This is a genomic window from Curtobacterium sp. NPDC089689, assembly GCF_044749145.1.
In the GTDB taxonomy this organism is placed as follows: domain Bacteria; phylum Actinomycetota; class Actinomycetes; order Actinomycetales; family Microbacteriaceae; genus Curtobacterium.
The window spans coordinates 172,444-257,278 of the sequence record NZ_JBIVHJ010000004.1; the positions used below are offsets into that span (position 1 = coordinate 172,444).

Genomic DNA, 84,835 nt, shown 5'->3' on the forward strand with positions numbered 1-84,835 from the left:
CGGGCCGACGATGCGCACCACCCAGGAGGCGATGATCAGCTGCGTCGCCGAACCCGACCAGTACGCAGCCCTGGCCGCGATCGTCGGGGACCACTCGGCGGTCCGTGACGCCCGGGAGCACTACCGCGCGAACCTCGAGGTGGCGAAGGAGGTCCTCGACGCCGCTGGTGTCCGCTACCTCGACCCGCGCGGCGCCTTCTACCTCTGGGTCGACGTCTCACACGCTTCGGGAGGGGACGTCGCCGAGTGGGCGCTCGCGCTGCTGCACCGCGAGCACGTCGCGGTCGCGCCGGGGAGCGCGTTCGGGCGCACCGGCGAGGGGTGGATCCGCATCTCACTGGCCGCGACGGCGGAGGACCTGCGGAGCGGCCTGAGCGCGCTGCCCGCACCCGCCACGGCCGCCGTCTGACGAGACGGCGCGAGCAGCCGGCCACCGCCCGAGGAGGCTGCGCGAGCCGCCGTGACGGCGACCATCCGTCGGCCTGGAGGCGCGGTGCGGGCCCGCCCCGCGCCTCCAGGCCGTCCTGCACCGCGTCCAGGGCCGCACCGCGTCTCCACAGGGCGGCCAGCGGTGCGCGCCGCCGGCGCGCGGACGTGGGACAATCGTTCGACCGTCCCGACCCCTGAGGAACCGTGAGCCCACAAGCATCCGCGCCACTCGAGCCCGCCGCGACCCCGGCCGAGGCGATCCGCAACTTCTGCATCATCGCGCACATCGACCACGGCAAGTCCACGCTGGCCGACCGCATGCTGCAGATCACCGGCATCGTCGAGGAGCGGGCGATGCGCGCGCAGTACCTCGACCGCATGGACATCGAGCGCGAGCGCGGCATCACGATCAAGTCGCAGGCCGTCCGCATGCCGTGGGAGCTCGACGGCAAGACGTTCGCGCTGAACATGATCGACACGCCTGGGCACGTCGACTTCTCGTACGAGGTCTCGCGTTCGCTCGCCGCGTGCGAGGGCGCGATCCTCCTCGTGGACGCCGCGCAGGGCATCGAGGCGCAGACGCTCGCGAACCTCTACCTGGCGCTCGAGAACGACCTCGAGATCATCCCGGTCCTCAACAAGATCGACCTCCCCGCAGCGGAGCCGGACAAGTACGCGGCCGAGCTCGCGCAGCTCATCGGGGGCAAGCCGGAGGACGTGCTGCGCGTCTCCGGCAAGACCGGTGTCGGCGTCCCCGAGCTCCTCGACCGCGTCGTCGGCACGGTCCCGCCGCCCGTCGGCACGGTCGACGCCCCGCCCCGAGCGATGATCTTCGACTCCGTCTACGACAGCTACCGCGGCGTCGTCACGTACGTCCGCATGGTGGACGGCACCATCTCGCCGCGCGAGAAGGTCCAGATGATGTCGACGAAGACGACGCACGAGATCCTCGAGATCGGGGTGTCCTCGCCGGAGCCGAAGCCGACGAAGGGCCTCAGCGTCGGCGAGGTCGGCTACCTCATCACCGGCGTGAAGGACGTCCGCCAGTCGAAGGTCGGCGACACCGTCACGAGTGCGCAGAAGCCCGCGACCGATCCGCTGGCCGGCTACACCGACCCGAAGCCGATGGTGTTCTCGGGCCTGTACCCGATCGACGGCTCCGACTACCCGGACCTCCGCGAGGCGCTCGACAAGCTCAAGCTGTCCGATGCCGCCCTCGTGTACGAGCCCGAGACCTCCGTGGCGCTCGGGTTCGGGTTCCGCTGCGGATTCCTCGGCCTGCTGCACCTCGAGATCATCACCGAGCGCCTGAGCCGCGAGTTCGGCCTCGACCTCATCACCACGGCACCGAGCGTGATCTACGAGGTCACGAACGAGGACAACTCCGTGACCGAGGTCACGAACCCCTCCGAGTTCCCCGGCGGCCGCATCGTCGAGGTCCGCGAGCCGATGGTGCGCGCGGCCATCCTCGCGCCGAAGGACTACGTCGGCGCGATCATGGAGCTCTGCCAGTCGCGCCGCGGCTCCCTCCTCGGCATGGAGTACCTCGGTGAGGACCGCGTCGAGATCCGCTACGAGATCCCCCTCGGCGAGATCGTCTTCGACTTCTTCGACCAGCTGAAGAGCAAGACGCAGGGCTACGCGTCGCTCGACTACGAGCCCACGGGCGACCAGGCGGCCGACCTCGTCAAGGTCGACATCCTGTTGCAGGGTGAGCAGGTGGACGCGTTCAGCGCGATCGTCCACCGCGACAAGGCGTACGCGTACGGCACGCTCATGACCGAGCGACTCCGCAAGCTCATCCCGCGGCAGCAGTTCGAAGTGCCGATCCAGGCCGCCATCGGCGCACGCATCATCGCGCGCGAGAGCATCCGGGCGATGCGCAAGGACGTCCTCGCGAAGTGCTACGGCGGTGACATCACCCGCAAGCGCAAGCTCCTCGAGAAGCAGAAGGAGGGCAAGAAGCGCATGAAGATGGTGGGTCGCGTCGAGGTGCCGCAGGAAGCCTTCATCGCGGCGCTCTCGGGCGACGTCGAGGAGAAGAAGAAGTAGCGGCTCAGCGGGTGCGCTCGGTGCGCGCCCGCAGGGCTGCCAGGCAGACGGCCGGGAGGCACGCGGCGGCCAGTCCCGCCAGTGCGGTCCGCCAGGTGCTCCACTCCGTCATCGCGACGAACGTGGTCTGCTCGCTCGCCACCACGGACGCGACGGCCGCGCCGAGGGCGAGCAGGACCGTTCCGCCGACGAGCCAGGGGACGACCGGGCGTCGGCGGGAGCGTCGGACGACGACCACGAGCAGCGCGCCGAACAGCAGGACGCCGACGCCGATGCTCGCGACGGCGACCTGCGCGAGCAGGGTACTGACGACCGGGTACCGGTCGACGGGGAGCTCGCTCGTGTACCGGACGGGGAGCGCGGCACTCGCCTCGTACCGGTCGAGGGCGAGCCGTGCGATGACCGCGATCGCGAAGGCGATCGCGGTGAGGGTGCCCAGCGCCCGCGTGGTGCGGCCGGTCCGCGGTCGGGGGTCGGCGGTCGCGGTGGGCACGGACCGACGATAGCGGTGTGGCCGGGGTGATCCGAGCCTCCAGTTCGGGGTTCGCCCGTTCCGCGGCAGCTGGGTCGTGACGGTTCGCACCGCCAAGGAGGCTGGTCGGCATGCGTTCCCGCGGCAGCTGGGTCGTGACGGTTCGCACCGCCAAGTAGGCTGGTCGGCATGAGTTCCCGCGGCAGCTACCGGACCGCCCTGACGTACGGCGCGGTCGGCGCGACCCAGGCGTCGGACCTCATGACGTACCCGCCGGAGGGCTTCACGCCCACCGAGTCCCGTGCGCGGATCGGCCACGGCGACGCCCGGTTCGAGACCGCCGTGACGCAGGCGCTGTCCTGGCAGATCCAGGAGCGCAGCGGGATCCGTGTGCAGGTCGACGACCAGCCCGACGACGACGAGGTCCGCTACAACCCGGTGACCTTCGACGAGCACGGTGTCCCGATCGCCCCCGCGTCGATCGGCACTCCGAAGGTCGAGCGGTTCGCGCCGGACGGCACGCCGCTGTTGACCGCGGGGACGACCGCGACGCTGACGATGCACGCGTTCGGGCAGACCGTGCACGCGCCGGTCCGGGTCGTGTCGATCATCGACGAGACGGACCGGAAGGGTTTCGCGTACGGCACGCTCGAGGGCCACCCGCTCTCGGGCGAGGAGTCGTTCGTCGTCGAGCGCACGTCGGACGGTTCGGTCTGGCTGCAGTTGCGGCAGTTCTCGCAGCCGGCGAGCCGGAAGTGGCGCCTCGTGGAGCCGCTGCTCCGCCGGCAGCAGCGGGTCATGGCGGAGAAGTACCTCGCGGCGCTGCGCGGCGACTGAGCGGTCCGCACCCCGCCCCTGACATCGCCCACGCCGCGACTCGGCTCGGCGGACAGTTCCGCGGCCCGGACGGCGCGCAGGTCCGCGGAGCCGAGCCTTGGTGGGCGCTCGGGCCACCGCCCGTCAGCGCAGGGGCGCGAGCGCGGCGATCGCGTCCTCGATCAGCTGCACGTCCTGCACGCAGTCGCGCGCGACCGCGACCGCACTCGTCGACCGGAGCGCCTCGACGTCGTAGACGCCCGTCGCGACCGCCAGGAACGGGATGCCCGCCACGTCGGCGGCCTCGCCGTCCCGCGGGGTGTCGCCGACGATCACGGCCCGCTCGCCACGGAGCGCAGCGGCAGCACGTCCGGTCACGCCGGCTCGGTCGACCTCTTCGTCGCCGAAGAACGAGTGCGCCCAGTCGAACGCCTCGAGGTCGAACCCCGCGCCACGGAGCTTGACCCGTGCCCGGTGCTCGGAGTTGCCGGTGAGCAGCCCGTTGCGCCAGCCCAGCACGGCCAAGCGTCGGAGGAGGTCGCGGGCACCCGGCGCCGGCTTGCGGTGGTCACCGGCACGGAAGCGTTCGTCGGTGAGGTCGCGCAGGTGCCCGGACACGGTCGGGATGAGTGCGTCGTCGAGGTCGTGCGCCCGGACGTGCTCGGCGATGAGGCCGGCGTCCGTCCGTCCGTGCTGGTGCCCGACGCGCAGGGTGAGGTCACGGCCGACCGCCCGCTCGAGCGCCAGGTGGTACAGGTTGCCCGGCGAGGAGGCGTTCAGCACGAGGGTGCCGTCGATGTCCCACAGCACCGTGGTGGGGACGGTGTGGTGCTCCATACCTCCATCATGACCGAGAATGGAGTCCATGCCGAGCGCCCTGCCGATCGCCGATCCTGCTCCGTCGGACGGGCTGATCACCCCCGGACCGGGAGCGGGTGACGTCCCGTTCGGCGTCTACGTGCACGTGCCGTTCTGTCGGGTCCGGTGCGGGTACTGCGACTTCAACACGTACACGGCATCCGAGCTGCGCGGGGTCCGTCGTGACGACTACGCGGGCCACGCGGTGCAGGAGATCCGTTTCGCTGCCTCGGGGCTCGAGCGCTCCGGTGTCCCGCGTCGTCCGGTGTCGACGGTGTTCTTCGGCGGTGGGACCCCGACGATGCTGCCGGCCGACGACCTCGTGATGATCCTCCGCGCGATCGACGAGACGTGGGGCATCGTGCCCGGCGCCGAGGTCACCACCGAGGCGAACCCCGACTCGGTGGACGGCGCATCCCTGCAGACGCTCCGCGAGGGCGGCTTCACCCGGGTGAGCTACGGCATGCAATCGGCGGTGCCGCACGTCCTCGCCACGCTCGACCGCACGCACGACCCGGAGCGGGTGCCGCTCGTGGTGGACCTCGCGAAGCAGCAGGGCCTCGACGTGTCGCTCGACCTCATCTACTCGACGCCGGGGGAGTCCCTCGCCGACTGGCGGACCTCGCTCGACGCGGCGATCGCCTGTGCGCCCGACCACGTCTCGGCGTACTCGCTCATCGTCGAGGAGGGCACCGCGATGGGGCGGATGGTCGCCCGGGGCGAACTGCCCGCTCCCGACGACGACCTCGCCGCCGACATGTACGAGCTCGCCGACGACGTCCTCGGTGCGGCTGGGTACTCCTGGTACGAGGTCTCGAACTGGGCACGGGGCGAGGCCCACGCGAGCCGCCACAACCTGTCCTACTGGAAGGGCCACGACTGGTGGGGTGTCGGTCCGGGCGCCCACTCCGCGGTCGCCGGCACCCGCTGGTGGAACGTCAAGCACCCGGCCGCGTACGCGAACCGAGTGCTCGCGGGGGAGTCGCCGGCAGCCGGCCGCGAGACCCTCGACGACGAGACACGGTACGTCGAGCGCGTGCTCCTCGCGGCGCGGGTCCGCGGGGAGCTCGCCACGTCGGAGCTCCGCCGGGAGGCCCGTGGCCGCGTCGCCGGGCTCATCGCACGTGGTCTCGTGGACGGCGCGGCCGCGGTGCGGGGTCGGGTCGAGTTGACCAGGCAGGGCCGGCTGCTCGCGGACGCGGTGGTCCGCGAGCTGCTCGACTGAGCCCTCGGTTCCCGCGTGATCCGCTACTGCTTGATGAACTCGATCGACAGCGGGTACTTGTAGAAGCGGCCCTGGTTGGCGGCGATCGCGGCGAGGATCGAGAAGACGATCACGAGCACACCCAGGATCGGCAGCAGGATCAGGCCGATGAGGATGATCGAGAGCAGGCCGCACACGACTCCGGCGATCGCCGCGGTGATGTGGAAGTTCAGTGCCTGGCGAGTGTGTTCGCGCACGAACTGGCCCCGATCGCGCAGCACGAGGTACGCGACGATCGGCACGAGCAGGCTGAAGAAGATCGCGCCGACGTGCGTCAGGGTCGCCCAGAGTCGCTGGTCCTCGGGGCTCATCGGCTGGGGCGCCTGGTGGTTCGGCGGGTACTGGGGGCCGCCTGGGCCGCCGGGCTGCTGTCCGTAGGTCATGCGGGAAGCGTACCGACGAGCGCCGACGGACGTCCCGTGTTGTCGGCCGTCGGGCGTAGGATCAGCAGTCGACACACGAGAGTGCCAACGCGAACGGAAAGGGGATCGAGTGGTCAGCGAACGCAGCCTCGAGGTCCTCAAGGCCATCGTGCGGGACTACGTCGCCTCCCGTGAGCCGGTCGGGTCGAAGACCATCGTCGACCGCCACGCCTTCGGGGTGAGCGCCGCGACCATCCGCAACGACATGGCCCAGCTCGAGGACGAGCAGCTCATCGTGGCGCCGCACACGTCCTCCGGTCGCGTCCCCACCGACAAGGGCTACCGCGTCTTCGTCGACCACCTCGCGGCGGCACGACCGCTCTCGAGCGCGCAACGCCACGCGATCGAGACCTTCCTCGGAGCGTCGGGCGACCTCGACGACGTCCTCGGTCGGACGGTCCGCCTGCTCAGCCAGCTGACCAACCAGGTCGCTCTCGTGCAGTACCCCTCGATGGTGCGCGCCCGGGTGCAGCACGTCGAACTCGTCCGGCTCGGCGACACCCGCCTGATGGTGGTGCTCATCACCGACACCGCGCGCGTCGAGCAGCGGGTCGTCGAGAGCGACGTCAGCCTCGACGAGTCCGCGCTCACCGAACTCCGCACCGTGGTCAACGGCGCCACGGTCGGGCTGCTCCTGCAGGACGTCCCCGGGGCGCTCCGCGCGGTGCCGCAGCAGCTCCGGCCCGACGTCCAGCCCCTCGCCGGGGTCGTCGTCGCGACGCTCATCGAGCAGGTGGCGGCGAACCGCCAGGACCGCCTGCTCATGGCGGGCGCGGCGAACCTCGCGAAGAGCGAGTCGGACTTCTCCGGCGGACTCTTCCCGGTGCTCGAAGCGATCGAGGAACAAGTCACCCTGCTCCGGTTGTTCGGGGAGATGCAGGTGGACGACGTCGCCGTGGCCGCACGCATCGGCGTCGAGAACGCCGAGTACGGACTCGACGCCACGAGCATCGTCGCCGGTGGGTACCTCGCGGGCGGTGAGGTGGCCCGGCTCGGGGTGCTCGGCCCGACCCGGATGGACTACGGCAGCAACATGGCCGCGGTCCGCGCCGTCGCACGGTACCTGTCCAAGCTCCTGGGCGAACATTGACCGGCCCGCACCGCGATCGGCGCGACCCACGCGCACGACCCGCACCGGGCCTCCAGACCGACCGAACCGAAACTCTCTGAGGGATACGTGGCAGACCACTACGACGTCCTCGGCGTCCAGCCGGACGCCTCCGATGCCGACATCAAGAAGGCCTACCGTCGCCTGGCGCGGGAACTCCACCCGGACGTGAACCCCAGCCCGGAGGCCGCCGAGCGCTTCAAGGACGTGACGCACGCGTACGACGTGCTGAGCGACCCCGAACAGCGCCGTCGGTACGACGCCGGACCGCAGGCGGACAGCCCGTTCGGCGGCGGCGCCGGTGGCTTCAGCGACATCTTCGACGCCTTCTTCGGCGGTGGTGGCGGCGGTCGGGGCTCCGGTCCGCGCAGTCGTGCCGAGCGGGGGCAGGACGCCCTGCTGCGCATCGACGTCGACCTCGACGAGGTCGTCTTCGGCACCCACAAGGAGGTCGAGGTCGACACGGCCGTCCTGTGCGAGACCTGCCACGGCTCGTGCTGCGCGCCGGGCACGAGCCCGCGCACCTGCGACATCTGCGGCGGCTCCGGTCACATCCAGCGCCAGGTCCGTTCGCTCCTCGGCAACGTCGTCACGAGCGCGCCGTGCGGCACGTGCCGCGGCTACGGCACCGTGATCCCGAACCCGTGCCCCACGTGCCAGGGCCAGGGCCGCGTGCGCGCCCGTCGCTCGATCCCGGTCGACGTGCCCGCCGGTGTCGACTCCGGTCTGCGCCTGCAGATGCCGGGTCAGGGCGAGGTCGGTCCGGCCGGCGGCCCCTCGGGTGACCTCTACCTCGAGATCCGGGTGCGGCACCACGACGTCTTCAGCCGCGACGGTGACGACCTGCTCGCGACGCTCGAGGTCGGGATGACGGACGCGATCCTCGGCACCACCGCGACGATCGACGGTCTCGACGGGCCGGTCGAGCTCGAGATCCGTCCCGGTGTCCAGAGCGCTGACGTGCTCGTGCTCAAGGACCGCGGTGTCACGAAGCTGCGCGGCGCCGGGCGCGGTGACCTCCGCGTCGGCGTGCAGGTCGTGACGCCGACGAAGCTCTCGCACAAGGAGCGCCAGCTGGTCGAGCAGCTCGCGAAGTCGCACAAGGCGACGAAGCCGCAGCTCGCCCGGTTCCAGCAGGGCATGTTCGGCAAGCTCCGCGACCGCTTCTTCAACTTCTGATGGCCTCGCTGTACCTCGTGCCCGCGCTCGACGGCGTGACCGTCGGCGACCAGGTGTCGCTGGGCGGGGCGGAAGGCCGTCACGCGGTGTCGGTCGCGCGGGTGCGGGTCGGCGAGACGCTGCGCCTGGGCGACGGGAACGGCACCGTGGTGACCGGACCGGTGGTGACCACCGACCGCGACGCCCTCGTGCTCGAGGTCACGGCGGTGGACGTCTCCCCGACGCCGTCGCCCACGCTGACGCTCGTGCAGGCCCTGGCCAAGGGCGGTCGCGACGAGATGGCCGTGCAGGCGTCGACCGAGATCGGCGTCGACCGCATCGTCCCGTGGTCGGCGGCCCGAAGTGTCTCCCGGTGGGAGGGGGCGAAGGTCGAGAAGGGCCGTGCGCGGTGGGAGGCCATCGCGCACGAGGCCTCGAAGCAGGCGATCCGTCCGCGGGTGCCGGCCGTCGAGGCGCCGGTGACGACCGCGCAGCTCGTGGGGACCGTCGGCGCCCGGCGGGCGGTGCTCGTGCTCGACCCGGTCGGCGACGTCCGGCTCTCCGCGTGGGAGCCGCCAGCCGACGTCGAGGACATCGCGCTCGTCGTCGGGCCCGAGGGCGGCATCGACGGCAGCGAGTTCGACCGCCTGGTCGCCGCGGGTGCCGTGCGGGTGCGACTCGGCGACACCGTGCTCCGGACCTCGACCGCGGGTCCGGCGGCGCTGTCGATCCTCCAGACGCGGCTCGGGCGCTGGTAGGCCCGCCGTCGGCGGCGCGTTCTACGATGGGGACATGAGCACCAGCACGCCCAGCGTCTTCTCGAAGATCATCGCGCGCGAGATCCCGGCGACCGTCGTCGCCGAGGACGACCGGGTCATCGCGTTCGAGGACATCGCGCCGAAGGCTCCCGTCCACGTGCTCGTCGTCCCGAAGACCGAGCAGTACCGCAACGTGACGGAGCTCGCCTCCGGGGACCCCGACCTCCTCGCCCACGTGGTCGCCACCGCACAGCGCATCGCCGACGAGCGTGCCGGCGGCCAGTACCGTCTCGTGTTCAACACCGGCGAAGCAGCCGGTCAGACCGTGTTCCACGTGCACGCGCACGTACTCGCAGGTGAACTGCAGGAAGGCACCCTTGCCGGATAACGAACCACTCGAGCAGGACGCCACGTCCGAGCTCACCGTCGACGGCATCGCCATGGTGCAGCTGCTGGGTCCGCAGGACCGGCTGCTCAAGACCGTCGAACGTCAGTACCCCGGGGTCCGCGTCGTCGTGCGCGGCAACGAGGTCAGCCTCACCGGCCCGGAGCGCGACGTCGCCCGCGCCCGTGCCCTCGTCGACGAACTCGTCGGCATGGTCAAGCGCGGTCAGGACATCGGCCCTGCCGACATCCCGATGTCGGCGCGCATCCTCGACGACGACCGCAAGCCGTCGGACACCTTCGGGACGCCGATCGTGTCGAGCCGGGGCAAGTCGGTCCGCCCGAAGACCGACGGCCAGCGGGCGTACGTCGACGCGATCGACGCGAACACCATCACGTTCGGGATCGGACCGGCGGGTACCGGCAAGACGTACCTGGCGATGGCGAAGGCCGTGCAGGCGCTGCAGCGGCGCGAGGTCACCCGCATCATCCTCACGCGCCCGGCGGTGGAGGCGGGCGAGCGGCTCGGGTTCCTGCCCGGCACGCTCACCGACAAGATCGACCCGTACCTGCGGCCGCTGTACGACGCCCTCAACGAGATGATGGACCCCGAGCTCGTGCCGAAGCTCCTCGCGGCCGGCACCGTCGAGGTCGCGCCGCTGGCGTACATGCGCGGGCGGACGCTCAACGACTCGTTCGTGGTCCTCGACGAGGCGCAGAACACCACGCCCGAGCAGATGAAGATGTTCCTCACGCGCCTCGGGTTCGGGTCGAAGATGGTCGTCACGGGCGACATCACCCAGGTCGACCTGCCCGGCAACCTCTCCGGGCTCCGGCTCGTGACACGGATCCTCGACAAGGTCGACGACATCCACTTCGCCCGCCTCGGCAGCGAGGACGTCGTCCGGCACACGCTCGTCGGGCGCATCGTGGACGCCTACACCGTCTACGACGAGGAGCGCCTCGCCGAGCAGGCCGGGTACCGTCCCGGCGGTCGCGGCTCGGCAGCGGAGGGCAACCCCGCCGGTGTCAACCGCGCCGAGCGTCGCGGCCGTCCACCGCAGGACCGGCAGCGCTCCCCGTACCCGCAGAACGACTCCCGAGGAGGGAACCGGTGAGCATCGAGCTCAACAACGAGTCCGGGGTGGAGGTGGACGAGGCCGCGATCCAGCGCCTCGCCTCGTTCGCGCTCGACGCGATGCACGTCCACGCCGACGCGGAGCTCGCGATCGTGCTCGTGGACGAGGGCGCGATGGAGCAGCTGCACGTGCGGTGGATGGACGAGCCCGGTCCGACCGACGTCCTGAGCTTCCCGATGGACGAACTGCGCCCGGGCACCGAGGACGACCCGACGCCCGCCGGACTCCTCGGCGACATCGTGCTCTGCCCGCAGGTGGCGGAGGAACAGGCGAAGACAGCCGGACACTCCACGACCGACGAGATGCTGCTGCTCACGTGCCACGGGATCCTGCACCTCCTCGGCTTCGACCACGCGGAGCCGGAGGAGAAGGCCGAGATGTTCGGCATCCAGGGCGAGATCCTCTCCGCGTTCGCCGCCCAGCACCGAGGACGGTGACCTGATGCTGCTCGTCGCCGTCCTGCTCGCGGTGGCGTTCGTGCTGGTCGTCGGCGGCGGTGTGCTCGCGGCGTCCGACGCGGCGCTCTCCGTGCTGTCCCGCGCCGACCTCGACGAGATCGCGCAGGGCGCCAAGCGTCGTCGTGCGATCGAGGCGATCGGCGACGACGTCGGCGCGCACGTCAACGCCCTGAACTTCGTCCGCGTGCTCGCGGAGACGGCCGCCGCGGTGCTCGTCACGATCGCCCTCGTGACCGTCTTCGACACCTGGTGGGTGGCGCTCATCGTGTCCGCCGCCGTGATGACCGCGGTGTCGTTCGTCCTCGTCGGCTCGAGCCCCCGGAGTGTCGGACGCGCGCACGCCGAGCGCCTGATCGCGGTCACGGGCGGCCTCGTCCGCGCCGTCCGCATCGTGCTCGGGCCGCTCGCCGGACTCCTCGTGGCCATCGGCGACCGGGTCACCCCCGGTCGCGGTCGCAGCGCCTCGACGGTGTCGAGCGAGGAACAGCTGCTGTCGCTCGTCGACGAGGCCGCCGAGAGCAACGTGCTCGAAGCGGACGACCGCGAGCTCATCCACTCGGTGTTCGAGTTCAGCGACACCCTCGTGCGCGAGGTCATGGTGCCGCGCACCGACATGATCACCGTCGACGGCGCCGACACGCTGGCGGCAGCGATGGAGCAGTTCCTCGTCGCGGGCGTGTCCCGCATGCCGGTCACGGGGAAGGACAGCGACGACGTGCTCGGCGTCCTGTACCTCCGCGACGTGTCCCGTGCGCTCTACGAGCGTCCGGGAGCCGGCGCCGAGCCGGTGACGGGGCTGCTGCGCCCGGCCGGGTTCGTCCCGGAGTCGAAGGCCGCGGACGACACGCTGCGTGCGATGCAGGCGGGCAAGAACCACCTGCTGCTCGTGGTCGACGAGTACGGCGGGGTCGCCGGGCTCGTCACGATGGAGGACCTCATCGAGGAGCTCGTCGGCGACATCTCGGACGAGTACGACCGCGCCGTGGTCGACCGGGTCGAGGTGGAGCCCGGCGTCTGGCGCATCTCGGCCCGGATGCCCGTCGACGAGCTGGGCGACCTCTTCGGCATCGAGCTCGACGACGACGACGTCGACACGGCGGGCGGCCTGCTCGTCAAGGAACTCGGCCACCTCGCCACCCGTGGCGACCGCGTCACCGTCGACGGCATCGTGCTCGTCGCCGAGCGGGTGGAGGGCAAGCGCCGCCACCTCGTCTCCGTCCTCGCCGAGCGGACCGACGCCCTCGCGGACGTCGAGCACGCCCTCGACGACTCCACGCCCACCACGACAGGGAACACCTCCGCATGACCGACACCACCACACCCGAGGGCCAGCCGTACCGAGCGGGCTTCGTCTCCTTCGTCGGCCGGCCCAACGTCGGCAAGTCGGCGCTGACGAACGCGCTGGTCGGCGAGAAGGTGGCCATCACCTCGTCGAAGCCGCAGACCACCCGTCGGGCCATCCGCGGCGTCGTGCACCGGCCGAACGGGCAGGTCATCATCGTCGACACACCCGGTGTCCACCGACCGCGGACGCTGCTCGGGGAACGGCTCAACGACCTCGTGCAGTCCACGCTCGGCGACGTCGACGTGATCGGCTTCTGCGTGCCGGCGAACGAGCCGATCGGCCCGGGCGACCGCTTCATCAACGACTCGCTCGACCAGTACCCGCGGGCGAAGAAGATCGCCATCGTCACGAAGATCGACCGCGTCTCGAAGGACAAGGTCGGCGAGCAGCTCCTGGCGGTGTCGAAGCTCCGCGAGTGGGACGTCATCATCCCGACGTCCGGCACCCGCGGGCTGCAGCTCGAACCGCTCCTCGACGAGATCACGGCGCTGCTGCCCGAATCGCCCCAGCTCTACGACGACGCGACCGTCACGGAGGAGACCGACGAGGACCGCATCGCCGAACTCATCCGCGAGGCCGCGCTCGAGGGCGTCCGCGACGAGCTCCCGCACTCGCTGGCCGTCGTCGTCGAGGACGTCGTCGAGCCGGACGAGGACGACGACCCCGACGGTCCGCTGCGCATCTTCGCGAACCTCTTCGTCGAGCGCGACAGCCAGAAGGCGATCGTCATCGGCCGCGGCGGCGAGCGTCTCAAGGACGTCGGGTCGCGCGCCCGGACCGAGATCGAGTCGCTGCTGGGCGGTCGGCACGTGTACCTGAACCTCCGGGTCAAGGTCGCGAAGGAGTGGCAGCGCGACCCGAAGCAGCTCGGCCGCCTCGGCTTCTGAGCACTCGTCCAACGGGGACCGCGTCGGGCGGTCGAGGACACGTCAGCCGATCGACTGACGCGCGTCGGGTCGGCGCGCCGTACCGTGGTCTGGTGTTCCGTCCCGTGCTGCGCTCGCAGGTCCTCTTCGACGTCATCGTCGCGGTCCTCCTCGGCGTGGTGCTGCTGCTCCTCCGGACCGGTGGGGGCAACGGCCTGCTGAGCATCGTCGTCGTCGCAGGGCTCACGGTGTCCCTGGCGCTCCGTCGACTCTCCCCGGGCCTCGCGCTCGGCATCGCGTGGCTGTTCGCCGTCCTGCAGATGGCGACCTGGCAGACACCTGATCCCGCCAACGTGCTCATCGCGGGCGTGATGTTCACCACGAGCGCGTACGGCAGCAGTCGGGTCCGGCTCGCCGGGCTCCTCTCGGCGGTCGGCGGGGCGCTCGTCGCCGCGGGCTACACCGGGCTGCAGGACGTGCAGCAGCAGCACGACGTCGGCTTCTCGCGGACCCCGATGGAGTTCGCGCAGCTCGTGCTCGGGACGTTCGCCGGCGTGCTGCTGGTCCTCCTGCTACCGTGGCTCGCGGGACTGGTCCGGCGGACCCGTCGGCTCGCGAGCGTCAGCCGCGAGGCCCAGCTCCTCGCCGAGCGCGACGCCGCCCGGGCCGACCGTGCGGTCGCCGTCGAGCAGGAGCGCGTCCGCATCGCCCGCGACATGCACGACATCGTCGCGCACTCGCTCGCGGTGGTCATCGCCCAGGCGGACGGTGCCCGCTACGCGCTCAAGGCCGACCCCGCGATCGCCGACCAGGCCCTGACCACGATCTCCGGCACGGCCCGTCGGGCACTCGGCGACGTCCGTGAACTGCTCGGGACGCTGCGGCACGAGCAGGGCACCGCGCCGACGCCGGACATCGACGACATCGAGCACCTCGTGACGGAGATGCGCGACATCGGGCTCGACGTCGACGTCGAGCGTGAGGGCGATCCCTCGACCCTGCCGACGACCACCCAGCTCGCGGTGTACCGGATCGTGCAGGAGAGCCTCACGAACGCGTACAAGCACGGGCAGCGTGGCGCTCCCGTGCGTGCTCGTCTCACCTACCGACCGGACACGGTCGAGATCCAGGTCGTCAACGAGCGCGCCGACGACGGCCGCGCCGGCCCGGGGACCGGCCACGGCCTGGTGGGCATGCGCGAGCGTGCCACCATGACGGGCGGGACGATGACCGCCGGGCCGCGCGGTGACGACTTCGTCGTGGCGGTCCGGATGCCCTCGGTCCCCGCCAGCGGGCAGATGCCCCGTGACCGCATCACCTCGATCCAGCAGGAGCACACCGCACGATGACCACGACCCCGAACCCCGAGGCCCGCATCCGTGTGGCGCTCGTCGACGACCAGGCGCTCTTCCGCACCGGGATCCGCATGCTCATCGACTCGCAGCCGGACCTGCAGTTCGTGGGAGAGGCCGGCGACGGCGCCGAGGGCGTCGAACTCGTCCGGCGTGCCCGTCCCGACGTGGTCCTCATGGACGTGCGCATGCCGGTGATGGACGGCATCACGGCGACGTCCCGCATCGTGGAGCAGTCGGGTACCGACGGCGCGAAGGTCCTCGTGCTCACGACGTTCGACTTCGACGAAGCTGCCGCGAAGGCGATCCGGGCGGGAGCCAGCGGTTTCGTGCTGAAGGACGCTGACCCCGAGTTCCTGCTCGCGGCGATCCGCACGGTGCACGCGGGGACCGCGGTCTTCGCGGCGTCGGCGACCCGGGAGCTGCTGCGCCGCTACGAGGACACGACGCCGTCGGCTGCGACGATCCCGCCCGCGTTCGCGGACCTGACGCCGCGGGAACGGGAGATCTTCGACCTCGCGGCGAAGGGCATGAGCAACAGCGAGATCGCATCGCACGAGTTCGTGAGCGAGGCCACCGTCAAGACCCACATCTCGCGGGTGCTGACGAAGCTCGAGCTGCGGGACCGGGTGCGGCTCGTGGTGTTCGCGCACGAGCACGGGCTCGTCGCGAAGGACTGACACCGACGCGCCAGCGCTGCCTCGCGACGGCACGTCGCCCCGCGCAGCGCCTGCAGCACGACGGCCCGTCATCCGAAGGGATGACCCGTGCACAGGGGAGCAAGCCGAGCGGACCATCCACAGGAGCCGACCGACCGACGCGGGACGAGCCTCCAGGCCGTCATCGTGGAGTCATGACCAGCAGCCACGCTCCGATCATCCGCCTCGACCACGTGTCCAAGCACTACGGCGACGCCGCGCGCCGGGTGACGGCGCTCGACGACGTCAGCGTCGACATCGGCTCGGGGGAGTTCACCGCGGTGATGGGGCCGTCCGGGTCGGGGAAGTCGACGCTCATGCACGTCGCCGCCGGCCTGGACGCGGTCTCGAGCGGCCGCATCCAGATCGACGGGGTGGACATCACCGGCCTCGGCGACCGCGACCTCACCGAACTCCGACGCCGTCGTCTCGGGTTCGTGTTCCAGTCCTTCAACCTCGTGCCCACCCTCGACGTCGGCGAGAACATCCGGTTGCCGTTCCTGCTCGGCGGGCACCGGACGTCGCGCGAGGAGAACGCGTGGATCGACCGGCTCGTCGACATGCTCGGGCTGGGCAACCGCCTGACGCACCGTCCGCACCAGCTCTCCGGCGGTCAGCAGCAGCGCGTCGCGATCGCCCGCGCACTCGCCTCGCGGCCGGCGGTCGTCGTCGCCGACGAACCCACCGGCGCGCTCGACTCACGGACGGGGCGGGACGTGCTCGGCATCCTGCGCGGCGCCGTCGACGAGTGGGGGCAGAGCGTCGTCATGGTCACGCACGATCCGGTCGCCGCCGCGAACGCCGACCGGATCCTGTTCCTCGCCGACGGACGCATCGTGGGCGACCGTCCCGCGATGGACGCCGCCGAGATCTCCGCGACGATGCTCGGGATGGAGGCGGCAGCGTGAACACCATGACCTCCCTGCGGGAGTTCCGCCCCACGATCCTCGTCGCGGCACTCGGCACGACGTTCGGCTCCGCCCTGGTGATCGCGCCGGGCATCGTGTCCGAGGCGCTCGCGACCACCGGACTCGACGGCATCGCCACCGTGAAGGCGATCCTGTCGGTGATCGGGTGGTTGTTCCTCGGCATCGCGCTGTACGTCGGCGCCATCGTCACGGCGAACACGTGTGCGACCCTCATCGCAGGGCAGACGCGTGTGATCGCCCTGCAGCGACTGGTCGGCGCGACCGGCGCCACGCTGCGGTCCCGGATCACCCGGGCGGGGCTCGTCGTCGGCGTCGTGGGCGGGCTGCTCGGTGCCGTCGTCGGCACCGGCCTGAGCGCGGTCTTCGTCATGGTGCTGCGGGGCAACGGGTTCCTCCCGGACACCGCGTACACGCTCGTCCCGTGGGAGCTCGTGCTGCCGATCGTGGCGGTCGTCCTCGCCACGTGGGGAGCGTTCGCGGTGGGGTCGCGACGGGTCCTCACGGTCACGCCGCTCGAAGCCCTGTCGTCGAGCGTCGAGCCGAGCCACGACGACGTCCGGTCGGGCCGTGCCCGCAGCGTGTGGGCGGTCGTGCTCATGGTCCTCGGCGGCGGTCTGATGGCCATCGGGCTCGCGGCCAGTGCGGCGTCACCCATCGCGGTGCTGCCGGCCGCGCTCGGCGGCTTCGTGTCCTTCGCGGGGGTGGCCGTCGGTGCGACGATCGTCATGCCGCCCGTGCTCCAGCTGATCGGTCGGATCGGCGCGAAGGACCCGGTGGTCCTGCTCGCCGGACGGAACGCGATGCGCGCGCCGGGTCGGTCCTCACGCGCCACCATCGGTCTCGTGATCGGCGTGACACTGCTCGTGACCTTCGCGGTCGCGCTCGGCATCATGCAGCACACCCTCGAGACCGTCACCTCCGGGCAGGACGGCATGACGCCCGCGATGGTCGAAGCACAGCGCGACTTCTTCGCCCAGCTCAACGGCGTGGTCAGCGTGATCGTCGGGTTCTCCGCCGTGATCGCCGCGGTCGGTGTCGTGAACGCCCTCGCCCTCGGCGTGCTGCAGCGTCGTCGCGAGCTCGGCCTGCTCCGAGTCCTCGGCCTCACCGGCGCGCAGGTCCGTCGGATGATCGTCACCGAGGCGGTGCAGATGGTCGTCGCGGCCGTGGTGACCGGGCTCGTGCTCGGCACCGTGTACGGGTGGGTCGGCGGGCAGACGCTGCTCGGTACGCTCGGCACCGTCGTCACGCCCGTGCTGCCACCGATGACGGTCGGCATCGTGGTCGTCGGTGCGTTGGTCCTCGCGGTCGTCGCGACGATCGCGCCGGTGCGACGCGCGATGCGCGTGCCGCCGACGGAGGCGCTGGCGGTCGACTGACCGTGCGCGTCGCCGCCGGCGGTCGACTGACCGCGCGCGTCGCCGCCCGGTCAGGTGACCACGTCCCGGCCTGGAGGCGCGGTGCGGACCCGCCCCGCGCCTCCAGGCCGCTTGCACACGCCTGGTACACCAGTGCTACGGTGGTCCCGATGTACTCGGCACTCCTCCTCCTTCGCTGCCGCGACGAGGCCTGACACAACGGCCCACCTCGTCGCGGAGTCCGTCGTGGCCTGACCCACACCTGACGACGAAAGCGACGAAACGATGCAGAACACGCAACGGCCCTCCGGGATGCCGATCCACAAGTACGTCCCGTTCCACGAACAGATCCGCGTCGATCTGCCCGACCGCACCTGGCCGACGAAGCGCATCGACCGAGCGCCCCGGTGGTGCGCGGTGGACCTCCGCGACGGCAACCAGGCCCTCATCGACCCGATGGACTCCGAGCGCAAGCGGGCGATGTTCGACCTGCTGGTCCGGATGGGTTACAAGGAGATCGAGGTCGGGTTCCCCAGCGCCTCGCAGACCGACTTCGACTTCGTCCGCTCCCTCATCGACGAGGGCGCCATCCCCGACGACGTCACGATCCAGGTCCTGACGCAGGCGCGCGAGCACCTCATCAACCGCACCTACGAGGCGATCGACGGTGCGAAGCAGGCCATCGTCCACCTGTACAACTCGACGTCGATCGTGCAGCGCGAGGTCGTCTTCCGGACCGACGTCCAGGGCGTCGTCGACATCGCGGTCCACGGTGCCGAGCTCTGCAAGGCGGCCGAGGCGAACCTGCAGCACGACACGCAGGTGTTCTACGAGTACTCGCCCGAGTCGTACACGGGCACCGAGCTCGAGGTCGCGGTGCGGATCTGCAACGCGGTGCTCGAGGTCTTCCGTCCGACGCCCGAGCGCAAGGTGATCATCAACCTGCCCGCCACGGTCGAGATGGCGACGCCGAACGTCTACGCCGACTCGATCGAGTGGATGTCCCGCAATCTCGCCCACCGCGAAGACGTCATCCTCTCGCTGCACCCGCACAACGACCGCGGCACCGCCGTCGCCGCCGCCGAGCTCGGCTACATGGCCGGGGCCGACCGCATCGAGGGGTGCCTGTTCGGCAACGGGGAGCGCACCGGCAACGTCGACCTCGTCGCCCTCGGCATGAACCTGTTCACGCAGGGCATCGACCCCGAGATCGACTTCAGCGACATCGACCAGGTCAAGCGCACGGTCGAGTACTGCAACCAGCTGCCGGTGCCCGAGCGGCAGCCGTGGGCGGGCGACCTCGTCTACACGGCGTTCAGCGGCTCGCACCAGGACGCCATCAACAAGGGCTTCGACGCCATGCGGGCCAAGGCTGACGCCGCGGGGAAGTCGATCGACGAGATCGCGTGGGCGGTGCCGTACCTGCCCGTCGACCCGAAGGACATCGGCCGCTCCTACGAAGCCGTCATCCGAGTGAACTCGCAGTCCGGTAAGGGCGGCGTCGCGTACCTGCTGAAGACCGACCACGCGCTCGACCTGCCCCGCAAGCTGCAGATCGAGTTCTCGGGCGTCGTGCAGCAGCGCACCGACTCCGAGGGTGGCGAATTCTCGTCCGAGCGCATCTGGGACCTGTTCCGCGACGAGTACCTGCCCGCCGACGACGAGTCGGACAAGTGGGGCCGCTACGAGATCACGAAGACGGCGACCGCGTCGGACTTCGACGGCACGACGAAGCTCTCGGTCGCGATGCGCGTCGACGAGGGAACCGTCACCGCCGAGGCCGTCGGCACCGGTCCGATCGACGCCTTCCTGCAGGTCCTCGAGGGGCAGGGCATCGACGTGACGCTCTACGACTACTCGGAGCACACGATGAGCGCCTCCGGTGACGCGCAGGCCGCGTCCTACGTCGAACTCGACGTCGACGGCACGCGGCTGTGGGGCGTCGGCATCGACGCGGACATCGCCACCGCGTCGCTCAAGGCGATCGTCAGCGCGGTGAACCGCGCGGTCCGTGCCGGGGCCGCGTCCGGCACGCCGTCGCCGGAGCTGGTCTCCGCGTAGTCGCGTCCACCGCCGGGAGGCGCGGTGCGGGTCGGTCCCACACCGCGCCTCCCGTCCGTCCCGCACCGCGCCTCCTTTCCGTCCGGCACCGCGCCTCCTTTCCGTTCTGCACCGCGCACCCTGTCCGTGCCGCACCGCGCCTCCCGCCCGTGCGCCGAGGGCCGGGCGCCGGACCACCCGGCTGCACCGCGCCGTCGGTGGCGAGGGGGATACTGGAGCAATGCCGCTGTACCGGGACGAGTGCGTCGTGTTGCGCACCCACAAGCTCGGTGAAGCCGACCGCATCGTCACGATGCTCAGCCGCCAACACGGCAAGATCCGCGCGGTCGCGAAGGGCGTCCGCAGGACCGCGTCGAAGTTCGGAAGCCGCCTCGAACCCTTCATGGTCGTCGACGCGCAGTTCTACGAGGGCCGTTCCCTCGACATCGTGACGCAGGCGGAGTCGCTCGGCTCGTACGGTGCCCAGATCGTCGCCGACTACGGTGCGTACACCGCGGCGAGCGCGATGGTCGAGACCGCCGACCGGCTGAGCGAGGCCGACGCCGGACTCCAGCAGTACCTCCTGCTCGTCGGAGCCCTCCGTTCCCTCGCACGCGGGGAGCACGCGGCGACGGCGACGCTCGACTCCTACCTGCTCCGGGCGATGAGCATCGCGGGGTGGGCGCCCTCGTTCGGCGACTGCGCGGTGACTGGGGAGCCGGGGCCGCACTCGGCGTTCGTCGTGCAGCTCGGCGGGGTCGTCGCGGACCACGCAGCACCGCCCGGTACGCCCCGGCTCGACCCGGTGACGCTCGGACTGCTCGGGTCCCTGCTCGCGGGCGACTGGGCCACGGTCGACGCCGCAGACGAGCGCACCCGTTCGCGGGCGTCCGGCGTGGTCGCGGCGTACGCCCAGTGGCACCTGGAACGATCGCTCCGGTCGTTGCCGCACGTCGACCGCACCGAGCACCCGGCCCCGGTCGCGCCGACCCCGGGCGGGGTCCCGGCAGCCGTGGCGGCCACCCCGACCCCCGCGGTGCCCACCCCGACCCCCGCCGACGCCGAAGGAACCCCTGCATGAGCCCACGCCGGTACGCCGAGTCCGAGCCGCTCCGACCCGTGGACTGGACGGGGGAGCAGCCGCCCGCCATCCCGGCGCGGTTCGTGCCGCAGCACGTGGCGATCGTCATGGACGGCAACGGCCGGTGGGCGAACCAGCGCGGGCTGACCAGGGTCGAGGGGCACAAGGCCGGCGAGGCCTCGCTGCTCGACGTCGTCGCCGGCGCCGTGCAGATCGGCGTCAAGCACGTGTCGGCGTACGCCTTCTCGACCGAGAACTGGAAGCGCTCCCCGGAGGAGGTCCGCTTCCTCATGGGCTTCAACCGCGAGGTCCTGCACCGTCGCCGCGACCAGCTGAACGCCTGGGGTGTTCGCATCCGCTGGGCCGGTCGCGCGCCGAGGCTCTGGCGCAGTGTCGTCGACGAGTTGCAGACGGCAGAGCGGATGACCGCCCACAACGACGTGTGCACGCTGACGATGTGCGTCAACTACGGCGGTCGCAACGAGATCGTCGACGCGGTCCGGGGCATGGCCGAGGACGTCGCCGCCGGGCGCCTCAAGCCGAGCCAGGTGACCGAGAAGGCCCTCGCGAAGCGCCTCTACGTGCCCGACCTGCCGGACGTCGACCTCTTCCTCCGGAGCTCCGGCGAGCAGCGGACGTCGAACTTCATGCTCTGGCAGTCGGCGTACGCCGAGATGGTGTTCCTCGATCGGCTCTGGCCGGACTTCCGCCGCACCGACCTGTGGGGAGCGATCGAGGAGTACGCGCGCCGCGACCGACGCTACGGCGGTGCCGTGGACGCGCCCACCGCCTGACGGGAGGCCCGTGGCGGCGCCGACCCGCGCCTCCCGTCCGACGCGTGCCGGGCCGGCGCCGGGGGCGATGCCGGTCAGCCGAGCAGGTGCGCCGCCGCGCCGCGGCTCGCGGCGGCTTGGTCGCGAAAGGTGTCGCCTCGCTCGGCCTCCGACGGCATGTCGTGCGACCACGGCGACAGGCGCGCGGCAGGTCGTGCGACCAGCGCGCGGTACCTCGCCGGTCAGCCGAGCAGGTGCGCCGCCGCACCGACCGCCGTCAGCGCCGCGCCGACGCTCGGCACGCGTTCGGCGCCCCGGGCGACGACCACCTCCACCCGGCGGGCGAGCTCGTCGCGCGCCGGCGTCACCGTCACACCCGGTGGCACGATCGTCGTCGTGAGCGCGAGCCGCGGGAGGAGCGCGACGCCCAAGCCGGCCGCGACCAGACCGACCACAGCCGCCGCGTTGTCCGTCTCGAGCACGATCTCGGGGGTGAAGCCCGACGCCGCGCACGACGCCAGCAGGTGTCCGCGGCAGCGGGGGCAGCCCCCGATCCAGCGCGCGTCCCGTTGCGCCGCGAGGTCGGCGACCACGTCGTCGCCGCGCCCGCCGGCGGTCGTCCGGGACACCGCGGTCGTCGCACTCGCCGGGCTCGCCGTACTCGTAGCGCTCGTCGAACTCGTAGCGCTCGTCGAACTCGTCGCGCTCGCCGGGGACACGAGCGCGAGCGGGTCCCGGCCGAGGACCTGCGCCGTGAGCGTCGGATCGGCGAGCACGTCGTCGTCCTGCGGCGCGTGCGAGAACGTGATCGCGACGTCGACCTCGCCGCGGCGGAGGAGGTCGAGGGCCTCGGGCGGCTCGGCCTCGACGTAGGACGTGACGACGCCGGGGCTGTCGGCGGCCAGCGTCGCGAGCACCGGCGGTACGAGCGTCGACGACGCACTCGGGAACCCGGCGATCCGCACCCGCCCGCGGGCGAGCCCTCCGACGGCCTCGAGGTCCTCGCGAGCGGCGGCCAGGGCAGCCTCGACCGAGAGGGCGTGCTCGGCGAGGACCCGACCGGACTCCGTCAGCGTGACGCCCCGTGCCCCGCGCAGTACGAGGTCGTGCCCGAGCCGCCGCTCAGCCCGTGCGAGGAGCTGACTGACGGCGGGCTGGCTGTACCCGAGGGCTGCCGCGGCGCGGCTGATCGAGCCCGTGTCGCGGACGGTGCGGAGGACGCGCAGGAGCTGGGGATCGAGACCTTCCACAACGCCATGTTATGGGGGATCGAACGAAGCTGCCCTGGTGTGATGGAGAGTTCGACGCCACCGTGGAGGCATGGACTCCTTCGTCGACGGCTCCGGCTACCTCGCCGCCTGCACCGCAGGACTCCCGACGCTCGGGACGCTCGCGGCCATGCGCGCGGACCTCGACGAGTGGGAGCGCGCTGCGTCGTCCCCGGTGGCGTACGGCGCGCTCGTCGAGGAGGGCCGCGCGCTCTTCGCCCGCATCGTGGGGGTCGACCCCGCGCGGGTCGCCACGGGTTCCCAGACCTCCGCGATGGTCGCGGTCGCCGCGGCCGCGTTGCCCGACGGCGCCGAGGTCGTCGTCCCCGACGGCGACTTCAGCTCGGTCGTCTTCCCGTTCCACGCACAGGCGCACCGCGGTGTCCGCGTCCGGAGCGTGCCCATCGACCGGCTCGCCGACGCGGTCGGCCCCGGGACCGCCATGGTCGCGTGGTCCGCGGTGCAGTCCTCGAGCGGCGCCGTCACGGACCCGGAACCGGTGCTCGCCGCAGCCCGTGCCGCCGGGGCGCTGACGCTGTGCGACCTGACGCAGGCCGCCGGGGTGCTCCCGGTGTCCGCAGCACCGTTCGACGTCACGGTCACGCACGCCTACAAGTGGCTCTGCGCGCCGCGCGGCGTCGCGTTCGCCACCTTCTCCGACGCAGCGCTCGAGCGGCTCCGCCCGGTGCAGGCCGGCTGGTACGCGGGCGCGGACGTGTGGTCGTCCTGCTACGGCCCGACGATGCAGCTCGCCGACGACGCGCGCCGGTTCGACGTGTCGCCGGCATGGCAGGCCTGGCCCGGGGCGGTCGCCGCACTGCGGCACCTCGCGTCCGTCGACGCGGCCTCGGCCTGGAGGCACGCCACCGGACTCACGGACCGGCTCGCGGACGCGCTCGGATCGCCTCGGAGCGGTCAGGCGATCACGACGTTCCCGGACCCGGCCGGTGCGGCGCTGTGGGCGCTGACGGACGCGGGGGTGACCGCGAGTGGGCGGGCCGGGCGGCTCCGCCTGGCGTTCCACCTCTGGAACGACGACGAGGACGTGACGCGCGTCGTCGACGTGCTCGGGGGACTGCCCGGCTTCAGACCTGTGGGGTGAGACGACCTGTCCACAGGTGCCGCGCTTCCCGTCCGCCGACGGCAGATCCGTGGTCGATGCGGCTCCTCATGATGCTGCACCGAGATCGAGGACACGATCGCAGGCTCCTGCCGCGGCACCCGAGTGCGTCGCGAGGAGCACCGTCGCGCCCTCGTCGGCGAGCTCGCGGAGGAGATCGAGGACGCACTGTTCGTTCACCGGGTCGAGTGACGCAGTCGGCTCGTCCGCGAGGACCACGAGCGGGCGCTTGACGAGGACCCGAGCGATCGCCACGCGCTGGCGTTCACCCCCGCTGAGCGTGTGGACCAGATCACGCTCTCGTCCGCCGAGCCCGACAGCGTCCAGCGCTCGCGGGATCCGGGACGCTCGCACACGGCGGGACCGTCGGTCCGGGGACACGAGTTCGAGGTTGTCCAACAGCGTCGTGTCCTCGACGAGTCCGCCGTCCTGGAAGAGGTAGCCGATGACGTCTCGCCGGAGACGTCGCCGAACCCGCGGGGGAGCGCTGGCCGTGGGCGTTCCCAGCACGTCGATCTGGCCGTCGTCGACCACACCGAGCTGTCCGACGCATTGGAGCAGGGTCGACTTCCCACAGCCGCTGGGACCGACGATCGCGGTCATGGTCCCTGCCTGGGCGTCGTGATCGAGACCGGACCAGAGCACGCGGCCAGCACGGCGTGCCGTGACGTTGCGGACACGCACCGCCGGTGAGCGATCTGGATGACTCATGAGAGTTCCTCCCTGATGGTTGCGGTGATCCGGCGGTGTGCGAGCCACTCTGATGCGATCGCCGCTCCGCCGAGTGCGCATGCGCAGGCGACGGTGACGAGGAAGGCAGTGGGGGCGTGGGCGACGACTGGGTCGAGTTCGAGATTCAGCCCTTCGACGTCGGGCGCGAGCGATGCCCGCTCGTACCAAGCGACCAGGCCGGCGAACCCGACGAGGGTGCTCTCGACGAGGACGGCCCCGCGTCGACTTCGGAGGAACGACCAGCCGTGCGCGTGCTGGACGGACACCCGCCGCCGGTCCCGCTGCACCCGCGCGGTCACACTCGTCGCGGCGACCAGCGCTGCGATCACGAGCGCGATGATCGCAGCGCTCCAACCGATCGCTGCCTCTTCCGCGAGCCGACGTTCCGCGTCCGCTGCGGCCTGAGCGACGAGCTGGACCGAGAGCACCGCTGTCGTCAGCTCGTCCGCTTCGATCGACGCTCTCGCCCACCGGTCATCGGCGATCACGATGTCGCCCGTCGAGATCCAGGAGGCCAAGTCGACGCGGTTCTCAGCGCGCTGCAGGACCGCTGAGGAGACGACGACGAGGACGGGATCATCGACCCAGGTCGGCGCGACCCTCCCGGGGGTCGCGTAGGTGAAGAGTCGACGTGGCATCGATGCTCGTTCGATGCTCGTCTCCGCCTGGCCGACCCTGAGCTTCAACGCGGCTCCGTCGATGAGGGCGGGACCCACCTCCGACTCCCGCAGGGGCGACCGTTCCGGGACCACGAAGCGGACCCCCTCGGCCGGAGCCCTGACGCCGTTGATGCCCTGTTCCTGCAGGTACCGGTCGTTCACGAAGACGACGGGGACGTCCGGTCCGGACCAGGACCCGAGCTCACGGAGGCCGAACGCGGCGGTCAAGACCAGCTCGCCCCCGCGTTCGGCACGCTGGGCCCAGGAGCCGAACCGTTCCCAGACCGACCCGGGCCCGTCACGGAGTTCGGATTCGCCCAGACTCCCGCTGATGCCCACCGTGACCGCGCTGCCGGCGGCCTCCCGCGTCAGCTCGGACGTCCGGAAGCCATGGAGTTGTGCACTGGCTGCGACCGCCACGCTCAGCGATGACGCCACGAGGATCAGCGCTGGCAGCCGGACCGCACCGATGGCTCGAGCGCTCCACCGCGGCGGCCGGCGGTTGGACAGCGAGGTGACGATCGTCTCCGAGCAGCCGAGGAACGTCGTGCCGACGTGCCCGATGACGAGCAGAGCGACCGCGACCACGGTGAACACCCCGGCCATCGGGATCAGCACTTCTGCTTGTGGCGAGCCACTCGCTGCGTACGAAAGCCCGACGCCGACCCAGGCCGCCGGGAAGGACAGGAGCCATGGACGCGCTCCGCGGAGATCTCGAGCAAGAACTGAACCGACGCCTCCGCCGTGCAGTCGCACGACGGCTCGTTCGCGGTGACGCGACACTGCGTCTGCGGAGCCGAGGGCGACGATGCCCAGAGCGGTGGCGCCCAACAGTGCCGCGGTCGGTGCGGGGAGCAGCACGAACAGGTCGGTGATCGCCGAGGGCTGAGGAAGGAGTGTCCCCGTCAGGCCGAGATCGCCCAGCCGAAGTTCGAGCGCCCGTGCTTGGTCGATCGTGCCGAACACGTAGTAGTAGCCGCGTGGATCCGTCGGGCCGATGGCGGACAGGGGCGCGACGGCCGTCGAGACGAGCTCGGTCAGGTCGGGGTAGCCGTCTTCGAGCCACCCGGCGCGCGGCCCGTCCCGTTGCCCGAGGGCGAGGAACAGGTGTCGCTTCGTCTCCGGTGATCGCAGATCGACCACCTCGCGAGCAACGTCGAACCGGCGTCGCTCAGCAACGTCCGAGACTGCCGCGAACACTTCCTCGGCGCTCACCGCGCCCGCGTTCTCAGTGATCTTGAGGACCGTCGAAGCGCCGACGTACGACTGGCGCTCGACAGCGAGGTAGGCCACCGCGGCCAAGAGGACGGGCACGATCGCCACGACGACGATCCCGTAGCGGGTCAACCGGTTCACGCAGTTCCTTCGGTTCGCGTGCTGGGCCGACCGCGGTCGGCCCAGCACCTCGGTCAGCAGGTGTGGTAGAAGGCCTTGTTCCCGCTGGCGGCCGACGGGACGGCCGCCTTGGCCCACTTGCCACCCGGGACTCTCGTCACCCGATGCGTTCGCTTGCCGACAGCCGTGGCCCCGTGACAGGAGCGCTCGCGGAAGTAGTGCGAGAACGTCTTGCCGCCGATGCCGCCCGCTCCCCAGACCCAGTGCGAGCCGTCTGCGGCCCTACCGCCACCGCTCGAGACGGACTGCGTCTCGAGCGTCGCCTCTGCCGATCCGCTGTCCGCGTCGAACAGGTTCGTGCCGTTCGCGGCCGCAGCTGTTGCCGGCCCGACCACCGCCCCGACGACGATGATCGCGGCTGCGACGGTCTTCCACTTCACCTGCATCGTTCCTCCATCTCCGCCCCGTTCGGAGCAGGAGCAGACTGGCATGGAAGATGTAGAACATCAAGTCTACGGGCCGTTGCTCGCCCGGTGGTCGGGTCCCGGTACGCTTGGCCGGTACCTTCCCGCACCGGGCACCCAGTCCGGCGAACCATGGAGTCCCTCTTGGCACAGTCCTCCCGTCTCGACAGCGTCATCGCCCTGGCCAAGGGCCGTGGCTTCGTCTTCCAGTCGGGGGAGATCTACGGCGGTTCCCGCTCCGCGTGGGACTACGGGCCCCTCGGCGTCGAGCTCAAGGAGAACATCAAGCGCCAGTGGTGGCAGCGGTTCGTGCGCGGCCGCGGCGACATGGTCGGCCTCGACTCCGCCGTGATCCTGCCCCGCAAGGTGTGGGAGGCCTCCGGTCACGTCGCGACCTTCACCGACCCGCTCGTGGAGTGCCTGCACTGCCACCACCGCTTCCGTGAGGACCACCTGCTCGAGGCCTTCGCGTCGAAGAAGGGCCGGAAGCCCGAGGGCGGCATGGCCGAGATCGCCTGCCCGAACTGCGGCACCCGTGGCGAGTGGACCGAGCCGCGCGAGTTCTCCGGCATGCTGAAGACCTACCTCGGCCCGGTCGAGTCCGAGGAGGGACTGAACTTCCTCCGCCCCGAGACCGCGCAGGGCATCTTCGTCGACTTCGCCCAGGTCGTCACGACGAGCCGGCAGAAGCCGCCGTTCGGCATCGGGCAGGTCGGCAAGGCGTTCCGCAACGAGATCACGCCCGGCAACTTCATCTTCCGCACGCGCGAGTTCGAGCAGATGGAGATCGAGTACTTCGTGCCGCCGGCCGACGCCGAGACCCACTACGAGCAGTGGATCGCCGACTCCGTCGCGTTCTACACCGACCTCGGCATCGACCCGGAGAACCTGCGCCGCTTCGACGTGCCGGACGGCGAGCGGGCGCACTACTCCGACGCGACCGCCGACATCGAGTACCGCTTCGGGTTCCAGGGCTCCGAGTGGGGCGAGCTCATGGGTGTCGCGAACCGCACCGACTTCGACCTCAAGAACCACATCGAGGCCTCCGGCAAGGACCTCCGCTACTTCGACCAGGCGGCGAACGAGAAGTACGTGCCGTACGTCATCGAGCCGTCCTTCGGTCTCACGCGTGCGCTCATGGCGTTCCTCATCGACGCCTACCACGAGGACGAAGCTCCGAACGCGAAGGGCGGCGTCGACAAGCGCACGGTCCTGCGGCTCGACCCGCGCCTGGCCCCGGTCAAGGCCGCGGTGCTGCCGCTGTCGCGCAACGAGCAGCTCTCGCCGGTCGCCCGTGGGCTCGCCGACGACCTCCGGAAGCACTGGAACGTCGACTTCGACGACGCCGGTGCCATCGGCCGTCGCTACCGCCGCCACGATGAGATCGGCACGCCGTTCTGCATCACGGTCGACTTCGACACGCTCGACGACAAGGCCGTGACGGTGCGCGAGCGCGACACGATGGGCCAGGAGCGCGTCTCGCTCGACCAGCTGCAGGGATACCTCGCGGCACGGCTGCTCGGCGCGTAGCACCCGGCCGACTGACCTGGCCGACACACGCGGCCGCGCCCCGGGAATGCCCGGTGCGCGGCCGCGTTGTCGTCGGGGTGAACGATTCAGTGAAGGTCGATGTCTGGTCCGACATCGCGTGCCCCTGGTGCTACATCGGCAAGCGGAAGTTCGAGTCCGGCGTGGCCGCGTTCGCCGCGTCGGGTGACGCCCGTGCGGTCGAGGTCGAGTACCACTCGTTCGAGCTCAGCCCCGACACCCCCGTCGACTTCGAGGGCACCGAGGCCGAGTTCCTCTCCGGCCACAAGGGCATGCCGGTCGAGCAGGCGCAGCAGATGCTCGACCACGTGACCGGCATCGCGAACTCGGTCGGGCTCGCGTACGACTTCGAGGCGATGCACCACACCAACACGGTGAAGGCGCACCAGGTCATCCACCTCGCCAAGGAGCACGGCAAGCAGCTCGACATGGTCGAGCGCCTGTTCACCGCCTACTTCGAGCGCGGCGAGCACGTCGGGCAGGACGAGTCGCTCGCCGACCTCGCCGCCGAGGTCGGTCTCGACCGCGACGAGGTGCTCAGGACCCTCCGTGACGACACCCAGCTCGCCGCCGTCCGCGCTGACCAGGCGCAGGCGCAGGCGTTCGGCATCAGCGGCGTCCCGTTCTTCGTGATCGACGGCAAGTACGGCGTCTCCGGGGCGCAGGACCCCGCCGCCTTCGCACAGGTCCTGCAGCAGGTCGTGCAGCTGCGCGCGACGACGCCCGAGGAAGTCGCGGAGGCGGCGCAGCGCGCCGCGGACGACGCACACGCGGACGCCGAGGCGACCCGATGACGGCCCTGCGGCCGACCGGTGCCGTCGAGCCGCGCCTCCAGGCCGCGCCGCCGGTCTCGGTGCCGGACGCGCTCACGGGTGCGTTGACGGTGATCGACCGGGAGGCCCGCCCCGGCCTGCTCACGCTCGTCACGCCCGGCGGTGCGCCGGTCTGCGAGGGTGACACCTGCTTCGTCCCCGGCGCCGAAGGCGTCTGGGCCGAGGTCCCGGACTGACCGCCTGCTGCTGAGCGTCAGCTCCGGACCGTCAGGAGCGGGCGGGCTCCTCGTCGGTGATGTCGGCGACCGTGGCGGTGTACGCCGCGACGAGCTCGTCGGCGTCGACGAAGGCGCTCGCCCCGTGCCGGCCGGCGCCGAGCGCGACCCGACGTCCGAGGATGCGCTCGTCGGCGTAGACCGGCAGCTCGCCGGTCGCTCCGATGGGCGTGATCGTCCCGCGTTCGTAGCCGGAGGCCTCGAGCGCGGTCGCGGCGTCGGGCATCGAGAGCTTGTTCACGCCGACGACGGTGCGGAGCTTCTTCCACGCGATGCTGCGGCCGCCGGGGACGAGCGCCAGCAAGAAGCCGCCGTCGTGGCGCTTCACCACGAGCGTCTTGACGATGTCGCCGGGCTCGATGCCGAGGAGCTCCGCGGCTTCCTCGAGGGAGTTCGCGGCGGGCCGTTCGACGACGTCCACGCCGAGCCCACGGGCGGTGGCGTCGGCGTCGAAGCGGGCGATCGCGGTGTCGGTCATGTGGAGAACGCTACCGGCGCGCACCGACGTGGGAGAATGAGCAGCGTATGACGATCACACAAGCGCCTCCGAAGGGTTTGCGCATCGGCCCGATCGAGGTCGAGGCGCCGGTCGTGCTCGCGCCGATGGCGGGCATCACGAACATGGCGTACCGCCGGCTCTGCCGTGAGTACGGCGCCGGCCTGTACGTCTGCGAGATGATCACGTCGCGGGCGCTCGTCGAGCGGACCCCGGTGTCGATGCAGCTCATCCAGCACCACGAGTCCGAGACCCCGCGGTCGATCCAGCTCTACGGCGTCGAGCCGAACACCGTGGCCGAGGCCGCGACGATCCTCGTTGGCGAGGACCGCGCCGACCACATCGACCTCAACTTCGGTTGCCCGGTCCCGAAGGTCACCCGCAAGGGCGGCGGGGCCGCGCTGCCGTGGAAGCTCGACCTCTTCAAGGACCTCGTCGACAAGACCGTCCGCGCGGCCGGTGACGTCCCGGTCACGGTGAAGATGCGCAAGGGCATCGACGCCGACCACCTCACCTACCTCGACGCCGCCCGCATCGCCAGGGACGCCGGCGTCGCCGCGATCTCGCTGCACGCCCGCACGGCGAACGAGCACTACTCCGGCCACGCCGACTGGTCCGCGATCGCCACCCTCAAGGAGACGATCACCGACATCCCGGTGCTCGGGAACGGCGACATCTGGTCCGCTGCCGACGCACTGCGGATGGTCGACGAGACCGGCTGCGACGGCGTCGTCGTCGGGCGCGGGTGCCTGGGGCGTCCGTGGCTGTTCGGTGACCTCGCGGCGGCGTTCCGCGGCGAGGACGTCCGCGCGATGCCGACCCTGGGCGAGGTCGCGGTCGCGTTCCGGCGGCACGCCGAGCTGCTCGTCGAGTTCTTCGGTTCCGAGGACCACGGCTGCCGCGACGCCCGGAAGCACGTGTCCTGGTACTTCAAGGGGTACCCGATCGGCGGCGACGTCCGGTCGGCGCTCTCGATGGCGTCGAGCCTGCAGGAGATCGACGACCTCCTCGGACAGCTCGACTGGTCGGCACCGTACCCGGGCGCCGACGTCGAGGGGCCTCGTGGTCGTGCGGGTCACCCGAAGCGGACCGCCCTGCCCGACCGCTGGCTCGAGTCACGCGACGTCGACGCCGAGTTCCGCAAGGTGCTCGCCGCCGCCGAGCTGCACCACAGCGGCGGATGAGCGCCACCGCCTCGTACGGTCCGGCCGACGCCGAGCGCTGGCTCCCCGAGCAGCACTCGAACCGCCGCTCCGACTTCGCCCGCGACCGCGCCCGACTGCTGCACTCCAGCGCGCTCCGACGCCTCGCCGCGAAGACCCAGGTGCTCAGCCCCACGACGGGGCTCGACTTCGCCCGCAACCGCCTGACGCACTCGCTCGAGGTCGCCCAGGTCGGTCGCGAGCTCGCGGACTCGCTCGGGCTCGACCCCGACGTCGTCGACACCGCCTGCCTCGCGCACGACATCGGCCACCCGCCGTTCGGGCACAACGGCGAGACGGCCGTGAACGCCTGGGCCGCGGGCATCGGCGGGTTCGAGGGGAACGCGCAGACCCTGCGACTCCTCACCCGCCTCGAGCCCAAGGTGTACGGCTCCGGGCCGGACGACGACCGCGCGTACGGGTTGAACCTCACGCGGGCATCGCTCGATGCGAGCTGCAAGTACCCGTGGCCGGCGTCGCAGGGAGTGTCGGAAGCGTCCTCCGGTCGCACGAAGTTCGGCTTCTACGACGACGACCACGCGGCGTTCGAGTGGCTGCGTGCCGGTGCTCCCCGCCGGCAGCGGTGCATCGAGGCGCAGGTGATGGACCTCTCCGACGACATCGCGTACTCGGTGCACGACTTCGAGGACGCCGTCGTGGCGGGCTTCATCGACGTCGCGGCCCTCGGCGACCGCGTGGGGGAGAACGACATCGTCACCGCCATGCACGCGTGGGTCGGGGACGACCTCAGCCGCGAGGAACTGCTCGAGGCGTTCGACCGGCTCCGGTCGCTGCCACTGTGGATGACGTCGTACGACGGCTCCCGGCGCGACCTCGCCCGGCTGAAGAACCTCACCTCGCAGCTCATCGGACGGTTCGCTCGGACGGCGACGGCGGCGACGCGGGAGTCCTACGCGTCGGGGTCGCTCGTGCGCTTCGCCGCCTCGGTGGTCACGCCGCCGGAGATCATCGGCGAGATCGCGGTGCTCAAGGGCATCGTCGCGGCGTTCGTGATGACGCACGGCGACCGGCAGCCCGTGTACGAGGAGCAGCGTCGGGTCCTCACCGAGTTGCTCGACGCCCTCGCGGCCACCGGCAGCGCGGACCTCGAACCGGGCTTCGCCGCCGACTGGCGTGCGGCCTCCGACGACGCCGGACGACTGCGGGCCGTGGTCGACCAGGTCGCGAGCCTGACCGACCAGGGTGCGCTCGCGTGGCACCGGCGGCTCGTCGTGGGGGAGCAGGAGCGCACGCACATCGCGGTGTGACGCGCGACGGGGCGGGCGCGTGGCTCCCGGGGAGCGCAGCGCGCCCGAGGTGCGTCCCTGCCCGCTGGACGGGCTGACGGACCTGCACCGGGCCTCCAGGCTGGAGCGCCGTCCACAGGCGGACCGACGGCCAGCGGGGGTCGGTCGCACGAACTAGGATCGAGGGGTGGCTGGCAGGATCGCGCGGAACGACATCGACGAGGTCCGCTCGCGTGTCAACATCGCGGACGTCGTCGGCGACTACGTCACGCTGAAGCACGCGGGCGTCGGCTCGATGAAGGGCCTCTGCCCGTTCCACGACGAGCGGTCGCCGTCCTTCCACGTCCGACCGCAGGTCGGGCGCTACCACTGCTTCGGCTGCGGCGAGGACGGCGACGTCTTCAGCTTCATCATGGCGCAGGACCACACCACCTTCGCCGAGGCCGTCGAGCGCATGGCCGCGAAGATCGGGTACACCCTCCACTACGAAGAGGGCGAGGGGCCGCGCACCGACTACAACACGCGTGCACGACTCATCGCCGCGAACGAAGCGGCGCTCGAGTTCTTCACGTCGCAGCTCACCACCGGCGCTGCCGACCCCGCGCGACGTTTCCTCGGTGAGCGCGGCTTCGACCCCGGTGCGGCGCAGCACTTCGGCGTCGGCTTCGCGCCGAAGTCGTACGACGCGCTGAAGGACCACCTGCGGGGGCGTGGCTTCACGCTCGAGGAACTCACGAGCGCCGGACTCGTCAGCCAGGGTGACCGTTCGCCGTACGACCGGTTCCGTGGTCGGCTCATGTGGCCGATCCGCGACGTCACCGGGGCCACGATCGGCTTCGGTGCGCGGCGGCTGCTCGACGACGACAAGGGCCCGAAGTACCTCAACACCCCGGAGACGCCGATCTACCACAAGAGCCAGGTGCTCTACGGGATCGACCTCGCCCGGCGGGACATCTCGAAGCAGAAGCAGGTCGTCATCGTCGAGGGGTACACCGACGTCATGGCGTGCCACCTCGCCGGCGTGACGACCGCGGTGGCGACGTGCGGGACCTCGTTCGGCGTCGACCACATCAAGGTGCTGCGGCCGATGCTCGGCGACGTGAGCGGTGCGGACCCGAACGCCAACGGCGAGGTCGTGTTCACCTTCGACCCGGACGACGCCGGTCAGCGAGCGGCCTCGCGGGCGTTCGCGGAGGAGCAGCGGTTCGCCGCGCAGACCTTCGTCGCGGTCGCGCCGGAGGGGCTCGACCCGTGCGACCTCCGGCTCGCGCGTGGCGACGACGCGATCCGACGCCTCGTCACGAACAAGCGGCCGATGTTCGAGTTCATGATCCGGCGCACGCTCGACGGGCACGACCTCGAGACCGTGGAGGGGCGGGTCGGCGCGCTCCGGGCCGCTGCCCCAGTGCTCGCGACGATCCGCGACCGCTCGCTGACCCAGGGCTACGTCCGGGAGCTCGCCGGCTGGCTCGGCCTCGACATCCCGGAGGTCCGCCGTGCCGTCGAGAACGCGCGGCAGCGTGCGCGCGGCGCACAGGACGACCGGAGCGGAGGCACGGTGCCGGTCGCGCAGGCGGGCCCCGGCGGCGAGCTGGTCGCGCCCGTCGACGAGCCCGTGGCGGGTCTCCGGTCCCTCCCGAACGATCCGATCACCCGCATGGAACGCGACGCATTGATGGCGATGGTGCAGCAGCCGGGGCACGTCGGTGCGCCGTTGCTCGGCCTCGCAGCCGCCGCGACCTTCTCGGCGCCGATGCTCGCCGTCGTACGGGACGCCGTCGTGGCGAACGTGGACGCGATCGGTGCGGGTGACTGGCTCGACCGCTTGATCTCCGACGTGCCGGCGCCGCTCCGTGGCCTCGTGCAGGAGCTCGCGCTGTCACCGATCCCGGCTCGCACCGACGAGGACCTCGCCCTCTACTGCCGGAGCATCGTCGTGGCCCTGGTCGAGCGGGACCTCCTCGCGCGCAAGGCGTCGTTGCTCGGGCAGTTGCAGCGGGCGGACCCGCACGAGCAGGCCGACCGTCGTGCGGAGATCCAGCGGCAGCTCGTCGACATCGACGCGCAGCGGATGCGGTTGCGAGCGGACTCCGAGGCCGCTGCGGCGGCGGCCGGCCAGCGCTGACGCGAGCCCGCACCGCGCTCCGCCGGGCGGACTGCGCTCCGCCGGGCGCCGAGCGCGCCGGACCCGGCGGGGCGGAGGGACCCGAGGGACCCGACGGACCCGGCGGGGCGGAGGCGAGCCGTGCCTCCCGGCCGGGCGCAGTCGGTCGCAGGAAGAGTCGGCCACGGTGTGCGTGCGCGGCGTGTTGCGCGACCAGCGCGGAACGCACGCGGCAAGTCGCGAGACCAACTGCTCGGCCGCGCCCAGTCGTGCCATGCCCAGCCGTGCCGAGACGGGCGCGTCGAGACGTGCGAGGCGGAGGCGACCCGTGCCTCCCGGCGGGCTGCGGTCGATCGCAGGAAGTGTCGGCCCCGGCGGGTGCGAACTGCACGTTGTGCGACCAACGGTGAACATGCGCGCCACGTCGTGCGACCACGCGCGCCTGCCGAGGGTCACGAATCCCCGCCCGCTCGACGTCGAGTGGTCACGAACGGTCGGTCACGCGCGCCCGGAGCGACAGGCCGTGACCGACCGGCGAAGCTGAGCGGGGAGTCATGACCGCCCCGGACCGCCCGACACGCCCGGCCACCAGCCGCTGTTGCCCGACGCAACAATCCTGCGCGACACGCCGCGCAGAACCGGCGACATGATGCGCCACGCGACGCGGTCCTGCATTACAGCGGTGTAAACAAATCGCCCTCGGTTCGTTCGGTTCCGTGACAGGGTGGTACCAATGAGCGTTCCTGACCGGGCACACAGTCGTTCCACCCGCCGGTCAGGACTCCTGCAATCATCACCAGAGAGGTACACGGACATGGCATCCGTCACCAAGTGGGGCAAGCGCGGCATCGCGCTCGGCGCCGGGGCAGCAGCGACGGCGCTGGTGCTCACCGGCTGCGCGAGCGGCAGCGTGTCGTCCACCGACCTGAACGGCATGACGATCGGCACGACCGACAAGATCACGTCGCTCGACCCGGCCGGCTCCTACGACAACGGTTCCTTCGCCGTGCAGAACCAGGTGTTCCCGTTCCTGATGAACACCCCCGTCGGCAGCCCGGACGTCGAGCCGGACATCGCGACCAAGGGCGAGTTCACGAACGACACCACGTACACGGTGACGCTCAAGAAGGGCCTGAAGTTCGCCAACGGCCACGACCTCACGTCGAGCGACGTGAAGTTCTCGTTCGACCGCGAGCGCAAGATCAACAACGAGAACGGCCCGCAGTCGCTGCTCGCGAACCTCAAGAGCATCGACACCCCGGACGACACCACGGTCGTGTTCAACCTCGACCACGCCGACCAGACCTGGCCGCAGGTGCTCTCGAGCCCCGCCGGTCCGATCGTCGACGAGCAGGTCTTCTCGGCCGACAAGCTCACCCCCGCGGCCGACATCGTCAAGGGCAAGGCGTTCGCCGGGCAGTACGAGATCACCTCGTACAAGGAGAACGACACGATCCAGTACAAGGCGAACAAGGAGTACGACGGCCTCCTCGGCAAGGCGAAGACCGACGAGGTCACCGCCAGCTACTACACCAAGGAGACCGACCTCAAGCTCGCCGTGCAGCAGGGCGACGTCGACGTGGCGTACCGCTCGCTCACGCCGACCGACATCGCCGACCTGCGCAAGGACAAGGACGTCAAGGTCACCGACGGCCCCGGTGGCGAGCTCCGCTACCTCGTCTTCAACTTCAAGACGCAGCCGTTCGGCACCGGCCAGTCCGACGCCGACGAGGCGAAGGCACTCGCGGTGCGCCAGGCGGTCGCGGACGTCGTCGACCGCGAGAAGCTCGCGAAGGACGTGTACAACAACACGTACTCGCCCGTCTACTCGATGGTCCCGGACGGCCTGACCGGTGCGGCGACGCCGTTCAAGACGCTCTACGGCGACGGCGACGGCGGCGCGGACGTCGACAAGGCGAAGAAGACGCTGTCCGACGCCGGTGTCACCGGCAAGGTGCAGCTCGACATCCAGTACGCGCCGGACCACTACGGTTCGACCTCGGACGACGAGTACGCCGAGCTCAAGACGCAGCTCGAGAACTCGGGCCTGTTCACCGTGAACATCCAGTCGACGGTCTACACGACCTACGCGGTCGACCGCACGAAGGACGCCTACCCGGTGTACCAGCTCGGATGGTTCCCGGACTTCTCGGACGCGGACAACTACCTGTCGCCGTTCTTCACGAAGGACAACTTCGTGCAGAACCACTACGACGACCCGACGATCCAGAAGCTCATCTCCGAGGAGCAGGCGGAGTCCGACGCGTCGAAGCGCGCCGACCTCATCGAGCAGGCGCAGCAGCGCGAGGCCGAGCAGATCTCGACCCTCCCGCTCCTGCAGGGCAAGTCGATCGCCGTGGCAGGCAAGGACGTCAAGGGCCTGACCCTCGACGCCTCGTTCAAGTTCCGCTACGCGACCCTCTCCAAGTAACACCGATGTGACCCCAGGGGGCGCTCCACGACGGAGCGCCCCCTGACCACGTCCCGAAAGGCACCCACCCGTGACCCTCAGCACCCCGGAGGCGAGCTCGGACCTGGCCACCGACCCCACCAAGCCCCAGGCACAGCGACGTGCCAAGGGGCAGGGCGGCGGACTCGGCCGGTACGTCCTCGTCCGGTTCCTCCTGATCTTCCCGACCGTCTTCATCCTCGTGACGCTCGTGTTCTTCCTGATGCGCGTCATCGGGAACCCGATCACCGCGTCCGTCGGCGGTCGCCTCACGCCCGACCAGCTGCAGGAACGCCTGCACGCGGCGGGCTACGACCGGCCGGTCCTCGTGCAGTACTTCGAGTACCTCGGCAACATCGTCCGGCTGGACTTCGGCGAGACGACGACGGACCACCGTCCGATCACCGAGATCATCCTGCAGTACGGCGGCGCGACGGCCGAGCTCGTGTTCTACGCGCTCATCGTCGCCCTCGTCCTCGGCATCCCGCTCGGCATGCTCGCCGCGTACGTCCGGGACAAGTGGCCGGACGTGCTGTTCCGTGCCCTCGCGATCCTGACGTACGCGACGCCGGTGTTCTTCGGCGGTCTGCTCCTCAAGCTCGTGTTCTCGGTGTGGCTCGGTTGGTTGCCGCTCGGTGACCGCGCGTCGACCCGGGTCAGCCTCGTGCTCGACAACATCCCCGGCGCGAGCGGCATCTACATCATCGACGCGCTCCGCACCGGCAACGCCCAGATCATCGGCGACGTGCTCGCGCACGCCGTCCTGCCGGCGCTGACGCTCGGTCTGCTCACCGCCGGCATCTTCCTCCGCCTCGTGCGCGCCAACATGATCGGCTCGCTCGGTTCCGAGTACGTGGACGCGGCCCGCTCGCGCGGCGTCCGGGAGGCACGGCTCGTCCGGACGCACGCCTTCCGTCCCGCCCTCGTGCCGATCATCACGGTGATGGGGCTCCAGATCGCCATGCTGCTCGGTGGTTCCGTCCTGACCGAGACCACCTTCGGGTGGCGCGGGCTCGGCTTCGAGCTCAACCAGTACCTGTCGGCCCGCGACTTCGTCGCGGTCCAGGGCATCGTCGCGATGCTCGCGGTGATCGTCGCGGTGACGAACTTCGTCGTCGACGTCGTCGCCGCGCTCATCGACCCGAGAGTGAGGTTCTAGCGATGGCCGACACCGCCCTCGTCGACCGCCACGAGCCGCTGTGGAAGCGCCTGCCCGTGGTCGTCCAGCTCCGCAGGAGCACCGGCTGGCAGCGTGCCATGCTCATCACCGGCGTGGTCATCTGCGCCCTGTACCTCATCGTCGCGATCGCCGCGCCGCTCATCGCCCCGTACGGCTTCGGCCAGCTGCAGGGTGCTGACGGCCAGGGCTTCCCGCGTACGGCGGCGCCGAGCCCCGAGCACATCTGGGGCACCACGGTCGGTGGGTTCGACGTGTTCAGCCGCGTCGTCTACGGCGCTCGCACGGCCGTCCTCGTCGTCATCGTCGCGGTCATCGTGTCGATCACGATCGGTGTCCTCCTCGGCATGGTCTCCGGCTACATCGGCGGTTGGCTCGACCGGATCCTGGTCGTCGTCGCGGACGCGATCTACGCCTTCCCGTCGCTGCTCCTCGCGATCGTCGTCTCGATCGTGGTCTCCGGCGGGAACTCGAGCTACGCGGGCGGCATCATCGCAGCGGCGATCTCGATCACGGTGGTCTACGTGCCGCAGTACTTCCGGGTCGTCCGCGCCGAGGCCGTCCGCCTGAAGAACGAGGCGTTCGTCGAGTCGGCCCGCGTCATGGGGACCAACCCGTGGCGGATCATGACCAGGCACGTCCTGCGCAACAGCACGCGGAGCCTCCCGCTCATCCTCACCCTCAACGCGAGCGACGCGATCCTGACGCTCGCGGGCCTCGGCTTCCTCGGGTTCGGCATCGGCCCGACCGCCGGCGCCGAGTGGGGCTACGACCTCAGCCGCGCACTGTCCGACGTCGCGTCGGGCGTGTGGTGGACGGGTGTCTTCCCCGGTGTCGCGATCGTCGTGCTCGTGCTCGGCGTGACGTTCATCGGTGAGAGCCTCAACGACATCTCCGACCCTCGTCTGCGCGCCCGACGCCGGCTGAAGCAGCTCGTGTCGCGCAAGCAGGCGGCCAGCACGGAAGGAGCGGCCGCATGACGGACGCAACCACGGGCCTCCCGGCCGACGCCCGCGCACCGCGCGCCGAGCCGGTCGCCGTCGTCGACGACCTGACCGTGACCTTCGCCACCGACAACGGTGCCGTCGACGCCGTCAAGGGCGTCAGCATCGACGTGCGGCCGGGCGAGGTCCTCGCCCTCGTCGGCGAGTCGGGTTCGGGCAAGTCGGTGACCGCGCGGAGCATGCTCCGGCTCATGCCCGAGACCGCGACCCTCGGCGGGGCCGTGTACCTCGACGGCACCGACGTCGTGAGCGTCGGCGCGCAGAAGCTCCGCGAACTCCGTGGCACCGCGGGCGCGATGGTCTTCCAGGAACCGAGCACCGCGCTCAACCCGGTCTTCACCGTCGGGTGGCAGATCGCCGAGGGGCTCCGTGCCCACGGCGGGGTCTCGAAGAAGGACGCCCGGGCGAAGGCGATCGACTACCTCCGCCGCGTCGGGATCCCCGACCCGGAGGAGCGCGTCGACCACTTCCCGCACCAGTTCTCCGGAGGGCAGAAGCAGCGCGTCGTGATCGCGTCGGCGCTGGCCCTCGAGCCGAGCGTCATCATCGCCGACGAGCCGACCACCGCGCTCGACGTGACCGTGCAGGCGGAGATCCTCGACCTCCTCCGGCGCTGCCGCGACGAGTTCGGCGCGGCGATCGTCATCATCACCCACAACATGGGCGTGGTGGCCGACCTGGCCGACCGCGTCGCCGTGATGTACCAGGGCGAGATCGTCGAGGAGGCCCCGGTCCGCGAGCTCTTCGCGAACCCGCAGGCCGACTACACGAAGCGTCTGCTCGCTGCGGTGCCCCGACTCGAGGCCTCGACGGGCACGGCGCGCCGAGCCGTGATCTCGGAGGACGTCGAGCCGCTCGTGTCGGCGACGGGACTCGAGATCGAGTACCCCGGCCGGCTCGGGTCGCACGCGTTCAAGGCGGTCAAGGGCGTCGACCTCGCGATCCGCCCCGGCGAGGTCCTCGGCCTGGTGGGGGAGTCCGGCTCGGGCAAGACCACCATCGGTCGGGCGATCGCCGGGCTCACCCGGGTCACGGGCGGCTCGCTGAACGTCCTCGGCACCGAGATGCTCGGCTACCGGGAGCGGGACTTCAAGCGGCACCGCAAGGACATCGGGTTCGTGTTCCAGGACCCGGCGACGTCGTTCAACCCACTGCTCACGATCGCGGAGTGCGTCGCCGAGCCGCTCGTCGTGCACGGCGAGGTCCGCAGCCCGCGCGCGGCCCGGAAGCGCGTCGACGAACTGCTCGAGGCGGTGCAGCTGCCGGCGGCGTACGGCGACCGCTACCCGCACGAGCTGTCCGGCGGTCAGCGTCAGCGCGCGTCGCTCGCCCGGTCGCTCGCGCTCCGGCCGAAGCTCCTCATCGCCGACGAGCCGACGAGTGCGCTCGACGTGTCGGTGCAGGCACGCGTGCTCGAACTGTTCCTGGAACTCCAGCAGGACCTCGGGTTCGCGTCGCTCTTCATCAGCCACGACCTGGCCGTGGTCGGCGCGCTCTCCGACCGGATCGCGGTGCTGTACCGCGGTGACCTCGTGGAGACCGGGACGACCGCGCAGGTCCTCGGCGCGCCGCAGCACCCCTACACGCAGCGCCTCCTGGCGTCGCTCCCGGTGCCGGACCCGGCCGAACAGGCCGAGCGACGGCGTACGCTGGAGCGACTGGAGAACGTCGGGTCCTGACCCGACCGGGCCAGCCTGGAGGCGCGACCCGCGTCGACGACGCGCGTCGCGCCTCCAGGCGGTCGCCTCCACTGCTGTGCACACGCGGCGACGTCTCCCACGTCGCCGCGCGGACCGCCGCCAGGGGGCGGCGTGGAAGGGGACCCATGATCGCGGTGAACGGCCCGGCGGTCGTCGCGGACGACGTGTCGATCGAGTACCGGAGCGGCCGAGCGGGGGAACCGATCCGCGCGGTCGACGGCGTCAGCCTGTCGCTGCGACAGGGGGAGATCCTCGCCGTCCTCGGTGAGTCCGGATCGGGCAAGTCGACGTTGGCGGCGGCGATCGCCGGCCAGCTCGGCGCGCACGGCGAGGGCGAGGGCGCGTACCGGCGCCAGATCATCGGCGGCGAACTGACGGTCCTCGGGCAGAAGACCCGCGGCCTGCGGGCGTCGTCGCGGAAGCTCGACCGACTGAGCGGGCGGATCGGGTACCTCCCGCAGGACGCCGCTGACCGGCTGAGCCCCGACCTCACCGTCGGCGAGGCCGTCGCCGAGCCGATCTACGTGCGCGACCGCCGGTTCGACCGCAAGGAAGCAGGCCTCATGGTCGCTCGGCTGCTCGACGCCGTGCACCTGCCGCTCGGGTCGATGCGCCTCAACACGTGGGAGCTCTCGAGCGGTCAGCGGCAGCGTGTCGCGCTCGCCCGTGCGCTGATCCTCGAGCCGCAACTGCTCGTCGCCGACGAACCGGCCCGTGGCGTCGACGTGCTCGTGCGGCAGTCGGTGCTCGAGGCCCTCGCGAACCTGCAGCAGGGGCGCCAGTTCTCGGCGGTCGTCGTGTCGAGCGACCTCCGCGAGGCACGTGCCCTCGCCGACCGCGTCGCCGTCATGGCCGACGGTCGGCTCGTCGGGCTCGGGACGTTCGACGAGGTGCTCGACAACCCGGTCGACCCGTACGTGAAGACCCTCGCCGCCACGGCCTCCCGCCCGGTCAAGCGCCGGCCGGCCGGAGCCGGTGCCGCTGGTGCACCCGCGGCGCCCCGACGTTCGTCGGCTCCGCGGCGGCCCGGCTCAGCACCGTCCGCCGGCGCGTCGTCGCTCGGTGTGCCGGCCGCGACCGTCGCTCGGCTGGAACGGCAGGAGCAGGCGTGAGCGCCGCGCCCGGTCGCGTCGCCGCGCCGGAGGGGATCCGCGGGCACCGCGCGGTCGTCACCGACGCCGGGGCTCCGCTGCCCGTCGCCCCGCCGCAGGCCGGCCCGGTCGCGATCCTGCCGTCCGAGGCCGACCTGCACGTCTCCGCCGTCGTCGAGGCCGGCGGGACCGTCGCCCCGCTCGGTCCCGGCACCCGCGGGATCGTCTGGCTCGACCCGCGCGACCCGGACGGACTCGCGTCGGCGCTCGACGACGCTCCCGACGTGTCCTGGGTGCAACTCCCGTTCGCCGGGGTCGACGCCTTCGCCGGGCTCATCGAGGCGCACGGGGACCGCGTCCTGTTCACCTCCGCCAAGGGCGCGTACGCCGAGCCGGTGGCCGAGCACGCCCTCGCGCTGACGCTCGGTACGCTCCGGGTGCTGCAGAAACGGGCCCGGGCGACGTCGTGGGCGACCGAGCCCGAGGGCGTGTCGCTGTACGGCCGGAACGTCGTCGTGATCGGCGCCGGCGGCATCGCGCTGGAGTACATCCGGCTGCTGCGCCCGTTCGACGTGCACGTGACCGTCGTCCGCCGGTCGTCGGCGCCGGTGGAGTCGGCCGACCGCACGGTGCCGACCGACCGGCTCGACGAGGTCCTGCCCGACGCCGACGTCGTGATGATCGCCGCCGCGATGACCTCCGGGACGTCCAAGCTGTTCGGGGCGCACCAGTTCGCCGTCATGAAGGACTCGGCGCGGCTCGTGAACATCGCGCGAGGGGGCCTCGTCGACACCGACGCGCTGCTCACCGCGCTGCGGGACGGCTCGATCGCGGCCGCTGGACTCGACGTCACGGACCCGGAGCCACTGCCGGAGGGGCACCCGCTCTGGAGCGAGCCGGGGGCGATCATCACCCCGCACCAGGCGGACACGCCGGAGATGGTGGCGCCGCTCCTGGCCGAGCGCGTCCGGACGAACACGACGGCGTTCCTCGGCGGGGACGGCTCGGGCTTCGTCGGCATCGTGGACCCGGCCGCGGGGTACTGAGCCGGTCGTCCGGCGTCGTGGCGGCCCGCCACGCCCGGGGTGTGCTCCCGATGCGGTGGGCGGGGTCCGCGTACTGCTATGCTGTTACCCGTTGTTCAGCAGAGCAACTGATCCTCGATAGCTCAATTGGCAGAGCAGCCGGCTGTTAACCGGCAGGTTGTTGGTTCGAGTCCAACTCGGGGAGCGACAGACCCCCTCCGTTCGCGGTGGGGGTCTTTTGCGTGCGTGGTGCGTGGCCTGCGTCCCGCTGCCGGTGTCGCGCCGAGTCTCGTGGTGGGCGACGTCGCTCGTGGTGGGCGACGTCGCTCGTGGTGGGCGACGTCGCTCGTGCTCCCCGGCGCGAGATGAGTCGCTGGAGTCGGGACTCGGGGAAGGCGCACCGAGACTCGGGTCGGGCGTGCCGAGACTCGGGTCGCACGCGGGGGAGCCTGTTAGCGTTCTCAGGTGCGCTCGATCCGGCCCGTCCTCACCCTGGCGCTCGTCGTCACGGCGAGCGTGCTGCTGAGCGCGTGCACGTCCGCCGAGGCCGACCCCGAGGAGCCGTCGAGCACCCGGGCCGCGGGCGCGGCGGTGACGGGCACCGCGCCGGTCATGTTCGCCTTCACGTGCCGCACGGGGAAGGGCGACGCGACCGAGACCTACACGACGTACTCCGCCGCGTGGGAGGACCGTCGGGCATCGTGCACCGCGACCCGCACCACCGGGAGCGCGATGTCCGACCAGCAGGCCGATGCGGTCCGCGCTGCCGACGGCACGGCGACGCTGGACGAGCTCGCGGCGTGGTGCGCGGTGCGCGGTGCCGGACCGTGGGTCGAGCGGGTCCGCACGGCCGACGCCGCGAAGCGTGCCGCGGGTCTGCTCGCATACTGTCCCGGACACCCCGAACACGACCGCCTGCAGGACTCGTTGGCGACCTACCGGGGGTGAGCCGTGCCTCCGGGCCGGTGATCGCGCGTGCGGAGCACGGGTGTGGGCCGCTCAGCCCTCCGGGTGGTCGCGACCGGGCAGCCACGACTTGCCCGGTCCACCCCAGCTGTTCTTCCGGACGGCCTTCGTGACCTGCTTGCCGTACGGGTGCGCGAGTCGGTCCGCGTAGAGGTAGCCGTCGAGGTGGTCGTACTCGTGCTGGAAGACGCGGGCGAGCCAGCCGTGGGCCTCGACCTCGAACGGATCGCCGTGCTCGTCGAACGCGCGGAGGAGCGCACCCCCTGAACGCCGGAGCGGGAAGCGCTCACCGGGGATCGAGAGGCAGCCCTCGGACTCGTCGTCCTCGTCGAGTTCCTCCACGGCCTCGGGGACCGGGGGAGTGATCCACAGGACGGGGTTGATCGCCGCGCCGCGGTGCTGGACCTCGTCATCATCGGTCCATGAGTAGACGAAGAGCCGCTTGCCGACACCCACCTGCGGACCGGCGAGTCCGACACCGGGGGCCAGGTCCATCGTCTCGAACATGTCCGCCACGAGCTCGCGGAGCGCGTCGTCGAACTCGGTCACCTCCGTGGCGCGCTCGTGGAGGACGGGTTCACCGGTGATGCGGATCGGGAGGACGGCCATTCACCCAGGTTATCCGGCGAGGACCGGTAGCCTCGACGCGTGACGACGGACCTCCCGCTCCCCGACGCGGTCAGCAACCTGACCCCGTTCCAGGCGCTCATGATCCCCGTCGCACTGCTCGGTGCGGTCTTCCTGTCGCTCGGCGCGCAGTTCCAGAGCCGCGGCGTCCAGCGGGTCGAGGCCCGGCTCGGACGGCAGTCGAAGGGCCTCAGCATCCGGCACGTGCTCGCGCTGGTGTCGAGCGGCTACTGGGTGCTCGGCACGCTCATGCTCGGGTTGGCCGTCGTGCTGCAGCTGTTCAGCATCGCGAACGCGCCGCTCATCGTCGTGCAGCCGCTCGGTGCCGTGGCGCTCGTCATCACCACGTGGTTCTCCTCGCGTGCCAGCGGCGTCCCCCTCGGCCGTCGTGCGCGCCGGGCGGTGTGGACGTGCATCATCGGCGTCGGCATCTTCGTCGGCATCGCGGCCTTCGTCGGGCACGAGAGCGCGATCACGCGGCAGCAGCTCATCACGGTGCTCGTCATCCTCGCGGTCGTGCTGGCGCTCGTGCTCGTGTCCTTCCGGTTCGTGGCGCAGCACCGCAACGCTCTGTACTACATCGTCGGTGCCGGCGTGCTCTACGGTTTCGTGGCGACGCTGGCGAAGGTCGTCCTGAACCGCCTGCTCAACGGCACGTTCGACTGGCTGACGGTCGTCGCGATCCTCGGGGTGGTGGTCGCCGCGTCGCTCGGCGGGTACTTCGTGCAGAACGCCTACTCGAGCGGCTCCGCCGACCTCGTGATCGCCGGTCTCACCGTCATCGACCCGATCGTGGCGGTCGGCATCGGCGTGGTCGTCCTCGACGAGGCCACCGGCGCACCCGTCGGTGCCGTGCTCGGGTTCGTCGTCGCGGCCGCCATCGCGATCACCGGGGTGTTCCTCCTCGCGAAGCACCACCCCCAGACACGGTCCTGACGTGCTCGGTCGTGACGTGCGCGGCCCAGGGTCCACCGCGAGGCGGACGCCGGGCCGGGAGCGCGTACGGTAGCGTTCCACACCGACCAGGACACCGCCCACGAGAGGACCTTGCCCGCCGTGTCAGCAGATGCCACCACCGCCACCGCCGAGTCGACGGGTGCGACGGCCGGACGCCGACCGCTGCGGGTCCTCATCGCGGCGGACACCTTCCCGCCCGACGTCAACGGCGCCGCGACCTTCGCCGAGCAGCTCGCCGTCGGGCTCGCCGAGCGCGGGCACGAGGTCCACGTCGTCGCGCCCGCGTCCTCGAGCCACCACGGCACCGCCGAAGAGGAGCACCGCGGCGTCCAGCTCGTCGTCCACCGGTTGAAGTCGTACAAGTGGCCGACGCACGCCTGGCTCCGGTTCGTCTGGCCGTGGAGCGTCCGGAAGCTCACCGCGCCCATCCTCGACGCCGTCCGCCCCGACGTCGTGCACATCCAGTCCCACATCGTCGTCGGCCGCGGCGTCGCCCGTGAAGCGCACGACCGCGGCATCCGCGTCGTCGCGACGAACCACTTCATGCCGGAGAACCTGCTCGACTACGTGCCGCTGAGCAAGTGGATCATCCCGACCGCGATCCGGATCGCCTGGCGTGACGCAGCGAAGACGTACCGCATCGCCGACGCGATCACGACGCCGACCAACCTCGCGGCCGACTACCTGCGGAAGGCCATCGCCGGGCAGCGCGTCCTCGCGATCTCCTGCGGACTCGACGTCACACGGTACGTCGCCCGCGAGGGCCGTCCCGTGTACAACGAGATCGTGTTCGTCGGCCGGGTCGCGCCGGAGAAGAACCTCGACGTCCTCGTCCGCGCGTTGCCGTTGCTCCCCGCGGAGCTGCACGCGCACCTGACCATCGTCGGCGGCGGCGAGATGATCCCGAAGCTGACCGCGCTCACCCGCGAGCTCGGCCTCGAGGACCGGGTGCGCTTCGCGGGGTTCGTGACCGACGAGGACAAGCGCACCGCACTGACCAACGCGACCGTCTTCGCGATGCCGTCGACGGCAGAGCTGCAGAGCATCTCGTCGCTCGAGGGCATGGCGTCCGGGCTGCCGGTGGTCGCGGCCGACTCGATGGCGCTGCCGCACCTGGTCGACGGCAACGGGTACCTGTTCCGTCCCGGTGACGAACGCGACCTCGCCGAGAAGCTCACGACCGTCCTCACCGCATCGGACGAGGACTACGTCGCCATGCGCCAGCGGAGCCTCGAGATGATCCAGCCACACGACATCAACCGCACGCTCGCGACGTTCGAGGCGCTGTATCGTGGGGAGCCGGTGGCCTGACGGGTCGCCGGCGAGGGGCGGTAGCCAAGCTGGTCAAGGCAGTCGGCTCATAACCGAACGATCCGCGGGTTCGAGTCCCGCCCGCCCTACGATCCCGACGCCGCCCTGTGATCCGGCGCGGGTTCGAGCAGGTCCGACCGAGCAGGCCCGCACAACGAGACAAGGCCGACCCGCATGCAGCTCCCACGGCGCAAGCCCCACGACCACGAACCACTCGGGCCGACCCCGAACGTCACGTTCGAGGTGACCCGCGGCGGCACCGGCGTCCGCGTCAACGCGTTCCGCATCGGCTTCATGGGCGCGATCGGCGTGCTCGTCGCCCTCGCGGCCGGCGCCGTCGTCCGCGAGCTCAGCACCGTCCTCGTCTACATCGGTGTCGCGCTGTTCCTGGCGCTCGGCATCGACCCCCTCGTGTCGTTCCTCGAACGGTTCATCCCGCGCTGGACGGCCATCCTCGCGGTGGTCGTCGCGGTGCTCGCAGCGTTCGTCGGCGTCATCTTCGCGGTGGTGCCGATCCTGATCCAGCAGGCGACGAACCTCATCCAGAACTTCCCGGACATCATCCAGGACATCTCGCAGCAGGACTGGTTCCAGGACCTCTCGAAGCAGTTCAGCGGGTCGTTCGACATCGATCACGCGCTGCAGTCCGTGCAGTCGTTCGTGGAGAACCCGAGCAACCTGCTCAACCTCGGCGGCGGCATCCTCGCGGTCGGCGGCGGCATCCTGTCCGGGCTCACGGGCGCGCTCATCGTGCTCATCCTGATGCTCTACTTCCTCGCGTCGATGCGTGGGCTGAAGTCGATGACCTACCGGTTCGTGCCCGCGTCCCGCCGTGAGAACTTCGTCGACGTCAGCGAGCAGATCACCCAGGCCGTCGGCCGCTACGTGGTCGGGCAGATCTCGCAGGCGCTCATCAACGGCGTCCTCAGCCTGGTCTTCCTGCTCATCATCGGCGCCCCGCTGCCGGTGCTGCTCGCGTCCTTCGCCTTCCTCGGCTCGCTGATCCCGCTCGTCGGGACGCTCAGCGCCGCGGTCGTGATCTCGTTGCTGTGCCTGTTCGCCTCACCGGCGACGGCGCTGACCGCAGCGGTGTACTACCTCGTGTACATGCAGGTCGAGGCGTACGTCATCTCCCCGCGCATCATGTCGCGTGCGGTGCAGGTGCCCGGCGCCCTCGTGGTCATCGCCGCGGTCGCGGGCGGCACCATCGGCGGTGTGCTCGGCGCACTCGTCGCGGTGCCGATCGCCGCGTCGGTGATCATCATCGTCCAGAAGGTCATCTACCCGCGGCAAGAGCAGCTGTGACCGACCTCGCCGACCACGTCGCGGACCGGGACCGTTGGGCGCGCGGACCTCGCGGCCCGCTCGCCCTCGTGAACGCGCAGCAGGTCGACGTCGAGCAGCCGGTGTGGCCGGTGCCCGGCCGCTGGGCTCCGGCGCCGGGCGGCCTGACCGTCACCGCGGACTCGGCGGACGGGGTGGTCGTCGACGGCGTCCCGGTCGACGGCACCGTCCTCGTCGCGGGTGATCAGGCCGTGGTGCCCTCGGTGGTGACCTTCCCGGACGGCCTCGCCGGCACCGTGACGGACCGCACGCTGCGCGTGTGGGACCCTGCCTCGGAGGCGATCGGTCGCTTCGCCGGGATCGCCCGCTTCGACCACGACGCCGCGTGGGTCACCGCCGGCAGGTACGTGCCGGTGCGTGACGGCCTGGAGGCCCGTGGTGCCGTCCTCGACGCCGCCGGCGTCCCGCTCCCGGTCGCCGGGCACGTCGACACCACGGTCGGCGACGTCGCCGTGCGCCTCGTGGTGGTCCGGTCCGCCGTGTTCCGCGGCGTCCCGCGGTTGCAGCTCATCGTGCAGGACGCCACGAGCGCCCTGCCCGAGACCGATCCGTCGAGCACGTACTCGATGGGCCGTTTCCTGTACCTCGACGACCCGGGCGAGGCCGCCGACGTCGTCCTCGACTGGAACACCGCCGTCCTGCCGCCGTGCGCCTTCTCGTACTTGTTCGCCTGCCCGGTGCCGCCCGCGGAGAACCGCATCGCAGCAGCGGTCACCGCGGGGGAGCGGCACCCCGTGGACGCCTCCGGAGCGGTTCTGCACTGATGCCGGCGTCGACCTGGCGTTCCCAGCGCTGACGCTGCATAATGGGCGTGTCCGCCAGGACATCACAATCGCATACCGATGGTTCCGCGGACGGTTCCGAGTGCTCAGGTCGATGGGGAAGTCGCACCTGACGAATCGGAGGAATCGTGAACGGAACGACGACCGGGGTGCTCTACGTGCACTCCGCACCACGCGCGCTCTGCCCGCACGTCGAATGGGCAGCAGGTCGTGCCATGAGTCGTGCCGTGAACTTCTCGTGGCTCGATCAGCCCGCGCAGGACGGCGCGCGACGCACCGAGTTCACGTGGACGGGCTCGGTCGGTACCGGTGCGGCGATCGCTTCTGCCCTGCGCGGCTGGGAGCATCTGCGGTACGAGGTCACCGAGGAGCCGACCAGCACCTCGGACGGCGGCCGCTGGATGCACACGCCCGACCTCGGGGTGTTCTACGCGCAGACCGACGTGACGGGCAACATGGTCGTGCCCGAGGACCGCGTCCGCTACGCCATGGAGGTCGCCGGCAGCAACGCGCTCGAACTCCACCGCGAACTGCGCCTGGCGCTCGGTCAGGCCTGGGACGACGAACTCGAGCCCTTCCGTCACGCCGCCGAGGGCAACCCCGTCGTCTGGCTCCACCGCGTCGGCTGACCTGCTCCCGCGCTTCCTCCGCGCCCTCGAACGCCGCCCGGCCCCGTGCCCGGCGGCGTTCGTCGTCCCCGCACCGCCGAGAGCCGCGTACGACGCTGCCCGAGTCCGGCCGGCTTGCCCGATGCCGAAAGCGACACTTCGTTGGCCTGCGCTCGCGCTCATCTGTCGCCTTCGCGATGGCGACAGGGCGCGGTCGACGAAAGCGACAGAAGGTCGTGACGGCACGCGCGGAACCTGTCGCTTTCGTGGGAGCGGACTCGCGCTGCCCAGGCCCGACCTGGCCGCCCGGCGGCACGGCACCAGACCGGCCACGGAACCAGCGGAGGCCCGCCCCGACGATGCGGGGCGGGCCTCCAGGCCGGAACGGACGCGACCGGCGCGACCAACGCGACTACGCGTTGCGGAACGCCACCACGGCGTTGTGCCCGCCGAAGCCGAACGAGTTGCTCACCGCGAGCAGGTCCCCGTCCGGCAGCTGGCGCGGCTCGCGCGCCACGTCCATGACGATCTCCGGGTCCTGGTCCGTGAGGTTGATCGTCGGCGGCGCCACCCGGTCGTGCAGCGCGAGGACCGTGAACACGGCCTCGATCGCGCCGGCGCCACCGAGCAGGTGCCCCGTCGACGCCTTCGTGGCCGAGACCACGACGTCGTCGAGGTGGTCACCGAAGACACGGCGCATGGCGTGGTACTCGGCGACGTCGCCCACCGGCGTGGAGGTGGCGTGCGCGTTGACGTGGACGACGTCCTCGCGGGCGGCACCGGCGTGCTCGAGCGCCTGGAGGACCGCACGGGCGGCGGCGCTGCCCTCGGGGTCCGGCGCGGTGATGTGGAACGCGTCCGACGTGATGCCGGCACCGGCGACCTCGGCGTAGATCTTCGCGCCGCGTGCCTCCGCGTGCTCCTTGGTCTCGAGGATGAGCGCCGCGGCGCCGTCTCCGAGCACGAAGCCGTCACGCGTGACGTCGTACGGGCGAGAGGCCGTCTCGGGGGAGTCGTTGCGACGCGACAGTGCCTGCATCGCGGCGAACGCGGCGAGCGGCAGCGGGTGCAGCGCGGCCTCGGCGCCACCGGCGATGACGATGTCGGCCTCGCCGGTCGCGACGTGGCGGTACGCCTCGGCGAGGGACTCGGTCGAGGAGGCGCAGGCGGAGAGGTACGTGCGAGCACCGCCGCGGGCGCCGAACTCCATCTCGATGGCGGCGGCCGGGCCGTTCGCCATGAGCATCGGCACCGTCATCGGCATGACGCGGCGCGGACCCTTCTCGCGCAGGGTGTCCCAGGCGTCGAGGAGCGTGTTGACACCGCCGATGCCGGTCGCCCAGTCGACGATGAGGCGCTCGGGCACGACAGACTCGGCGTCGATGCCGGCGTCGGCCCAGGCCTCACGGGCGGCGATGAGCGAGAGCTGCGACGAGGGGTCGAAGCGCTTGGTCTCCGGACGGGTGAGCTGGTCGGTGACGAAGCGGCGCGCCTGGCCGGCGAACTCCACAGGGAGTTCGAGCTCGGCGTAGCGCGGGTCCTCGATGCGGGTGATGCCGGACTTGCCGGCGAGCAGCGCCTCCCACGTCTCCGGGGCGGTCGCGGCGAGGGGTGTGATCGCACCGATCCCGGTGACGACGACGGTCTTGTTGGTCATGGAACGACGTGTTCTTTCGTGAGGACGTCCGGCCGCTCGTGGCGGAGCCGGACGGAGCCGGGTCGGACCGACGAACGCCGGGCCGGGTCGGACCGACGAGCGCCGGGCCGGGTCGGACCGGCGCTGCCGGTCCGGAGGTGGACGAGTCGAGCGCCGCGGCCCGCGGCTGTTCCGCCGGGGCCGCGGCGCTCAGGAAGCTCGCGTCAGGCCTGCGCCTTGACGATGTAGTCGACGGCGTCGCCCACGGTCTTGAGGTTCTTGACCTCTTCGTCCGGGATCTTCACGTCGAACTTCTCCTCGGCGTTCACGACGATGGTCATCATCGAGATGGAGTCGATGTCGAGGTCGTCGGTGAACGACTTGTCGGCGGCGACGGTGTCGGTCGCGATGCCGGTCTCGTCGTTGATCAGCTCGGCCAGGCCGGCGAGGACTTCTTCGTTGGACAGGGCCATGGGGATTCTCCTTGAGGGGGTGTCGTTTGACCGTGGACCAGCCTAGGGCACGGGCAGTGCTCGTGCGCGGAGGCTCGGGGGGCTAGGGGAGGACGACGACCTGGGCGCCGAACACGAGACCGGCACCGAAGCCGATCTGCAGGGCCAGGCCGCCGGACAGCTCGGGGTGTTCCTCGAGCAGCCGGTGGGTCGCGAGCGGGATGCTCGCGGCGGAGGTGTTGCCGGTGGTCGTGATGTCGCGGGCGATGGCCACCGTGTCGGGCAGACCGAGCTGCTTCGCGAACTCGTCGATGATGCGGATGTTGGCCTGGTGCGGCACGAACGCGGCGAGGTCCTCCGGGCGGACGCCCGCGGCCTCGATCGCCTCGCGGGCGACCTTCACCATCTCCCAGACGGCCCAGCGGAACACCGTCTGACCGGCCTGCCGCATCGTCGGGCGCGGCGCGCCGGCTGCCCACTCGTTGTAGGTCGCGGTCATGCCGATCGCGTCCCACTTCGAGCCGTCCGAACCCCAGATCGTCGGCGCGATGCCGGGGAACTCGCTCGGTCCGACGACGGCCGCACCGGCGCCGTCCCCGAGGAGGAACGAGATCGAGCGGTCGGTCGGGTCGACGACGTCGCTGAGCTTCTCGGCACCGATGACCAGGACGTGGTCGGCGAGGCCGGACTTGATGAACGAGTCGGCCTGCGCGATGCCGTACGCGTACCCGGCGCACGCGGCGCTGACGTCGTACGCGGCAGCGGGTGTCGCGCCGATCCGCTCGGCGAGCAGCGACGCCATCGACGGGGTCGCGACCGTGTGCGTCACGGTGCTCACCAGGACGACACCGATCTGCGACGGCTCGATGCCGGCCTTCGCGATGGCCTCACGTGCGGCGGCCTCGGCGAGGTCGACGGCCTCGGTGTCGGCTCCCGCACGCTTGCGCGTGACGATGCCGGTGCGCTGCCGGATCCACTCGTCGGAGGAGTCGATCGGGCCGACCAGGTCGTCGTTCGGCACGACGTTCTCGCCACGGGCGGCGCCGTACGCGAGGATGCGGGTGAACTCGTGGCCGCGACGCTGCTGGAGCATCGGCCGGGAGGCACGGGTCGGGTTGGTGCTGTCGGTCGCGTCCGTCACGCGGTCGCCTCTGCTTCCGTCTTCGCGCCCTGCAGCAGCTCGATGGCTGCGGGCAGGTCGTCGGGGGTCTTGATCGCCACGGTCGGGGTGCCGCGGAGGCCGCGCTTGGCGAGGCCGACCAGCGCACCGGCCGGGGCCAGTTCGATGATGCCGGTGACGCCGGCGGCGGAGAACGACTCCATCACGGCGTCCCAGTGCACGGGGTTCGCGATCTGCTGGACCATCAGGTCGACGAAACGTCGGCCGTCGTCGACGCGGGAGCCGTCGGCGTTGGTCCAGATCGGGAGCGTGGGGTCCTGCACAGTGGCGGCCGCGGCGACCGGTGCGACACGGTCGACCGCCGGAGCCATGTACCGCGTGTGGAACGCACCGGCGACGGCGAGCGGCACGACCCGGGCCTTCGCCGGCGGGTCCGCAGCGAGGTCGGCGATCGCGTCGGCAGCACCGGCGACGACGGTCTGGCCGCCGCCGTTGTGGTTCGCGGGCACGAGACCGCGGGCGTCGAGCGCTGCGGCGACCGCGTCGGCGTCGCCACCGAGGACCGCGGCCATGGAGGTCGGTTCGAGCGCTGCGGCGTCCGCCATCGCGCGGCCGCGTTCGGCGACGAGCGTCAGGGCGTCGGTCGGTTCGACGATGCCGGCGACGGCGGCGGCGGTGAACTCGCCCACCGAGTGTCCGGCCACGCCACCGACCAGGTCGCGGCGACCGTCGGCGAGCAGTGCGTCGGCGGTGATCAGCCCGGCGGCCACGATGAGCGGCTGCGCGAGCGCGGTGTCCTTGATCGTCTCGGCGTCCGAGACGGTGCCGTGCGCGACGAGGTCGACGCCGACGGCGTCCGACCAGGCTCCGACACGGTCACGGACTGCGGGGTCCTCGAGCCAGGGGGCGAGGAAGCCTGGGGTCTGGGAGCCCTGTCCGGGCGCGACGACGACGATCACCGGACAATCCTGCCGGGGACGGCACGCGGGGTCCGTGTGGGCTTCCCACACGAATCCCCGCACGACATTGTGCGATGTCCTACAACCTGCGATGCGTTCCGGGTCCGACCCACGGCAGCGGGAGCCGTGCGGCTCAACGGCGCTGGGGCAGACGGCGCCGGCCGGACGCCGACTCGGACATGGCGCCGAGGATGAGCGCCGACTGGACGATGAGGGCGTCGCGGGCGTGCGTGGCGTCCCACCCGATGATGTCCGCCACGCGACGGAGGCGGTACCGGACGGTGTTCGGGTGCACGAAGAGCTCACGGGCGGTGGCCTCGAGCGAGCGCCCCGTGTCGAGGTAGCACCAGAGCGTCTGCAGGAGCTCGGTCGACTGGTCCTTGAGCGGGACGTAGATGCGCTGGACGAGGGCGGACCGTGCCAGCGGATCGCCGGCGAGGGCCCGTTCGGGCAGCAGGTCGTCGGCGAGAGCCGGACGCGGTGCCCCGCGCCACGCCCGCGCCACGGCGAACCCGGCCAGGGCGGCCTTGGCGCTGGTCGACGCGTCGACCACACCGGGGACCTCGTTGCCGAGCACGAGGTGGCCCTCACCGAACGACGGCTCGAGGGCCTGGGCGATCGCGGTGAAGGACACCGGGTCCTCGCCCTCGGGGACGTCGTCGCGGGGGGTGGCCCGGCCGATGACGACCACCAGCCGTGACCCCTGCACGCCGATGAGCACGTCGGCGTCCATGTGGCGCGCGGTCCGGCGGATCTGGTCGACCTCGAGCTGCTTCGGTGCGGTGCCGACGAGCACCGCGACCTCGCCGTGGCCGTGCCACCCGAGCGCCGCGATCCGGGAGGGCAGCTCGTCGTCGTACTCGCCCGAGAGGATCGAGTCGACCACCAGCGCCTCGAGTCGGGCGTCCCAGAGCCCGCGGGCCTCGGCCGCACGGGCGTAGACGTCGGCGGCCGCGAAGGCGATGTCCCGCGAGTACTTGAGGATCGCCTCCTGCAGCATCTCGTCGTCCTTGGCGCGCTCCTCGACCACGGTCACGACCACACGGATGAGCTGCAGGGTCTGCTGCAGGCTCACCGAGCGGAGGAGTTCACGCGGTGCCGAGCCGAAGACGTCGGCCGCGGCGATCCACGGGGTCGAGGCGGTGCCCTCGAGCCAGCTGATGAACGACGTGATGCCGGCCTGAGCGACGAGGCCGACGGCCGAACGACGACCCGGCGGCATCTCGCTGTACCAGGGCAGCGTGTCCTCGAGCCGCTTGATCGTCGCGGTGGAGAGTTCGCCCGACACCTGCCGGAGCCAGGAGAGCGCGCGTTCGCGGTCGCTCTGCTGGCTCACGGCAGGGTCGGTGCGGGGAGTCGACAACTCAGCTCTCGCCGCCCGCGCTGCCGGTGGTGCCGGCGGTGACGTCGTGCAGGCGGTACTTGTCGATGGCCTGCTGCACGAGGGCGTGGTCGACCTTGCCCTGCTTCGCGAGCTGCTGCAGCGTCCGCACGACGACCGAGGGGCCGTCGATGTGGAAGAAGCGGCGGGCTGCCGGACGGGTGTCCGAGAAGCCGAAACCGTCGGCGCCGAGCGTGGCGTAGTCGGTCGGGACGAACGGGCGGATCTGCTCCTGCACCTGGTGCATGAAGTCGCTCACCGCCACGACCGGGCCCTCGGTGCCGAGCAGGCGCTCGGTGACGTACGGCGTCCGAGGGGCCTCGTTCGGGTTGAGGAACGCGTGCTGCTCCGCGTCGAGACCGTCGCGGTACAGCTCACCCCAGCTCGTGACGCTCCAGACGTCCGCCGACACGCCCCAGTCCTCGGCGAGGAGCTGCTGCGCCTCGAGGATCCACGGCACGGCGACACCGGACGCGAGGAGCTGTGCCTTCGGCCCGTCCTGCTCGCTCGGCTTGAGGAGGTACATGCCCTTGACGATGCCCTCGGCGTCGACGCCCTCCGGCTCGGCCGGCTGGACGAGCGGCTCGTTGTACACCGTGAGGTAGTACATGACGTTCGGGTCGGCGTGCTTCGGCGAGCCGTCCTCGTTCGTGCCGTACATGCGCTCGAGGCCGGCCTTCACGATGTGGCCGATCTCGTACCCGTAGGCGGGGTCGTAGGACACGACGGCCGGGTTCGTCGCCGCGAGGAGCAGCGAGTGGCCGTCGGCGTGCTGGAGGCCCTCACCCGTCAGGGTCGTCCGGCCGGCGGTCGCTCCGATCATGAACCCGCGGGTCATCTGGTCGCCGGCGGCCCAGATCGCGTCGCCGGTGCGCTGGAACCCGAACATCGAGTAGAAGACGTAGACCGGGATGAGCGGCTCACCCTGCGTCGAGTACGAGGTGCCGACCGCGGTGAACGCCGCGAGGGCACCCGCCTCGTTGATGCCGACGTGGATGATCTGGCCCTGCGGGCTCTCCTTGTAGGCCAGGAGGAGCTCGCGGTCGACCGACGTGTAGTGCTGGCCGTTCGGGTTGTAGATCTTCGCGGTCGGGAAGTACGCGTCCATGCCGAACGTGCGCGCCTCGTCCGGGATGATCGGGACGACGCGGTCGCCGAAGTCGGGCGAGCGCAGCAGGTCCTTGAGCAGGCGGGCGAACGCCATCGTGGTGGCGACCTCCTGCTTGCCGGAGCCCTTCTTGACGACCTGGTACTTCGAGTCGTCGGGCAGGGTGACCTGCGTGTACTTCGTCCGGCGCTCCGGCACGTAGCCACCGAGTTCGCGGCGGCGCTCGTGCATGTACTGGATCGCCTCGTCGTCGTTCCCCGGGTGGTAGTACGGCGGCGTGTAGGGGTTCTCCTCGAGCTGCGCGTCGGAGATCGGGATGCGCATCTCGTCGCGGAACTGCTTGAGGTTGTCGAGCGTGAGCTTCTTCATCTGGTGGGTCGCGTTGCGGCCCTCGAAGCTCGGGCCGAGGCCGTAGCCCTTGACCGTCTTCGCGAGGATGACGGTCGGCTGGCCCTTGTGCTCGGTCGCGGCCTTGAACGCGGCGTAGACCTTGCGGTAGTCGTGGCCACCGCGCTTGAGGTTCCAGATCTGGTCGTCGGTGTAGTCCTTGACCAGCTCGAGCGCCTTCGGGTCGCGCCCGAAGAAGTTCTCGCGGACGTACGCGCCGTTCTCGGCCTTGTACGTCTGGTAGTCGCCGTCCGGCGTGGCGTTCATGAGGTTGAGCAGCGCACCCTCGGTGTCGCGGGCGAGCAGGTCGTCCCACTCACGGCCCCAGACGACCTTGATGACGTTCCAGCCGGCACCGCGGAAGAACGCCTCGAGCTCCTGGATGATCTTGCCGTTGCCGCGCACCGGGCCGTCGAGACGCTGCAGGTTGCAGTTGATCACGAAGTTCAGGTTGTCGAGACCGTCGTTCGCGGCGACCTGGAGCTGCCCGCGCGACTCGACCTCGTCCATCTCGCCGTCGCCGAGGAACGCCCAGACCTGCTGGTCGGACGCGTCCTTGATGCCACGGTTCGACAAGTACTTGGCCTGCTGTGCCTGGTAGATCGCGTTGATCGGGCCGATGCCCATCGACACGGTCGGGAACTGCCAGAAGTGCGGCATGAGACGCGGGTGCGGGTACGAGGACAGCCCGCCGCCGGCGTGCGACTTCTCCTGCCGGAAGCCGTCGAGCTGGTCCTCGCTGAGGCGGCCCTCCATGTAGGCGCGGGCGTACATGCCGGGGGAGGCGTGGCCCTGGAAGAAGACCTGGTCGCCGCCGGAGGGGTGGTCCTGCGCACGGAAGAAGTGGTTGTAGCCGACCTCGTACATCGCGGCGCTCGACGCGTAGGTCGAGATGTGCCCGCCCACGGCGATGCCCGGGCGCTGGGCACGGTGCACCGTGATCGCGGCGTTCCAGCGGATCCACCGGCGGTAGCGGCGCTCGAGCTCCTCGTCGCCGGGGAACTCGGGCTCGTTCTCCGGAGCGATGGTGTTGACGTAGTCCGTCGTGGGGACCATCGGCACACCGAGGTGCAGTTCCTTGGACCGCTTGAGCAGGCTGAGCATGATCTCGCGGCCGCGCTGGTGGCCGTGGGTCTGCACCAGACCGTCGAGGGACTCACGCCACTCGGCGGTCTCCTCCGGGTCCTGGTCGTTGCTGCCGGCGCTGTACGGGTCCTGGTCGTTCACCGTCACCCTTGACCTCGTTCGTTCTCGTGGTGGTGGACATGGCGGGTTCCGGCGGTCGGGTCGGACCTGAGGGAAACCCCCACCACTCTAGGCCCCACCACCGACCGTGAGCCTGATGGTGACGTGCACGTGGACGTGCGCTTGCATTCGGGTGACGTCGGCGTACGATTGCCGATCGTGCACGCGTGACCCGCGCCTGCACGGGACACGGGCACACACCACGCCCGAGGAAGAAGCACACGCACCGATGGCACTGGAGATCGGCTCCCTCGCGCCGGACTTCGAGCTCCCGAACCAGTTCGGCGAGCACGTCCGCCTCAGCGACTTCCGCGGCATCCGCCCCGTCGCCCTCGTCTTCTTCCCCCTCGCGTTCTCGTCGGGATGCACCAACGAGCTCTGCGTCCTGCAGGACAACATCGCGATGTTCCAGGACCAGCGTGTCGAGCTCATCGGCATCTCCGTCGACTCGAAGGCCACGCTCCGCTCCTTCGCCGAGGCCAACGGCTACGACTTCGAGCTGCTCGCGGACTTCTGGCCGCACGGCGCGGTGTCGAAGGAGTACGGCGTGTTCCTCGACAAGAAGGGCTTCGCCACCCGGGCGACCTTCGTCATCGACGTGCAGGGGCGCATCAAGGCGTCGATCATCACCGAGCCCGGCCTGCAGCGCGACGTCGCCGAGTACCGCGCCGCCCTCGACCGGCTCGCCGCCTGCGCGGCACCCGTCGCCGTCGGCTAGCGTTCCGAACCCCTCCGGAGGACGCTGACGCGTCCGGACGGACTGGAGGCACGGTGCGGCTCACCGACGGACGACCGCTCGACGGCGCGGTCGCTCCACGCAACGGCGCCTACGCGCCGTCCCCGCTTCGGGACGACCCCGCTCGCTGGTCGCTCGACCGTACGACCGTGTCCACCCCGGTCGGCTCCCTGGTGGTCCACCACCGGCCCGGTCCGGATCCCGTCCTGCTCCTGCACGGCGTCGCCGGGTCGTGGACCACGTGGACACCGCTGCTCGACGCGGCTGACGGCTTCCGCGGCCGCGGAGTGGTCCTGCTCGACCTGCCCGGCTGGGGCGCGTCACCGACCCCGCCGGCGCCGGTGTCGATCGACGACGCTGCCGTGACCGTGTCGACGGTCCTCGACGCGCTCGGCACCGGGCCCGTGCAGGTGATCGGGCACTCGATGGGCGCGTTCGTCGGACTCCACCTCGCGGTCGTGCTGCCGGCGCGCGTGCACTCGCTCCTGCTCGTCTCGCCGACGACCGCCGCCACGGTCCGTGCTGCCCGGCACCCGTGGCGGGCCCTCCGGACGCTCCCGGCCTACACGCTCCTCCGCGCCGGACTCCTCGTGACCGGGCGGTCCGCGGTCCCGCTCCTCCGCGGACTCGCTGCCGTCGGGCTGCTGCGGCTGTTCGCGGCGCCGGTGTTCACGCACGTCGGTCGGCTCGACCGCAGCGTGCTCGACGCGTTCGTGCGCGAGCTCCGGCCGCGGGGGTTCACGGCCGCTGCCCGCGCCGCTGCGGCGTACGACACCGGGCGGTGGACGACGATCGGGTGCCCGGTGGTCGCCGTGCTCGGGCGCGACGACGTGTTCGCACGCCCCGCGGACCTCGACGACCTCCGCGCACTCGTCCCCGACGCCCGGACGGTGCTCCTCGACGACTGCGGCCACTTCGCCCACGTCGAGCACCCCGCCGCGGTCGCCGCGCTCCTCGCCGCCTGACCCGGACCTCGGGGCCCACGGAACGCGCGCGTTCCGACGTGCCACGTGTCGAACGACGGGCGGGACGTCGAAACGCGCGCGTCTCGTGGAGCAGGGACGTCAGATGTCGGCAGGGACGTCAGACGTGGGCGGGGAACGTCGCGGCGACGCGGGAGCGGACCTCGGCCCGGACGGCGGCGCGCATGGCGGGGGAGAACAGCGCGTGGTCGCCCTCCGGCACCCGCACGACGTCCACCTGGCCCGACCACCGCTTCACCGCGCGGCGGCCGCCGAGCCGGTCGAACAGCTCGGCGTCCTCCGGCGCCACGACGAGCACGACGTCGGTGCCGTGCTGCACGAGCGGACGGACGTGGCTCACCACACCGCCCACCCGGTCCCGACGGGCGATGCGTGCACGGAGTCGCTCGGGCACCCAGCGGTTGTAGAGCTCCCGGACCCGGAGTCGTCGGGCGGACGGGGAGTCCACCGCACGGACGTGGTCCGCGTAGCTCCCCGGGGCCGCCGGCGTCCGTCGGTAGTCGTTCGGGCTGATCTCCACGACGAGCCGTGGGGCCTCCTCGACCGCACGACCGGCGAGCCAGGCGCCGGCGCACATCCCGACGAGGGCGAGCCGCTCCGGCGGGACGTCGAGCGCGTCGACGACCGCCGACTGGTCGTCGATCCACTCCTGCGCGAACATGAAGTCCCGCTCGTCCGCCCGCACCACCGAGCTCTCGCCGGTACCTCGTCGGTCGATGCGGAGCACCCGTGCGCCGTCGCGCGCGAGGTCCCGGGCGAGTGCGACCTGGTAGTCCGTGGCGCCCACCCGGTGCTCCGCCGAGCCGTTGTGCAGCAGGACGGTCGGAGCGTCGTGGTGCTGCGCGGACGAGACCGTCTCGATGCCGAACAGGGCCTCGGGACCGATCCGGACCATGCGCTCCGACACGCGCCCGTCGACGTCGAGCACCTCGTGCAGTGCGGGTTCCCGGACGGGCACCGGAGCCGCCGGGGCCCAGGTGTCGAGCCAGGAGACCACGGCGTCCACCGCGGCGTCGGGGATCCGGGCGTGCATGCTCGTGCGGTCGAGGAGTTCGGCGCTGCCGGTGACCTCGATCCGCTCGACCGGGCCGAGCGCACGGGGCGCCGGAGCACCCTCGCGGACGAACGCCACGGTCGGCGCGGACCGCGGGGTGTAGGCGAGCGCGCCGAGGACGTCCGCCTCGGCCGCGTCCACGTCGATGCCGACGAGCGTCTCGTACCCGTCGACCACGCGGTCGGGACCGATCGTCATGGTCGCGAGCGCCCGCTGTCCCCGGAGCCACGCACGACCGGACGCCGGCGCGTCCCACACGACGAGCGCGTCGTCGTCCCCGGCAGCATCGGCGGCGATCAACGCCGCGGAGGCCAGCCCGACGAAGGCGATCCGCTCGACACCCGTGCTGCGGAGCAGCGCGGCTGCGTGTCCCGCGGACCGGACCTGCGCGTGCGGGTCGGTGTCGGGGGCGGCGTCCCCTCGTCCGGACGGGTCGTAGCGCACCGTGGCCACGCCACGGGCCTCCAGGCGGTCCGCCAGCAGGCGGAGGGTGCGGTACGCGATCACGCCCTCCTGTCCGAGCGGCGGGACGACCACCACCCCGGCCCGCGCGGCGGGTGGCAGCTGCACGGCCACGCGGACGGCTGGCGAGCCGGACCAACCGTGCAGGGTGCTCACAGCGCCAGCGCCGAGCGGACGGCAGCCGGCCACTCGTCGGGGTCGGTGCCGTGCGCGGCGAAGAGCGCGATGGTGATGCGCTCCAGGCCGAACGCGATGCAGGCACTGTGGGCGACGGCGCCGTCCGCGCTCCGGATGCCGAACGCGGTGCCGAAGTGGTCCTCGTGCAGGTTCGCTGAGCTGATGGCGGTCGCGTCGTGGTCCGGGCCGTAGACCGGGGTCACGAACTCGAACTTCAGCGCCTGCTCGACCTGGTTGCGGGCGAGCATCTGGCCGACCCGGCCGAAGAACGGGTCGTTCGCGGGCACGACGTCGATCTCGAGGCCGAACGACTCGAGCAGTGCGCGCATCACCGGAATGCGGTCGTCGCGGTGCGCCTTCGCGGACGCGGGTGTCCCGATGTGCACGAACTCGTGCATGTGGAACGCCTGGAGCCGCATCGGGTCGAGCGACGGCTCACGGCGGAACGAGTCGCCGAGGATGTCGAACGAGCGGCCGCCCTCGGGCACCGAGTCACCGACCAGGCCGTACACGGGGTGGCAGACGGCCGGCGTCAGCATGAGGTCCGCGGGTTCGAGGAAGCCCTCCCAGCGCTCCCCGCGCTCGCGGGCGGCCAGGAGCGCCCGGTGCGTCCGGTCGTCCCCGGTGAACCCGGAGATGGAGGCGGCGAGGTCCGGGAACGAGGCGATGTAGTCGGTCCGCTCGAAGGACGCCAGCGGCTCGACCGGCGGGAAGCGCAGGACCTCGGCGTCGAGGTCGGCCTGGCTGCGGACCGCGGCGGCGTCGACGGCGGAGTACACGCGCTCGAACACCCCCGTGCGGCCGTAGAGGCCGGGGGAGCCGAGGTCGAGGAGGACGCCGTCGGCGAGCAGGCGGCCGCGCAGCTCGGCGCGGGCCGTGCCGAGGGCGTCGGCGCTGTCCACGGCGGGCGCGGCGGTGTCGTGGTCGAGGTGGATGGTCACAGGAGTGCTCCCGTCATGAGCGCCATGCCGGCGTCGTTGTGGAGGAGACGGTCGTTGCTCACCATGACGGCGGCACCGTGGGCGTCTCGGAGGTGTCGGGCGATGCTGACGGAACCGCTCGCGGCGTACCCGGCGATCCCGACGATGCGCAGGGACCGGGTGACGAGGTCGGTGACGTGCTCGGACGCCCCGATCTTGAGGGCGTTCGCGGAGAGTGCGTACGCCGTGGAGTCGAGGACGTCGGTGTCCTCGGCGACGACGTCGTACCGTTCCGCGGCGTGCCGGACGGCGTCGGCGAGCGACTGCAGCTCGACGAGCAGCTCGGCGAGCCGGAGCGCGCCGGGCGGGGTCGACCCGACGGTGGCGCGTGCCTGCTTCCGGACAGCCGTGCGGGCGCGGTCGGCGGCGTCGGCGGCGATGCCGAGCCACACCGACGCCCAGAGCACGTGCGACACCGGGAGCACCGTGCGGGAGCTGACGGCGGCGTAGTCGTCCCGGAGGACGTGGTCGGCCGTGGTCTCCGCGTCGAGCACCCAACCGTTGCTGCAGGTGCCCCGGAGTCCGAGGGTGTCCCACGTCGAGGTCTGCGTGAGCGTGGTCTGCTCGGGCAGGCAGACCACGACGCGCTGGTCGGAGGCCGCGGCGTCGACGTCCCGGCGAGCGGTGACGAGGATCGCGTCCGCCTCGGTGGCGTAGGAGATGACCGGGGCGTCCTTGCGGAGCCGGATGCGTCCGTCGGCGTCGGACTCCAGGGCGCAGGTGCTCCGGCGGGCGTCGCCGCCGATGCCGCGCTCGGTGGTCGAGGACGCGAGCAGCGCACCCTCGCGCACCCGTGCCACGAGGTCGGTCACGCCGGCACCGTCGCCGCCGTGCCGCCACAGGGCCATCGCCTGGCCCTGGTGCATCGCGAACACCATCGCGGTGGCGGCGCAGGCCCGTCCGAGCTCGGTCGCGATGACCGACAGCTCGGCGACGGTGGCTCCTTCGCCACCGAGCTCCACCGGGACGGCCGCGGCGAGGAGGCCGTGCTCCTTCATCGCGGCGATCGCCTCGCGCGGGGGTCGGGCGTCCCGGTCCACCTCGTCGGCGAACAGCCGTGCGACGTCGGCGACGAGCGCCGTGCGGGCCGCGAACCGGCCGCAGGGGTCCGTGCCGGTGACGGCCGCCTCAGCGGCGCTGGCGGCGCTCGCGACCGGAGGAGCAGCGGCTGCGGGAGCCGCAGCGGCTGCGGGAGATGCGGTGGCGGCACCCGCCGCGGCGGCGGGTGCGGTGGCCGGGGTCGCCGCGCGGCGAGCACGACGTCCGGACCCGCTGCGCGCAGCCGTGACGACCGGGACGGGCGCGGTCGGCGGAGCCGTGTCGATCACGGTCACGATGCGAGCCCGGCGGCGTGCACGATCGACTCCACGGTCGCGAACGTCGATCGGTTGAGCACGGCGTCGGGGAACTCCACGTCGAGTTCGTTCTCGACCGCGAGCATCACGTTCACGGTGGCGTGCGACGTCAGCCCGAGCGCGTAGAGGTCCGCGATCGAGGCCACGTCCCACGCGTCGACGACGAGGCGTCCGTGGTCGGCGAGGGCGCGGCGGACGGCCTGTTCGGTGCTGGGGTCGGCGAGCGCGACGGCGGTCGCGCTGGTCTGCTGGTCCTGGTCCATGCGGCAACCGTAATGAGGATGGCTCCCCGGAAAGCCGCTTCCCGGGTGCGCGAAACCGCACGACCCCGCGAGGCGCCTGAGCGGACGCACAGGGACGTCGAGGGCGGACGGCGCCGGGCCCCGCGTCGCGACGTCAGCGCTCGGACAGGGCCACGGCCGTCGCGACGGCGAGGCCGCGCTCGTGCGACAGCGAGATCGCGATCGGTCCGCAGCCGATCGTCCCGGCGAGGGCCGCGGCCGCCCCGGCGAGCTCGACGGTGGGTGCTCCGTGCTCGTCGAGGACGACCGCGACGTCGGCGAGGGGAACGGGGTCGGTGCGCGTCGGCCGGAGGAGCTTGACGACCGCCTCCTTGCCGGCGAAGCGGGCGGCGAGGCGCTCGGGGTCGTCGCCGGTGTCCACGCGCTCCTGCACGGTGAACACCCGGGCGAGGTAGCGCTCGCCGTGGGTCGCGATGCCGCGGATGACGTCCTCGACGTCGGCCAGGTCGGTCCCCGTCCGGATCACGGTCATGCCGTCAGGCTACGCGTGGTCCTGCCTCGTGTGCCCGCCCACGTGGCGTGTGGGGGCCTCGTGCATGTCGCCGGGGGCATGCGCGTCGGAGGGGTGTGGGTAGCATCGGCGCCACGACCACCGAGGGGGAACGATGGCAGCACCGTGGACCGGCATCGTCGAGGACGCCCGGCACTACCCGTCACCGCACAACTCGCAGCCGATCGTGCTCCGCGTCGAGGACGACCGGACCGCGACCGTGCACTACGACCTGCGTCGGGGGCTGCCGGCCGAGTCGTTCGGCATCCCGTTCGGGCACGTGTGCGCCGGGGTCTTCCTCGCGGGCCTCGACGTCGTGGCCCGCGCGCACGGCTTCGCGGTGACCGAGGACCTCGACCACGCCGAGATGGACTTCTCCCGGCTCGACCGTGACCCGACGGACCACCTGCACCGGCTCGGTCGGGTCACGTTGCGTCCGCACGCGGTCACCGCGGACGACCGGGAGGCACTGGCCCGGTTCTCCGCTCGGCGCACGTCGCGCAGGCCCTACGACGCGACCCTCGTGGACGCCGCCGCCGTGTCCGCCGCCGCCGACATCGCCGCGGCTTCCGGGCACCGCTTCCGGTCGACCGCCGACCGTGCGACGGTCGACGAGATCGTGCGCGTCAACCAGGAGACGCTGTTCGACGACCTCCGCAACGACGCCGTCCACGAGGAGATCCTGCACTGGTTGCGCTTCTCGAAGCGGCAGGCCGCCGAGACCGGTGACGGCCTGTCCGCCGAGACGATGCTCATGCCCGGCCCGGTGCTGCGGTTCGCGATGGAGCACCGTGGGCTGTGGGAGGCGCCGGGAGTCGGCGGGCTGTTCAAGCGCGTGTACCTGTCGACCATGCGGGGCGTCCGGCAGCTCGGATGGTTGGAGGGCCCGTTCTCCTCGCCGGCCGAGTACGTCGAGGCCGGCCGGGTCTTCATGCGCATCTGGCTCGACTTCGTGGCTCGGGGCATCGCGCTGCACCCCTTCGGCACGGTGATCACGAACCCGCGCTCGCACGCCGCGTTCGTGGAGCGAGCGGGCGTCGACGAGTCCGGCGGTGACATGGCCTGGATGCTCTTCCGCTTCGGGCACAGCGCGCCACCGCCCCTGGCGCACCGGCGTCCGGCGTCGGCGATGACGATCGGGGCGGACTCGTGAAGCGCGCGGCGGTGTTCTCCGTCGTGTGGGTGGTGGAGACCTTCGTCGCCCTGTTCATGCCGCGGGTGCAGACCCACAAGCTCCTGCTCGCCCCGGGGATCGAGCCGCTGCGGTGGACCCTCGGGCGGTGGCGTGCCTGGCGGACGGCGGAGCGCGCGGCGAAGCGGGTGCCCGCGTACCGGGCGTTCCTGGCGGAACAGGGGCGTGCCTCCCGTCTGGACACCCGCGGTGGCATCGCCGCCGCGCTCGCGAACCTGCCCGAGATGGACAAGGACTCGTACGTCAAGCGGTGGAGCATCCCGGAGCGCTGCCTCGACGGGCGGCTCCCGCGCCGCGGTGTGGTCGTCGACGAGTCGAGCGGCTCGAGCGGCACGCCGACGAGCTGGGTGCGCGGCCCGGACGAGCGCCAGGCGACCCGGCAGCTGTTGCAGCTCGGGTTCTCGCGGACGGCGAAGGACCTCCCGAAGCAGCCGTTCGTGCTGAACGCCTTCTCGCTCGGGGCGTGGGCGACCGGCATGAACGTGACGGCGTCGCTCACGGAGTCGTCGATGATCAAGTCGATCGGTCCGGACCGCGACAAGATCGTGCAGACGATGCGGGAGTTCGGCCCCGACTTCACGTACATCATCTGCAGCTACCCGCCGTTCCTGAAGGCACTGTTCGAGGACGACCGGCTCGACTGGAGTCGCTACACGATCGTCGCGGCGTTCGGCGGTGAGGGCATCAGTGAGAACATGCGCGCCCACATCGAGCAGTACGCGCAGGCGGTGCTCGGGTCGTACGGGGCGAGCGACCTCGAGATCAACCTCGGCATCGAGACACCGTTCTCGGTCGCGCTGCGGCGGGCGATCGCGGCGTCGCCGGAGCTGTCGGCGGCGCTCACGAAGCAGGGGGAGTACGGCGTCCTGCCGATGGTGTTCCAGTTCAACCCGTTCGGCTACCTCATCGAGACGAACGACCGCGGCGAGCTCGTCGTGACGATCACCCGGTCGGAGAACATCAGCCCGCGGATCCGCTACAACATCCACGACCGTGGGCACGTCGTGCGGATGCGCTCGCTGCAGCAGACCCTCCGGTCGCACGGGTTCGACGAGCTCGCGGACTCCGCCGAGCTCGACCTGCCGCTGCTGTTCCACTACGGACGCTCGGACCTCTCCGTCGACTACAACGGCGCGGTGGTCGCGCCCGACGTGGTGCGGGACGTCGTGTACGGCGACCCGGGCCTCCTCGAGGCCGTGGAGAACCACCGGCTCATCAGCTACGAGGACGACCGCGGGGACCGCCAGCTGCACATCGCGTTCCAGTTGGCATCCGGCGCGAGCGGACACGCGGACGGCTTCGACGCGGACGCCGCTCGCCCCGCGGTGGTCGCCGAGCTGCGGCGGTTGAACAAGGACTTCTCGAACGCGATCCGGACCGCGCCGCCCGGCACCCTGCCGACGGTGGCGTTCTACCCGTACCGGACGGGACCGTTCCGCGACGACGGGCGGAAGCTGAAGAACGAGTACGTGTGGCAGCTCGGTGCCGGTGCCGTCGCGGAGTGGGAGCTCGACCTGTCCTGGACGGCCCCGAAGGAGGCCTGAGCCCGCGGCCGCCGCGGCCGTCGCGGCCGGGAGCACGTCAGTGGTACTGCGGCGGCCAGTCGAACGGGGCCGGGCGGTGCGGGACCTCACCGATCGTGGTGACCTCGAGCACGACCTGCCGCAGGTTCGTCAGCTCGATCGACCGCGGGTTGCCGAAGAACCGCCGCCCGTCGACCCACACGGTGAGGTCGCCGTGCAGACCACCGACGTGCGCCGGGCCGATCGACACCCCCCACTCGTCGAAGAACTGGCCGAGCGTGAACGAGTCCTTCGTGGGCGACTCGACGTGGATGATCCCCGAGGTGTCGTGCGTGTGGATCTGCGCCGCGAACTCCGTCTTGTCGGAGTGTCCGATGTTCCCCGGCACGGTGACCGACTCGCCGCCGTCGAGGATCGTCAGGTGCGTGTGCACGTGCTCGGCGAGCTTCTGCCCCCAGACGTTCGACAGCCCGGCGGCCTCGGCGCGGGCAGTGAGGTCGGTCGGAGCGGGCCACGGTGGCGCATCGGTCGAGGTCCCTGCGGTCGTGCCGATGACCGCGCCCGAGGAACACCCCGCGAGGAGCAGCACGGCGGCGGCCCCGCTGATGAGGGCGCGAGCGGTGCGCCCACCGTGGGTCACCACCGGTCGTGGACGGTGGCGCGGAACCACTCGTCGTAGAGCTCGTGCACCGTCGTGTCGAGGCCGTCGACCTCGGGGAGCGACGCGGCCTCGGCGTTCGACCGTGCCTGCTCGGGGTTGCGCGCGCCGGGGATCGCCGCGGTCACGCCGTCCTGCGCGATCACCCACGCGATGGCAGCCTGCGGGACCGAGACGCCCTCGGGGAGTGACGCCGCGAACGCCTGGGCGGCGCGGACGCCGTCCTCGAAGTCGACGCCGCTGAAGGTCTCGCCCTGGTCGAACGCCTCGCCGTGCCGGTTGTAGTTGCGGTGGTCCTGCTCGGGGAACGTCGTGTCCGGCGTGTACTTGCCGGAGAGCAACCCCGATGCCAGCGGGACGCGCGCGAGGACGGCGACCCCTGCCTCCCGTGCGGCCGGGAGGACGCGGTCGAGCGGCTTGAGCCGGAACGCGTTGAGGATGATCTGGACGCTGGCGACGCCGGGCCGGGCGATCGCGGTGAGCGCCTGGTCGGCGGTCTCGACCGAGACGCCGTAGGCGGCGATCGAGCCGTCGGCGACGAGGGCGTCGAGGGCGTCGTACACGGCGTCGTCCTCGAAGACCGGCGTCGGCGGGCAGTGCAGCTGCACGAGGTCGAGGGTGTCCTGACGGAGGTTCCTCCGGGAACGGTCCACCCACCCGCGGAAGTTCGCGGCGACGTAGTTCGCGGGTTCCTGCTCGGCGCGACGACCCATCTTCGTGGCGATGGTCAGCGGCACCTCGGGGTTCGACGCCCGCCAGGCACCGATGAGCTGCTCGCTGCGGCCGTCGCCGTACACGTCTGCGGTGTCGAAGAGGGAGACGCCGGCCTCGACGGACGCGTCCATCACGGCGTTCGCGTCCTGCTCGCTGACGGGTCCCCAGTCACCACCGAACTGCCAGGTGCCGAGGCCGACGGGGGAGACTGCGCGGCCGGTGCGGCCCAGGGTGCGACTCTGCATGCTGCCGAGCGTAGTCACGCGGTCCCGCCCGGCTGCCGGGCAGCGCGCAGGGCGGACCGTGCTCGCCCGCGTTCGGACAGCGCGTGGGGACCGGCGGGCACGGGGTCAGGAGAGCGCGGCGACCCGCTCACGCAGCAGCGCCCGCGCCGCTCGGGCCCGGGGGACGACGACCACGCCGCCCCACAGCGCCAGCCCGACCCAGAGCCCGATGAGCATGGTCGTCACGAGCGGCCCGTGCTGGTCGCGCATCGACCACGACATCGCGATCCACAGCACGCCGAGCAGCACCTTGCCCCACCCCGCGCCCTCGCGGTCGGCCTGCGCCTGGAGCATCGGGATCCAGACCTCGGCGGGCACGCCGGCGGGGACCGCCCCGTCGGCCACCCAGCGCTGCGCCTCGACCGACCGTTCGTAGCCGCCGTCGAGCCGCCACGAGCGCATCGTCGTCAGCACGCCGATCGCGGCGCCGGCGGCACCCGCGGGCACGCCGACGACGACCAGCACCGTCGGGGTCGCCGGTGTCCACGACGACAGCACGAGCACGACGAGGACCACACCGAACGCCGCTCCCGCAGCTCCCGCGCCGATCAGGCGGAGCCGTCCCGCCTCGTCGACCATCCCGATGCCCTGCACGGGGTCGACGGTACCCGCCGTTCCGGTGCCCCACCAGGTCACAGCGGACCGGACCGGGCGTACGGTGTCGAGATGGAGTGCTTCGCGAGCTGGCGTACCCGCCGCTGATCCACGGCCACGGGCCGTCCCCGCTCCCGTCCACCTCGACGGGAGCCGATCAGCACGCGCACGAACCGAAGGACCCCCATGCTCATCCGCGACTGCACGCGGGCCGACCTGGCCGCGCTGACCGACCTCACCATCGAGGCCTTCCGCCCGCTCTTCACCACGTCCCTACCCGCCGCCCGCCCCGAGGTCACCGCCCACGACCACGGTCGCTGGCAGGACGACTACCGCGTCGAGGTCCCGTCGCTCCTCGCGCCTGACGAGGACCGCTTCGTCACCCTCGCCGAGGAAGACGGCCGCCCCCTCGGCTACGTCGGCTGGAACATCACCGGCGGGACCTCCGGACGGCTCGAACTCGTCGCCGTCCACCCCGACGCCCGCCGCCGCGGCATCGCTCGCGCGCTGTGCGTCGACGTCGTCGATCAGCTGCGGACGCGCGGAGTCCGCGTCGTCCACATCGGCACCGGCGGCGACGCGTTCCACGCGCCGGCCCGTGCGCTCTACGAGTCGCTCGGCTTCGTCGCGTACCCGACGATCGACTACGCGCGTGCTCTCTGACGCGGCCACGCGTCAGGCGTGACCAGCCGCCGGACGGGAGGCACGGAGCGGGCCCGCACCGTGCCTCCCGTCCGGCGGTCGGCACGATCACGGCGCGCAGCCCGCGGCGGGCGCCGGCCACCTGCTCAGCGGTCGGCGATGCCGCCGAGCATCCCGGAGATGAAGCGCTTCTGCAGGAAGAAGTAGAGCAGGACGATCGGCAGGGCCACGATCACCCCGGCGGCGGAGAGCAGCGAGAAGTCCGTTAGGTGCGCGCCCTTGAAGAAGGCGAGGCCGAGCGGGGCGGTGCGGTGGTCCTCGCTGGTGATGAGGACGAGGGGGAGCAGGAACTCGTTCCACGTCCACATCGTGACGAGGAGCGCCATGGTCATGATCGGCGCGACCGACGACGGCACGATGACCTGCCAGAGGAGTCGGACGTCGCGGGCACCGTCGAGGCGGGCTGCTTCGATGACCTCACCGGGGAAGCTGCGGAACTGGTTCCGCATCCAGAAGATGCCGAACGCGAGGGACTGCGCGGTCTGCGGGAGGATCAGGCTCGTGTAGGTGTCGGTGAGGCCGACGGACCGCAGGTTGAAGTAGAGCGGGATGATGAAGGCCTCGGCGGGGAGCATGAGGCCGGCGAGCATGACGAAGAAGATGACGTTCGAGCCGAAGAAGTCGAGTCGGGCGAAGGCGAACCCGGCGAAGACGGCGAGGACCGCGGTGAGCACGACCACCGACACCGTCACGAGGACGCTCGAGAGCATGTACGACGCGAAGTGGCCCTGGTTCCACGCGGCGCCGAAGTTGCCGAGGTCGATCGTCGTGGGGACCGTGAACCCGCCCGAGTTCTGGGCCGAGGGCGTGACGGAGGAGAGCAGCACCCCGATGAGCGGGATGATCGCGAACAGGGCGAAGAGCGACAGGATGACGTAGTCGACGGTCTTCTCGCGGACGGAGAGCCTCATGCGACGTCCTTCGGCTGGAGACGGCTGATGAGTGCCGTCACGATCATGATCACGACGGTGAGCGACACCGCCACGGCTGCAGCGGATCCGACCTGCCCGGTCTGGAACGCCCGGTTGTAGGCCTCGAACGCGGGCACCGACGTCGAGTTCCCGGGGCCGCCGCTCGTCGTCACGTAGACGAGGTCGAAGGTCTTCAGGGCGGACACCACGGTCAGCGTGAGGGCCGCGGCGATCTGCCCGCGGAGCGACGGCAGGGTGATGGACAGGAACTCCCGGGCAGCGCCCGCGCCGTCGATGCGAGCGGCTTCGAACAGGCTCGGGTGGATGTTGCCGACCCCGGACAGGAACAGCACGAGGCAGAGGCCGACGTTCAGCCACGTGCCGACGAAGCCGATGGCGGGGAGGGCGGTGTCGTACCCGCCGAGCCAGACCTGGGCGAACTGCCCGAGGCCGACGAGCCGGAGCGCGTCGTTGAGGAGTCCGTCGGCCGCGTAGATCGACACCCAGATCGTCGCGACGACCACGGACGCGATCACCTGGGGGAGGAACAGCACGGTGCGGAAGAACGACATGCCCCGGAGGGCGTTGGCCCGGGAGATGAGCGCGGTGAGGAAGAGCGCGACCACGACGGGCACAGCGGCGTAGAAGACCATGAGGACGAGCGCGTGCCCGAACGACGCTCGGAGCTGCGCGTCGGTGAACACGCTGGCGTAGTTCGCGAACCCGGCCCACGTCGCCACGGACAGGCCGTCCCAGTCGTAGAACGAGTACTGCACGCTCTGCAGGAACGGCACGCCGAGGAACACGGCGAACACGACGAACGCGGGGAGGACGTAGAGGTAGGCGACGAGGCTCCGCCGCCGCTTGCGGCCACCGGTGGCCTGGCGGGTCCGGCCACGGCGGGTGCTGCGGTCGGCAGCGCCCGCCGTGGTGCCGGTGAACTGGGTCACGGTGCTCCTGCCTACTGCTTCACGAAGCCGGCGTAGTCGTCCTGGAGCGTCTTCGTGTACTGCTCCGGGGAGGCCTTGCCCGCGACGAGGTCCTGCATCGCCGCCGTGATGGTGTCGTAGAAGGTCGGGGTCGCGTAGTCGAGGTACGGGGTGATGCTGTTCGACGACGAGATCGACTCGTAGTTGCTCGTGATGTCGCCCGCGATCGTGCCCGGATCCGGCCGGTCGCCCTCGGGGACCACGGTCGGCAGGTTGCCCTTGTCGACGAGCACCTTCGCGGCGTCCTCGTTCGTGACGAAGTCGATGTAGGCCGCGGCGGCGTTCGCGTTCTTCGTCTTCGAGGTGATCGCCCACGCGAGGCCTTCGCCGCCCATCGTCACCGGGCCGCTCGCGCCGTCCGGGGTGAGGGCGGTGAACCCGATGTCCTTCGCGGAGGACGCCGCCTCGAGGGTGGCCTGGTACCAGGTGCCGGTGATGAGGAACGCCGACTGGCCCTTGCCGAAGGCGGCGACCGCGTCGTCGCGGGAGACGCCGTTCGCGCCCTCGGTCACGTAGCCGTCGTCGACCCAGCCGGCGATGGTCTTCGCGGCCTGGACCTCGTCGTCACCCGTCCAACTGCCGGACTTGCCCGCGACGAGGTCGTTCACCGCGTCGTGACCGGCCAGGGCGGAGAGCACCAGGCCGTAGAGGTGGATGCCGGGGCTCTTCTCGACGTCGCCGTAGCTCAGCGGCAACGTGCCCGCGGCCTTCACCTTCCGCATGTCCTCGGTGAGCTCCGCGACCGTCTTCGGCGGGCTGTCGATGCCGGCCTTCCGGAGGACCGCCTCGTTGTAGTACAGCCCGACCAGCTCACCGGTCTGGGAGACGCCGTAGAGGTCGTCGCCCTGCCAGGTCTTGCCGTCCGAGGAGAACGAATTGAGCTTCAGCAGACTCGACGGGTAGTGGTCGTCCCAGCCGTAGAGCTTCGCGTAGTCGTCCACGGGACGGAGGAACCCCGCCTTCACGAACGCCCCCATGTCCGGGTAGCCCTGGTTCGCCTGCACGACGTCCGGCGGGGTGTTGCCCGAGAGTGCGAGCTTGAGGGTGGTCTTCAGGTCGGCGAACGACCGGGACACCCGCTTGATGGTGATGTTCGGGTGCGCCTTCTCGAACTCGTCGTTGAGCTCCTGCTGCGCGTCGTTGATGCCGGTGTCGGTGTTCTGGTCCCAGACGGTGAGCGTGGTCTTCCCCGACCCGACGTCCTTCGACACGGGGCCGAGGCTCTGCGAGGCGGCCGGCGCTGCGGATCCGCCCGGCGTGCAGCCGGTGAGACCGAGGGCGACGACCGCCGCGACACCGAGGAGGAGCGTCGCCTTGCTGGAGTGCTTCATGGTGGTCCGTTCTTCGGGTGGGAGGGAGCGAATCGGGTGTGGGCGGGAGGGTCAGGCGTCGGTGAGGGCGACGGCGTCCAGGAACGACCAGTCGTCGTCCGGGGCCGCGCGGCGGACGAACGTCCGGAGCTGGTCGGGGTGCGGGGCGCTCGCCGCACCACCGAGTCCGGTGACGGCGAACGCGGCGGAGGCTGCGCCGAAGCGCAACCGCGTCGGGAGGTCCCAGCCGTGGTGGTCGCCGGCCATGAACGCGGCGACGAACACGTCACCGGCGCCGGTCGGGTCGACCACGTCGATCGGGATCGTGCTCTCGGTGACGACCGTGTTCGCGGAGTCGACCGCGACCACGCCGTCGGCACCGCGGGTGACGACGGCGAGCGGCACACGCTCGGCGAGGACCTTCGCGGCGTCGAGCGCCGTGTCGGTGCGCGTGTACCGCATCGCCTCGACGTCGTTCGGCACGAAGACGTCGACCTCGGCGAGCCGGTCGAGCACGTCGCCGGACCACTCGCCGGTGTGGTCCCAGCCGACGCCGCCGACGACGGTCGTGCCGCCGCGTCGGAGGGCGGCCACCCAGTCGGGGAGCGGGCGGGCGATGCCGACGTGCGTCGCCGCGACCGGGCCGAGGTCGTCCGGCACGTGGAGGGGACCGGGGTGTTCCTCGTAGGTGATGAAGCTGCGGTCCTCGGGGCCGGTGAGCGCGACCGAGACGGCGCTCTGCAGACCGGGCACGAGCTCGAGCAGGGTGGTGTCGAGCAACGGTTCCTCGGTCAGCACCTGGTGGACGTGCCGCCCCAGGACGTCGTCACCGAGTCGGCTGAGGAGCTTCGTCGGTGCTCCGGCCCGCGCTGCGGCGACCGCACGGTTCGCCACACCGCCCGGCGTGACCGTGAACGCGTCGGCGAACACCTCCGCGCCCTGCTCGGGGGCGGTCACCCCGGCGAAGACCAGGTCGCAGTACACGTCGCCCGCGAAGAGCAGCACTCCGGGGACCGGCGTCGGGTTCGGCTGGGTCACGGCTGCTCCTCGTCATCGCGGATCAGGGGGATCGACCGCGTGTGTTCGAGCCTGCGCGATCGGTGTTGCGGCGACGTTACTCGATTGCGCCAGATTTGTTAAGTCTGTTCGAGTGCGCCATTTCGTGTGTCCATTTGTGCGTGAATCTGCGCGATCGGGGTTATGGTGGGCGGCATGATCCTGCGCGAGCGGCAGAACCGCATCATCGACGCCCTTCGTGCCGACGGCGCGGCATCGGTGCAGGAGCTCGCGCTCGCGCTGCGGGTCAGCGCAGCGACCATCCGGCGGGACCTCGAGATGCTCGACCGGAACGGCGAGCTCGTCCGGACCTGGGGCGGCGCGGTCGTCGCTCCTCGCCAGACCTCGCTCGATCCCGCTCCCGGCCCTTCCGGGAGCGTGGGCGACCCGGACGACGAGGTCGTCGAGGCCCCGTTCGAGGCCGCCGGCGACCACGACCTGAAGCACCGCATGGCGGTCGCGGCGGCGCGCACGGTGCAGGACGGCCAGGTCGTCATCCTCGACATCGGCACCACCACGCCGCTCGTGGCCGAACTCCTGCGCGGGCGCGACATCACCGTCATCACGACGAACCTGGCCGTCTTCGACGTGCTGCGCGACGACGACGCCGTGCGGCTGGTCCTGCTCGGCGGGGTCGTCCGCCGCAACTACCACACGTTGGTCGGGTCCCTCGCCGAGGCCGCGCTCGAGCAGGTCAGCGCCGACGTCCTCTTCCTGTCGTGCACGGGCGTCCGCGCGAACGGGCACGTCGTCGACAACATGGCGGTCGAGGCGCCCATCAAGCAGTCCATGATCGCCGCGGCGGAGCGTGTCGTCCTGCTCGCCTCCGAAGCGAAGTTCCCCGGGACCGGAGCGCTCCGGCTCTGCTCCCTCACCGACGTCGACACGCTGATCACCACGACCGGCGCGCCAGACGACACACTCGCCCACAGCCGGAACGCCGGCGGAGAGGTCATCGTCACATGAAGCTCTGCATCCTCGGGGGCGGCGGGTTCCGCACGCCGTACGTGTACCAGGCCCTGCTCCGCGACACCGGCAGCCCTCGGGTCGACCGGGTCGCGCTCTACGACGTCGACGAGGTCCGGCTGCACGCCATGGTCGCGATCCTCGCCGAGCTCGCCGCCGAGTTCCCGGACGCACCCGTGCTCGAACCGACCACCGACCTGCACCGCGCGGTCGAGGGCAGCGACTTCGTGTTCGCGGCCCTCCGGGTCGGCGGGCTCGAGGGGCGCCGCTGCGACGAGCACGTCGCGCTCGACCTGGACGTCCTCGGGCAGGAGACCACCGGCCCCGGCGGGCTCGCGTACGCGATCCGCACCGTGCCGGTGATGGTCGACGCCGCGAAGGTCATCCGCGACCTCGCCCCGGACGCCCACGTCATGAACTTCACCAACCCGGCCGGCATCATCACCGAGGCCATGCAGACGGTCCTCGGTGACCGTGTCCTGGGCATCTGCGACACCCCGTCCGGACTCGGGCGTCGGGTCGCGGGCATGCTCGGGCTCGACCACACGCGGGTCCAGATGGACTACGTCGGGCTGAACCACCTCGGCTGGATGCGCCGCGTCATGTACGACGGCCGTGACGTCCTGCCCGAGCTGATGGCCGACGACGGCCGGCTCGGCGCGATGGAAGAGGGCCACGTCTTCGGCCTCGACTGGATCCGCTCGCTCGGATCGATCCCGAACGAGTACCTGTACTACTACTACTTCAACCGTGACGCGGTCCGGTCGATCGTCTCGTCGGGGAAGACCCGCGGCGACTTCCTCGCCGAGAGCCAGTCCGCCTTCTACGACCGCGCCACCGCCGCGGGTGACGGCGTGGCCGACCTCTGGCGGGAGACCGTCGGTCGGCGCAGCGCCTCGTACATGGCCGAGGCGAAGGGCGGCACGCAGGACGACCCGGTCGACCCGAAGGAACGTGAGACCGACCCGTCGCACCAGGGCTACGCGGGTGTCGCGCTCGGCGTGATGGCCGCGATCAGCCGGAACGAGCGCCAGACGATGATCCTCAACGTACGGAACAACGGCACGATCGCCGGGCTCCCGCGGGACGCGGTGGTCGAGGTCCCCACGATGGTCGATGCGAACGGCGTCCACCCGATGACGACCGACCAGCCCGACCTCCACCAGATCGGGCTCATGTCCCAGGTGAAGGCGGTCGAACGGCACACGATCCAGGCGGCGCTCACCGGCTCGAAGGACGAGGCCCTCAAGGCGTTCGCGCTCCACCCGCTCGTCGACAGCGTCAGTGTCGCGCGCGACCTGGTGCGCGGCTACGTCGACCGCATCCCCGAGGTGGCGGCGGTGCTCACGAAGTAGGAGGTGTGCACGGAGGCGGCGGTCCTCGCGCAGTGGGTCGTGCTCCCGCGGGACGCGGAGGTCACGGGAGAGACCGGGCCGCGACCGCGGCCCCCACGACCGCGGTCGCGGACGACCGGATTCCCCTCACCGCGACCAGCATGTCGCGGGTCGCGCCGCCGGCGCATCATCCGGAGGGATGAGAAGTCGACGCACCCTCAGTCGGGTGCCGGGCGCGCGACGCGGGCGCGGTGGGGTGCTGGCGTCCTGGCGTGGCGAGGACGCAGCGGACGGGAGGCGCGGTGCGGGGCCGACCCGCGCCTCCCGTCCGGCCCTGGTCGCGTCAGCGACCCCGTGTCCGTGCGTCCGCCGCGGCGAGCGCCGCTCGCATCCGTTCAGCGTCACCGGGCGCCCACCCGCCGGAACTCGCGAGCGGGAGCTCGGTCATGTGCCGGCGGAGGTGCTCGGGGTAGTCACGGACGATGCGGTCCGGGTCGCTGCGTACGGTCGCGTACAGCGCTGGACCGTCGGCGTAGTACAGGTCGGCGACGACGATCCGGCCGTCCGGTCCGCGCATGACGTTCGCGGGGTTGTCGTCGAGCGGTCCCCACCACGGCTGCTCGGCCCGGCCCAGGGCGTGCACGTCCTCGATGTGGGCGGCGAGCTCGGCCACCGACGGGTCCCTCGTCGCGAGGGCGCGGTGGAACGCGGTGCCGACGTCCTCGGGGACGGGTTCGAGGTGCTCCATCACGGTGAGGTCGGCGCCGCCCTCGAGGACGCGGTGCTCGACGAGTGCGGGCACCTGCCGGGTGTGGGCCGCGCGGCGGTACAGCAGTGCGGAGTAGTGCCCGGCGGGGTCGAACGGGCTGATGCGCGCGGCGAGGGCGCCGGACGGGGAGCGGAGCGCTGTCGCCCAGTCGCCGGCCCCGCAGGGCGTCCAGCCGAGCCGCTCCAGTGTGGCGACCACGTCGGTCCACGGCTGCTCGGGGGTGAGGTGGTGGAGGAACGCGTCGGCGGGGTCCATGTCGCCATCCTGCCGTTCGAACGTGTGTTCGAATCCGTGGCACGATGGTCGGCATGGGTCAGAACCGCCGGTACGGAACCGATGTCTCGCGCGCCGCGGTCAACGAGTTCCTGACGCGCCCGTACCCCGTGACCCTGACGCGCGAGGAGATCGGTCCGGAGCCCGCGGTCCCGGTGTCCGACGGCGAGGTGGTCGACGTGTGGTTGCGGTTCGTGGAGGTCCGCGTGCAGGAGCGGGCGGTGGTCGTCGCGTACACCGATCGTGCCGTGCAGGTGGAGGTCGCGCGGCGGGACGGTTCCCGGTACCGGGTGTGGGTGTGGCAGGGGGCGGTCACGACGCCCGGCCGGGGCCGCTGAGCGTCAGCGCGTCCAGAAGTCCTCGGGTCGGCGGCCGGGGCGGAACCCGAAGTGCTCCACCATCGCGACCGCTTCGGGGAAGCCTGCCGCGAGGCCGTCCGCGCTGTGGGCGTCGCTCCCGAAGGTCACGGCGCGCCCGCCCTCCTCGGCCCACCACTGCGGCACCCACGGCCAGAGCCGCCGGGTGTTCATCTCGAGCGCCCGACCGGAGGCAGCGAGCGCGCGCATCCCGGCGCGGAACCCCTCCTCGAACGCGCGCGGGTCGAACGGCCCGGCGGTGGCGGTGGGCCATGCCCGGGCGGCGTAGTCGATGTGCGTGAGGACCGCGAAGGAGTCCGAGCCGGCGATCATCCGCGGGAGTTCCTCGAGGTACGCCGACACGACCTCCGACGGTGACCGGTGCCGGTAGAGCGTGATCGGCTCGGTGCGGTCCGTTCCCTCGAACGGCAGCATGTGCAGCGAACCGTTCACGCGGTCGACCCGTTGCAGCACGTCGACTGCGGCGGAGTCCCACAGGTGGGGTTGACCGAACTCGACGCCGGTCAGGATCGTGAGCTCCGGGAAGTCGTGGCGGCAGCGCTCGACCGCGTCCAGGTAGCCGTCGACGTCGAGGGGCGGCAGCCGGACCGCACCGTGCTCGTCGACCAGTGCGCGGGCGTGCGGTCCGAGGTCGTCCGGTTCGGCTCGCCAGTGGTCCTCGAGGTCGAGGTGCTCGGTGAACACGAGGGCGGGGAGTCCGATCCGGACCGCTCGTTCGCAGGTGCGTCGCATCGAGCCGGGCGAAGCCGGGTCCGATCCGGCGTCCCAGGAGAACTCGCTGTGCACGTGCGCGTCGGCGGGCAACGTCATGCGACCGACCCTGCCAGTCCGGACCGTGGCGGACAAGCCCGCGACGCAGAGCGGGACGCGCGCTCCGGGACGGTCAGCGGCGGCGGCGCAGGCCCCCGCGCACCGCCGTGATCGCGACGCCGCCGAGCAACAGGCCGGCGGCCCACGGCAGCAGGGTCTTCGCGTCCGAACCGGTGTAGGCGAGCTCGTGACGGGTGGGCGTCGCGACCGTCCGCACGGTGGTGGTGGTCGCGGTCGGGCGGACGTCGACGAGGAACGCGGTGCTGAAGCCCTCGGCCGCGACGCTGATCCGGTGGGTCGACGCCTGCGGGAACGTCACGTCGGTCATGTCGGTCCACTCATCGTCCGGGGCGATGACGTCCGAGGCGTGGTCGGACGTGACGGTCGTCGGTGTGGGGGGCCAGCGGTCTGCGTCGACGGCGTTGCCGAAGCGGTCGACGAGGTTCCCACCGACGAGGAGTGTGCCGCCCTGGTCGATCGTGGGTCGGCCGCCCTCGAACCCGGAACCGATGGTCGTGTAGCCGCCGTCGGACTCGTGGGTGGTCTCGTTCTGGAACGTCCACACGGTGCCGTCCCGCTCGATGACCCAGCTCGTGGAGTGCGCCGTGAGGAACGTGCCGCGGTCCTCGGCGGTGACCTCGACGCCGAGCGGCGCGGCCGGGGTCGTGGTGACCGTCACGTACTGGGACACGCTCGTGGTGCCGTCGGTCGCGACGATGCGGAAGGCGTAGGTGCCGGCGTAGTCCGACGTGCCGGAGAGGACCCCGGTCGCGTGGTCGAGCGTGAGGCCGTACGGCAGGAACGACGACTCGCCGCCCTCGGACTCCTCGGGGGTCGCGTGCTCGTCCCAGTACTGCACGGAGTACGTCGGCGCCGGGAACCCGGTGGCGGCGAACGTGTGGCTGAAGGCCTCGCCGGCACCGGTGGTGAGTGCGATCGGGTCGTCCGGCGTCGTGGCGTCCGCGAAGGCCGGCGGGGCGGTCACCCTGTCGGTGCTCGCCGAACGCGACGGGTCGGTGGTCGACGACACGGTGACGGTGATGACCTTGCCGGCGTCGGCACGGGTCGGGACGTAGGTGTCACCGTCGGCCGACCGCGCGGTGCCGTCGGCCGACCACGTGGAGGTGACCGGACCGGTGAACCCCGTGGGGCGCGCAGTGAGGGTGGCACCGACGGCGGCCGTGCCGTCGATCGTCACGGCGGTGTCCGCGGTCGCGCTCGAGGTGCCCGACGACGAGCCGGAGCCCGAGTCCGCGCCCGAGCCGGAGCCCGTGCCCGAACCCGCGTCCGTCGTGGCCGATGCCGTCGCTGACCCGGCGGGCCCGCTGCCGGTCGAGCCGGTCGCTGCCGGACCGGCGTCCGTGGTCGGACCCGTGTCACCGGACCCGGTCACCTGCTGATCGGGCTGCTGGTCCGTCTCCGGGCCGACGCCGGTCACGCCGGAGGCCCCGGGGATGCCGGAGGCCGCGGCGGTTGCCTCCTCCGCTGCGGCGGCCGGGGACGTCGCGCCGAGCAGGGTCCCGAGCGTCACGACGGCGACGATCGCTCCGGTCGTGCAGGCACGGCGACGGTTCGGGGTTCGGTGCAGCAACGGGGGTCCTCCTCGGTCGTCGGACACCACGCGTCGCTGTCCGTTCGCGCAGCATACGGTCGGGACGGCCGTCGACCGGTGTCACGCGTTCGAGGGGGTCCGCGGAAATCCCTGGTCAGGACGCGTGAGCACCAGGACATCTGAACGACCCTTCAGGACCGAGGGCACGGCGCCCGACGAGCCGGAGGAGCCCGACTCGCTCTACCCTGGGCAGGATGGACACGTCGCTCCGACCAGCCGTCGCCTCCGACATCGACTGGCTGGTCGAACTCCGCGCGGTGGTGCTCCGTGATGACCTCGTCCGGCTCGGCGTCTTCGACGAGGTGCGGGTGCGCTCCCGGATGCGGGACGCGTGGCGGCCAGCGTGGAGCCGCGTGGTCGTCGTCGACGGTGCCGACGTCGGCTCCGTCACGACGCGGCTCGACGGAGACACCCGGTGGATCGAACACCTCTACCTCGCGCCCGAGCTGCAGGGGCGGGGGATCGGCTCCGCCGTGCTCCGGACGGTGCTCGACGAACCGCACGCAGGGCCGACGCGGCTGAACGTGCTGCAGGGGAGTGCCGCCCGTCGCCTGTACGAGCGGCTCGGGTTCGTCAGCGACGAGGAGGACGACGTCGACGTGTTCATGACCCTCCGTGCCGGCGAGGTGTGACCGTCAGACGTCGCCTGCGGTGAGCTCGAAGTGTCGCAGGACGATGTCAGCGACGTCGGCGGGCGCGATGGTGTCCGTGTCGACGACGAGTTCGTCCAGGTCCGCGGCTGCTTGTCGTTCGGCGATCCGCTCGAACCTGTCCAGATGCCACTCGAGGTGGTGCTGACGGCGCTGGTCGTACCGGCTCCGCAGCCGAGCCTCGATCGTCGTCGGGCGCGCGACCAACCGGATCGACCGCACGGGCAGGTCGACCGCCTCCGCGTACCGGTCGAGGTCCGCGCTGCTCGTGAGGACACCGCTGAGGACGAGCTGCCGCGGGCCCGCGGCCCGGTAGTTCGCCCAGGCGGCAGCGATGTTCCGCGCCTCGAGGACGGTGTTCTCCGTGTCGCCCTCCGCGACCGGCCACGACCGGTGGAACCAATCCACGTCCATCAGGCTGAACGCGCGTCCGGTCGCGGCGAAGCGGTCGCCGACAGCATCGAGCACCGCGGACTTGCCGACGCCGTACGAGCCGTTGAGGAAGATCGCGTACTCGCCATCGCGCGCCATGCCCCCGACCCTACGGTCGCCGGGGGCGTTCCGTTCCCGAACGCCCTAGGATGGTGCGGCAGGGGCTCTTAGCTCAGTTGGTAGAGCGCTTCGTTTACACCGAAGATGTCGGCGGTTCGAGTCCGTCAGGGCCCACCACCGCCACCGCGGCCGTCAGGGCCCACCACCGCCACCCGGCAGCGGCCCGCGCGCACCCGTTCATGCCCGGTTCGCCAGCCACTCCGCGAACGACGGCCCCTGCACGACCGCGTCCGGTCCGGGGAGCAGCGCGCCACCGCGGAACGCGGAGCCGAGTCGCCCGGGGATCGGCAGTGGCAGCGGCCACGGTCGGTGACCGCCGAGCCTGCGCGTCATCGACCAGAGCGTGGTGGTGTCCGGGCCTGCCACCTCGTCGACGGGCGCATGGTCCGCGTCGAGTGCTGCAGCGGCGATGACGTCGGCCACACTGTCGAGCGCGACCGGCTGGATCAGCATGCCCGGGACGAGGGCGATCGGTCCGGACCGCATCCGCTCGAGGTTCTGCTCGGTGAACTCGAACCACTGGGTCGACCTGACGATGCGCAGGTGCCGGCTGGTCGATCGAGCGAGCGTCTCCTGGGCCGTCTTGCCGGCGAAGTACCCGTACCCCTGCACGTCCGGTCGGGTGCACTGCGCGATGGACAGCAGGACGTGTCGTGCGCCGGTCCGGTTCGTGGCGTCGGAGACCGCCTTCGTCGACGCCGTGAAGAACGCCGAGGCTCGTCGGCGGCTCGTCGTGAAGCGCCCGGTGGCCTCGACCACCGCGATCGCGTCGCCGATCGCGGACTCGACGTCGTCGCGGGTGACGTCGAACCCGCGGGAGGGTGAGAGCAGGACCGGGCTCCCGCCTGCTCGCTCGATCGCGGCGGCGATCGCCGCGCCGGACCGACCGCCGCCGATGACGGCCACCCGCGCTGTTCCCATGACGTCCTCCCCGTCCTCTACAAATGTAGAGGATGGTACGGTCGGGCGTCCAGAGGGGGGCCAGGCATGACCAGACGCGACGACATCGGTGACGCCGGCATCCGTTGCATCGCCCGAGGCGGCTCGCGAGCCCTCACGCACCGTGCTGTCGATGCCGAGGCATCCCTGCCGCCGGGATCGACGTCGTACTACGCGCGGTCACGACGCGAACTCCTCCGGCTGGTCACCGGGCGGATCAGCGCACAGCTCGACGCGGACCTCGACGCGCTGGTGCTCCCGGCCGAGGGCGATCCGGCTGTCGTCGCAGCGACGTTCCTCGACACGATCGCCGAACGTCACGCCGCCCAGGTCGCCCGGTACCTCCTGCTCGTCGAGCTGCGCGACGACGACGAGCTCCGCAGCACGCTCACCGCCGCGGACGCCGTGCGGCAGCGGCTCGACGCCGTCGGCGCCGCGCTGCTCCGCACTGTCGGAGTCTCCGATCCGGAGCAGCGTGCCCCGGAGCTCGTCGCACTCGTCGACGCGCTCCTCCTCCAACGGATCGCCGACGCGGCACCACTCGACGTGCGATCGGTGCTCGCCGCGTACCTGTGTGGGATCACGGACGCGCACTCGCGCTGACCCGCCGCCGTCCGACAGGATGAGAGCCCAGAACCCCCGGAGGTGACCGGTGCCCACAGCGCACGACGACGGACCCCGCGCGGGCCGCGTTCCGGCCGCAGGGCGCCTGGGCGTCCTCGCGATCGTCGTCACCGCCGTGCTCTGGGGCACCACCGGCACCGCCGCGGCCGCCGCGCCCACCGCGGGTCCGCTCGCGATCGGCGCCGCGGCCCTCGGCGTCGGTGGACTCCTGCAAGCGGCGATCGCCGTCCGACCCCTGCGTGCCGCCTGGCCGGTGGTGCGACGGCACCGCTGGCTGGTGGTCCTCGGTGGTGTGGCGGTCGCCGTCTACCCGCTCGCGTTCTACAGCTCCATGCACGTCGCCGGGGTCGCGATCGGGTCCGTGGTGTCGCTGGCGTCCGCGCCGCTCGCGTCGGGTGTCCTCGAGCGGGTCGTCGACCACCGTCCGCTCGGGCGTCGGTGGGTGGTCGCAGCGGCGATCGGCGTTGCGGGCAGCACCGTGCTGTGCTTCTCCGGCGCGGGCGCGGCACACGGCGCCACCGACGCTGCCGCCGACGCAGACCCGGGCGCCACGGTGCTCGGCGTGCTGCTCGGCCTCGTCGCCGGCGCGACGTACGCCGTCTACTCGTGGGCGGCGCACCGCCTGATGGGCGCCGGCGCAGGACGAGCCGCGTCGATGGGAGCGGTCTTCGGCACCGGCGGCGTGCTCCTGCTGCCTGTGCTCCTCCTGACCGGCGGCCCGTTCGTCACCTCACCGTCCGACGCTGCGGTGGGGCTCTACATGGCGCTCGTCCCGATGTTCCTCGGCTACCTGCTCTTCGGCGTGGGTCTCGCCTCCGTCCGACCGAGCACCGCGACGACGATCACCCTCCTGGAACCCGCGGTCGCGACGGTCCTCGCCGTCCTCGTGGTGGGTGAGCGCCTCGGCCCGGCCGGCTGGGCCGGCCTCGCACTCCTCGGCACCGCGCTGGTGCTCCTCGTGGCACCGCCCGTCCGGCGGCCCACCCGGTCCTGACCACACCAGACACGGCCGGGGGGGGCCGGGGGGGGGGGGGGCGCCCCCCCCCCCCCCGCCGCGGGGGGGGGGCGCCCGCCGGGGGGCGCCGCCGCCCCCCCGCCCCCCCCACCGGCGGGGCGGCCGCCGACCGGGCCGTCCGCCCCGCGCG

At 71.6% G+C, this 84,835-nt stretch carries 81 protein-coding genes and 3 tRNA genes (1 of these 84 cut by a window edge); 52 read left to right on the plus strand and 32 right to left on the minus strand.

Annotated elements, in window-relative coordinates; genetic code table 11:
* Both ACIPYW_RS15555 and lepA read left to right on the plus strand, forming a co-directional pair.
* Positions 1–409 carry the end of a pyridoxal phosphate-dependent aminotransferase gene (locus ACIPYW_RS15555; protein WP_400415099.1) on the plus strand. 758 nt of this gene lie to the left of the window's left edge, so only the last 409 of its 1,167 coding nucleotides appear in the window; the start codon falls outside the window, past its left edge; it ends in the stop codon at positions 407–409.
* A 224-nt stretch (positions 410–633) separates the two neighbouring features.
* Positions 634–2,481, plus strand: a complete 1,848-nt coding sequence (lepA, locus tag ACIPYW_RS15560; RefSeq protein WP_290132055.1) for a translation elongation factor 4 — start codon at positions 634–636, stop codon at positions 2,479–2,481.
* Between the two features lie 4 nt (positions 2,482–2,485).
* Here the strand turns inward: lepA and ACIPYW_RS15565 are convergent, their stop codons facing one another.
* Positions 2,486–2,974 carry a hypothetical protein gene (locus ACIPYW_RS15565; protein WP_400415102.1) on the minus strand — a complete coding sequence of 163 codons (489 nt, stop codon included), beginning with the start codon at positions 2,972–2,974 and terminating at the stop codon, positions 2,486–2,488.
* Between the two features lie 168 nt (positions 2,975–3,142).
* Between ACIPYW_RS15565 and ACIPYW_RS15570 the strand changes: the two genes are divergently transcribed.
* Positions 3,143–3,790 carry a DUF1990 family protein gene (locus tag ACIPYW_RS15570; RefSeq protein ID WP_400415104.1) on the plus strand — a complete coding sequence of 216 codons (648 nt, stop codon included), beginning with the start codon at positions 3,143–3,145 and terminating at the stop codon, positions 3,788–3,790.
* A 123-nt stretch (positions 3,791–3,913) separates the two neighbouring features.
* Here ACIPYW_RS15570 and ACIPYW_RS15575 read toward each other — a convergent pair whose 3' ends face one another.
* Positions 3,914–4,606: an HAD family hydrolase gene (locus tag ACIPYW_RS15575; RefSeq protein ID WP_400415105.1), complete on the minus strand. Its 693-nt coding sequence runs from the start codon at positions 4,604–4,606 to the stop codon at positions 3,914–3,916.
* 28 nt (positions 4,607–4,634) lie between these two features.
* Between ACIPYW_RS15575 and hemW the strand changes: the two genes are divergently transcribed.
* The gene (gene hemW / locus ACIPYW_RS15580; RefSeq protein WP_400415106.1) at positions 4,635–5,852 is read left to right on the plus strand and encodes a radical SAM family heme chaperone HemW; all 1,218 of its coding nucleotides are present in this window, start codon (positions 4,635–4,637) and stop codon (positions 5,850–5,852) included.
* Between the two features lie 23 nt (positions 5,853–5,875).
* Here the strand turns inward: hemW and ACIPYW_RS15585 are convergent, their stop codons facing one another.
* Positions 5,876–6,274, minus strand: a complete 399-nt coding sequence (locus ACIPYW_RS15585) for a DUF4870 domain-containing protein (RefSeq protein WP_400415109.1) — start codon at positions 6,272–6,274, stop codon at positions 5,876–5,878.
* 109 nt (positions 6,275–6,383) lie between these two features.
* On the opposite strand from ACIPYW_RS15585, the gene hrcA reads away from it, so the two are divergent.
* The 15 genes from hrcA to ACIPYW_RS15660 all read left to right on the plus strand — a co-directional run bounded on the left by hrcA (position 6,384) and on the right by ACIPYW_RS15660 (position 21,781).
* A complete protein-coding gene (hrcA, locus tag ACIPYW_RS15590) occupies positions 6,384–7,403 on the plus strand; it encodes a heat-inducible transcriptional repressor HrcA (RefSeq protein WP_400415110.1) in 1,020 nt (339 codons plus the stop codon).
* An 87-nt stretch (positions 7,404–7,490) separates the two neighbouring features.
* The gene (gene dnaJ / locus ACIPYW_RS15595; protein ID WP_290132048.1) at positions 7,491–8,600 is read left to right on the plus strand and encodes a molecular chaperone DnaJ; all 1,110 of its coding nucleotides are present in this window, start codon (positions 7,491–7,493) and stop codon (positions 8,598–8,600) included.
* On the plus strand, positions 8,600–9,337 hold the full coding sequence (locus ACIPYW_RS15600; protein ID WP_400415112.1) for a 16S rRNA (uracil(1498)-N(3))-methyltransferase: 738 nt from the start codon (positions 8,600–8,602) through the stop codon (positions 9,335–9,337). Before dnaJ ends, ACIPYW_RS15600 begins: the two co-directional genes overlap by 1 nt.
* A gap of 34 nt (positions 9,338–9,371) precedes the next feature.
* Entirely contained in the window at positions 9,372–9,725 is a 354-nt protein-coding gene (locus tag ACIPYW_RS15605) for a histidine triad nucleotide-binding protein (RefSeq protein ID WP_290132046.1), read from the plus strand.
* Positions 9,715–10,839, plus strand: a complete 1,125-nt coding sequence (locus ACIPYW_RS15610) for a PhoH family protein (protein WP_400415114.1) — start codon at positions 9,715–9,717, stop codon at positions 10,837–10,839. The genes ACIPYW_RS15605 and ACIPYW_RS15610 overlap by 11 nt, the downstream gene beginning before the upstream one ends.
* Entirely contained in the window at positions 10,836–11,297 is a 462-nt protein-coding gene (gene ybeY / locus ACIPYW_RS15615; RefSeq protein ID WP_290132045.1) for an rRNA maturation RNase YbeY, read from the plus strand. The genes ACIPYW_RS15610 and ybeY overlap by 4 nt, the downstream gene beginning before the upstream one ends.
* Positions 11,298–11,301: 4 nt before the next feature.
* Positions 11,302–12,624 carry a hemolysin family protein gene (locus tag ACIPYW_RS15620; RefSeq protein ID WP_400415116.1) on the plus strand — a complete coding sequence of 441 codons (1,323 nt, stop codon included), beginning with the start codon at positions 11,302–11,304 and terminating at the stop codon, positions 12,622–12,624.
* Positions 12,621–13,550: a GTPase Era gene (gene era / locus ACIPYW_RS15625; RefSeq protein WP_400415118.1), complete on the plus strand. Its 930-nt coding sequence runs from the start codon at positions 12,621–12,623 to the stop codon at positions 13,548–13,550. Before ACIPYW_RS15620 ends, era begins: the two co-directional genes overlap by 4 nt.
* Before the next feature lie 92 nt (positions 13,551–13,642).
* Positions 13,643–14,878: a sensor histidine kinase gene (locus tag ACIPYW_RS15630; protein ID WP_290132042.1), complete on the plus strand. Its 1,236-nt coding sequence runs from the start codon at positions 13,643–13,645 to the stop codon at positions 14,876–14,878.
* Positions 14,875–15,561 (plus strand): response regulator, encoded by a 687-nt coding sequence (locus tag ACIPYW_RS15635; RefSeq protein ID WP_400415122.1) that lies wholly within the window; start codon positions 14,875–14,877, stop codon positions 15,559–15,561. Before ACIPYW_RS15630 ends, ACIPYW_RS15635 begins: the two co-directional genes overlap by 4 nt.
* 173 nt (positions 15,562–15,734) lie before the next feature.
* The gene (locus ACIPYW_RS15640; RefSeq protein WP_290132040.1) at positions 15,735–16,487 is read left to right on the plus strand and encodes an ABC transporter ATP-binding protein; all 753 of its coding nucleotides are present in this window, start codon (positions 15,735–15,737) and stop codon (positions 16,485–16,487) included.
* Positions 16,488–16,492: 5 nt separating this feature from the next.
* Complete coding sequence (locus ACIPYW_RS15645) at positions 16,493–17,887, plus strand: FtsX-like permease family protein (RefSeq protein ID WP_400415124.1); 1,395 nt, start codon at positions 16,493–16,495, stop codon at positions 17,885–17,887.
* 264 nt (positions 17,888–18,151) lie between these two features.
* Positions 18,152–19,927 (plus strand): 2-isopropylmalate synthase, encoded by a 1,776-nt coding sequence (gene leuA, locus ACIPYW_RS15650; protein ID WP_400415126.1) that lies wholly within the window; start codon positions 18,152–18,154, stop codon positions 19,925–19,927.
* 220 nt (positions 19,928–20,147) lie between these two features.
* The gene (gene recO, locus ACIPYW_RS15655; RefSeq protein ID WP_290132037.1) at positions 20,148–20,987 is read left to right on the plus strand and encodes a DNA repair protein RecO; all 840 of its coding nucleotides are present in this window, start codon (positions 20,148–20,150) and stop codon (positions 20,985–20,987) included.
* Positions 20,984–21,781 (plus strand): isoprenyl transferase, encoded by a 798-nt coding sequence (locus tag ACIPYW_RS15660; protein WP_290132036.1) that lies wholly within the window; start codon positions 20,984–20,986, stop codon positions 21,779–21,781. Before recO ends, ACIPYW_RS15660 begins: the two co-directional genes overlap by 4 nt.
* A 221-nt stretch (positions 21,782–22,002) precedes the next feature.
* On the opposite strand, the gene ACIPYW_RS15665 is transcribed toward ACIPYW_RS15660, so the two are convergent.
* Positions 22,003–23,010: a LysR family transcriptional regulator gene (locus ACIPYW_RS15665; RefSeq protein ID WP_400415130.1), complete on the minus strand. Its 1,008-nt coding sequence runs from the start codon at positions 23,008–23,010 to the stop codon at positions 22,003–22,005.
* 70 nt (positions 23,011–23,080) lie between these two features.
* Between ACIPYW_RS15665 and ACIPYW_RS15670 the strand changes: the two genes are divergently transcribed.
* Positions 23,081–24,130, plus strand: a complete 1,050-nt coding sequence (locus tag ACIPYW_RS15670; protein ID WP_290132034.1) for an aminotransferase class V-fold PLP-dependent enzyme — start codon at positions 23,081–23,083, stop codon at positions 24,128–24,130.
* Positions 24,131–24,196: 66 nt separating this feature from the next.
* On the opposite strand, the gene ACIPYW_RS15675 is transcribed toward ACIPYW_RS15670, so the two are convergent.
* From ACIPYW_RS15675 to ACIPYW_RS15685, 3 genes are read right to left on the minus strand one after another with little or no spacing between them, the layout of a single operon-like run.
* A complete protein-coding gene (locus ACIPYW_RS15675) occupies positions 24,197–24,940 on the minus strand; it encodes an ABC transporter ATP-binding protein (protein WP_400415132.1) in 744 nt (247 codons plus the stop codon).
* Positions 24,856–26,895 (minus strand): hypothetical protein, encoded by a 2,040-nt coding sequence (locus ACIPYW_RS15680; RefSeq protein WP_400415135.1) that lies wholly within the window; start codon positions 26,893–26,895, stop codon positions 24,856–24,858. The genes ACIPYW_RS15675 and ACIPYW_RS15680 overlap by 85 nt, the downstream gene beginning before the upstream one ends.
* A 53-nt stretch (positions 26,896–26,948) precedes the next feature.
* On the minus strand, positions 26,949–27,314 hold the full coding sequence (locus tag ACIPYW_RS15685) for a lactococcin 972 family bacteriocin (protein WP_400415137.1): 366 nt from the start codon (positions 27,312–27,314) through the stop codon (positions 26,949–26,951).
* 168 nt (positions 27,315–27,482) lie between these two features.
* Here ACIPYW_RS15685 and ACIPYW_RS15690 point away from each other — a divergent pair, with 168 nt between their 5' ends.
* From ACIPYW_RS15690 to ACIPYW_RS15700, 3 genes are all read left to right on the plus strand, one after another.
* The gene (locus ACIPYW_RS15690) at positions 27,483–28,868 is read left to right on the plus strand and encodes a glycine--tRNA ligase (protein ID WP_400415140.1); all 1,386 of its coding nucleotides are present in this window, start codon (positions 27,483–27,485) and stop codon (positions 28,866–28,868) included.
* A 77-nt stretch (positions 28,869–28,945) separates the two neighbouring features.
* Positions 28,946–29,680 carry a DsbA family protein gene (locus tag ACIPYW_RS15695; protein ID WP_400415142.1) on the plus strand — a complete coding sequence of 245 codons (735 nt, stop codon included), beginning with the start codon at positions 28,946–28,948 and terminating at the stop codon, positions 29,678–29,680.
* Positions 29,677–29,895 carry a hypothetical protein gene (locus tag ACIPYW_RS15700; RefSeq protein WP_400415143.1) on the plus strand — a complete coding sequence of 73 codons (219 nt, stop codon included), beginning with the start codon at positions 29,677–29,679 and terminating at the stop codon, positions 29,893–29,895. The genes ACIPYW_RS15695 and ACIPYW_RS15700 overlap by 4 nt, the downstream gene beginning before the upstream one ends.
* A 31-nt stretch (positions 29,896–29,926) precedes the next feature.
* On the opposite strand, the gene ACIPYW_RS15705 is transcribed toward ACIPYW_RS15700, so the two are convergent.
* Complete coding sequence (locus ACIPYW_RS15705; protein ID WP_400415146.1) at positions 29,927–30,412, minus strand: aminoacyl-tRNA deacylase; 486 nt, start codon at positions 30,410–30,412, stop codon at positions 29,927–29,929.
* 47 nt (positions 30,413–30,459) lie between these two features.
* Here ACIPYW_RS15705 and dusB point away from each other — a divergent pair, with 47 nt between their 5' ends.
* From dusB to ACIPYW_RS15760, 11 genes are all read left to right on the plus strand, one after another.
* Positions 30,460–31,614, plus strand: a complete 1,155-nt coding sequence (gene dusB, locus ACIPYW_RS15710) for a tRNA dihydrouridine synthase DusB (RefSeq protein ID WP_400415148.1) — start codon at positions 30,460–30,462, stop codon at positions 31,612–31,614.
* On the plus strand, positions 31,611–32,900 hold the full coding sequence (locus ACIPYW_RS15715) for a deoxyguanosinetriphosphate triphosphohydrolase (RefSeq protein WP_290132026.1): 1,290 nt from the start codon (positions 31,611–31,613) through the stop codon (positions 32,898–32,900). The genes dusB and ACIPYW_RS15715 overlap by 4 nt, the downstream gene beginning before the upstream one ends.
* Positions 32,901–33,066: 166 nt before the next feature.
* On the plus strand, positions 33,067–35,004 hold the full coding sequence (gene dnaG / locus ACIPYW_RS15720) for a DNA primase (RefSeq protein ID WP_400415150.1): 1,938 nt from the start codon (positions 33,067–33,069) through the stop codon (positions 35,002–35,004).
* A 793-nt stretch (positions 35,005–35,797) separates the two neighbouring features.
* Positions 35,798–37,414, plus strand: a complete 1,617-nt coding sequence (locus ACIPYW_RS15725; protein WP_400415151.1) for an ABC transporter substrate-binding protein — start codon at positions 35,798–35,800, stop codon at positions 37,412–37,414.
* A gap of 70 nt (positions 37,415–37,484) precedes the next feature.
* Positions 37,485–38,591 (plus strand): ABC transporter permease, encoded by a 1,107-nt coding sequence (locus ACIPYW_RS15730; RefSeq protein WP_400415153.1) that lies wholly within the window; start codon positions 37,485–37,487, stop codon positions 38,589–38,591.
* 2 nt (positions 38,592–38,593) lie between these two features.
* On the plus strand, positions 38,594–39,589 hold the full coding sequence (locus ACIPYW_RS15735) for an ABC transporter permease (protein WP_400415156.1): 996 nt from the start codon (positions 38,594–38,596) through the stop codon (positions 39,587–39,589).
* The gene (locus tag ACIPYW_RS15740) at positions 39,586–41,292 is read left to right on the plus strand and encodes an ABC transporter ATP-binding protein (protein ID WP_400415157.1); all 1,707 of its coding nucleotides are present in this window, start codon (positions 39,586–39,588) and stop codon (positions 41,290–41,292) included. The genes ACIPYW_RS15735 and ACIPYW_RS15740 overlap by 4 nt, the downstream gene beginning before the upstream one ends.
* 146 nt (positions 41,293–41,438) lie before the next feature.
* Complete coding sequence (locus tag ACIPYW_RS15745) at positions 41,439–42,425, plus strand: ATP-binding cassette domain-containing protein (protein ID WP_400415159.1); 987 nt, start codon at positions 41,439–41,441, stop codon at positions 42,423–42,425.
* Positions 42,422–43,450 carry a D-isomer specific 2-hydroxyacid dehydrogenase family protein gene (locus ACIPYW_RS15750; protein ID WP_400415162.1) on the plus strand — a complete coding sequence of 343 codons (1,029 nt, stop codon included), beginning with the start codon at positions 42,422–42,424 and terminating at the stop codon, positions 43,448–43,450. The genes ACIPYW_RS15745 and ACIPYW_RS15750 overlap by 4 nt, the downstream gene beginning before the upstream one ends.
* Positions 43,451–43,561: 111 nt before the next feature.
* Positions 43,562–43,634 (plus strand) — tRNA-Asn (locus ACIPYW_RS15755).
* 260 nt (positions 43,635–43,894) lie between these two features.
* Entirely contained in the window at positions 43,895–44,377 is a 483-nt protein-coding gene (locus ACIPYW_RS15760; RefSeq protein WP_400415165.1) for a hypothetical protein, read from the plus strand.
* Between the two features lie 51 nt (positions 44,378–44,428).
* Here the strand turns inward: ACIPYW_RS15760 and def are convergent, their stop codons facing one another.
* Positions 44,429–45,004 (minus strand): peptide deformylase, encoded by a 576-nt coding sequence (def, locus tag ACIPYW_RS15765; protein WP_400415167.1) that lies wholly within the window; start codon positions 45,002–45,004, stop codon positions 44,429–44,431.
* Positions 45,005–45,043: 39 nt separating this feature from the next.
* Between def and ACIPYW_RS15770 the strand changes: the two genes are divergently transcribed.
* From ACIPYW_RS15770 to ACIPYW_RS15795, 6 genes are all read left to right on the plus strand, one after another.
* Positions 45,044–45,958: a DMT family transporter gene (locus tag ACIPYW_RS15770; RefSeq protein WP_400415169.1), complete on the plus strand. Its 915-nt coding sequence runs from the start codon at positions 45,044–45,046 to the stop codon at positions 45,956–45,958.
* A 120-nt stretch (positions 45,959–46,078) separates the two neighbouring features.
* Positions 46,079–47,290 (plus strand): glycosyltransferase, encoded by a 1,212-nt coding sequence (locus ACIPYW_RS15775; protein WP_400415171.1) that lies wholly within the window; start codon positions 46,079–46,081, stop codon positions 47,288–47,290.
* A 14-nt stretch (positions 47,291–47,304) separates the two neighbouring features.
* Positions 47,305–47,379: transfer RNA gene (locus ACIPYW_RS15780), tRNA-Ile, on the plus strand.
* An 85-nt stretch (positions 47,380–47,464) separates the two neighbouring features.
* Positions 47,465–48,595, plus strand: coding sequence for an AI-2E family transporter (locus ACIPYW_RS15785; RefSeq protein WP_290132015.1), 1,131 nt, complete (start codon positions 47,465–47,467; stop codon positions 48,593–48,595).
* Positions 48,592–49,398, plus strand: a complete 807-nt coding sequence (locus ACIPYW_RS15790) for a DUF1684 domain-containing protein (protein WP_400415172.1) — start codon at positions 48,592–48,594, stop codon at positions 49,396–49,398. The genes ACIPYW_RS15785 and ACIPYW_RS15790 overlap by 4 nt, the downstream gene beginning before the upstream one ends.
* Positions 49,399–49,565: 167 nt before the next feature.
* Positions 49,566–50,045, plus strand: coding sequence for a DUF3145 domain-containing protein (locus tag ACIPYW_RS15795; RefSeq protein ID WP_290134250.1), 480 nt, complete (start codon positions 49,566–49,568; stop codon positions 50,043–50,045).
* A gap of 391 nt (positions 50,046–50,436) precedes the next feature.
* Here ACIPYW_RS15795 and fabF read toward each other — a convergent pair whose 3' ends face one another.
* The 6 genes from fabF to aceE form a co-directional block, all read right to left on the minus strand.
* Entirely contained in the window at positions 50,437–51,681 is a 1,245-nt protein-coding gene (gene fabF, locus ACIPYW_RS15800) for a beta-ketoacyl-ACP synthase II (protein WP_400415174.1), read from the minus strand.
* 203 nt (positions 51,682–51,884) lie between these two features.
* Positions 51,885–52,133, minus strand: a complete 249-nt coding sequence (locus ACIPYW_RS15805; RefSeq protein ID WP_022903951.1) for an acyl carrier protein — start codon at positions 52,131–52,133, stop codon at positions 51,885–51,887.
* A gap of 82 nt (positions 52,134–52,215) precedes the next feature.
* Entirely contained in the window at positions 52,216–53,205 is a 990-nt protein-coding gene (locus ACIPYW_RS15810) for a beta-ketoacyl-ACP synthase III (protein ID WP_290134249.1), read from the minus strand.
* A 44-nt stretch (positions 53,206–53,249) separates the two neighbouring features.
* Positions 53,250–54,191: an ACP S-malonyltransferase gene (locus ACIPYW_RS15815; RefSeq protein WP_400415176.1), complete on the minus strand. Its 942-nt coding sequence runs from the start codon at positions 54,189–54,191 to the stop codon at positions 53,250–53,252.
* 133 nt (positions 54,192–54,324) lie between these two features.
* Entirely contained in the window at positions 54,325–55,527 is a 1,203-nt protein-coding gene (locus ACIPYW_RS15820; protein ID WP_193750380.1) for a CdaR family transcriptional regulator, read from the minus strand.
* 28 nt (positions 55,528–55,555) lie between these two features.
* Entirely contained in the window at positions 55,556–58,300 is a 2,745-nt protein-coding gene (gene aceE, locus ACIPYW_RS15825) for a pyruvate dehydrogenase (acetyl-transferring), homodimeric type (protein ID WP_290132010.1), read from the minus strand.
* Between the two features lie 241 nt (positions 58,301–58,541).
* On the opposite strand from aceE, the gene ACIPYW_RS15830 reads away from it, so the two are divergent.
* Both ACIPYW_RS15830 and ACIPYW_RS15835 read left to right on the plus strand, forming a co-directional pair.
* Positions 58,542–59,030 carry a peroxiredoxin gene (locus tag ACIPYW_RS15830; protein ID WP_290132009.1) on the plus strand — a complete coding sequence of 163 codons (489 nt, stop codon included), beginning with the start codon at positions 58,542–58,544 and terminating at the stop codon, positions 59,028–59,030.
* A 167-nt stretch (positions 59,031–59,197) separates the two neighbouring features.
* The gene (locus ACIPYW_RS15835; RefSeq protein ID WP_400415180.1) at positions 59,198–60,013 is read left to right on the plus strand and encodes an alpha/beta fold hydrolase; all 816 of its coding nucleotides are present in this window, start codon (positions 59,198–59,200) and stop codon (positions 60,011–60,013) included.
* Positions 60,014–60,131: 118 nt separating this feature from the next.
* Here ACIPYW_RS15835 and ACIPYW_RS15840 read toward each other — a convergent pair whose 3' ends face one another.
* The 5 genes from ACIPYW_RS15840 to ACIPYW_RS15860 all read right to left on the minus strand — a co-directional run bounded on the left by ACIPYW_RS15840 (position 60,132) and on the right by ACIPYW_RS15860 (position 64,833).
* Positions 60,132–61,703 carry an alpha/beta hydrolase gene (locus tag ACIPYW_RS15840; protein ID WP_400415186.1) on the minus strand — a complete coding sequence of 524 codons (1,572 nt, stop codon included), beginning with the start codon at positions 61,701–61,703 and terminating at the stop codon, positions 60,132–60,134.
* Positions 61,700–62,665 (minus strand): amino acid--[acyl-carrier-protein] ligase, encoded by a 966-nt coding sequence (locus ACIPYW_RS15845; protein ID WP_400415189.1) that lies wholly within the window; start codon positions 62,663–62,665, stop codon positions 61,700–61,702. The genes ACIPYW_RS15840 and ACIPYW_RS15845 overlap by 4 nt, the downstream gene beginning before the upstream one ends.
* Positions 62,662–64,032 (minus strand): acyl-CoA dehydrogenase family protein, encoded by a 1,371-nt coding sequence (locus ACIPYW_RS15850; RefSeq protein WP_400415192.1) that lies wholly within the window; start codon positions 64,030–64,032, stop codon positions 62,662–62,664. The genes ACIPYW_RS15845 and ACIPYW_RS15850 overlap by 4 nt, the downstream gene beginning before the upstream one ends.
* 2 nt (positions 64,033–64,034) lie before the next feature.
* Positions 64,035–64,322: an acyl carrier protein gene (locus tag ACIPYW_RS15855; protein ID WP_290132004.1), complete on the minus strand. Its 288-nt coding sequence runs from the start codon at positions 64,320–64,322 to the stop codon at positions 64,035–64,037.
* Between the two features lie 133 nt (positions 64,323–64,455).
* Positions 64,456–64,833 carry a holo-ACP synthase gene (locus ACIPYW_RS15860; protein ID WP_400415194.1) on the minus strand — a complete coding sequence of 126 codons (378 nt, stop codon included), beginning with the start codon at positions 64,831–64,833 and terminating at the stop codon, positions 64,456–64,458.
* Positions 64,834–64,966: 133 nt separating this feature from the next.
* On the opposite strand from ACIPYW_RS15860, the gene ACIPYW_RS15865 reads away from it, so the two are divergent.
* Complete coding sequence (locus ACIPYW_RS15865) at positions 64,967–66,004, plus strand: hypothetical protein (protein WP_400415196.1); 1,038 nt, start codon at positions 64,967–64,969, stop codon at positions 66,002–66,004.
* The gene (locus ACIPYW_RS15870; protein ID WP_400415198.1) at positions 66,001–67,587 is read left to right on the plus strand and encodes a phenylacetate--CoA ligase family protein; all 1,587 of its coding nucleotides are present in this window, start codon (positions 66,001–66,003) and stop codon (positions 67,585–67,587) included. The genes ACIPYW_RS15865 and ACIPYW_RS15870 overlap by 4 nt, the downstream gene beginning before the upstream one ends.
* Before the next feature lie 37 nt (positions 67,588–67,624).
* Here ACIPYW_RS15870 and ACIPYW_RS15875 read toward each other — a convergent pair whose 3' ends face one another.
* From ACIPYW_RS15875 to ACIPYW_RS15885, 3 genes are all read right to left on the minus strand, one after another.
* Positions 67,625–68,209 (minus strand): hypothetical protein, encoded by a 585-nt coding sequence (locus ACIPYW_RS15875; protein ID WP_400415201.1) that lies wholly within the window; start codon positions 68,207–68,209, stop codon positions 67,625–67,627.
* Positions 68,203–69,183: an aldo/keto reductase gene (locus ACIPYW_RS15880; protein WP_400415203.1), complete on the minus strand. Its 981-nt coding sequence runs from the start codon at positions 69,181–69,183 to the stop codon at positions 68,203–68,205. The genes ACIPYW_RS15875 and ACIPYW_RS15880 overlap by 7 nt, the downstream gene beginning before the upstream one ends.
* A 105-nt stretch (positions 69,184–69,288) precedes the next feature.
* The gene (locus ACIPYW_RS15885; protein ID WP_400415206.1) at positions 69,289–69,816 is read right to left on the minus strand and encodes a hypothetical protein; all 528 of its coding nucleotides are present in this window, start codon (positions 69,814–69,816) and stop codon (positions 69,289–69,291) included.
* A gap of 186 nt (positions 69,817–70,002) precedes the next feature.
* On the opposite strand from ACIPYW_RS15885, the gene ACIPYW_RS15890 reads away from it, so the two are divergent.
* Positions 70,003–70,479, plus strand: coding sequence for a GNAT family N-acetyltransferase (locus tag ACIPYW_RS15890; RefSeq protein ID WP_400415208.1), 477 nt, complete (start codon positions 70,003–70,005; stop codon positions 70,477–70,479).
* Positions 70,480–70,604: 125 nt separating this feature from the next.
* Here ACIPYW_RS15890 and ACIPYW_RS15895 read toward each other — a convergent pair whose 3' ends face one another.
* From ACIPYW_RS15895 to ACIPYW_RS15910, 4 genes are read right to left on the minus strand one after another with little or no spacing between them, the layout of a single operon-like run.
* Positions 70,605–71,429, minus strand: coding sequence for a carbohydrate ABC transporter permease (locus ACIPYW_RS15895; RefSeq protein ID WP_400415210.1), 825 nt, complete (start codon positions 71,427–71,429; stop codon positions 70,605–70,607).
* Positions 71,426–72,379 carry a carbohydrate ABC transporter permease gene (locus tag ACIPYW_RS15900; protein WP_400415213.1) on the minus strand — a complete coding sequence of 318 codons (954 nt, stop codon included), beginning with the start codon at positions 72,377–72,379 and terminating at the stop codon, positions 71,426–71,428. Before ACIPYW_RS15900 ends, ACIPYW_RS15895 begins: the two co-directional genes overlap by 4 nt.
* A gap of 11 nt (positions 72,380–72,390) precedes the next feature.
* The gene (locus ACIPYW_RS15905) at positions 72,391–73,749 is read right to left on the minus strand and encodes an extracellular solute-binding protein (protein WP_400415214.1); all 1,359 of its coding nucleotides are present in this window, start codon (positions 73,747–73,749) and stop codon (positions 72,391–72,393) included.
* A 51-nt stretch (positions 73,750–73,800) separates the two neighbouring features.
* Entirely contained in the window at positions 73,801–74,766 is a 966-nt protein-coding gene (locus tag ACIPYW_RS15910) for a carbohydrate kinase family protein (protein ID WP_400415217.1), read from the minus strand.
* 174 nt (positions 74,767–74,940) lie between these two features.
* Between ACIPYW_RS15910 and ACIPYW_RS15915 the strand changes: the two genes are divergently transcribed.
* Both ACIPYW_RS15915 and ACIPYW_RS15920 read left to right on the plus strand, forming a co-directional pair.
* Entirely contained in the window at positions 74,941–75,750 is an 810-nt protein-coding gene (locus tag ACIPYW_RS15915; protein ID WP_400415219.1) for a DeoR/GlpR family DNA-binding transcription regulator, read from the plus strand.
* Positions 75,747–77,105 carry a 6-phospho-beta-glucosidase gene (locus ACIPYW_RS15920; protein WP_400415221.1) on the plus strand — a complete coding sequence of 453 codons (1,359 nt, stop codon included), beginning with the start codon at positions 75,747–75,749 and terminating at the stop codon, positions 77,103–77,105. The genes ACIPYW_RS15915 and ACIPYW_RS15920 overlap by 4 nt, the downstream gene beginning before the upstream one ends.
* Before the next feature lie 322 nt (positions 77,106–77,427).
* Here the strand turns inward: ACIPYW_RS15920 and ACIPYW_RS15925 are convergent, their stop codons facing one another.
* On the minus strand, positions 77,428–78,108 hold the full coding sequence (locus ACIPYW_RS15925) for a hypothetical protein (RefSeq protein WP_400415223.1): 681 nt from the start codon (positions 78,106–78,108) through the stop codon (positions 77,428–77,430).
* A 53-nt stretch (positions 78,109–78,161) separates the two neighbouring features.
* On the opposite strand from ACIPYW_RS15925, the gene ACIPYW_RS15930 reads away from it, so the two are divergent.
* Entirely contained in the window at positions 78,162–78,464 is a 303-nt protein-coding gene (locus ACIPYW_RS15930) for a hypothetical protein (RefSeq protein ID WP_400415225.1), read from the plus strand.
* 3 nt (positions 78,465–78,467) lie between these two features.
* Here the strand turns inward: ACIPYW_RS15930 and ACIPYW_RS15935 are convergent, their stop codons facing one another.
* Positions 78,468–79,313, minus strand: coding sequence for a PHP domain-containing protein (locus tag ACIPYW_RS15935; protein ID WP_400415229.1), 846 nt, complete (start codon positions 79,311–79,313; stop codon positions 78,468–78,470).
* 73 nt (positions 79,314–79,386) lie between these two features.
* Entirely contained in the window at positions 79,387–80,904 is a 1,518-nt protein-coding gene (locus ACIPYW_RS15940) for a putative Ig domain-containing protein (protein WP_400415231.1), read from the minus strand.
* Positions 80,905–81,119: 215 nt separating this feature from the next.
* Between ACIPYW_RS15940 and ACIPYW_RS15945 the strand changes: the two genes are divergently transcribed.
* Positions 81,120–81,557 (plus strand): GNAT family N-acetyltransferase, encoded by a 438-nt coding sequence (locus tag ACIPYW_RS15945; RefSeq protein WP_400415234.1) that lies wholly within the window; start codon positions 81,120–81,122, stop codon positions 81,555–81,557.
* Between the two features lie 3 nt (positions 81,558–81,560).
* On the opposite strand, the gene ACIPYW_RS15950 is transcribed toward ACIPYW_RS15945, so the two are convergent.
* Complete coding sequence (locus ACIPYW_RS15950; protein WP_400415237.1) at positions 81,561–82,106, minus strand: hypothetical protein; 546 nt, start codon at positions 82,104–82,106, stop codon at positions 81,561–81,563.
* Positions 82,107–82,168: 62 nt separating this feature from the next.
* Here ACIPYW_RS15950 and ACIPYW_RS15955 point away from each other — a divergent pair.
* Positions 82,169–82,244 (plus strand) — tRNA-Val (locus ACIPYW_RS15955).
* A 60-nt stretch (positions 82,245–82,304) separates the two neighbouring features.
* On the opposite strand, the gene ACIPYW_RS15960 is transcribed toward ACIPYW_RS15955, so the two are convergent.
* On the minus strand, positions 82,305–83,048 hold the full coding sequence (locus tag ACIPYW_RS15960) for a hypothetical protein (protein WP_400415240.1): 744 nt from the start codon (positions 83,046–83,048) through the stop codon (positions 82,305–82,307).
* A 66-nt stretch (positions 83,049–83,114) separates the two neighbouring features.
* Between ACIPYW_RS15960 and ACIPYW_RS15965 the strand changes: the two genes are divergently transcribed.
* Complete coding sequence (locus ACIPYW_RS15965; RefSeq protein ID WP_400415242.1) at positions 83,115–83,669, plus strand: TetR/AcrR family transcriptional regulator; 555 nt, start codon at positions 83,115–83,117, stop codon at positions 83,667–83,669.
* A 49-nt stretch (positions 83,670–83,718) separates the two neighbouring features.
* Complete coding sequence (locus ACIPYW_RS15970) at positions 83,719–84,684, plus strand: DMT family transporter (RefSeq protein WP_400415244.1); 966 nt, start codon at positions 83,719–83,721, stop codon at positions 84,682–84,684.
* Positions 84,685–84,835 lie beyond the last annotated feature (151 nt).

Bases quoted from the DNA above. Each gene is read 5' to 3' on its own strand.
- ACIPYW_RS15745 (WP_400415159.1), top strand. From the start codon at position 41,439: ATGATCGCGGTGAACGGCCCGGCGGTCGTCGCGGACGACGTGTCGATC.
- recO (WP_290132037.1), top strand. From the start codon at position 20,148: ATGCCGCTGTACCGGGACGAGTGCGTCGTGTTGCGCACCCACAAGCTC.
- ACIPYW_RS15805 (WP_022903951.1), bottom strand. From the start codon at position 52,133: ATGGCCCTGTCCAACGAAGAAGTCCTCGCCGGCCTGGCCGAGCTGATC.
- ACIPYW_RS15855 (WP_290132004.1), bottom strand. From the start codon at position 64,322: ATGGACCAGGACCAGCAGACCAGCGCGACCGCCGTCGCGCTCGCCGAC.
- ACIPYW_RS15935 (WP_400415229.1), bottom strand. From the start codon at position 79,313: ATGACGTTGCCCGCCGACGCGCACGTGCACAGCGAGTTCTCCTGGGAC.
- dusB (WP_400415148.1), top strand. From the start codon at position 30,460: ATGACGATCACACAAGCGCCTCCGAAGGGTTTGCGCATCGGCCCGATC.
- ACIPYW_RS15785 (WP_290132015.1), top strand. From the start codon at position 47,465: ATGCAGCTCCCACGGCGCAAGCCCCACGACCACGAACCACTCGGGCCG.
- ACIPYW_RS15950 (WP_400415237.1), bottom strand. From the start codon at position 82,106: ATGGCGCGCGATGGCGAGTACGCGATCTTCCTCAACGGCTCGTACGGC.
- hemW (WP_400415106.1), top strand. From the start codon at position 4,635: ATGCCGAGCGCCCTGCCGATCGCCGATCCTGCTCCGTCGGACGGGCTG.
- ACIPYW_RS15740 (WP_400415157.1), top strand. From the start codon at position 39,586: ATGACGGACGCAACCACGGGCCTCCCGGCCGACGCCCGCGCACCGCGC.
- ACIPYW_RS15575 (WP_400415105.1), bottom strand. From the start codon at position 4,606: ATGGAGCACCACACCGTCCCCACCACGGTGCTGTGGGACATCGACGGC.
- ACIPYW_RS15645 (WP_400415124.1), top strand. From the start codon at position 16,493: ATGACCTCCCTGCGGGAGTTCCGCCCCACGATCCTCGTCGCGGCACTC.
- leuA (WP_400415126.1), top strand. From the start codon at position 18,152: ATGCAGAACACGCAACGGCCCTCCGGGATGCCGATCCACAAGTACGTC.
- era (WP_400415118.1), top strand. From the start codon at position 12,621: ATGACCGACACCACCACACCCGAGGGCCAGCCGTACCGAGCGGGCTTC.
- ACIPYW_RS15570 (WP_400415104.1), top strand. From the start codon at position 3,143: ATGAGTTCCCGCGGCAGCTACCGGACCGCCCTGACGTACGGCGCGGTC.
- ACIPYW_RS15920 (WP_400415221.1), top strand. From the start codon at position 75,747: ATGAAGCTCTGCATCCTCGGGGGCGGCGGGTTCCGCACGCCGTACGTG.
- ACIPYW_RS15960 (WP_400415240.1), bottom strand. From the start codon at position 83,048: ATGGGAACAGCGCGGGTGGCCGTCATCGGCGGCGGTCGGTCCGGCGCG.
- ACIPYW_RS15865 (WP_400415196.1), top strand. From the start codon at position 64,967: ATGGCAGCACCGTGGACCGGCATCGTCGAGGACGCCCGGCACTACCCG.
- ACIPYW_RS15965 (WP_400415242.1), top strand. From the start codon at position 83,115: ATGACCAGACGCGACGACATCGGTGACGCCGGCATCCGTTGCATCGCC.
- ACIPYW_RS15925 (WP_400415223.1), bottom strand. From the start codon at position 78,108: ATGGACCCCGCCGACGCGTTCCTCCACCACCTCACCCCCGAGCAGCCG.
- ACIPYW_RS15715 (WP_290132026.1), top strand. From the start codon at position 31,611: ATGAGCGCCACCGCCTCGTACGGTCCGGCCGACGCCGAGCGCTGGCTC.
- ACIPYW_RS15585 (WP_400415109.1), bottom strand. From the start codon at position 6,274: ATGACCTACGGACAGCAGCCCGGCGGCCCAGGCGGCCCCCAGTACCCG.
- ACIPYW_RS15700 (WP_400415143.1), top strand. From the start codon at position 29,677: ATGACGGCCCTGCGGCCGACCGGTGCCGTCGAGCCGCGCCTCCAGGCC.
- ACIPYW_RS15890 (WP_400415208.1), top strand. From the start codon at position 70,003: ATGCTCATCCGCGACTGCACGCGGGCCGACCTGGCCGCGCTGACCGAC.
- ACIPYW_RS15605 (WP_290132046.1), top strand. From the start codon at position 9,372: ATGAGCACCAGCACGCCCAGCGTCTTCTCGAAGATCATCGCGCGCGAG.
- def (WP_400415167.1), bottom strand. From the start codon at position 45,004: ATGGCCGTCCTCCCGATCCGCATCACCGGTGAACCCGTCCTCCACGAG.
- ACIPYW_RS15830 (WP_290132009.1), top strand. From the start codon at position 58,542: ATGGCACTGGAGATCGGCTCCCTCGCGCCGGACTTCGAGCTCCCGAAC.
- ACIPYW_RS15635 (WP_400415122.1), top strand. From the start codon at position 14,875: ATGACCACGACCCCGAACCCCGAGGCCCGCATCCGTGTGGCGCTCGTC.
- ACIPYW_RS15895 (WP_400415210.1), bottom strand. From the start codon at position 71,429: ATGAGGCTCTCCGTCCGCGAGAAGACCGTCGACTACGTCATCCTGTCG.
- ACIPYW_RS15915 (WP_400415219.1), top strand. From the start codon at position 74,941: ATGATCCTGCGCGAGCGGCAGAACCGCATCATCGACGCCCTTCGTGCC.
- ACIPYW_RS15660 (WP_290132036.1), top strand. From the start codon at position 20,984: ATGAGCCCACGCCGGTACGCCGAGTCCGAGCCGCTCCGACCCGTGGAC.
- ACIPYW_RS15675 (WP_400415132.1), bottom strand. From the start codon at position 24,940: ATGCGCACTCGGCGGAGCGGCGATCGCATCAGAGTGGCTCGCACACCG.
- ACIPYW_RS15810 (WP_290134249.1), bottom strand. From the start codon at position 53,205: ATGCTCCAGCAGCGTCGCGGCCACGAGTTCACCCGCATCCTCGCGTAC.
- ACIPYW_RS15705 (WP_400415146.1), bottom strand. From the start codon at position 30,412: ATGACCGACACCGCGATCGCCCGCTTCGACGCCGACGCCACCGCCCGT.
- ACIPYW_RS15670 (WP_290132034.1), top strand. From the start codon at position 23,081: ATGGACTCCTTCGTCGACGGCTCCGGCTACCTCGCCGCCTGCACCGCA.
- fabF (WP_400415174.1), bottom strand. From the start codon at position 51,681: ATGACCAACAAGACCGTCGTCGTCACCGGGATCGGTGCGATCACACCC.
- ACIPYW_RS15735 (WP_400415156.1), top strand. From the start codon at position 38,594: ATGGCCGACACCGCCCTCGTCGACCGCCACGAGCCGCTGTGGAAGCGC.
- ACIPYW_RS15880 (WP_400415203.1), bottom strand. From the start codon at position 69,183: ATGCAGAGTCGCACCCTGGGCCGCACCGGCCGCGCAGTCTCCCCCGTC.
- ACIPYW_RS15640 (WP_290132040.1), top strand. From the start codon at position 15,735: ATGACCAGCAGCCACGCTCCGATCATCCGCCTCGACCACGTGTCCAAG.
- ACIPYW_RS15620 (WP_400415116.1), top strand. From the start codon at position 11,302: ATGCTGCTCGTCGCCGTCCTGCTCGCGGTGGCGTTCGTGCTGGTCGTC.
- ACIPYW_RS15905 (WP_400415214.1), bottom strand. From the start codon at position 73,749: ATGAAGCACTCCAGCAAGGCGACGCTCCTCCTCGGTGTCGCGGCGGTC.
- ACIPYW_RS15860 (WP_400415194.1), bottom strand. From the start codon at position 64,833: ATGACCGTGATCCGGACGGGGACCGACCTGGCCGACGTCGAGGACGTC.
- ACIPYW_RS15930 (WP_400415225.1), top strand. From the start codon at position 78,162: ATGGGTCAGAACCGCCGGTACGGAACCGATGTCTCGCGCGCCGCGGTC.
- ACIPYW_RS15600 (WP_400415112.1), top strand. From the start codon at position 8,600: ATGGCCTCGCTGTACCTCGTGCCCGCGCTCGACGGCGTGACCGTCGGC.
- ACIPYW_RS15725 (WP_400415151.1), top strand. From the start codon at position 35,798: ATGGCATCCGTCACCAAGTGGGGCAAGCGCGGCATCGCGCTCGGCGCC.
- ACIPYW_RS15945 (WP_400415234.1), top strand. From the start codon at position 81,120: ATGGACACGTCGCTCCGACCAGCCGTCGCCTCCGACATCGACTGGCTG.